The following is a 115343-nucleotide window of genomic DNA, read 5'->3' on the forward strand; positions in this document are numbered from 1 at the left end:
GCACGGTTCGTCGCCGTCACGCTCGTGGTGATCGGACACGCGATCCAGCGGCAGACGGCCGGCAGCGAGCACGCCCTGGCGCTCTACACGTTCATCTACGCGTTCCACATGCCCGCGTTCGGTGTGATCAGCGGGTACTTCTCGTCCGCGGCGACGCCGACGGCCGAGCGGATGCGCCGCACCTTCACGGACATCGTGGTGCCGTACATCGTCATGCAGACGATCTGGACGGTGGTGCAGGCCGTCGTCGAGGGCGGCAAGGAGTTCAACCCGACGAAGCCGACGTGGACGCTGTGGTTCCTGCTGGCCCTGGGGATCTTCCGGCTGATCCTGCCGTACCTGGCGGTCCTGCGGTGGCCGCTCCTCTGGGCCGTCGTGCTGAGCATCGGCGTCGGCTACCTCGACAACGTGGACTCGACCTTCTCGCTCGGTCGGGCCATCAGCCTGCTGCCGTTCTTCCTGCTCGGGTGGCAGGTGAAGCGGTGGGGCGTGTTCGACCGCTGGTACGAGGCACCCCGCCGGGTCGTGGTCCGCATCCGCGCGGCCGCGGTCGGGGTGTTCGCGTCGTGGGCGGCCGCGTGCCTGCTGTTCATCCCGCAGTTCAAGGGCTTCGACCTGCACCACTGGTTCTTCTACGACGACTCGTACTCGGGGCTCGGCGAGGACGCCTGGTGGGCGGGCGGCGTCCGGCTCGGCCTGGTGCTGCTCGCCACCGTGCTGACGGCGTCGTTCCTGCTGCTCGTGCCGCGCCGGACGGTGTGGATCACCCGGTTCGGGGCAGCGACGATGTCCGTCTACCTGCTGCACACGTTCGTGCTCTACCCGATCCGCGAGTCCGGGATCCTGGCCGGGGAGCACTCGGCGTGGCCGTACGTGCTGCTCATGGTCGTCGTGGCCTGCGCGGTGAGCCTGTTCCTCGCCCAGCCGTTCGTGCGCCGCGGCATGCGGTGGCTGCTCGAGCCGAAGGTCGACTGGCTGTTCCGTCGCGAGCCCGTCGAGCGCTGAGGGGCGACTCGGCCCGGGGTCAGCGGCCGAGTGCCCGGAGCGCGACGACGACCTCGTCGAGGAAGTCGTCCACCTCGTCCTGGTCGTAGCCCTCCTGCCACTTCGTCGCGCGGAAGCGGACGGCGACCACCTCCTCCGGTGTGATCGTCCGGTCCCCCGGCACCGGGCGTCCGCCCCGCTCGGCGGCGGCGAGGGTCGACTGCACCCGGTCCAGCAGGTCGTCGACGTCGTCCTGCGAGTACCCCCTGCGGAACTTCGTCGGCTGGAACCGCTTCTCCGCCACGTCCTGAGCGCGCACGACGCTCCCCCTCTCGTCCCGTCCGATCCTGCCAGTCCTCACCTGGCGCGTCCGGAACCGCCGACAGCGGCCGGGAGGCGCGACCCACCCCCGCCGCGCCGCCTCCGTCGGTCCGCCGGTCGCGTCGGTGTCACCGGGCACGCGGTGCCCGCGCGTTACGTCGCGAGGCGGCCCCGCTGGTGCCCGCCCCGCCACCTGCGTAGCGTGACGGTCGTCGCGACGACGCCCCGGGCCTCCCGGCCGGCCCGCCGCGACCCGTTGACGGACCGGACCCGACAGGAGCCCCGATGAGCACGAACGACGCAGCCGCCTGGCGGTTCGAGACCACGCAGGTGCACGCCGGCGCCCAGCCGGACCCGACCACCGGGGCGCGGGCGACGCCGATCTACAAGACGACGTCGTACGTGTTCGAGAACTCGGACCACGCCCGCGACCTGTTCGCGCTGGCGCAGCCCGGCAACATCTACTCGCGGATCATGAACCCGACGAACGACGTCGTCGAGCAGCGCATCGCCGCGCTCGAGGGCGGCACGGGCGCGCTGCTGGTGTCCAGCGGGCAGGCGGCCGAGACCTACGCCGTGCTGAACATCGCCGGAGCCGGCGACCACATCGTGTCGTCGTCGTCGATCTACGGCGGCACGTACAACCTGTTCAAGTACACGCTGGCGAAGCTCGGGATCGAGACGACCTTCGTCGAGGACCAGGACGACCTCGAGGAGTGGCGCCGCGCCGTCCGCCCGAACACGAAGCTGTTCTTCGCCGAGACGATCGGCAACCCGCGGATCAACGTCCTCGACATCGCGGGCGTCAGCAGCGTCGCGCACGAGGCCGGCCTGCCGCTCATCGTCGACAACACGATCGCGACGCCGTTCCTGATCCGCCCGTTCGAGCACGGCGCCGACGTCGTGGTGCACTCAGCGACGAAGTTCCTCGGCGGGCACGGCACCGTGATCGGCGGCGTGATCGTCGACGGAGGCCGGTTCGCCTGGTCGGAGCACGCCGACCGCTTCCCGGAGTTCAACTCCCCCGACCCCTCGTACCACGGCGCGGTGTTCGCCCAGGCCGTCGGCAACGAGCTCGCCTACGTCGTGAAGGCGCGGGTGCAGCTGCTCCGCGACCTCGGTGCGTCGAACTCGGCGGACACGGCGTTCGCGCTGCTGCAGGGCATCGAGACGCTGTCGCTGCGCATGGAGCGGCACGTGTCGAACGCGCAGGAGATCGCGGAGTGGCTCGACCGGCACCCGGAGGTGGCGTCGGTGTCCTACGCCGGTCTGCCGACGTCGCCCTGGTACGCGGCGGCGAACAAGTACGCGCCGCGCGGGGTCGGAGCGGTGCTGTCGTTCGAGCTGAAGGGCGGGGTGCCGGCCGGCAAGGCGTTCGTCGACGAGCTGCGGCTGTTCTCGCACCTGGCCAACATCGGCGACGTGCGCTCGCTCGTCATCCACCCGGCCTCGACCACGCACTCGCAGCTCACGCCCGAGCAGCAGTTGACCACCGGGGTCACCCCGGGGCTCGTGCGGCTCTCGGTCGGCATCGAGAACGTCGAGGACCTCCGTGCGGACCTCGAGGCGGGGCTCGCGGCGGCGCGGGCGGTCTCGCAGGAGGGCCAGCGCGCCTAGCGCCCGGCCTTCCCGGCTCGGCCCGGCCGTTCCGCGAGGCCCCTTCCGCGAAACGCAACGTCGGCGACTGCTCGCAGTGCTGTACCGCTGCGAGCAGTCGCCGACGTTGCGTGGTGGGGAGCGGGACGGGCCGGCCACACGCCGGAGGTGACGTAACACGGCGGCGGGTGGGGCGCGCCTCCCGGCAGACTGGACACGATGGACTGGCAGACGATCCCCGAGGACTCGGTCCCGTCCACCCTCGTGCCCGGGACCGAACTCGGCACGCTCGGCAAGCCGCCGGTGACCGGTGCCTGGCGCCCCGGCGACCACCCCGGTGCGCGACAGTTCGCCGCGCTCGGCGAGCAGTGGGTGCGCGGCGGCCGCATCCCTTCGGTGCGCGTGGCCTACGAGACGTGGGGCGAGCTGAACGATGCGCGCGACAACGCGGTGCTGCTCCTGCACGCGATGACCGGCGACTCGCACGTCGCCGGTCCCGCCGGGCCGGGACACCGCACGGCGGGCTGGTGGGGTGACGTCGTGGGACCCGGTCTGGCGATCGACACCGACCGGTGGTTCGTCGTCGCACCGAACATGCTCGGCGGGTGCCAGGGCACGACCGGTCCGTCGTCGGTCGCGCCCGACGGTGTGGAGTGGGGCTCGCGCTTCCCGTTCGTGACCGTGCGCGACCAGGTCGCCGTGCAGGCCCAGCTGGCCGACACGCTCGGCATCGACGTCTTCGCCGCCGTCGTCGGCGGATCGATGGGCGGCATGCACGCACTCGAGTTCGCCGTGGCGCACCCGTCCCGGGTCGCCCGGCTCGCCGTCCTGGCATCGACCGCGCAGACGACGGCCGACCAGATCGCGGCGAACTCGCTGCAGCGTGCGGCGATCCAGACCGACCCCGCCTACAACGGTGGCGACTACTACGAGGCCGATGCCGGCGAGGGACCGCACCGCGGCCTGTCGCTCGCCCGGCGGATGGCACTCATGACCTACCGGGCCCCCGACGAGCTCAACGGCCGGTTCGCCCGGTCGTGGCAGAGCGACGTCTCCCCGCTCGGCGACGACGGCCGGTTCTCGGTGGAGAGCTACCTCGACTTCCACGGCAACCGGTTCACGCGGCGGTTCGACGCCTCGTCGTACGTGGCACTGACGCACGCGATGGACTCCCACGACGTCGGAGCCGGTCGCGGGGGCGTGTCGGCAGCGCTGGCGTCGGTGACCGCTCGGACGCTCGTCGTCGGGGTGTCCAGCGACCGGTTGTTCCCGCTCGAGGACCAGCACCGGATCGCGGCGGGAATCCCCGACACGCTGGACGGCGACCGTGCGGCGGTGCTCGACAGCGAGTTCGGGCACGACGGCTTCCTCATCGAGCACGAGGCCGTCGGGGCGCACCTGCGCCGGCTGCTCGCCTGACCGGACACGGGCCCGCCGCCGCCCGGTGACGGGCCCGCCGCCGCCCGGTCACATGCCCGCCGCTGCCCGGTTGTCTGCCAGCCGCCGAGGCGCCCGGCGGACCGATCTGTCCACACGGGCGCGCCGAACACCCCCCAACGGGTGGCCTGCGTGGAATGATGGCGGCGGGTCTCCCGCCCACAGGGTCTCCGGCGAACCACCGGACCCGACCGAACCGACGTCACCACCAGGACACCGATGGACTTCATCGCACAGGAACGCGACCGCTTGCTGCGGTCGACGACCCGTGTCGTCGGCGTCACCTGCGCACTGGTCTCGGTCGTCGGCACCGTCGCCTCGCTCGCGGTGCCGATCGTCCCGCTGCTCGGCGCACTCGCCTGCATCGCCGTGCTCATCGCCGCGCTGCTCGTCTTCGGGACGAACGGGTCGACGTGGTGGACGGCACTCGCGCTCGCGTCCGGCCTCGGCGCACTCGCCCTGCTGCTGTTCGGCACCGACCCCGACGTCCGCGCGGTCGTCGCCAGCGCCGTGGTCCCGCTGGCGGCCGGATCGTTGTCCGCCCCGCTGATGGCGCAGCGCGGCGCCCCGATCGGCCTCGCGATGACGATCGTCGCGGGGGTGCTGGCGGTCAGCGCCGTCGTGTGGGCGTCCGGTGGTCCGCTCTCGGGGCCGACCGCCGGAGTCGTCCTCGGCTGGGTGCTCGTCGCCGTGGTGGCGGTGTGGATCGCCCGGAGCATCCCGCGCGTGGCCCGCCGCATCCAGAGCATCGGCACGGCTCACCGCGCGGAACGACAGGCCAGCGAGACCGAGGCGCAGCGCCGCCAGGGCGCCCGCCTGCTGCACGACACGGTGCTCGCGACCCTCACCCTCCTGGCGCACTCCGGGGTCGGCGTGTCCGAACAGGCCATGCGTGAGCAGGCCGCCGAGGACGCCCGGCTCCTCCGCCACCTCCGGCTCGGGGCGACCCCGCAACCGCAGCAGTCCGGCGACTACTCGCTCACCCGCGTCGAGGAGTCCCCGCTCGGCCAGACGCTCGAATCGGTGAAGCAGCGCTTCGGCCGGATGGGGCTCGAGGTCAGCTGGCACGGCACCGGGCAGGTCCTGCTGCCGTCGAACGTCCTCGACGCGTTCCTGCTCGCGCTCGGCGAGTGCCTCGAGAACGTCCGTCGCCACGCGGGGGTCGGCGAGGCCCACGTCACGATCGTCCACGACCAGGAGACCGTCCGCGCGATGGTGACCGACGCCGGCGTCGGGTTCGACCTCGAGGCGGTGAGTGCCGAACGCCTCGGGTTCAAGGAGAGCGTCGTCAACCGCCTCCGCGAGGTCGGCGGCGACGCCAAGCTGTTCTCCGCCCCGGGCTCGGGCACCACCGTCGTCCTGGAGGCACCCCGATGACCCGCATCCCCGAGGACACCATCAGCCGCGGGCTGCCCGGCGAGACCGTGCAGCCCGCCCCGCGCACCCGGCGCGAGGCACGCGAGCGCTACCGGGGCAGCGAACGACGGCAGGCCCGCGGGCTCCCCTCCACGTCGACCGGCGCGCGGTCGCTCCGCCAGGCGGCGAAGCCCGGCGCGTCGCTCGGAGCCGGGTACCTCGGTCTCGGTGCCGCGGTCCTCACCGCGATCGAGGCCGTCGCGGGCATCGTGTTCTTCCTCGTCCGGCTGCCCGACTACTCGGACCCGTGGCTGCCCGCAGCCGCCTGGGCGCTCTACCTCGTCGCCGCGATCGGTGTCGGGCTCAGCCTGATGACCTACGGCGAGCGACTCACGGGGACCGCGTTCGCCCTGATCTGCGCGGTGCTGGCGTGTGTCGTGACGCTCGACTTCGTCGGGATCTTCCCGGACCACGACATCGCACACACCGCCAGCGCCTCGGTCGCCGCCGGGTTCGCCCTGCTCCCGGTGGCCACACTGCGCCCCGCCCGCGAGGTCGCCGCCGCCATCACGGTGCTCGGCCTCGGCTTCGCCGGCATGGCGCTCGTGTCCACGCCGATCACCCCGGCGACCCTGCCGGGCATCGTCTCGCTGCTGGCGCTGGTCGTGGTCCCGCCGTCGATCGCCCTGTTCGTGGTGCACCGCTTCCGCCAGCTCGTCCAGCGCGAGCTCGACCGGGTGCTCGTGCAGAGCAACGTCCAGGCGCCCCAGTTCGCCGTCGGGATGCTCGCCTCCGACGAACTCGCCCGGCTCGACCTGGCTGCCGAGAAGCTCCTCGACGCCGTCGCGAACGGCTCGGACCCGCTGCCGCTCTCGGACGCGTCGGCGTCGGTCGCCGCCTCGCTCGCGACGGAGCTCCGCCTGCACCTCATCGAGGGGCGCCGCGAGACCTGGCTGTACCACGCGATCACGGAGTCGGACCACCTCGGTCGCTCGGTGAGCGTCGCCGACCCGCAGTCCCTCGCCGGCCACCTCAGCCCTGCCCAGCGGGACGGTCTGCTGCAGGCCCTGTGGCAGATGGTGGGCGACGGCCGCCCGGCGCAGCCCGGTGTCCCCGTCGTCTCGGTGACGCTCGGCCCGATCGGCTCCGACGGACACCCCGTCTCCGACGAGCGCATGGACGTCCCGATCGTGTTCGAGTCCCGCGGGGTCCCTCGACGTCGACTCGGCCCGACCGCCTGGAGCGCCCTCCAGCGCATCGGCCCGTACACCGAGACGTTCCGTGACGGCGTGCTCCGGGTCGTCTCGCACTGCGTCGTCGACCGACACCCGTCGATGTAGTCGCTCGCGAACCGCCGGACACCCGGCTCACCTCCCCAGCCCGGACGGTCCCGACACCTAGGATCGGCGTGTACCGCCTTCGAGAAAGGACGCCTGATGGCGACTCCAGAGGAACCGATCCGACTCGCACTGGTCGACGACCACCGGATGCTCCTCGGGGCGCTGACGGAGTGGATCCGCAGCGCCGCCGACGACATCACGCTCGTCGCCGCCGTCACGACCTGGCCGGAGCTCCTCACGAGCCCGGCGTTCCCGGTCGACGTCGTGCTGCTCGATCTGGACCTCAAGGACTCCATCCCGGTCTCGCTGAAGATCTCGACGCTCAAGACCGCCGGCGTGAAGACCGTCGTGATGAGCACCTACTCGGAGCCGAACGTCGTCCGCGAGGCCCTCGCTTCCGGTGCCCTCGGCTACCTCGTGAAGAGCGAGGACGCGAACATGATCGTCGAGGCGATCCGTGCGGCGCAGCGCGGTGAGCAGTACGTCTCCGCCGAGCTCGACCTGGCCATCAACAGCGGCGACGTCGGCGGCGTGCCGAAGCTCAGCGCGCAGGAGCGCCGCGTGATGGCGCTGTACGGCGGTGGCGAGCCGGTGAAGAGCGTCGCGTACCAGCTCGGCATCTCCGAGGAGACGGCGAAGAGCTACCTCAAGCGCATCCGCGAGAAGTACCGTGTGGCGGGCTTCGACGTCGGCACGAAGGTCGCGCTGCGGAAGCGCGCGATCACCGACGGCATCATCGTGCAGGACGGCAGCCCGGTCGGGCTCTGACCGCACCACACGACGGACGGGAGGCCCGTGGCGACACCGCCACGGGCCTCCCGTCCGTCGTGTGGGCGCGGGCGCCCGCCGGTTGCCGCGACTCTTCCGCGGAAGCGACAGGAGCGCACGGAACGTTCGCCGCGTTCTGTCGCTTCCGCGGAACTCACCGAGACGGCGCCGAGGCGCAACGGAGCGTCGGCGCGCAGACCGGCGTCGGCACGGGAGGATGTGCAGGTGTCCGACCTGACCCGCCCTCGCTCAGCAGCCCGTCGGGCACGTGGGGTCGGACGACACGCACGACGCTCCCCTGATCGACGTCCGCTCGTGCTCACCGTCCTGGCGCTGGCGGCGTACGCCGTCGTGCTCGCACTCGTGGTCGGGACGGCCGGCGTGGCGGCGACGCGCTACGCCGGACGGGACCAGCCGGTGCACTGGGGCACCTTCCGCCTGACCGAGCGCGACTGTTCGACGAATCGGTACGGCGGCGAGACCTGCTCCTGGTACGGCACGTGGACCCCGGACGACGGGTCACGTCCGGTTCTCGACGTCGAGTACGACAACGGGTCATCCGATCCGCAGGACGCTCCCGTCGGGGACGTCCGGACCGGCTACCGCGACGCCGACCTGCTCGACGCCGAGCCGGACACCGTGTGGAACGGAGACGACATCGACTCGACCTGGGTCAGCCCGGCGATCGTCGCTGCGATCGGCTTCGCGGTCCTGACGATCCTGGTGTTCCATTGGGGGGACGCATCACGACTGCGACGGTGGTGGCGGCGTCGCCGCGCGACGTCCGGACGGTGACCGGTCAGCAAGTCCGGTGGAGCCGACCGGTGCCGCGCCCGGCTCCGCTGGGGGTCAGACCGTCGGCACCGGTGCCGTGATCGGTCCGGTCGACGGCGACGACGACGGCGACCGCATCGCGGCGCGACGGTCCGTCCGCCGCTCGACGCCGTAGCTGACCATCGTCACGAGCAGGCCGAGAAGTGCGAGGACGATGCCGAGCCACGCCGGGGCGAGGAACCCGAAGCCGGCGGCGATGACCGCCCCGCCGAGTGCTGCGCCGAGCGAGTTGCCGATGTTGAACGCCGAGTGGTTCAGGGCTGCGGCGATCGTCCGGGCGTCGCCGGCGACGTCCATGAGGCGCGACTGGACCGCCGGCGGGATCGCCGACGAGGTCGCGCCGAGCAGGAACGCACCGAGGAACACGCCCCAGACCCACTGCGCCGTGAAGACCGTCACGAGGAGCGCCCCGATGAGCGCGAGCATCCCGATGTAGATCGTGCGCTTGACGCTGTGGTCGGCCAGGTGCCCGCCGAGCACCCCACCGACGACCATGCCGAGACCGACGACCACGAGCACGAGCGGCACGGCGGACTCGGGCAGCCCGGTGACGTTCTGCACGAGCGGCGAGATGTACGAGTAGACGGCGAAGAACCCGCCGAAGCCCACGGCCCCGAGGCCCATCACGATCCAGAGCTGCGGCGACCGGAACGCCCGGAGCTCACGGCCGATGGTCGCGTGCTCGTCGGCGGCGCTGCGTGGGACGAACGCTGCAACGGCCAGGAAGGTCAGGGCGAACAGCAGCGAGACCACGCCGTAGGCGATGCGCCAGCCGGCGTTCTGCCCGATCCAGGTGATCGCGGGCACGCCGACCACGTTGGCGATCGACAGGCCGAGCATCACCATCGCGATGCCCTTGCCACGCTTGCCCGGGCCCATGATCTCGCCGGCGACGATGGAGGCGATGCCGAAGTAGGCACCGTGGGGCAGACCGGCGACGAAGCGCGCGACGAGCACGAGCCCGAAGTTCGGCAGGACCGCGCTCGCGACCGTGGCGACCACGAAGCCGACGAGCAGCACGAGGATCAGACCCTTGCGCGGGAACGTGGCGGAGATCGCCGCGATCGTCGGCGCACCGACCACCACGCCGAGGGCGTAGGCGCTGACGAGCCAACCGGCGTGCGCGACCCCGGCGGCGGGATCGGCCGCGTACTGCGCGGGCAGCAGCGCTTCGGCGATGTTCGGCAGCAACCCCATCGCGACGAACTCGGTGGACCCGATGGCGAAGCCACCGAGGGCGAGGGCGATGAGGGCGAACGCGCGCTGCGTCGGCGTGGTGAGCGTCATGCGACCTGTCTGGATCGGGAGGGGCGTTGATTGGGCGAGGGCCGGTGGTCCCGACGCGCGCCAGGACCTCGGCCGGGCCGTCACGTCTCAGTGAGCACCGGAGCGGTCCCGCTGCTCTCGGACTGTGCACGGCGGTGGTGCAGCAGCCAAACGGCGGCGGGATCAGTGACGGGGTCGGTCCGTGACGGGGTCGGTCCGTGTTCGGCGTCGAACGTCCCGAGCGCACCTGCAGTGGCCCGGTCCCAGCAGTGTAGACCGCTCCAAACGACCGACGGAAGACGCCGGGCCGAATCGATTCGACATCGGCGGAGGACGCCCGACCGGCGATCAGGGAGTCGCCACGGCGGGGCGAGCCTCAGGCCGCGCGGCGCTCCTCGTCCGCGGACCCGGTCGACACGGGCTCGGGCAGCTCGTCGCGGTGGACCCACCCGGACCCGCACTCGGTGCAGCTCGCCCAGGCGTTGCCGCCCTGCTCATCACTGTCGATGACGACCGTCTGCAGGTCGCAGTCGGGGCACCAGCCGTCGTGCATCATCACGCGCTCCTCGTCGTCGTCCGGTCCAGCTCGAACCGCCGTTGCGGCTCGACGGCACCCATGAGACACCCGACCACCGACAACACCGGGAGGCGCTCGGCGTGTCCTGCAGCTCCCAGCGGGCGTACGATGTCGGCATGGGGTGGTGGATCGTGACCGGTGTCGTCCTGCTCGCGGCGGTCGGGCTGTGGCTGTGGATGCACCACCTGACCGACCTCGGTTCCCGCTCGCGGCAGTACGAGGGCAGCGACCCCGAGATCGCCGAGGCACTCCGGCAGGCCGAGCGCGACCGCAACGCCGGCCGCATGTACCCCTGAGGACGGTCCCCTAGTCGCCGAGTGCCGCCGCGAGCCGCTCGAGCTTCCCGTCGATCTCCCCGGTGTGCCCGGGGCGGATGTCGGCCTTGAGCACGAGCGACACCCGCGTGCCGTAGGCGCCGACGGCTTCGGTCGCGCGCTTGACGACGTCCATGACCTCGTCCCACTCCCCCTCGATCTCGGTGAACATCGACGAGGTGCGGTTCGGCAGCCCGGACTCGCGGACGACCCGCACCGCTGCGGCGACCGCGTCGTGCACGGACCCGTCCGACGATGCCGAGGGACCACCGGACGGAGCGACGGAGAACGCGACGATCATGCGTCCATCCTGCCCCGGTCGACTCCCCTGTGCACCGGCGGCTCGACCGTCGACGCCGACGGACGCGCAGCAGAACGCGCAGCCGGACCTGCAGCCGGACGCGCAGCCGACGGCCGCACCGCCGGACCGCCGGGCGCCGGGGCCGACGACCGCCGGACGAGCCCCACCAGCACGACGACCGCCCACACGAGCACGGCGACCTCGAGCACGTTCCGCACCGTGAGCACGGACACCATCCACGGGCGCACCACGAGCAGCTGGTCGTAGAACCCCGGGTAGATGACCTGTGTCAGCAGGGCCAGGGGCAGCAGCCCGATCGCGACCGGCAGGAAGCGCCGTGCGCTCGGGTACCCGGCGACGAGCCCCCACACGACGGGGACCGCGTACCACCCGACGTACTGCGGTGACCCGACCTTGTTCACCGCGATGAGCGTCGCGACGAACAGCATCGCGAGGACCGGCGCGACCTCGGTCCGTCGGGCGCCACGCCGCACCGCGAGCAGCGCGAGGACCACGCCGCCGACCACGAGCAGCGCCATCAGCGGCGTCGACAGGGCCGCGGCAGCGTGGGTGCCCGCGCCGGACACCTCGAACGTCAGGATCTCGCGGTCGTAGTACACCGCCGCCCCGGGCACGCCGAGCGCCGCAGCCCACATGAAGGGCGTCGCGAGCGGCGCCTCGATCTGCAGTGCCCGGTCGCTCTGCTCGCCCACGAAGGACAGCAGGTGCGACGCTCCCCCGTAGAGCACGTCGACGAGCACGATCAGCCCGGTCACGACGAGGGCCCCGGTCACGACCGCACCCCGGTGTCCCCGACGCAGCAGTACGAGGACGCCGACGAGCGCAGCCGGCCACACCTTGGTCCACGCCGCAGCAGTGAAGAGCGCCGACGCGACCGCAGGGCGGGTCACGACGAAGGCGACACCGACCAGGGCGAGCGCGGTGGCCACGGTGTCGATCCGTCCGAGCGCGATCGGGCCGAGCGCGAGCAGGAACACGAGCCACCACCAGACGACCCGCACGCCGAACGCGCGGAACCGCCAGAGGAAGGCGCAGGCGACCGCATCGAGCAGCACCATGAGGGCGAGCCAGCCCGTCGCGATCGCGGCCGTACCACCGAGCGCCGCCGCGGCCATCGGCACGAGGGCGAACACCGGGTACACCCAGTCGGTGTCGACGCCGACCCACGAGTGGTCGATCCGCCCGACCTCGATCCACCGCCGGTAGGTGATGGTGACGTCGCCCAGCGGCTGGTTCGGCGCGGTCGTCGCGAGCCACCACAGCACGGCGTGGACGAGCACGAACACCACGGCGAGCGAGACGCCCTCGACCCACCGGAACCGCTGCTGCACCGTGCGAGCGTAGCGGGCGGACCCACAGGCTCCCCTGAGGAGGACGTGTCACCGTTCCCGGGTGAGCTCCGACCCCCGCCAGCGCCCCACCATCCGCAAGCCCCTCGTCTGGGCGGGGATCGTCCTGCTCGTCGCGGTCCTCGCCGTCGTCGGTGTCGCCGTCGGCACGAACGTCTACACGTCGGGCGAGAACGCCAAGGCCTCGGCGACGCCCTCCGTCGCCGCGAGTCGCGCTCCGTCGACGCTCGACACGGCCGACCTGGCCGGCGACTGGACCGTCGGCGGGGACTCCGAGGCCGGCTACCGCGTCCACGAGGTCCTCAACGGCTCCGACGTCACCGTGACCGGCCGGACCGACAGCGTCACCGACTCCGCTCGGGTCGAGGGCACGTCGATCACCGAGGCAACCGTCACGGTGCAGGTCGCCGACATCGCCACCGACTCGGCGCAGCGCGACTCGTACTTCCGCGACTCCGCCCTCGACGTCTCGGCCTTCCCGCAGGCGACGTTCACCCTGACCGCCCCGATCGCCGACGCCGTGCCGAGCGGGTCCGGCACGACCGAGGTCCGCGCCGACGGCGAACTCACGCTGCACGGCGTCACGAAGCCGGTCCGGGCGGACCTGCAGATCGGGCTCGACGGCGACGGCGTCGCGATCTCCGGCACGGTCCCGATCACGTTCTCGGACTTCGGGGTGCAGGCCCCCGACCTCGGCTTCGTCAAGGTCGACGACGCAGGCGCCGTCGAGTTCCTGGTGCACGCGACCCCCGCGTCCTGACGCGCCCGGAGCGGCCCCGTGTCCTGACGCGACCCGGCGCCGGACGGGAGGCACGCACCCGGCCCGCCCCGCGCCTCCCGTCCGCCAGCGGTCACGTCCACGACGTCACGCGCGTCGATCGACACGCGTCACGTCGGAACATGCCCGCGCATCGGATGCGGGCGCATGCTGCGACACTGCACGCGTCGATCGACGGGTGCGACGTCGCAGACCCGCACGGTGCGCGAGCGTCGGCGCCAGCGGCCCGCACCTACCCCTGCGCGTCGCCGTCGACGACGAGGTCTCGCATCACGCCGCCCAGCTGCTCGATCAGCGCCGTCATCGTGAACGGACCACCCCGCGACGCCCGCTGCGCCGCGACACCGTGCACCACCGCCGCCGTCGCCGCCAGGTGGGCGAGGTCCGACGGCGTCAGCGACGCGCCGGAGGCCTCGGCAGCGCCCTGCCTGGTGGCGACCAGCGCGCCGAGCACCCCACCGAGCACGTCGCCGGCACCGGCGGCCGCGAGCCACGGGGTCGCCGACGACGCCACGAGCCGCACCGACCCGTCGGGCGTCGCCACGTGCGTGTCCGACCCCTTGAGCAGCACCACGCTCCTGGTTCGCTCCGCGGCACGCAGCGCAGCCACGGCCGGGTCTCGTTCGACGGTCTCGCGCGAGGTCTCGAGCACCGGCGCGAGTTCCCCCGCGTGCGGCGTCAGCACCGCGAGCGGGCCGAGGTCGACGAGCGGGATCGCCCCGGCGTCCACCACGACCGGCACACCGTCGTCCGACGCGTGCCCGAACGCGTCCGCGGTCGCGGGGTCGAGCGCACCGAGGGAGTCGGCGGAGATGCCGGAGCCGACGAGCCAGGCCTGCACGCGTCCGACGCCCGAGACGACCTCGGGGCGCCGGGTGAGCACGTGGTCGGTCGCCCGCGCCGGACCGACGTAGCGGACCATGCCGACACCGCTGTGCACTGCGGCGTCGACGCCCATCACGGCCGCTCCCGGGTACCGGTCGGAGCCCGTCGCGACGCCGAGCACACCCCGGCGGTACTTGGTCGACTCGCCGTGCGGAGCGGTGGTCCAGGCGGCGGCGTCGGTCGGGGCGAAGGGGACGAAGTCGTTCACGACCGCCACGTTACGGTGGAGCGCATGAGCCTGTTCCTGCCCGGTCGCGTGGTGGTCTTCGACTACGGCGAGGTGATCAGCCGGACGCCGCACGGCGCGTGGGACACCCTCGTCGCGATGACCGGCGTACCCGCGGACGAGCTGCTGCCGGTCTACCAGGAGCTCCGGCACGACCTCGACCGCGGTGACCTCACGGTGCTCGAGTACTGGCGCGCGATCGCCGCCAGGACCGGACGGAGCTGGAGCGTCGCGGACGTCCACCGGTTCTGGGCGGTGGACTTCACCGGCTGGTTCGAGGTCGACCCCGAGACCTTGGCGATCGTCGAGGAGCTGCACGACGCCGGCACACGCCTCGCCCTGCTCTCAAACGCCGGACGCGACTTCGGCGACCCGTACCGGTGGTCCCCGATGGGGTCGATGTTCGAGACGGTCGTGGTGAGCGCGGAGGAGCACGTCCTCAAGCCCGACGCATCCGTCTACCGCACGACGTGCGAGCGCCTGGGAATCACGCCCGGGCAGATGGTGTTCGTGGACAACAGGGCCGAGAACGCCGCCGGCGCAGACGCGATCGGGGCGGTCGGTCACCACTTCACGTCGCCGGCCGGACTGCGGGCCTTCCTGCAGGACCTGGCGGCACGGACCACCGAAGGAGCACCCGCGTGACGCACGCCCTGTTCGACCCGATCACCGTCCGCGACCTGACCGTCCGCAACCGGCTCTGGGTCTCCCCGATGTGCCAGTACTCGGTCGAGCAGCAGGACGGCGTCCCGACGCAGTGGCACCTCGTGCACCTCGGCGGCTTCGCCAAGGGCGGCGCGGGAGCCGTCGTCGTCGAGGCGGCCGGCGTCGTCCCAGAGGGCCGGATCAGCCCGCAGGACGTCGGACTGTGGAACGACGAGCAGCGCGACGCCTTCCGCCCGATCGTCGACTTCCTGCACACGCAGGGCGCCGCAGCGGGCATCCAGCTCGCCCACGCCGGTCGCAAGGCCTCGACGTACCGTCCCTGGTCCGAGACCTCGGGCAGCGTGCCGGAGTCCGAGGGCGGCTGGGCGACGGTCGCCCCGTCGGCGGTCGCCTTCGACGGCTACGCGGAGCCGCGCGAGCTCGAGACAGAGGACATCCGTGTCGTCGCGCTCGCCTTCGCGGCTGCCGCCCGACGCGCGGTCGAGGCCGGCTTCGACCTGGTCGAGCTGCACGCGGCGCACGGCTACCTGCTGCACCAGTTCCTCTCGCCGCTGAGCAACCACCGTACGGACACGTACGGCGGGTCGCTCGAGAACCGTGCCCGGGCGCTGCTCGAGACTATCGACGCCGTCCGCGCCGAGGTCGGCGAGGGCTTCCCCGTGGTCGTCCGCTTCTCCGCCACCGACTGGGTCGATGGCGGGCTCACCGTCGAGGACACCGTGCAGGTCGCCCGCTGGGCCGCCGAGCACGGCGCCGACCTGGCCGACGTCTCAACCGGTGGCAACGTCGCGAAGGCGCCGATCCCGGTCGGTCCCGGCTACCAGGTCCCCTTCGCCGAGCGGGTGAAGCGCGACGCCGGCATCGGCACGATCGCAGTCGGCATGATCTCCACCGCGTTCCAGGCCGAGCAGGTCGTCGCCACCGGCCAGGCGGACGTCGTGATGGTCGGGCGCGAGTTCCTCCGCGACCCCGCCTTCGCCCTGCGGGCGGCCGCCGAGCTCGGCGTGCGCCTCGACTACGAGCCGCAGCAGTACCACCGCGCGCGCGTCTCGGCGTAGGCCGGTCCGCGCGACGCAGGTCGCGCCTCCCGTCCGGTCACCTCGCACCGGCCGGGAGGCGCGCCGCACTTCCTGTACGTCCTCTCGGCTCCGCCACCGCTCACCCACTACGATGTCAACCACTGTGGACGATCCTCCGAATTCCTCTTCGCCTTCCCACTCACCCGGCGCTCACTCGGTGAGCAGCCCCGCTTCCCCTGTGTCCGGAGGCGGAGAATGAGTCCCCTCGACGTCGTCATGCTGGTCGGCGGCATCCTGCTGACCCTCGGTACCGGTGTCTTCGTCGCCTCCGAGTTCGCGCTCGTCAACCTCGACCGCGCCGAGGTCGAGGCCCGGCGCGACCGCGGCGAGTCCGGCCTGGCACCCGTCATCGGCGCGCTCAAGGTCACGTCGACGCACCTGTCGAGCGCCCAGCTCGGCATCACGCTCACGACGCTGCTCACGGGCTACCTGCTCGAGCCGTCGATCGCAACCCTGCTCGAGGCGCCGTTCCTCGCGATGCAGCTGCCCGAGGCGGTCGTCGAGACCGTCGGCTCGATCGTCGCGCTCGTCATCGCGACGCTGCTGTCGATGATCCTCGGCGAGCTCGTCCCGAAGAACTTCGCGCTCGCGCTCCCGCTGCAGACCGCGAAGCTCGTCGTGCCGATCCAGGTCGCCTTCACGACGGTCTTCAAGCCCGCGGTCGCCGTGCTGAACGGCACCGCGAACGCCGTCCTCCGTTCGATGGGCATCGAGCCCCAGGAGGAGCTGTCGGGTGCCCGGAGCGCCGAGGAACTCAGTTCCCTGCTCCGCCGCTCGGCGTCCGAGGGCTCGCTCGAGCAGGACACCGCGACGCTGCTCCAGCGCACCATCGCCTTCTCGGAGCTCAGCGCGAGCGACGTGATGACGCCCCGACCGCGCCTGTCGACCATCCGCGTCTCGGAGTCCGCCGACGACGTCATCGCGCTCGCCCGTCGCACCGGCTTCAGCCGCTTCCCCGTCATCGAGGAGGACGCGGACGACGTCGTCGGCATCGTGCACGTCAAGCAGGCCGTCGCGGTCCCGCGCGAGAAGCGCCCCGAGGTGCCCGTCGGCGCCCTGATGACCGAGGCCGAGCGCGTGCCGGAGACCATGCCCGGCGACACCCTGCTGGCCGAGGTCCGGAGCCGCGGCTACCAGATGGTCATCGTCGTCGACGAGTACGGCGGGACCGCCGGTGTCGTCACGCTCGAGGACCTCGTCGAGGAGATCGTCGGCGAGGTGTCCGACGAGCACGACCGGGCACGGATCGACGTCGTGCGCTCCCGCGGCTGGCTGACCTTCCCCGGTCTCCTCCGTCCCGACGAGCTCGAGGACCGGGCCGGCGTGACGGTCCCCGAGGACGGCCCGTACGAGACCGTCGGCGGGTTCATCATGTCCTCGCTCGGGCGCCTGCCCGTGGTCGGTGACGAGGTCGCGCTCGACGACGGCGTCTTCCGCGTCGAGCGGCTGGACGGCCGCCGGGTCGACCGCGTCCGCTGGACCCCGAACCACCCCGACCCCGTCCCGACGTCGGGGAGCAGCACGACCGGCAGCACCGCGACCGGCAGGGCCACGTCCGGCACCACCGCCGCCGCGCAGCGCCCGGCCACCGGGATCATCATCCCCGCCACGAAGGAGGGCTCCCGATGAGCGCCACGTCCGTGCACGACGGCATGGTCGTCCTCGCCGCCGGTGAGTCCGCGTCGAGCAGCTCCGACTGGTGGGGCATCTTCTGGCTCGTCGTCCTGCTGCTCGGCAACGCCTACTTCGTCGCCGCCGAGTTCGCCGTCATCTCCGCCCGCCGCTCGCAGATCGAACCGCGAGCCGAGGCCGGCTCCAAGGCCGCCCAGATGACGCTCGCCGCGATGGAGCACGCCACGCGCATGCTCGCGACCACGCAGCTCGGCATCACGGTGTGCTCGCTCCTCATCCTCAACGTATCCGAGCCGGCGATCCACCACCTGCTCGAGGTACCGCTCGGGCTGACCGGCTGGAGCGTCGAGGTGATCGGAACCGTGGCCTTCGTGTTCACGCTGCTGCTCGTCTCCTTCCTGCACGTGGTGTTCGGCGAGATGGTGCCGAAGAACATCTCGTTCTCGATGCCCGACCGCGCCGCGCTGCTGCTCGTCCCGACGCTCTGGTACATCGGCCACGCCCTGCACTGGGTGATCGTCGGCCTGAACGAGACCGCGAACGCCGTGCTCCGGTTGTTCAAGGTGGAGCCGAAGGACGAGGCCGTCAGCGCGTTCACCGTGGAAGAGGTCCAGACCATCGTCGAGCAGTCCCGCCGCGAGGGCACCCTGACCGACGACGGCAAGCTCGCGATGGCGTTCGAGTTCACGGAGAAGAAGGTCAAGGACGTCGCCGTGCCGATGTCCGACCTGGTCACGCTCCCCGAGGACGCCACCCCCGAGGACGTCGAGCGTGCGGTCGCCCAGCGCGGCTTCTCGCGGTACGTGCTCGTCGGCGACGACGGCGACCCGACGGGCTACGTGCACGTGAAGGACGTCATCGACCTGCGCCCGGACGAGTTCGACGTGCCGGTGCCCCCGAAGCGGATCCGGCAGCTCATCTCGCTGTACACCGACATGGACCTCGAGGACGCCCTCGCGACCATGCGTGCCGCCGGCCGCCACGTGGCACGGGCGTTCGACGCCGAGGGGCGGACGACCGGCGTGCTGTTCCTCGAGGACATCCTCGAGGAACTCGTCGGCGAGGTCGAGGACGCGACCCGGCGGCGGTAGACGCGGCCAGGAGACGGACGGGAGGCGCGGTGCCAGCTGGCACCGCGCCTCCCGTCCGTCGTGCTGGTCGCGTCCGTCCGCACGGTCACCTCCGCGAAAGCGACGCACCGCCGCGAACCGTCAGCGGCGGTCTGTCGCTCTCTCGGAACAGTCCGGGCCGAACGGCCCGCAACCGCAGCCGCGCCGCGCTACCAGCTCACGGGGAGCGGCTTGCCCTCCTCGTAGCCCGCGGCCGACTGGATGCCGACGAGCGCCCGGTCGGTGAACTCGGCGAGGGAGGACGCCCCCGCGTACGTCGCCGAGCTGCGGATGCCCGTGGTGATCATGTCGAGCAGGTCCTCGACGCTCGGACGCTCCGGGTCGAGGTAGATCGTCGACGACGAGATGCCCTCGGCGAAGAGCGCCTTGCGTGCGCGCTCGTAGGGGTCGAGGCGCTCGAAGCGCTCCCGCACCGCCTTGGCCGACGCCATGCCCCAGCTCTCCTTGTAGGCCTTGCCGGCGGCGTCGCGACGGAGCACCCCCGGAGCCTCAAGCGTCCCGGCGAACCACGAGCCGATCATCACGCTCGACGCACCGGCTGCCAGGGCGAGCGCGACGTCGCGCGGGTAGCGGACCCCGCCGTCGGCCCAGACGTGCGCGCCGAGCGACCGAGCGGCCGCGGCGGTCTCGAGCACGGCGGAGAACTGCGGACGACCGACGGCCGTCATCATGCGGGTGGTGCACATGGCGCCCGGCCCGACACCGACCTTGATGATCGTCGCGCCGGCGTCGACCAGGTGCGCAACTGCGTCGGCGGTGACGACGTTGCCGGCGACGATCGGCAGACCGAGTCCGAGCGCCGACACGGTCCGGAGTGCGCGGAGCATGCCCTCCTGGTGCCCGTGCGCGGTGTCGAGCACGAGCACGTCGACCCCGGCAGCGGCGAGGGCCTTCGCCTTCGCGGCGACGTCGCCGTTGATGCCGACCGCCGCGGCGACCCGGAGTCGGCCCTCCCCGTCGACGGCGGGCGTGTAGATGTCCTGGCGGATCGCGCTCGTCTGGCTGGTGGTGCCCACGACCCGGCCGTGCCGGACGACCGGGGCGAAGTCGACCTCGGCTGCCGAGAGCACGTCGTACACGTGCCGCGGGGTGCCGGCGTCCTCGGCGTCGATCGCCGTCGAGGGCCCGTGCAGCAGGTCGCCGATCGTGGCGTCCGCTCCGGCGGTGCCGAGTCGGGCGGCCGGCACGCAGCCGAGGTACTCCCCCGCCTCGTCGCGCACGACGACCCCGCGGCCGGCGACGGGCAGGAGCTGCTCGAGGGCCTCGGCGACGGTGGTGTCGGCACGCATGTCGTAGGCGGTGTCGAAGTCGACCGGCTGCTCCTTGACCCAGCGGATCGCCGCGTCGAGGTCCTGGAGGTGCATGTCCTGCGGCAGCACGCCGAGGCCGCCGCGGCGGGCCAGGGTGGCGGCGAGGCGCGGACCCGTGACCGAGTTCATGTTGGCGCTGACGATCGGGATCGTGGCGCCGGTGCCGTCGTTCGTGGCGAGGTCCACGTCGAAGCGACTCGTCACCCCGGACCGGCTCGGGACGAGGAAGACGTCGGAGTAGGTCAGGTCGTGCGTCGGCCGCGTCTCGTAGAACCTCATGGGTGCCACTGTACGGCTCCGCGGTCGCCGTCGGGCCGCTCCGAGCGAGCGCCGCTGCGCGACACCCGTCGTGCACCGCTCCGGTCCGGCAGACCGCTCCGGCCCGACACGCGCGAGTGCGGCCGGGAGGCGCGGCGCGCGTCCGACGGTCACCGAACGGTCGGCGCGGAACGGCTAGGCTTGCGGCCAGTGCGGAGCAGGGCTGCCCCGCACGACACACACGAGCATCTATCGACGGAGAGTGGGCGATCGGCTGTGTCGAGCCATCTGACGGGTACGGACGAGACCGCGGGCGAATTCGGGGCGAACGAGTGGCTGGTCGACGAGCTCTACGAGCAGTTCGTCGCCGACAAGGAGTCCGTGGACAAGTCGTGGTGGCCCGTGCTCGAGAGCTACCACCGCTCCCAGACCGGCGGAGCTGCCGACGGCTCCGCCCCGTCCGGCTCCTCGGCCCCCGCCCCCACGCAGTCGTCGGCTCCCGCCCCCGCGCAGTCACAGCCGCAGTCGATCACGCAGCAGCCCGCCACGGGTGACGCGCCGGCCGAGGCGAAGCCGGGCGGTCCGATCCAGGCGAAGACGACCTCGCGCCAGCCGACCCCGCAGCCGATCCCCGCCGAGGCCAACGACCAGGCCGACGACCACGAGGAGACCCACGAGGACGTGGCGACCCCGCTCCGGGGCATGGCGAAGACCCTCGCCTCGAACATGGACGCCTCGCTCACGGTCCCCACGGCGACCAGCGTCCGGACGATCCCGGCGAAGCTGATGATCGACAACCGCATCGTCATCAACAACCACCTGCGCCGAGCCCGCGGCGGCAAGATCTCCTTCACGCACCTGATCGGCTGGGCGATGGTGCAGGCGCTGCAGGACTTCCCGAGCCAGAACGTCTTCTACGAGGAGCGCGACGGCAAGCCCTTCGTTGTCGAACCCGCGCACGTGAACCTCGGCATCGCGATCGACGTCCCGAAGAAGGACGGCACCCGCTCGCTCCTCGTCCCGAGCATCAAGCGCGCCGAGACCCTGACGTTCGGGCAGTTCCTCGCCGCCTACGAGGACCTCGTCAAGCGCGCACGCGACAACAAGCTCACGCCGGCCGACTTCCAGGGCACGACCATCTCGCTGACCAACCCGGGCGGCATCGGCACGGTCCACTCGGTCCCGCGCCTGACGAAGGGCCAGGGGTCGATCATCGGTGCCGGTGCGCTCGAGTACCCGGCGCAGTTCCAGGGTTCGGCGACGAAGACCCTGGTGGAGCTCGGCGTCGGCAAGACCATCACGCTGACGAGCACCTACGACCACCGCGTCATCCAGGGCGCCGGCTCGGGCGAGTACCTGAAGAAGGTGCACGAGCGACTCATCGGCGAGCACGGCTTCTACGAGGGCATCTTCTCGGCGCTGCGCATCCCCTACAAGCCGATCCAGTGGGCGAACGACATCAACGTCGACCTGGCCCACCGCGTCAACAAGACGTCCCGCGTGCAGGAGCTCATCAACAGCTTCCGGGTACGCGGGCACCTGATGGCGGACATCGACCCGCTCGAGTACCGGCAGCGCACGCACCCGGACCTCGAGCTCGAGAACCACGGGCTGACGTTCTGGGACCTCGACCGCGAGTTCGTCACCGGCGGACTGGCCGGCACCACGACGGCGCCGCTCCGCGACGTCCTGGGCATCCTGCGCGACGCGTACTGCCGCACCGTGGGCGTCGAGTACATGCACATCCAGGACCCGGAGCAGCGCCGCTGGGTGCAGGGCCACATCGAGGTGCCGTACTCGAAGCCGTCGAAGGACGAGCAGCTCCGCGTCCTCGGCAAGCTCAACGAGGCCGAGGCGTTCGAGACCTTCCTGCAGACGAAGTACGTCGGCCAGAAGCGCTTCTCGCTCGAGGGCGGCGAGTCCACCATCGCGTTCCTCGACACCCTCATCCAGCACGCCGCCGGCGCCGGCCTCGACGAGGTCGCGATCGGCATGGCCCACCGCGGCCGCCTCAACGTGCTGACGAACATCGCCGGCAAGACCTACGGACAGATCTTCCGCGAGTTCGAGGGCTCGTCGCTGCCCGGTTCCGTGTCGGGCCAGGGCTCCGGCGACGTGAAGTACCACGTCGGCACCGAGGGCGTGTTCCGCGCGTCCGACGGCTCGAGCATCCCGGTCACGATCGCGGCGAACCCCTCGCACCTCGAAGCCGTCGACGGCGTCCTCGAGGGCATCGTCCGCGCGAAGCAGGACCGCACCCCGCCCGGCACCTTCGGCGTGCTGCCGGTGCTCGTGCACGGCGACGCGGCCATGGCCGGCCAGGGCGTCGTGGTCGAGACCCTGCAGATGTCCCAGCTGCGCGGCTACCGCACGGGCGGCACGGTGCACCTCGTGATCAACAACCAGGTCGGCTTCACCACGCCCCCGGAGTCCGCGCGCAGCTCGGTCTACTCGACCGACGTCGCGAAGACGATCCAGGCGCCGATCTTCCACGTCAACGGGGACGACCCCGAGGCCGTGGCCCGCGTCGCCGAGCTCGCCTTCGCGTACCGCGAGGAGTTCCACCGCGACGTCGTGATCGACCTCGTCTGCTACCGCCGCCGCGGCCACAACGAGGGCGACGACCCCTCGATGACGCAGCCGCTCATGTACAACCTCATCGAGGCGAAGCGCTCCGTCCGCACCCTGTACACCGAGGCCCTCGTCGGCCGCGGCGACATCACGCAGGAGGAGTACGACGAGGCGCACCGCGACTTCCAGGACCGCCTCGAGCGCGCGTTCGCCGAGACCCACGAGGCGCAGACCGGCACGATGCCCGTCATCACGACGGACGACGACGGCGCCGTGGACGGCCTCGAGCGCCCGACCGCGCAGCGTGACGACGCCGAGGTCGAGGTCCACGACACGGCGATCTCCGAGGAGCTCGTGCGGGCCATCGGCGACGCGCACAGCAACCCGCCCGCCGGCTTCTCGATCCACCCGAAGCTGCAGCAGCTGCTCACCAAGCGCACCGAGATGACCCGCTCCGGCGGCATCGACTGGGCGATGGCGGAGCTCATGGCGATCGGGTCCGTCCTGGTCGAGGGCAAGCCCGTCCGTCTCGCCGGCCAGGACGCCCGACGTGGCACCTTCGTGCAGCGCCAGGCGGTGTTCCACGACCGGGTGAACGGCCAGGAGTGGCTGCCGCTCGCCAACGTCGCCGAGGACCAGGCGCGCCTGTACATCTACGACTCGTTGCTGAGCGAGTACGCGGCGATGGCGTTCGAGTACGGCTACTCGGTCGAGCGTCCCGAGGCGCTCGTGCTCTGGGAGGCGCAGTTCGGCGACTTCGCGAACGGCGCACAGACCGTGATCGACGAGTTCATCTCGTCCGCCGAGCAGAAGTGGGGCCAGCGCTCCGGACTGGTGCTCCTGCTCCCCCACGGCTACGAGGGCCAGGGGCCGGACCACTCGTCGGCCCGCATCGAGCGCTACCTGCAGCTCTGCGCCGAGGACAACATGATCGTCGCGCGGCCCTCCACCCCGGCGTCGTGGTTCCACCTGCTCCGTCGTCAGGCGTGGGCGCGCCCGCAGAAGCCGCTCGTCGTGTTCACGCCGAAGGCGATGCTGCGCCTGCGCCAGGCGACGAGCCCGGTCGAGGCGTTCACCAGCGGGTCCTTCCGCGAGGTGCTCGACGACGACCGCGTGACCGACAAGGGCGCCGTCCGCCGCGTCGTGCTGCACTCGGGCAAGGTGCACCACGACCTCCGCGCCGAGCTCGACAAGTCCGGTGCGACCGACGTCGCCCTGGTCCGGCTCGAGCAGCTCGCGCCGCTCCCCCTCGAGGAGCTGCTGCAGGTGCTCGCGGGCTACCCGCAGGCCGAGGTCGTCTGGGCGCAGGAGGAACCGGAGAACCAGGGCGCCTGGCCGTTCGTCTGCATGAACCTCTCGCCGCACCTCGACGGCCGCCCGCTCTCCGTGGCCTCCCGCCCGGCGAGTGCCGCACCGGCGACGGGCTCGTCGAAGCGCTCGGCGGGCGAGGCCGCCGACGTGGTGCGGAAGGCGCTCGGCTGACCCGACGCACCCCCTGACGGACGATGCGCCCCGGTCCTCCGGGGCGCATCGGTCGTCCGGGAACGCGAACTCGCGTCCGGGCGCGGGCGCGGCGCGCGGGCGCGGGCGGCGCGTGCGCGGCGCGCGGGCGGCGCGGGCGCGGCTACCGGAGCTTCGTGTAGCGGACGCCGGCCTCGTGGTACCCGCGCTTCTGGTAGAAGCGGTGCGCACTGTCGGTCGCCGCGGCCGACACCGCGCTGAGCCGGTGGGCCCCTTGCTCGGTGGCCCACGTCTCGAACACGTCGATGAGCGCGGAACCGGTGCCGTGCCTCCTGGCCGACGGGTCCACGACCAGCAGCAGGAGCTGCGCGGTCGGCTCGTCGCTCGCGTACGACCAGGTCACCTGCGCGCCCGCCACCGCCACTGCGCGGCCGTCCTCGCCGCGGACCAGCCACGTGCGGTGGCCGGCCTCGGGGACCAGCCGCTCCAGCCGAGCGCGCATCGCGGGCTCGTCGACGACGTGCCCGAGCAGACGGACGAGGGCGGTGACGTCGGCGACGTCCGTGTCGGACCAGGTGGTGATCGACTCGGCGGTGAGGGTCATGGGGCGACCCTACCCAGGACGGGCGTCGTGTGACGACGCGCCGCCGACCCGGGCGTCAGTGCGTCGACTGCTCCACGCGGATGCGTGCGAGGATCTCCGTCCGGAGCTGCTCCGGCGCGGTCTCGGCACAGGCGCGCTTCACCGTCTCCATGAGGACGACGCCCACCCGGTGCTCGCTCGTGCAGTCCTCGCAGGACTCCATGTGCTCGCGGATGTCCGCGGCGTCCTCGCGGCAGAGCTCGTCGTGCAGGAACTCCTCGAGCTCGGCCTTCGCCTTCGAGCAGTCGCAGCCGCTCATCGTGCGTCCTTCCCGTCCGTGCGACCAGCGGCCGCAGTCGTCCCCCGGCCCCGCCCGCGCATCGTCGCCGTCGACGCTGCGTCCGGGACGATGCCGGTCTCGCGTGCGTGGTCCGCCAGGAGCCCCCGGAGGAGCCGGCGACCACGGTGGAGACGGCTCATGACCGTCCCCACGGGGGTCTTCATGATGTCGGCGATCTCCTGGTAGGAGAAGCCCTCGACGTCGGCAAAGTACACGGCCATCCGGAAGTCCTCGGGGATCGACTGGAGCGCGTCCTTCACGGCGGAGGACGGCAGGTGGTCGATCGCGTCGGCCTCGGCGGAGCGCGCGGACACGGACTGGGTGACGCTCTCGGCGCCGCCGAGCTGCCAGTCCTCGAGCTCGTCGATCGTGCCCTGGTACGGGTTCCGCTGGTTCTTGCGGTACGTGTTGATGAACGTGTTGGTCAGGATGCGGTAGAGCCACGCCTTGAGGTTCGTGCCCTGCCGGAACTGCCGGAAGGCCGCGTACGCCTTGACGAAGGTCTCCTGCACGAGGTCCGACGCGTCGGCCGGGTTCCGCGTCATCCGCATCGCGGCGCCGTACAGCTGGTCCATGAACGGCAACGCCTGGTCCTCGAACAGCGACCGCAGCTCGGCCTCGGAGACGGTCTTCTCGTCGGCGGGCTCGGCCTCGAGGGCGTCCGCTTCGCCGGACACCGCGTCGAGCTGCGCCTCGGTCTCCTCGACCAGGTCGTGCGGTGCTGCCTGCGGTTCGTCGGTCGTCATCACGGACGAGTCTAGGCCGAGGCCGATCGTCGTCCGCACGGCCGGCAGCGCCGTCCGGTTGCGTTCGAGTGTGACTGTCGCCAATGGTCCTCCCGGTGCGTTCAGTACCCTGGTGAACCGATGGCAGAGTCGACGCATTCCCAGCAGCCCGGTCCCTGGATCGCCCCCCTCGCCCGCGGGCCCCTGCGCGGCGACGTCGCCCTGCCCGGTTCCAAGTCGTTGACGAACCGGGAGCTCGTGCTCGCGGCGCTGGCGGACGGCCCCTCGACCATCCGGCTCCCCCTGCACTCCCGCGACTCCGCGCTGATGGTCGCGGCGCTCCGCCAGCTCGGGGTCGGGATCGACGAGGTCGACCCAGCGGACGGCGCGGCACCGAACCCCTACGGCCCGGACCTGCGCATCACGCCCGCACCGATGCACGGCGACGTCGCCGTCGACTGCGGCCTGGCCGGCACCGTGATGCGCTTCCTGCCGCCGCTCGCGGCGCTCGCCACCGGCCGGGTGACCGTCGACGGCGACCCCTACGCCCGGAAGCGCCCGATGGGTGCGATCATCCGCGCCCTCGCCGACCTCGGCGTGGACGTGACGGACGACGGCGACGGCGCCATGCCATTCTCGTTCACCGGCACCGGCGCGGTCCGCGGCGGTCGGCTCGAGATCGACGCGTCGGCCTCGTCGCAGTTCGTCTCCGGGCTGCTGCTCTCCGCCCCGCGCTTCGACGAGGGCCTGCACCTCACCCACGTCGGCGACCGCCTGCCGAGCCTGCCGCACATCGACATGACCGTCGCTGCGCTCCGCGCACGCGGGGTCCGGGTGGACCAGCCGTCGATCGGCGAGTGGGTCGTGCACCCGGGCCCGGTCGCCGCGCGCGACGTCGTGATCGAGCCCGACCTGTCGAACGCCGCACCCTTCGCGGCGGCCGCGCTCGTCGCGGGCGGGAGCGTGCGGATCCGCACCTGGCCGACCGACACGACGCAGGTGGGTGCCGACCTCGAGACGCTCCTGCCCCTGTGGGGCGCGACCGTCACGCGGGACGGCGACGACCTGGTGTTCGACGGCGGCGTCGGGGTGGCGGGTGGGGCCTCCCTGCCGGGTGTCACGCTCGACCTGACGCGCGGTGGCGAGCTCGCGCCGGCGCTCGTCGCGCTGTCGGCCCTGGCCGACGGTCCGAGCGAGATCACCGGGATCGGCCACCTGCGGGGCCACGAGACGGACCGTCTGGCTGCGCTGGCAGCGGACGTGAACCGGTCGGGAGGCTCGGTGCAGGAACTCGACGACGGCCTGCGGATCACGCCGGCACCGCTCCACGGCGGTGGCTGGGCCGCGTACGACGACCACCGGATGGCGACCGCGGGGGCCCTCGTGGGCCTCGTCGTCGACGGCGTCGCCGTCGACGACATCGGCTGCACCGCGAAGACGCTGCCGCAGTTCCCCGAGCTCTGGGCGGACCTCGTGGCGACCGGCTCGGACCCCGGCACCCCCACGGACGCGCGTCCGTCGGACGGGAGCGTGACGCCGTGAGCTGGTGGGACGACGTCGACGGGGACGAGGGCGACGAGGACGAGCCGTACGGGCAGTACGAGTCGAGGGTGCGGATCCGGCCGAACCCGAAGGGGAACCGGCCCCGCACGAAGACCCGTCCGAGCTACGACGACGCTCCCGTCGGCTGGGTGACGAACGTCGACCGCGGGCGCTTCGGCGTGCTGGTGTCCGCCGGACAGGACGACGAGCGGGTCATCACCGCCACCAAGGCCCGCGAGCTCGGCAAGAAGTCGGTCGTGACCGGCGACCACGTGTCCCTCGCCGGGGACGTCTCGGGCGACCCCGGCTCGCTCGCCCGGATCGTCAAGGTCGCCGAGCGCTCGACCCTGCTGCGCCGGAGCGCCGACGACAGCGACGAGGTCGAGCGCGTGATCGTCGCGAACGCCGACCAGATGCTGATCGTCGTCGCCGCCGCCGACCCGGAACCACGCCCGCGGCTCATCGACCGGTACCTCGTCGCGGCGTTCGACGCCGGACTCGACCCGGTGCTCTGCATCACGAAGACCGACCTCGCCGACCCGGCACCGTTCCTCGCGCACTTCGCGTGCCTGGACCTGCGGATCGTCACGAGCCGGTCGGACGACGTGCCCTTCGACGCGCTGCACGAGGTGCTCGACGACCAGGTCACCGTGACGGTCGGACACTCGGGCGTCGGGAAGTCGACGCTCGTGAACGCGATCACCGGGTCCACCCGCGCCACCGGCGTCGTGAACGCGGTGACGGGTCGTGGGCGGCACACCTCGTCGTCGTCGATCGCACTGCGCGTCCGCGACGGCGGCTGGATCATCGACACCCCGGGCGTGCGGTCCTTCGGGCTCGGCCACGTGCAGCCCGAGAACGTCTTCCGGGCCTTCGCCGCGCACGCCGTCGCGGTGCGCGAGCCCGCGGACGGCATCCCACTGTCCCAGGCGCACGACTGGGAGATCGTCGACCGGGTGCACGACGGGGAGCTCGGGCCGACGGGCGTCGAGCGCCTCGACTCCTTCCGTGCGCTGCTCACCGGAATGGGCGCGGACGACCCCGGCGCGGACTGAGTCCGACCCGACACGGGTGTACCGTTGCTCCTCGTGCCCGAAGTTGCAGAAAACAACACAGCCCGCCCGGAACCGGTCCACCACGGTGACCACGCAGCGCCGCACCCCCAGCGGAGCACCCGTCCGGCGGCCCTCGTGGCGACGGTCCTGCGCCCCGAGCACCTCGGGCGGACGCTGCGCTCGTTCGGGTCGCACATCCTCGTCCCGCTGTTCCTCGCGGTCGGGATGAGCCTGGCCTACCTCGGCGCCTTCCACGCCCCGACCCCGCACGAACTGCCCGTCGGGATCGTCGGGCAGGGTCCGAGCGCCCAGGTGTTCGCCCAGACGGTCACCGACGGCTCGGACGGCAAGCTCGTGGCGCACGTGGTCGGGTCGGCGGACGAGGCCGAGCAGCAGGTGCGCGACCGCGACCTCGCCGCCGTGTACGCCCCCGGGACCGACGGCGCGGTGCTCTACGTCTCCACGGCCGCCAGCGAGACCACCGCCACGGCGGCGCAGAAGGTCTTCCTGCCGATCGCGTTCGAGCAGCACCTGCCCTTCACCGTGCACGACGTCGTCCCCACCGGTGACGAGGACCCCACCGGCCAGGGGCTCTTCTTCCTGCTCGTCGGCCTGAGCGTCGGCGGGTACGCCTCGGCGATCGCCGTCGCCGCTGCGGCCGCGAAGCTCCGCGCGCTCTGGACGGTCGTCGTCGGCGCCGTCACGGCCGGGGTCGTCGCCGGGATCGGGATCCTGGTCGCCGGACCGCTCTACGGCGTCATCCCGGACCACCGGTGGCAGGTCTTCCTGTTCGCGTGGCTGTACGACGCCGTCATCGTGGCCCTCGGCGTCGGTCTGCACCCGCTGCTCGGCCGGTGGACCACGCCGATCCTCACGATGCTCTTCGTCATGCTCAACTTCACGAGCTCCGGCGGCATCTTCCAGCCGTCGTTCCAGCCCGGCTTCTTCGCGGCGCTCAACACGTTCTGGAGCGGCGCCGCGTGGCTCACCGCCGCGCAGGACCTCGTCTACTTCCCCGGCGCGTCCCTCGCCCGGTCGGTGGTCGTGCTCGTGCTGTGGCTCGTCGTCGCGGTACTGCTCGGTGTCCTCGTGCACGGGCTCGCCGCGCGCCGCACACGCATCGCCCGAGAGCGCGCGGTCTCGCGCTACGAGGAGGAGCAGGTGGTCGCGGCGTAGGGCGCTACCCTGACCTCCGTGGACCTCAGCGCCGACCTGGACTTCGCCCGCTCCCTCGCCGACACCGCCGACGCGATCAGCCTCGAGCGGTTCCGCGCCGCCGACCTGCACGTCACGACGAAGGCCGACAGCACGCACGTCACCGACGCCGACCAGGCGGTCGAACGGGCGCTGCGCGAGCGCCTGGCGACCGAGCGTCCGGACGACGCGTTCCTCGGCGAGGAGACGACGGCGGACACCGGCGCGGACGCCCTGAGCGAGGGACACCGCCAGTGGGTCGTGGACCCGATCGACGGCACCGCGAACTACCTGCGTGGTGTGCCGGTCTGGGCGACGCTCATCGCCCTGGCCGTCGACGGCCGCCCGGTGCTCGGCGTGGTCAGCGCCCCGGCGCTCGGCAAGCGCTGGTGGGCCGCCGAGGGGCTCGGCGCACACTCCACGGACGGTCCCCTGCGGGTCTCCGGTGTCGCGGCGCTGTCCGACGCCAGCCTGAGCTACAACAGCATCCAGCAGTGGGACGAGGACGACCGGCTCGACACCCTCGTCGCGCTGTCGCGGAAGGTCTGGCGCACCCGCGCGTACGGCGACATGTGGTCGTACATGCTCGTCGCCGAGGGCGTCCTCGACGTCGCCGGCGAACCCGACCTGAAGCCGTGGGACATCGCGGCCCTCGTCCCGATCGTCGAGGAGGCCGGCGGTCGCTTCACCTCGCTCGACGGCGACCCGGGCCCGTGGCACGGCAGTGCCCTCGCCACGAACGGCCTCGTGCACGACGCCGTGGTCGACGTCATCCGGCGCTCGTAGCCCCGCGCGGGACCGTCCCGGCACCAGGGGTACGTGTACCCCGCTTGTCCCCTGGACGCGACCGACATCCCGACACCGGACCCCCGGACGGGGGCGGTGACCCCCCGGACTGGGGCCAGGCGAGTCGGACACTCTGCTGACGGCCCCCCCGACGCGTCCGATGGCCGGGTTATCGTGCTCACGGCTGATCTGGCGCACCGGGTTCCCTAGACCCGGCCCGTGTCGGGCCAGTCGTCCATAACTCGTCCGAAAAACCCTGACCCGAGGGGTGGTCCAGACGATGACTTCATCGTTCCCAGGCGGAACCGAGTGCACCCTCACTCGTCGTCCGCGCTATCTCACCGACAGCCCTGGCGTGCGCTCCGTCGCCGCCTCGCGTCCGTCCGTCGCCACGGCCCCTGCCCGTGACGCCGTCCGGATCCCGTCCGTCGCCGCGGTCTCCCGCCGCGCTGCCGACCGGACGTCCTCCGCAGTCCTCGCCCCCGGACCCGGAGGCCGGTGAGTCATGGCACTCACCGGTCGCCGTCTCGAGGTCGACCGGATCGCGACCCTCGCAGCACTCCCTCGTGAGTCCGCGATGGTCGTCGTCGGCGACCCTGGTTCCGGACGCAGCAGCGTCCTCGGCGCGGTCGCGGACCGCGTCCCCCTCCCCGTCGTGCGGGTCGGGGTCAACGGGAGCGAGTCCCGTTGGCCGCTGGCCGGCGTGACCTCCCTGTTCACCGCCCTCGACGACCCGCGGGCCACCGCCCACATCGCGCACCTGCTGCAGGCCGGCGGCGCGACGAGCGGTCTGGCCGCGGCGCACGACTTCCTCGAGGCCGTGCAGACCCTGACCCTGCCGCCGACGGTCGTCCTGATCGACGACCTCGACCGGATGGACGTCGAGAGCCAGGAGCTCATCGCGTTCCTCGCGGGTCGTCTCGCGGGCACGGCACTGCGCCTGGTCGCGACGGTCCGGACCGTCCCGTCGGACGGGCCGCTCGCGGCGCTCCCGGTGCTGCGGCTCGAGCCGCTCACGGTCGACGAGTCCCTGGCGCTCGCCCGCTCGATGGCGCCGGAGGGCGCGAACGACGGTGTGCTCGCGATCCTCGCCGACGCGACGGGCGGCAACCCCGGCGCGCTCCGCGAGCAGTTCGACGCGCTCTCGCACGCCCAGCTGGCCGGCACCGAGCCGCTCGTGCTGCCGTTGCGCCCGACCGCCACGACGGAGGCCCTCGCGGCCCTGTCGCTCGACACCGTCGAGGGCGCCGACGACGCCGGCACGGACACCGAAGCGGGGCGTGGTCTGGACGTCCTCGCGCGCCTCGCCCTCGTCCCCGTGGCGCGGATCGCCGGCTGGGACCGCGACGCCGTCGACGACCTCGCCGACGCCGGACTCGTCACCGTGCGCGGGCAGACCGTCGCGGTCCGCGACCCCCTGCTCCGCTCGGCCCTGTACTGGCGGATGTCGGCGCGGACGCGCCGCGCCCTGCACCGGGAACTCGCCGCGGCGAGCGCCGAGACGGACCCCCGTGCCGCTGCGTGGCACCGGAGCTTCGTCGACGACGTCCCCGACGTGGTCGCCCTCCTCGACGCCGCTGCGGACTACGTCGCCGACGGGGCGCCGCACGCCGCGGTGGCCCTGGCCGAGCGCGCCCTGCACATCGGCTCCGGTGGCGAGGACGAGCGCGCGGCACTGCTGGCCGTCACGGAGGCCCTGTTCGCCCAGCGCCTGCTGGGGCTCGCCGCGCGGTACCTCACCGCGATGCGTCCCTTCCGGCGCGCGTCGGACGAGGTCCGGCGCCTGCGGGTCCTGTACTCGGTGCAGTACCTGCGCGGCGAGACCGTGCACGCCGACGAGCTCCTCGTGCCCGTGGCTGCGGAGGCACCCGAAGCCCCCGCCACCGCCGGGCTCCTGGCGATGGTCGCGAGCTTCCGCGCAGAGACCTGGGACCTGGAGCAGGCCCGTGACCTGCTCGCCCGCGTCGAGCAGCTCGGCCCGGTGATCACCCCGCGCACCGCGGAGATCGCGGGCGCCGTGCAGTGCCTGGTCGCCGCGCTCGACGGGTCGCTGCCCGCCGACACCGAGCTCTACGACGGGCTCGCGACGGAGCGGCTGATGGCGATGTCCGACCCGGCGCTCCTGCTCCTCGCACACGCGCTGAGCATCGCCGAGCGGTACCGGAGCTCGCGTCGCGTCTTCGCGCTCGTCGTCGCCCGCGGGCAGGACACCGAGGCCGTCTGGGTCGAGGGTGCCCGCTACCTGTCCGCCGAGAACGAGCTCCGCTCCGGCAACTTCCGGCAGGCCCTGCGCGCGATCGACGCCTGGGAGGCCGGGAGCGCCCTCTCGGCCCAGCGGCTGCGTGAGCCGTCCCGCGCCGTGGCGGTCGCGTGGCGGCACTTCGCCGAGGGCCGCACGCACGAGGCACTCGAGGTGGTGGACCGCTGCCTGGCGCTCCGGTCGACGGTGCTGCTCTGGGGCACCACGGCCCGCCTGCACGCGCTGCGCGGCCGTGTCCTGCTGCTCGACGGCCGCGTGGACGAGGCGGTGACCGCGCTCGAGGCGGCGGACGCCGTGGGTCGGTCGCTCCGCAACCCGACCGTGCTCCGGCACCTCGGCGACCTGGTCGAGGGCTACGTGCGCCTCGGTCGGCTCGACGACGCACGGAACGCGACCGCCCGCCTCGCGGCGGACCACCACGCCCGGCCGTCCCGCTGGGGTGCGCTCGTGCTCGCGCGGAGCCTGGCGCTCGTCGCCGACGACGCGACCCGTGAGACGGCCCGCCGTCGCGCGCTGGAGCTGTTCCAGCCGCACGACTCGCAGTACGAGCGCGCTCGCACGTTCGCCGCGCTGGCGGCGGTGGGCACGGACACCGAGCGGCCGCGTCTCGGTGCCGCAGCGGCTGCCGCGTACGAGGCCGCCGGCCTCCGGCGTCCGCTCGCGACCCCCGCGCCGACCGCCGCCATGCCGTCCTTCGGCGTGCCGACGTCGCTGCGGTCCGGCCCGGTGCTGTCCGCTCCGGTCCCGGGCTCCCCGCGGAGCGCGCCGGATGCGTCGGTGGTGCTCACCCAGCTGACCGCCGAGGAGCGCGCCGTCGTGCAGAAGGTGACCGAGGGGTACCGCAACCGCGAGATCGCCTCGTCGCTGTTCATGTCGCAGCGCACGGTGGAGCTGCGGCTCACGCAGATCTACCGCAAGGTGGGCGCACGCTCGCGCTCGCACCTGGTGGCGCTGCTCACCTGATCGCGCGTCCCGCGTCGCTCGGCGACCACCCCACGCAACGGGAGGCCCGGTACCGACTGGTACCGGGCCTCCCGTCCGTCGTCCCCACGACCGGCCACCGGGCCGGCTTGCGTGAGTCCGCACCGGCGGGCTGCCGGGTCGCACCGCTCGCGCGGTGAACCGCAAGAGGCGGTCCGCGGTGTTGTCGCGGCGGTGCCACGGGACGAGGCTCGTGGTGCACCGACCGCCGTGCCCTCCCAGGGGAGGGCCCGTCCGCGACCCCCGACCGTCCGGTACCCGATCTGCCGACCGACTGCGTCCGCCCCCGCCTGATCCGCGGGCGGGCACGACCGGTCGACGGCCCCGGACCCGCGGCAGACCCGGCGGCGGTCGGTGCCGCACCCCCGGCTGACGGCCGGTCCCCCACCCGAACGGACACCGTATGTGCGGCATCATCGCGGCCCGCGTGAGCGACGACGTGACCCCTTTCCTGCTCGACGGCCTCGAGCGGCTCGAGTACCGCGGGTACGACTCCGCTGGGGTCGCGCTGCGGACCGCCGCGGGCGCGATCGCCACGGTCCGGTCGGTGTCGCGCGTCGCGGACCTGCGCGCGGACCTGGCCGCTCGGGCGGCGGCGGGGGCACCCGCGGACGCCGCGACGGGCGTCGGGATCGGGCACACCCGCTGGGCGACCTGCGGGACGGTGCGCGAGGAGAACGCGCACCCGCACGCCGACTGCTCGGGGCGCATCAGCGTCGTGCACAACGGGACGATCGAGAACGCCGCGGCCCTGCGGACCACGCTCGGACGGCAGGGGCACGTGTTCCGCTCCGAGGTGGACTCCGAGGTGATCGGGCACCTCGTCGAGCGCGCCCTCCGGGTGGACCCGGACCTGGTGCTCGCGGTGCAGATCGCGACCGCGCAGCTCCGCGGGTCGTGGGCGATCGTCGTGCTGGACGCCAGGGACGGCCGCATGGTGGCCGCCGCGAACCGGTCGCCGCTCGTCGTGGCGCGCTCCGCCCGCGGCGACTTCGTCGCGAGCGACGTCGGCACGATCGCGGCGTGGTGCGAGACCTTCGTGCCCCTGCGGGACGGCGACGTCGTGGAGCTGGGCGAGGCGTGGAGCTGGTCGTCGGAGGGCATCGCCGTGCCCGTGCCCTTCCCCACCGCGACGCCGTTCGCCGCGAGCGCGCTCGACGTCGACCTGGGTGACCACCCGGACCACACGGCCAAGGAGATCGCCGAGCAGCCACGCATCGTCGCCGACGTCCTCGAGCGTGTCCGGCACCGCACCGCGGACGGCAGCACCTGGACCGGACTCGGGCTCCCGGCGTTCGAGCGGCTCGCCGTCGTCGCCTGCGGCACGTCGCTCCACGCCGGGCAGGTCGTCGCGGGCACCGCGCGCACCCTCGGCGGGGTACCCACCGACGTCGTCGCCGCCAGCGAGCTCGACCAGGTCGTCCTCGGTCCCGGGACCCTCGTCGTCGCCATCAGCCAGTCCGGGGAGACCGCGGACGTCCTGCGAGCCCTCGACCGGCTCGACGACCGCTTCCCGGTCCTGGCGCTGACGAACGACGTGCACTCGTCGCTCGCCCGTCGGGCCGACGCCGTGCTCGACTGCCACGCCGGCCCCGAGGGCGGGCTCGCCGCGACGAAGAGCTTCACCGCGCAGGTGGTCGTCGGCGTGACCGCGGTCGTGTCCGCCCTGGTCGCCTCGGGCCGGCTCGAACCGACCCGCGCCGCCGCCCTGGTCGACGAGCTCTCGGAGCTGCCCGAGCGGATGGCGGCGGCCGCCGTGGTCGCGGCCGAGCGGGTGCCGCTGCTCGCAGCGACGGTGCGCGACGCTCCCGGATCCCTGTTCGTCGGTCGCGGGCCGGGGTTGCCCTACGCGGCCGAGGGCGCGCTGAAGGTGGAGGAGCTCGCCTTCCGTTGGGCACGGTCGTGCGCGGTCGGCGAGCTCGGGCACGGGCCGCTCGCGCTCGTGGACGAGGGCACCCCGGTCCTGGTCGTCGACCACGGGGACCCGCGGATCACGTCCGCCGTCGCCGAGGTGCGTGCCCGCGGCGGGTTCGTCGTGACGATCGGTGGTGCCGGCTCCGACCTGCCGGTGATCGCCGGCAGGTCGGACGCCACCGACCTGGCGTGGGGGCGGTCCGTCGCGCCCTGGGGACCGATCGAGGCGGTCGTGCCCCTGCAGATGCTCGCCCGCGAGCTCGCCGTGCAGCTCGGCTGCGCGGTCGACAAGCCCCGGGCGCCGATGGGGTCGGTGACGGTCGAATAGCCAGGCACACGCAGCGCAACCGGGTGACGGTGTTCCTCGCCGTCCTCACCGGGCTCGCCATCGTCGCGACGGTCGTCGTGGTGGTGCTCGTCGTGGTGGACGCCGTCCGCTGACGGGCCGATGCCGGCACCTGCGGCCGAGGCGGTCAGGCACTTCATGGTCGGTGCTGTCATCCTGACGGCTTGACCGCAGCAGCCCCGACCCTCGTCCCCGTCGCCGTCCTGGTGGGCGCCGTCCTGCCGTTCGTGCCCCTGGTGGGCCGCGTCGCCCGGATCGCGGCCACGATCGTGCACGAGGTCGGCCACTGCGTCGTCGTCGTGCCCTTCGGCGGACGCATCGAGCGCATCGACCTGCACCCCGACGGTTCCGGCGAGGCCTGGGTCCGGCTCGGGCGCGTGCCCGGGGCGATCCGCTGGCTCGTGCGCGTGCTCAACCTGTTCGCCGGGTACAGCGCGCCGCTCTGGGCCGGCGTGCTGCTCGTCACCGGGGTGCTGCACGGGTCGCAGTGGCTGCCCGTGGCGGTGCTCGCCGTGGTCGGGCTCGTGGCCCTCGCGTTCGTGCGGAACTGGTTCGGGCTGCTCGTCGTGGTCGGCTTCGACGCGCTCGCGCTCTGGGTGGCCGTCCGCCCGTCCGAGGCCACCGTGCTGGTCGTCGCCGCGGTGGGTGCGGCGTTCGTCGTCGACGGGCTCCGGTCCCTCGTGCGCGTCGCGCGCTGGCTGCTCACCGGCGCACGGGTGCAGACCGACTTCCACATCGCCGCGGCCGAGATGCGGGTGCCGGCCGTGCTGTGGTTCGTGCTGTTCGTGGTCGTCAACGGGTTCGTCGTGTGGCTCGCCCGGGAGCCGCTGCTCGCCACGTGGGACACCGTCGCCGCCGGGGTGCGCGCGCTGTTCTGAGGCGGGGTGGGCGCGCTTCTGCCCGTCTCCGCGACATCCCACGCGTCGATCGACAGGAGCGATGTCGAACGATGCACACGCACTCGATGCAGGCGCACGATCCGTGCGTTGCACGCGTCGATCGACACGCGTCGCGTCGCGGACCGGCACCCGTCCGCCGTGCCACGATCCTCGGATGCGACCCGCCCATGCCCTCGCCGCGCTCGACACCGCGCCGTCACCCTTCCGGGAGCGGTTCTCGGCGTTCGTCAGCGCCGCCGGGGACGCGGCGCTCGACCGGGATCTCGGCCCCGAACACCTGACCGCGTCGTGCTTCGTGTTCTCCCCCGACCGCTCCCTCGTCCTGCTCTGCCTGCACCGCAAGGGTCGGTTCTGGGTGCAGTTCGGCGGGCACCTCGAGCCGCAGGACCAGGACCTGGCGGGTGCGGCACGGCGCGAGGCCCGCGAAGAGTCCGGCGTCGCCCGACTCGAGCTCGACGACGGTGCCGTGGCCGACCTCGACCGCCACGACCTGCACGGCGGCTTCTCCTGCACGGCGCACTGGGACGTCGGCTTCGTCGCGACCGTGGACCTCGCGACGCGGACGCTCGTGAGCCACGAGAGCGACGACGTCCGCTGGTTCCCGGTCGACGCCCTGCCCGAGCCGCTGGCGCCGGGGCTCTCCCGACGCCTCGCCGCACTGCTCACCGGTCCCGCCGCACCGACGGGCACAGGCGGACCGTAACCCGACGCCGCAATGCCCCACGGGCCCGGCCGACCTGCGAGAGTACCCGCACGACGGACACAGCAGGAGGACCCCATGTCGGACGACGGCCACGGCTTCGCCACGGAACAGGTGCACGGCGGGTTCCTGCCCGACACTGCGCACGGCGCACGGGTGCCCGCGATCCACATGACGTCGGGCTTCCTCTTCGACGACTTCGACCAGGCCCGCGAGCGCTTCGCCGGCACCGACGACGGCTACACGTACACGCGCCTCGGCAACCCGACGAACGCCGACGTCGAGCGCCGGGTCGCCCTGCTCGAACGCAGCGCCGAAGCGATCCTCGTCGGCAGCGGCCAGGCGGCGGTCACGGTGGCGCTGCTCGGGCTCCTGCAGGCCGGCGACCACGTCGTCAGCGCGCGGAGCATCTACGAGGGCACGAAGGGGCTGCTCCTGCAGAACCTGGCGCGACTCGGCATCGAGGTGGACTTCGTCGCCGACCAGCGCGACCTGGGCGCGTGGGCAGCCGCGGTGCGCCCGAACACGAAGGTCTTCTTCGCCGAGACGATCCCGAACCCGAAGAACGACGTGCTCGACATCCAGGGCGTCGCCGACACCGCGCACCGTGCGGGCGTGCCGCTCGTGGTCGACAACACCCTGGCGACGCCGTACCTCGTGCGTCCGGTCGAGCACGGCGCGGACGTCGTGGTGCACTCCGCGTCGAAGTTCCTGTCCGGGCACGGCGCGGGACTCGGCGGCCTCGTGGTCGACGGCGGCCGCTTCGACTGGGGCCGCACGCCGGAGCGCTTCCCGCACCTGACCACCCCGGACCGCGCCCTCGGCGGGCAGAGCTACGTCGAGCGGTACGGCAGCCGGGCGTTCGTCGTGTTCGCCCGCGACGTCGTCGCCGCACGCATCGGACCGTCGCCGTCGCCGTTCAACGCCTTCCTGCTGCGCCAGGGCATCGAGACGCTGTCGCTCCGCGTGGAGCGCCACGTCGGGAACGCGCTCGCCGTCGCGTCCTTCCTGGAGCACCAGCCGGAGGTGACGAGCGTCGACCACGCGGGTCTCGCCTCCAGTCCGTACCACGACCTCGCCCAGCGCTACCTGCCCCGGGGAGCCGGCTCCGTCTTCGCCTTCACGCTCGCCGGCGGCGAGCCGGCCGCCCGCGCCTTCATCGACGCGGTGCAGCTGATCAGCCGGATGACCCACCTGGGCGACGTCCGCTCGCTCGTGCTGCACCCCGCGACCACCACCCACGCCGGCCGCACCGCGGCCGAGCGGGCCGAGCTCGGCATCGGCGACGGCCTGGTCCGCCTGTCCGTCGGCATCGAGGACGTCGCCGACCTGCTCGCCGACGTGGAGCGCGGCCTGGCAGCGGTCCGTGCGGCGGTCGGACCGGACGGCGTCGGCCGGGAGGCACGGCCCACCTCCGCCACGGAGGCCACCGTGCTCGCCCACACCGTCCCGCAGGGCCACGTCGTCGCGCAGGAGGTCTGACGGTGGGCGACCTGCAGCACTTCGGGTACTTCTTCTCGCGCGGGTTCGGGCCACAGGCGTGGGGGCGCGCCGACTGGGACTGGGGCCTCGACTGGACGAAGCCGGACCTGTACCAGCAGTCCGTCCGGGCGCTCGAGCAGGCGGGGCTGGACCTCGTCATCGCCGAGGACGCGATCTCGCTCGGCAGTCCGGCGACCCTGGGCCTGCGGATCCGGCAGGCGTACGGCGGACCGAAGCACGACCCGCTGCTGCTCGCGCCCTACCTGTTCGCCGTGACGGAGCACATCGGCATCGCGCCGACGGTGAACGCGGGCATCACGCCGCCGTACCTGGCCGCACGGCAGGCCGCGACGCTCGCGCACCTGTCGGCGGACCGGTTCGGGCTCAACGTCGTGACGGACACCGGCAGTGCACGGCACGTCGGTTCGGCGCCGCTGCCGCACGACGCCGCGTACGACCGCGCCGAGGAGTGGATCACGCTGCTCCGACGGCTGTGGCACTCGTGGGGCGACGGCTACGTCGGCGACCCTTCGGACTGGCACTTCGCCGACGGGGACGCCCTCGACGCGTTCCACCACGAGGGCGCCTACTTCACGGCGGACGGGCCGCTCAACGCCCTGCCGCTCGACAGCGATCCGGTCGTGGTCTCCCCCGGCGGGTCCGGCCGCGGGCTCGGGTTCGCGGGGACGCACTCCGACGTGCAGCTCGCCCTCGCGCCACTGACGGTCGAGGCCGTGCGCACCTACCGGTCGCGGGTGCTGACCGCCGCCGCCGACGCCGGGCGGAGCGCGGACGACCTGCGGGTGCTGTTCGTGCTGAAGCCGGTGCTCGTGCCCTCCGTGGAGGAGGCCGACCGCATCGTCACGGCGTCACGACACCCCTCCGACGCCGACCTCCGGGCGGCTGCGGTCGCGTGGTCGAGCGACTCGGAGACGGACCTGCTCGCGCTCGACCTCGACGCGCCGATCCCGGCGGGCACGTTCGGCGACCACGTGTCGGCTGGGACGATCCGGGGGCTGCTCGGGGACACGCCGGACGCACCCCTGCGCGAGCTGTTGACCCGGAAGGCGCGGCTCGGGCGGATCAGCGCCCGCGAGGGGTTCGTCGGCACCGCAGAGGAGTTCGCGGACTTCGTCGAGGAGCTCGGTGCAGACGCGGACAACGACGGGTTCATCCTGTCCGGGGACCTGCACCCGGCGCAGGTGTACCGGATGACGGGCGACCTCGTGCCGGTGCTGCGCCGTCGGGGGCTGCTGCGCCGGGAGTACGGCGACGGTGGCCTGCGCGCCAACCTCTTCGACTTCTGACGCCCTCCCTCGCGGACTTACTTCTTCTTGTCCTTCTTGTCGGACTTCTTCCCGCCCGACTTCTTCTTGTCCTTCTTCTTCTTGTCGGACTTCTTCTTGTCCTTCTTCTTCTTGTCCTTCTTCTTGCTCGTGTCCTGCTTCGTGGGCTGCTCGACGCCGGACTCGTCCTCGTCCTCGTCCTCCGTGCGGGGTGTGCGCACACCGGCGGGCGCGGGACCGTCGACCGGCTCGACGACCACCGCGGTGCCGGTGTCCGCCAGCACGTCGACCTCCTGCTCCTCGACCACCGGGACGAGCGCGTCCTCCACCCGCTCGACCACGAGTTCCGCACCGTCCTCGGCGAGCCGCAGCAGCGCCTGCGCCGCCCGCACCCGCGTCGTGGTCCTCCGTGCGAGCACGTCGGCCCGGGCTCCCTCGAGGAACCCGCGCAGCGCCCGCTCCACCGCCGACCGCCCCCGCGGCGCCGAGCGGTCGAGGCGGTCGAGCTCGCCGGCGATGCCCGCGACGTCGTCCTCGACGTGCTCGTCCCGCACCGACGCGATGAGCGCCGCCACCGCCGACGCCGCACGCTCGACCGCTGCCGAGCGCTGATCGAGCACCACGAGCATCTCGAACACCCCGCCGTAGGAGACCGTCTCGAGCCGCACGGGCTCAGCACCACGACCCCGGACGACGAGTCGGGCATCGGGCGTCGGCAGCCAGGCGACCACGGCGGCGACGGTCGCGACGGACCCGACGATCCGCTCGTACTCCGCCAACCCCAGGCGGTCCTGCTCTCGCAGACGGACTCGGATCGCGATCTCCTGCACCACGCGCAGACCTCTCGTTCGGGATCGACACGAGCGAGCCCCGTGCCTGACCCGGACAGTAGTCCTCGCCTCCCCCGCGCACGACGAACGCCCCGTCGACGTCCAGGGGACGGCGACGGGGCGTTCAGGTGGCGATCTCGGTGATCAGCATGACAGCGGCTCGACGTCCGGCGATGGTGGAGATGGGGGGAATCGAACCCCCGTCCATCGCTGCAATTCGACGTCTTCTACGGGCGTATCCGGATGAGTCGTTCTGCTCGGCCCCGTCCTTTGCTACCGGCTTCTCGGACGACGGGCCCAGTCTCAGTGCAAGTCCCGCACGGCCCTGAGGCGCAACCGTGCAGCAAGTCCTCTGGATGACGCCGGGATCAGGTTAGGGGACGGTCACCTGGCCGACGGACTTCATGTGCTGGGCTGCTTACGCAGCGAGAGCGAAGTCAGTGCGCTTGGAATTGGCACTTGTTGTTTTCCACGGATCGTTCACGAGATGACCGTGGGTCCTCGGCCCGCTTCCCGTCGGCACACAGGCAATGTCGAAACCGATCATCCCCGTACGGGCCGTGACGTGCGAGCCGCTGTCACGCTGTTGAGTTGCCAATGCCCCTCGGGAGGAGCAGTACCCCAGCCTAGCGGGGACCGCTGGACGATGCCAGCGGCGTTCGCCGTGGGCTCACTCGCCCGTGCGGCTCACTGGCCCGTGCGGCTCACTCGCCCATGCGGTTGCGCGAGCGCATGGCCCGCTCGGCCTCGCGCTTGTCGGTCTTCTCGCGCAGGGCCTGGCGCTTGTCGAACTCGCGCTTGCCCTTCGCGACCGCGATCTCGACCTTCGCCCGACCGTCGTGGAAGTAGATCTTCATCGGCACGAGCGTGTACCCGCCCTGCGCCGTCTTGTGCGAGATCTTCACGATCTGCTGCTTGTGCAGGAGGAGCTTGCGCTTCCGCCGAGGCGCGTGGTTGTTCCACGTCCCCTCGGTGTACTCGGGGATGTGCACGGAGTCGAGCCAGGCTTCGCCGCCGTCGATGAACGCGTACCCGTCGACCAGGGACGCGCGACCCTCGCGCAGGGACTTCACCTCGGTGCCGGACAGCACCATGCCCGCCTCGTACGTGTCCTCGATGAGGTAGTCGTGGCGCGCGCGACGGTTGGTCGCCACGATCTTCTCGCCGCGTTCCTTCGCCATGGTGACTCCCTTCGGTGACCGGGAACGGTCCCCGGTGCTGCTGCGCAGCCCTACAGCCTAGTGAACACGACGACCGCGGCGCACCTTCCCGGCGCGCCGCGGTCGTGTGTGCACGGGTCAGACGCGCAGGTAGCGTCGGATCGCGATGAGCGCCGAGACCCCGGCCAGCAGGACACCGATCACGATCACGGCGGGTACGACCACGGCCGCGTCCCCCATGCCGATGAACGCCGTGCCCGAGAACCGCTGTGCCAGGTAGTTCCGGACGAAGAACCACACCACGGCCGTGATCGCGCCGCCGGCGAGCACGGCACCGATGGCCGCGGCGATCACGCCCTCGAGCACGAAGGGTGTCTGGATGAAGCGGTTCGACGCGCCGACGAGACGCATGATGCCGAGCTCGCGGCGTCTGCTGAAGGCCGACAGTCGGATCGTCGTCGCGATGAGCAGCACGGCCGCGACGAGCATCAGGGACGCGATGCCGATCGCCGTGTACGACGAGGCGTTGAGCAGGTTGAAGATCGGCTGCAGGTACCCGCGCTGGTCGACGACGCTCTGCACGCCGGCGACCTTCGACAGGCTCTCGACGAGGACGTCCGCCTGCGACGGGTTCTTCAGGTTCACCCAGAAGGTCTCGTTGAGGTACTCCGGCTTCACGAACTCGGTCGCCGGCGAGTCCTTGAACTGCTCCTTGAAGCGGGTGAACGCCTGGTCCTGGTCCTCGTAGTACGTCTTCTCGATGTACGGCTTGAGGGTGGACGAATCGAGCTGCGCCTGGACCTGCTCGCGCTGGTCCTCGGTGGCCTTGGCGCCGGTGCAGTTCCCGGTGGTGTCGGTGTCGGTGCACAGGTAGACCGCGACCTGCGCCCGGTCGTACCAGTACCCCTTCATCTGGTTGATCTGCATCTGCAGCAGGATCGCGGTGCCGACGAAGGTCAGGGAGATGAAGGTCACCAGGACGACCGACACCACCATCGACGCATTGCGTCGCAGGCCCGAGCCGACCTCGGACATGACGAGTCCGAGCCTCATCGGATGAGTCCCGGGATCGTCTGGATGCCGGTCGTGTTCGAGACGCCCGAGCCGCGCTGGATCGGGAGCGCCTGCGTCTGGTAGCCGCCGGACTGCTCGTCGCGCAGGACGCTGCCGTTCGAGAGCTCGATGACCCGCCGCTGCATCTGGTTCACGATGCTGGCGTCGTGCGTCGCCATGAGCACGGTGGTGCCTCCCTGGTTGATGCGTTCGAGGAGCGCCATGATGCCGGCCGAGGTGGTCGGGTCGAGGTTACCGGTGGGCTCGTCGGCCAGCAGGATCGCCGGCTTGTTGACGACGGCGCGGGCGATCGCCACGCGCTGCTGCTCACCACCGGAGAGCTCGTGCGGCATGCGGGTCGCCTTGCCGGCGAGCCCGACGAGCTTGAGCACGTCGGTGACGGCCTCGCTGATGAAGCCCTTGCTCTTGCCGATCACCTGGAGCGAGAACGCGACGTTGTCGAAGACGTTCTTGTTCGGCAGGAGCCGGAAGTCCTGGAAGACCACACCGAGGTTGCGGCGGAAGTACGGGACCTTGCGCGACGACAGGGCGCCGAGCCGCTGGCCGAGCACGTGGATCTGCCCGCGGGTCGGCTTCTCCTCCTTGAGCACGAGGCGCAGGAAGCTCGACTTGCCGGAGCCGGACGCGCCGACGAGGAAGACGAACTCACCCTTGAGGATCTCGAGGGAGAGGTCGTCGAGCGCGGGACTCGGGTTGCCCGAGTAGACCTTGGTGACCTGGTCGAATTTGATCATGACCGGATCAGGGTAGGTCGGGCCGGCCGGAAGTCAACCGAGGCGCGCGGCTCGACTCGGCCGCGAGGATGCTCAGGAATCGTCGCCCTGCTTGCGCCAGCGGATGCCAGCGTTGATGAAGCCGTCCAGGTCGCCGTCGAACACCGAGGACGGGTTGTTGACCTCGTGCTCGCTGCGGAGGTCCTTGACCATCTGGTACGGCGCGAGGACGTACGAGCGGATCTGGTCGCCCCAGCTCGCCGTGATGTTGCCGGCGAGTTCCTTCTTCTTCGCGTTCTCCTCCTCCTTCTTCAGGAGCAGCAGGCGCGACTGCAGCACGCGCATGGCGGCGGCGCGGTTCTGGATCTGCGACTTCTCGTTCTGCATCGACACCACGGTGCCGGTCGGCAGGTGGGTCAGGCGGACGGCGGAGTCGGTCGTGTTGACGGACTGCCCACCGGGGCCGGACGAGCGGAACACGTCGACGCGGATGTCGTTCTCGGGGATGTCGATGGCCTCGGTCTCCGGCATCAGCGGGATGACCTCGACCGCGGCGAAGGACGTCTGCCGCTTGCCCGCGGCACCGAACGGCGACATGCGCACGAGGCGGTGCGTGCCGGCCTCGACCGAGAGCGTGCCGAAGGCGTAGGGTGCGTCGACCTCGAAGGTCGCCGACTTGATGCCCGCTTCTTCGGCGTAGGACGTGTCCATCACGGTGGTCTTGTAGCCGTGCTGCTCGGAGTAGCGCAGGTACATGCGGAGGAGCATCTCGGCGAAGTCCGCCGCGTCGACACCGCCGGCGCCGGCGCGGATCGTGATCACCGCGGGACGCTCGTCGTACTCGCCGTCGAGGAGTGTCTGCACCTCGAGGTCGCCCATGGTCGTCTGGATCGCCTTGAGCTCGTCCTGCGCCTCGGCCGCGGAGTCCGCGTCGTCGGCCTCGTTCGCCATCTCGACGAGCACCTCGAGGTCGTCGATCCGCCGCTCGGTGTCCGTGATCTTCCGGAGCTCAGCCTGCTTGTGGGAGAGCGCGCTGGTCACCTGCTGCGCGTGCTCGACGTCGTCCCAGAGGTCCTGGGCACCAGCCTGCTCGCTCAGCTCGGCGATCTCGCGCTGCAGTCGGTCGACGTCGACGACCGAGCGGATGTTGCCGAAGGTCTCGCGGAGGGCGGACAGCTGCTCGGTGAAGTCAAGTTCGACCATGGTCACCGATCCTAGCGGCGCACGTCGTGCGCGGCCGACCGGGCGACGGCCTGGAGGCCCGGTGCGGGTCCGCCCCGCCGGTCACCCGGCAGCGCGGTCGCTCCGACGCGGGGTCACCGCCCGAGCGACGGGGCGCGGGACGCCATGCCCGCTCGGCTCGCCCGCGCCACCGCGTCGGGCAGCGCGGTGAGGAACGCGTCGACGTCGGCGTCGGTCGAGGTGTGCCCGAGCGTGATGCGGAGGGCTCCGCGGGCCTCGTCCTCGGTCAGGCCCATGCCGAGGAGCACGTGCGACGCCTCCGGGACGCCGGCCTGGCACGCCGACCCGGTCGACACCGCGACCCCGGCCGCGTCGAGCAGGAAGAGCAGCGAGTCCCCCTCGCACCCCGGGAAGGTGAAGTGGGCGTTGCCGGGCAGCCGGTCGACCGGGTCACCCATGAGCACGGCGGAGGGCACCGCCTCGAGCACCCCGGCGACGAGTCGGTCGCGCAACGCCGAGGCGTCGTGCAGGCCGGCCGCCGCCGCCACCCCGAAGGCCGCTGCGGCCGGGGCGTCCTGCGTGCCGCTGCGGACCTGCCGCTGCTGGCCCCCGCCGTGGATCAGCGGCTCGACGGTCGCACGGCGGCCGAGCACCAGCGCGCCGATGCCGACCGGCCCGCCGATCTTGTGCGCCGACACGCTGAGCGCGTCGAGGCCGGATGCCGCGAAGGAGACCGGGACCTGCCCGTAGGCCGCGACCGCGTCGCTGTGCACGGGCACGCCGGCGGCGTGCGCGAGCTCGACGATCCGGGTGACCGGCTGCAGGGTGCCGACCTCGTTGTTCGCCCAGAGGAACGTGACCAAGGCGACGTCCGAGGCGTCGGCGAGCCGCGCCTCCAGACCGGCCGTGTCGACGCGACCCTGTGCGTCCAGCGGGACCACGTCGACGACGGCGCCCTCGTGGCGCTCGAGCCACTCGACCGTGTCGACGGTGGCGTGGTGCTCGCCGGCGGGCACGACGATCCGCGGCCGAGGACGGTCCTGCTGCCGGGCCCAGTACAGGCCCTTGATCGCGAGGTTGATGCTCTCGGTGCCGCCGGAGGTGAAGACGACCTCGACCGGCTCGGCGTCGAGCGACCGGGCGACGGCCGCGCGGCCGTCCTCGAGCAGCATCTTCGCGTGCTGCCCGGCACTGTGGATCGACGACGGGTTGCCCACCGTGGCGAGCGCCTCGGTGAACGCGGCGAGCGCCGCGGGCAGGATGGGCGTCGTCGCCGCGTGGTCGAGGTAGACCGGCATGGAGCACGCTCCTTCCGTGTGCGTTCACAGGATACCCGCGGCCCCTCGTACCCTGGTCGTCATGCACCGCACCGCGATCGACGAGACCCCCGGCTTCCGCCTCGGTGACGGCGTGCCCCGGTTCTCGGTGCGCTCCGCCTCGGCGACGGCCGTGACCCTCGTGGTCGTCGATGCCGCCGGCGAGGAGACCCGGCACGTCCTGACCCGGATCGACGGCACCGACCGGTGGGCCGCGGAGACGCCGGGCGTGGGTCCCGGCGACCGCTACCACCTGCTCGTCGACGGTCCGCGGGGACCGCGCCACGAGTTCGATCCCGAGCGGCCCCTGCTCGACCCGTCCGCGCGCGGCATCGTCCCGTGGAGCGCGGCGGACGACGGTGGTGCCGTCGAGGGCGGTGGCCCGCGGTGGACGAGCGTGATCGTCGACGATGCCTTCGACTGGGGCGGCGTCGGCAAGCCCGCGGTCCCCCTGGACCGGGCCGTCGTGTACGAGGCGAACGTCCGCACCCTGACCGCGGCGAACCCGGACGTCCCCGAGCACCTGCGCGGCACGTACGCCGGGGTGGCGCACCCGAGCACCATCGCGCACCTGCGGCGCATCGGGGTGACCACGATCGAGCTGCTCCCCGTGCACGCCTTCGACACCGAGGCATGGCTGCGTGACGCCGGACGGGAGAACGCCTGGGGCTACAACACCCTCGGCTTCTTCGCCCCGCACGCCGCGTACGCCTCGGGCGAGGCCCGTGCCGCCGGCGCGTCCGCGGTGCTCCGCGAGTTCAAGGGGATGGTCCGGCTGCTGCACGAGGCCGGGATCCAGGTGCTCCTCGACGTGGTCTACAACCACACCGCCGAGGAGGGCCTCGGCGGGCCGACCAGCTCGCTCCGCGGGATCGACGGGGCGGACCGCTACCGCTGGACCGCCGACGACAGTGCCTACTACGACACCACCGGCTGCGGGAACACCCTCGACACGTCGGTCGAGGCCACCGCCGACCTGGTCGTCGACAGCCTGCGCTACTGGGCGCGCGAGGTGCAGGTCGACGGCTTCCGCTTCGACCTGATGGCGGCACTCGCCCGCGACGAGCACCACGTGTTCGACCCGGCGCACCCGCTGCTCGAGCGCATCCGACGGCACCCGGACCTGCAGGACGTGCTGATCGTCGCCGAGCCGTGGGACGTCGGGCCGGACGGGTGGCGGACGGGTGCCTTCGGCATCGGGACGAGCGAGTGGAACGACGGGTTCCGCGACACCGTCCGGCAGTTCTGGCTCACCGACATCGCCGAGGAGCGCCGGAACGGCACCCCGACGACCGGGATCGGGGCGCTCGCCGGCGCGTTGACCGGCTCCCGGCACCTGTTCGGTGCGTCGCGGGGGCCGCTCGCCGGCGTGAACTTCGTCACGGCCCACGACGGGTTCACGTTGCTCGACCTGGTGTCGTACGACCGCAAGCACAACGCGGCGAACGGGGAGGACGACCGCGACGGCTCGAACGACAACCGCTCCTTCAACCACGGGATCGAGGGCGACACCGCGGACCGGGGCGTCCGGGCGGCACGGGGTCGCTCGATGCGGAACCTGGTCGGCACCCTGATGCTCTCCGCCGGCGTGCCGATGCTCACCGCGGGCGACGAGCGCAGTCGGACGCAGCATGGCAACAACAACGCGTACGTCGTGTCGGACGACCTCACCGCCGTCGACTGGACGGACGACGAGGACGCCGAGGCCATGACGGAGGCCGTCGCGGCGCTCGCGCGGCTCCGCGCGGCGCACCCGGCGCTCCGGCCGACCCGCTTCGGGGTGGAGGGTCGTGAGACCCCCGGTGCCTCGCGGATGGCCTGGTACGGACCGGACGGACAGGCGATGACGTCCGAGGGGTGGGACCAGCCGATCCACCGGGTCGTGCAGTACTTCGTCGAGTCGACGCCGGAGCACGAACCGTTCGACCGGGTGCTCGTGGTGGTGCACGGCAGCGGACGGACGCGGGACCTGACGCTGCCCGCGCGCCAGGACGTGCTCGGGTACCGGCTGGCCTGGTCGAGCGAGAAGCACCGGGACCACGAGCGGCTCCGACCGGGCGGTCAGGTCTTCACGGCGTACGGACCGGGGATCCACGTGTTCGAGGTGGCGTAGGGCGGAGCCCGGAGACCGGTGGGATCGGGCGTCGCTGGTCGGATCGGGCGTACCGGGTCGTTCCGTTCCACCGGGCACGCCCGGTTCCGCCTGGCATCGCGATCGTTCTGGGAACGAGCGGGCACCGGCGCCCGCTCGTGATCCTCCTGCACAAGCCGCCGGACGCGCCCGACACTGCACGGGGAACGCGTTCCGGGGAACGCGGACGCTCCAGCCGGGTAGCGTCGGCTCCGTGGCCACCGCAGATCGACCCCGCCGACCGAAGATCGGACGCATCCCGATCACCCAGCTCGCGCCGACGACCCCGAACGGGTTCCCGGGCAAGGCGTTCGACGGCGAGGTGATCACGTTCGGTGCGACCGTCTTCCGCGAGGGCCACGGCATCATCGGCGCCGACCTCGTGCTCGAACGCCCGGACGGCGGGACGCGCACCGTCCCGATGCTGCTCGGCGCCCCCGGCACCGACCGGTACGAGGCGACCGTGCAGGTCGACCACGTCGGCGTCTGGACGTGGCACGTCGAGTCGTTCTCCGACGACTGGGCGACCTGGTTGCACGCCGCCCGGCTCAAGATCGCCGCCGGCGTCGACACCGAGGCGACGCTCCTCGACGGCGCCGTCCTGCTCGACCGACTCGCGGCCGAGACCGACTCGAGCGCCGCCGTCCGCGCCGCCGAGCAGCTGCGCGACACCGACCTCGAGCCGACCGAGCGCCTGGCGGCCGTCGACGACCCGCGCATCACCGGTGAGGTCGAGGACTCCCCGCTGACCTCGCTCCGGACGCACTCCCCCACGCAGCTCCTCGACGTCGAGCGACAGCGCGCGGGTGTCGGCGCCTGGTACGAGTTCTTCCCGCGCAGCGAGGGCGCGAAGAAGAACCCGGACGGGTCGTGGAGGAGCGGCGACTTCCGCACCGCTGCCCGACGACTGCCGGCCGTGGCACGCATGGGCTTCGACGTGGTCTACCTCCCCCCGATCCACCCGATCGGCACGACCGCCCGCAAGGGGCCGAACAACACCCTGACCCCGGGACCGCACGACCCGGGCAGCCCGTGGGCGATCGGCGCTCCCGAGGGCGGGCACGACGCCATCCACCCCGACCTCGGCACCGAGGACGACTTCCGCGACTTCGTCGAGACGGCGAAGAACAGCGGGATGGAGGTCGCCCTCGACTTCGCGCTCCAGTGCTCCCCCGACCACCCCTGGGTCGAGCAGCACCCGGAGTGGTTCACGGTCCGCGCCGACGGGTCGATCGCCACGGCCGAGAACCCGCCGAAGCGGTACCAGGACATCTACCCGATCCAGTTCGACAGCGACCCGGAGGGCATCGTCGCCGAGGTCCTGCGGGTCCTCGATCACTGGATCTCGTTCGGCATCCGCATCTTCCGCGTCGACAACCCGCACACGAAGCCGCTCTGGTTCTGGGAGCGCGTCATCCGCGAGGTCCGCGACCAGCACCCGGACACCGTGTTCCTCGCCGAGGCGTTCACCCGTCCGGCGATGATGCGCGCCCTGGCCGAGGCCGGGTTCCAGCAGTCCTACACGTACTTCACGTGGCGGAACACGAAGGAGGAGATCGAGGAGTACTTCTCCGAGCTCAGCCACGAGACGAGCGCCTACCTGCGCCCGAACCTCTTCGTGAACACGCCGGACATCCTGACCGAGTACCTGCAGTTCGGCGGCCGTGCCGGCTACAAGGTGCGCGCCGCGCTCGCCGCGACCGGTGCGCCGACCTGGGGTATGTACGCCGGGTACGAGCTCTTCGAGGACGTCGCCCGTCCGGGTTCCGAGGAGAACATCGACAACGAGAAGTACGAGTACAAGCCTCGCGACTTCGCCCTGGCCGAGGCCGAGGGCGCGAGCCTCGCTCCGTACGTCACGATGCTCAACCGCTTCCGACAGGCACACCCCGCGCTGCGACAGCTCCGCAACCTGCACGTGCACGACGCCGAGGATCCGGCGATCGTGGTCTACTCGAAGCACCTGTCCGGGGAGTTCATCCGCTCCGGCCGCTCGGACACCGTGATCGTCGTCGCGAACGTCGACCCGCACTCCGTCCGCGAGACCACCGTGCACCTCGACCTCGCCGCGCTCGGGCTGCCGAACGAGCAGCCGTTCGTGGTCCGCGACGTCGTCACCGGGCAGCGCTGGGAGTGGGGCTCGTCGAACTACGTCCGCCTCGACGCCTTCCAGGAGCCGGTGCACCTGCTCGTGGTGGAAGGACCCGTCCGATGACCGACCGCGACCCGAAGGGGACCCCGCCGATGGGCTCCGACCGTCCCACCCCCGCCACGCCGGACCGAGGCCAGGGACCGAGCGTCCCGCCGGTGCCGCCGCCTCCGCCGCCCGTGACCCGCACCCGCGCGCCGGGTGCCGTCCCGCCGGTCGACGAGCCGGCTCCGCGGTACGAGCCCCGGGTCTCGGCGCCGCACGAGGACCTGCCCGGCGCAGCGCCGGCGGCGAAGGAGACACCGGACCGCGGAGTCCCGGAGTCGGCGACGCTCGCCGGTGCCGCCCGTGAGGACGGCGCCCCGGCATCGACGGCACCTGCGGTCGCGGCCGCGGCCGCGGACGCATCGGGCGCTCAGGCGGCCAGCGCTCCCGCTGTGCCGACGGACACCGCCTCGTCCTCGACCGTGGCCCCCCGACCGGCACCGGTCGAGGACTGGCTCCGGCAGCAGGTCGCCGAGGGCCGCTGGTCCCAGCCGCACGACGTGCTCGGGCCGCACCCGGTCGACGGCGGCACGAGCGTGCGGGTGGTCCGCCACCTCGCCTCCGCCGTCCGCATCGTCCGTCCCGACGGTGACGACGTCGAACTCACGCACGAGGGCGACGGCCTCTGGGCGGGCGCCACGACCGGTGCGCTCGGTCGCTACCGCGTCGAGGCCGAGTACGACCTCGACGAGTCCACCGACGCCGACGACGCGACGTGGACCACGGACGACGCCTACCGCTTCGCTCCGACCATCGGCGAGCTCGACCTCCACCTGTTCGGCGAGGGCCGCGACGAGCAGCTCTGGCAGCACCTCGGCGCCCACGTCCGCACCATCGACGGTGTGGACGGTGTCGCTTTCACCGTCTGGGCACCGCGGGCCACCGCGGTCCGCGTGATCGGTGACTTCGAGGGCTGGGAGGGCCGCACGACCGCGATGCGCCGCCTGAACGACCTCGGCGTCTGGGAGCTCTTCTGGCCGGGCGCCCTCGTCGGCCAGCGGTACAAGTTCCAGATCCTCACGGACTCGGGCTGGGTCGAGCGGGCGGATCCGTTCGCCCGTCGGACCGAGGTCCCACCGGCGACCGCGTCCGTCATCACGGCGTCCGAGTACACGTGGTCGGACGGCGACACCGCCTGGATGGAGCGCCGGGCGCAGACCACGACCCACGACGCGCCGATGAGCGTCTACGAGGTGCACCTCGGCTCGTGGCGGCCTGGGCTGTCCTACCGCGAGGCGGCCGACCAGCTCATCGGGCACGTGCAGCACCTCGGGTTCACCCACGTGGAGTTCCTGCCGCTCGCCGAGCACCCGTTCGGCGGTTCGTGGGGCTACCAGGTCACCGGGTACTACGCCCCGACCGCACGCTTCGGCACGCCGGACGACCTGCGCTACCTCATCGACCGCCTGCACTCGGCCGGCATCGGCGTGATCATGGACTGGGTGCCGGGCCACTTCCCGAAGGACGAGTGGGCGCTCGCGAAGTTCGACGGCTACGCGCTCTTCGAGCACCCGGACCCGCGGCGCGGCGAGCAGCTCGACTGGGGCACCTACGTGTTCGACTTCGGGCACCCGCAGGTCCGCAACTTCCTGGTGGCGAACGCGCTGTACTGGCTCGAGGAGTTCCACATCGACGGCCTCCGGGTCGACGCGGTGGCCTCGATGCTGTACCTCGACTACTCGCGGACCGAGTGGCTGCCGAACGTCCACGGCGGCCGCGAGAACCTCGAGGCGATCTCGTTCCTGCAGGAGACGAACGCCACGGCGTACAAGCGCTACCCGGGCATCGTGATGATCGCCGAGGAGAGCACCTCGTGGCCCGGGGTCACCCAGCCCACGAGCGCGGGCGGCCTCGGGTTCGGCCAGAAGTGGAACATGGGGTGGATGCACGACTCGCTGCAGTACATCGAGCGTGACCCGGCCTACCGCGCGTACCACCACGACGAGATCACGTTCTCGCTCGTCTACGCCTTCAGCGAGCAGTTCACCCTGCCGATCAGCCACGACGAGGTCGTCCACGGCAAGGGCTCGCTCTACGGCAAGATGCCCGGTGACGAGTGGCAGAAGCTCGCGAACGTGCGGGCGTACCTGGCCTTCATGTGGGCGCACCCCGGCAAGCAGCTGCTCTTCATGGGCCAGGAGTTCGCCCAGCCGTCGGAGTGGTCCGAGGCCCGCGGGCTCGACTGGTGGCTGCTCGACGATCCCGGGCACCTGGGCGTGCAGGACCTCGTGGCGGCGCTGAACCGCGTGTACAAGGACACTCCGGCGCTGTGGACGCACGACTCCTCCCCCGAGGGCTTCGAGTGGATCGAGGGCGGTGACGCCCCGCACTCCACGCTCGGGTTCCTCCGGAAGGACGGCGACGACAAGCTCGCGGTCTTCGTGAACTTCTCCGGTGTCCCGGTCGAGCGGCGCTTCGGGTTGCCCGCGGCCGGCACCTGGCACGAGGTCTTGAACACCGACGCCGCGGAGTACGGCGGCTCCGGTGTGGGGAACATGGGCGCGGTCACGGCCGACGAGACACCGTGGGCCGGGCGCCCGGCGTCGGCGCACCTGGTGGTCCCGCCGCTCGGTGCGGTCTGGCTGCGGCTGGCCGACTGACGCCACGAGGCGACACGCCCCGGGACGTGGTCGCGAGCACGGAACGAACGGGAGGCCCGGTGCCAGCTGGCACCGGGCCTCCCGTCCGTCGTCTGTTCCGGCCGAGCCTGCGGACACCCCCGTCGGCGCGAGGCGCCCCGGAGCACGCGAGACGCCCCCGTTTCCGGGGGCGTCTCGCGTTCCTCGCGGCGTCTCGCGGTGACACCGGCGTCTCGTGCCGGCGCCCGCGGGAGCACCGTCAGCGTCAGTACAGCGCGCTCGCCAGCCGTCGTCGTGCCGCGACCACGCGGGGGTCGTCGACCCCGATCAGCTCGAAGTACTCGACGAGCCGGACCCGCAGCGCCTCGCGCTCCGCGCCGAAGACCGTCGGCACCAGGTCGAGCAGCCGGCCGAAGGCGTCCTCGACGTGCCCGCCGCTGACGTCCAGGTCGGCGACGGCCATCTGCGCCTCGACGTCCTGCGGCGCGGCGGCCGCGGCGCTCCGCAGTTCATCGGCGGTGCGCCCGTTCAACCGGTCGAGCAGCGACACCTGCGCGAGCCCGGCGACGGCCATCTGGTCGTTCGGGTCCTGCGCGATCGCCGTCTTGTACTCCTGCACCGCGGCGGCGTAGTCGCCGCGCTCGATCGCGTCGTAGGCGGCCTGGTGGTGCGGGGGCAGCGGCTCCGGCTCGGGATCGCCCTGGGGCTCCGCGGCAGCGACGTCGACCGTGACCCGGCCGGTCACGCCGTTCTGCTCGGCGGCGGCGACGACCTGCTCGAACACGTCGCGCACCTGCGCCTCGGGCAGCGCGCCGACGAAGAGGCCGAGCGGGCGCCCACCGATGACGGCTGCGACGGTCGGGATGGACTGCGCCTGGAAGGCCTGCACGAGCTGCGGGTTCGTGTCGGCGTCGACCTTGGCGAGCACCACGCGGCCGTCGTACTCGGCCGTCAGTCTTTCGAGGACCGGCGAGAGCTGCTTGCACGGCCCGCACCACTCCGCCCAGATGTCGACGATCACCGGGACGACCGACGACAGCTGCAGGACGTCCTGGAAGCTCTGGTCGGTGACGTCGATGACGAGCGACGGGACGGTCAGGTCACCCTCGGGAGCGGCACCTGCGCCCTGGAAGCCGCCCGGAGCATCGGCGGCAGCACCCGGGGCTGCGGGAGCGCCACCTGGTTGCGGCGGCCGCTGGGCACGGTCGACGAGGGACGACAGGTCGACGGCTCCGCGGAGACCGGACGGGGTCGGGGGGACGTTGGTCATTGCACCTCACTCGCTGCGGTCAGGCCCTGCGTGAACCCGAGCAGGACCACCTTCTCATCACTGCCGACCGGCGGCACGGAGAACAGGAGCTGGACGCTGTACGTCGCGCTGATCCCCTTGGTGCTCGAGTCGACGCCGGAGAGGGCCTTGACCGCCCCCTCGGTGTTCACCTCGGCGCCGGCCGCGGTCGGCGTCACCTTCTCGATCTCGTCGAGCGACGCCGACACGAGCGCACCCGCGCCGTCCGTCGCGATCGCGACCGGGCTGTCCTCGGGCACCTCGGACGAGTACTCGATCTTCGCGGTGTCCGGCAGCGAGTCGGCCTTCTTGTCCTTGTAGGCCTTGCCGATGGTCGAGCGGAGCCCGTCACCGTCGGAGGCGAACAGCGAGGCCTTGTCGCTCTCGGAGTCCTTCGCCAGGACGTCGCCGTACGCGGCGGCGATGTCGTCGGGCGCGATGCGCAGGAGCTTGGTGTCACCGGCGAGCCGTGCTGCGCCGAGCGACGTCGGGGCGAGGCTCGGGATCTCCGCCGCTGCCTCGAGCGACACGTCGTACGCGACCTTGTAGTCGTCGCGGGCACTGTCCTGCACCAGGGTGAGGGCCTGCGGCGCGGTCTTGGCGGAGCAGTCCTCGGCGACGACGGTGAAGATCGTGCGGGGCCAGGAGGCGGTCTGCTGCGGGAGTGCGACGCAGACCTCACCGGCGGAGATCGCCGGCGGCGCGTCGACGTCGGCGTCCTTCCCGCGGATCGCATAGTTCGCCTTGCGGAAGTCGAGCGCGGCCCCGGTGAACCGGGACTCGAGCAACGAGGTGTCCCGGTCGGCGTCGGCCTTCGACGCGACGTCGGCGACCCGCTCGACGATGCGGCGGATCTGCTGCTCGGTCGCGGCGGTGGGCTCGGTCGGGTCCGCGGCGCCCGTGGCCGAGGCGGTCGGCGTCGGGGTCGCGCCGGAGCCCCCGCCCTGCGGCCAGTACTCCGACGAGCACCCGGCCAGACCGAGCGCGCCGACCAGCACGATCGGGACGGCGACCAGCGAACGACGACCGCGACGACCGCGCACCGGCACCTGCGCACCCGCGGCGGCGGCACGGCGCGACGCCCGCACGCGGGGCGGACGCGTCCCACCGCTCCGACGACGCGGTCCGCGACCACGCCGCTGGTGCAGGAAGGCCCAGACGAGCAGTGCCACCCCACCGGCCAGGAAGAGTCCGCCGACCACGAGGAGCGGTCCCACGGACGGCGTCGCGGTGTCGCGCGGCCAGGTCACCGACACGTCGGTCGGTGCGGCGTCCGACCCGTCGGCGAGCACGACGACGGAGACGTCCGCGGGCAGGCGCACGGTGAACTGCCCCGGGCCGTCCCACTCCTGGTACCAGAGGTCGCTCCCCTTCGGGTCGGGCACCGAGTCCCCGGACCCCGTCGTCCGCCCGACCAGGCGGTCCTGCTCGGCGTCGAAGCGCAGCGTGGTGTGCTTCGCGTCACCGATCCACGCGTCGACGTCGGCGGTCTTGCCGTACGCGGCGAAGACGGTGCCGGAGCCGGAGACGTTGATGCGCTGGTAGCCGGGGTTCGCGGTGAGCGTCGACCCGGGGATCACGGTCACCGGCGCCGAGGCCGTGCTCGACGACTGCGCGACGAGCGACGACGGTGGCGCGAACACGGTGCGCTGCCCGACCGCGAGACCGACGAGCAGCAGACCGATGACGAAACTGACGATCGCCAGGACGAATCGCACGGATCTTCTCCCTACCGCGCCGGGGGTGGGGGGATCGGCGCGCGAATCAGCGCTCCAGGATAGCGAGGCACCCTGGACGTCGCATCCCCCACCGCTGTCCACCGGCTCAGTCGGCGCCGACGGCCCGCCACTAGACTCGTCCGCGGGCCAAGGGCTGGCCCTCCGCCGACCCCCAGGAGCAACACGTGGCGAACGACGAGGCCGAGTTCGGGACCGAGCTGCGCGGGTACCGCCGCGACGAGGTGGACCGCTCGGTGAACGAGCTCCGTCGTGAGCTCATCAAGTCGAACACCGACCGCGCCGAGGCCGCGAAGGAGATCCGTCTCCTGCAGGCCCGTGTCGCCGACCTGCAGGGCGAGCTCGACGAGGCCGGCACCCCGACCTACAGCGGTCTCGGCACCCGCCTCGAATCGACCCTCCGCGTCGCCGAGGAGCAGTCCACCCGGCTGATCAGCCAGGCGGACATCGACGCCCAGCGCCTGCGCGCCTCGAGCCGGAACGAAGCCGAGCGCCTGCTGCGCGAAGCCCGACAAGAGGCATCCGAGACCCTCGAGGACGCCCGCTCCCGTGCCACCGACGAGCTGACCCGGGCTCGCGCCGAGTCCTCTGACACGATCGAGCGCGCCCGCGCCGAGGCCGGCCTGCTCACCCAGGACGCCCGCAACGAGGCCGCGGCCGTCCGCGGTGCCGCCGTCACCGAGGCCGCCGAGGTCCGGTCGGTCGCCATCCGCGAGACGGACGCGCTGCGCGCCCGGGTCGAGCGCGAGGTCGCCGAGCTCCGCGAGGACGCCCAGCGCGCCGCCGAGGACGCCCGCCGTACCGCGGCGGACCTGGATCGGGAGACCGAGCACCGCCGCAGCGTGTTCGAGGCCGAGCACGCCCGGCGCACCGAGGACCTCGACCGCGAGGAGACGACGCGCCGCGCCGCGCTCGAGCGCGAGGTCGCCGAGGGGCGTGCGTCGTGGGAGCGCGAGCGCGACGGGCAGCGACGCGCGCACGAACTCGCGCTCGAGACCGGCCGGGCCGAGCTCGCGTCTGAGCTCGAGCGTGGTCGCGCCGCGCTCGAGGCGGAGACCAGCGACCGTCGGCGCGAGCTCGATGCCGAACTCGGCGCCGCGCGCGCCCGCTGGGAGCGCGAGGCCGCCGAGGCCCGCGCCGCCCTCGAGCAGGAGCTCGAGGCCGCTCGCGCCCAGCTGCGGGTCGACGAGGAGCAGACCCGCGCCGAGAACGCCCGGCTCGTGGAGGAGACCACGGCACGCATCGCCGCGGAGCTCGAGGAGCACCGCGCCGGGATCGAGCGTGAGCGTGCCGAGGCCGACGCCGCGGCCGAGCGCGCCGTGCGCGAGCACACCGACGAGCTCGCGGCCCGCCGCGAACGCGAGCACGCCGAGGTCGACACCGAGATCGCCGATCGTCGCACGGCAGAGCTCGCCGACCTCGAGGCGGAGCGCACCGCGTTGCAGCAGGAGGTCGCCACGGTCCGCGCGGACCTCGCGAAGGAGCAGGACGAGGTGCGTGCGGCGATCGCCCGCGAACGCGACGAGGCCCGCGCGGCGCTCGAGTCGGAACTCGCCGCACGACGCGACGACGCCGAGCAGGACTACCTGCAGAAGCACCACGAGACGGTGACCGAGACGCAGAAGTACCTCGACGAGGCGAACCTCCAGCTCGCCGAGGCCACCCGCCGCGCGTCCGAGGCGCGGGAGCGTGCCGAGCGACTCCAGCAGGAGGCCGACGACCTCGAGCGCACGAGCACGACACGGGCCCAGGAGCGCGCTCGCACGATCGTCAGCGACGCGCAGGAGCGCGTCCACCGCATGATCGCCGAAGCCGAGGAGCGGACCGCCGCGGTCGTCGCCGAGTCCGAGGACCGGCTCGCCGCCATCCGCACCGAGCGCGACGCCGTCGCCGGCTACCTGGAGAACCTGCGCGGCGTGCTCTCGCACGCGACCGGGCTGTTCGACGCTCCGCCGTCGGCCGGCCGACCGGCGGACGACGACGTGGACGAGGACGCCACCACCCGCTGAGGACCGGCCCCACGGACCGGCGACCCGGCCTGGAGGCGCACCACGCGCCTCCAGGTCGGGTCGCGTCGTCCGCGGTGCCGGCGAGCCGTGCCGGTGCGCCGTGCCGATCGGCTCGGTCCGTCGGCCGGTGGTCAGTCCGCGAGGTGCGTGGGCAGCGGTGCGCTGCCCGGGACGACCAGGTCCGCGACGGTGTCGAGCACCGTCCGCACGTACCGCTCCCCCACCCACAGGTGCTTCGCGCCGGCGACCGGCACCACGCGCACGTTCGGTGCGACGGCGAAGCGTCGTGCCGCCTCGTCCGGCTGCAGGAAGTCGTCGTGCTCGGGGACCAGGGCGACGACGGGGACGTCCACGTCCGCCCACCGGCGGAGTTCGTCGTCCGACGTCCGGTGCAGCGGGGGCGACAGCAGGACCACGCCGGCAACGGTGCCGGCGGCCACGTGCTCGAGCCCGTGCTTGAGCGCGACCTCGGTGCCGAACGACCAGCCCAGCAGCCACGGGGTCGGCAGGCCTCGCTCGACGGTCTCGTGCACGGCGGCCCGGAGGTCGAACCCCTCGGACTCGCCATCGCCGAACGCGCCCTCCGAGGTGCCCCGCGGCGACGTGACCGAGCGGAAGTTGAACCGGAGGACGGCGATGTCGGCCAGGGCGGGCAGTCGCGCCGCGGCCTTCTTGAGCACGTGCGAGTCCATGAACCCCTGCGCCGTCGGTAGCGGGTGGAGCGTCACGAGCGTGCCCCTCGCGGGCCGGTCGAGCGGCTCGGCGAGCTCCCCGACGAGGGTGAGGTGGTCGTCCGTGACGAGGTCGACGTCGGTCCGCCGCGCGGGCAGCTCGGTGTTCGAGCGGATCTCGGTGCTCATGCGATGCTCCAGCAGTGGTTGTGCCAGTGACGGCGCGACGCCAGGTCGGCCTCGTCCCCGAGCACACCGTCGGCACGCCAGACCACGACGTGCGCGACCCCCGGCAGCACGGCGAGGCCGCAGCCCGGGCAGACGTACTCCTTCTGCGCGGAAGCCGCGGACACCGGTTGGACGGTGAACGTCCGCCCGCGGCGGACCTCGGTCCGCTTCCACGAACTCATGAGCCGGTCGAGGCCGGTGTCGTCCTCGATCGGCTCGGGACCACGGCCGCGGGGTCGCCGCGGCCGGTTGCTGCGCGGCACCCCGGTACTGCCGATCAGTACCAGTTGTAGGACTGGCTGTGTCCCCACGCGCCGCACGGGGTGCCGTACACGCCGGAGATGTAGTTGAGACCCCAGGTGATCTGCGTCGCCGGGTTCGTCTGCCAGTCCGCCCCGGCGGTCGCCATCTTGCTGCCGGGGAGCGCCTGCGGGATGCCGTACGCGCCGCTCGGGTTGTACGCGTTGACGCGCCAGCCCGACTCCTTGTTCCACAGGGAGACGAGGCAGTTGAACTGCTCGCTGCCCCACCCGCGCGCGGCGACCATCTGCTGGGCGATGGCCTGTGCGCTGCCGGGGTTCGGCGTGGCGGCCGTCGCGGCGAGGGTGTTCGACGGCGTCACGGCCTTGCTCTTCGTGTCCGTGCCGGCCTGGTCGTCCGTCTCGGCGGGCTGCTCGACGACCTTCGGCTTCGGCAGCGTGACCCCGTAGCCGTCGCGCGTCACGTCGAACGCGGCGTAGGTGCCGTGCGCAGTGAACTGCTGCGGCTCGACCGGCGCCTTGACGAGCACCGGGGCGACGACGGCGGCCTGTGCCACGTCGGGCTGCATCGGGTTGAAGAGCGAGCCGCCGACGAAGCCGAACACGGCGAAGAAGGACAGCGTGGGGATCGTCGCGCGACGGCGCATGAAGGAGTTGAGCGTCCGGGCGGCCTTCGGCTTCGCCGGCGCGGCGACGGCACGGCGCTGCTTGACGATGCGCGGGTCGGCGGCACCCGTGGGCGCGATCGGTCCGCGGACGAGGACCGGTCCGGTCGTGTCCGGAGCGGGGGCCGGCGTCGGAGCCGTCGCGGGTGCGCCCAGCGGGGTCGGCGGGAGTGCCGCCGTCTCGACCCGCGGGGTCGCGTGGAGTACCGAGTGCCCCGTCGTGCGGAGTCGGTCGCGTGCCGCGCGGCGCTCACCGACGACCGGACGGTCGAGGTGCTCGCGGGTACCGCGGTCGGAGCTGGAGTCTGCCGTGTGCCTGCCCATGAGTAGGAACAGGATAACGGAACGGTCACGGGATGAGAAGCACCCGCGACCAGCGCGTCGTCAGCGGACGGCGAGCATCACCTCGACGACGGCGTCGAGCAGCGCGTCGACCTGCGCCTCGCGGTAGCCGCCGTGCTTCGGCCGGAACACCACCGACCGGACCTCGGTCAGGCTCAGGGGCTTGCCGTCGCGGAAGTAGCCGGCGAGCCGCTCCGCGAAGGCGTCGACGTCCTTCGGGTGGTAGCCGGTGCCGAGCGGGCTCGTGCGGGCGAACCGCTGCCCGGCCGGGCGTTCGAGCCGTGCGACGACGTCCGAGGCCTTGGTGCGGGCCTCGGCGTACCAGGCCTTCTGCCCCGCGGCGGCGATCTCCCGCTCACGCTCCCGGGCGGCGAAGGCGTCCTCGAGCCGTTCGAGCGCCGCGTCGACGTGCGCCGTGGAGTAGCCGCCCTTGCGCATCGAGAACGCGGTCGCGCGGATCTTCGCAGCCTCGATGCCCGGCGCGGTGTCGCCCGCGGTGTAGGCACGACGCGCGTCCTCGAGGAACCGCTCGACCTCGTCGACGTCGTACCCGAGGGACTTGCGGTCTGCGGAGGGGAAGGTGGTGGCCACGGCGACATTCTGCCAGCACCGGACCATGGCGCCACCTGGACGCGCGGCCGCGGCGCTGGCCGCGGTCTCAGTGCACGACGACGAGGAACAGCACGTACGCGACGGCAGCGGACGGCAGGATGCTGTCGATGCGGTCGAGCAGGCCGCCGTGCCCGGGCAGGAACGACGAGATGTCCTTGATGCCGAGGTCGCGCTTGATCATCGACTCGGTCAGGTCGCCGAGCGTGGCCGACCCCGAGATGAGCACGCCGAGCACGATGCCCGTCCACCACGGCAGGCCCAGCATGAGCCACGTCACGACGATGCCGACCAGGATGCTCGCCGCGACGGACCCGGCGAACCCCTCCCACGTCTTCTTCGGGCTGATCCGCGGCGCCATCGGGTGCTTGCCGAGGTTCAGCCCGGTCGCGTACGCCCCCGTGTCGACGGCGACGACCACCAGGATGAACGCGATCACCCACAGCTCACCGCGGGGCTGCGCGGACAGCAGCACGATGCAGGCGCCGAGCAGGGTGATGTACGCCTGGACGAAGAGCCCGTTCGTCAGGTCGCGGACGACGTGCCCGGCCGGGGGCTTCTCACGCGTGAGCGCGACCTCGACGAGTCGCCACACCGCGATGAGGACGATGCCGCCGATGATCGCGAAGAGCGCCGCCACCTGACCGCCGAGGAACGCCGCCGGCACCATGCCGACCGCCGCCAGCACGCTGGGCACGCGGGGAACGTCGCGACCCGCGAAGCGCATCGCACTCGCCAGTTCGTAGACGGCGACACCGAGCAGGAACGCCGCCACGACCATGAAGGCCGGCTTCCAGATGAGGAGCGCGGCGAGCATGACGACGGCGAACGCCAGGGCGATCGCGATCGCGGCCGGCAGGTTCCGACCCGTCCGGGCGGTCAGTGCCTCGTTGCGTGCGCCGAACTCCGCCTTGCGCTGCTTCAGCTGCGCCTCGAAGTCGGCGCGCGCCGCGCGGGCACGGGCGTCGAAGTCCTGTCGGAGCCCCTTCTTCGCGGACGGGACCGGTTCCGGAGGGCGCGGTTCTGTGGGGCGATCGCCGCCCGGCTCGGGGAGACGCATCAGACCTCGAGGAGTTCGGCTTCCTTCTTCTTCAGCGCGTCGTCGATCTGGTCGACGTGCTTCTTCGTCAGGGTCTCGAGGTCCTTGTCACCGCGGGCGATCTCGTCGTCGGAGATCTCGCCCTTCAGGGCGTCGAGGTCGTCCTTCGCGCGGCGACGGATGTTGCGGATGACGACCTTGTGGTCCTCACCCTTGCCGCGCACGAGCTTCACGAACTCCTTGCGGCGGTCCTGCGTGAGCTCGGGGATCGTCACGCGGACGATCTCGCCGTCGTTCGACGGGCTGGCACCGAGGTTCGGGAACGTCGCGATGGCGCGCTCGATCTCCTTGAGCGCCGACTTGTCGTACGGCGTGACGATGAGCGTGCGCGCCTCGGGCGTTTGGAGCGACGCGAGCTGCGCGAGCGGCGTCGGGGTGCCGTAGTAGTCGACCGGGATCTTCTGGAAGAGGGCGGCGTTGATGCGTCCGGTGCGGACGGTCGCGAAGTCGTCCTTGGCGACGTCGACGGCCTTCGCCATCTTCTCGGTGGCTTCGGTCAGGACATCACTGATCACGGTGGTTCTCCTTCGGTACTGCGTCGAGTCTAGTCAGCGTGCGGGTCAGTTGCTGACGACGGTGCCGATCCGCTCCCCGCGGATCGCGGCAGCGACGTTGCCCTCGCCCTCCATGCCGAAGACGTGCATCGGCATGCCGTTGTCCATGCAGAGCGAGAACGCGGTGGCGTCGACGACCTTGAGGCCCTGCAGCAGTGCGTCCTGGTACGTCACGTGGTGCAGCTTCTCGGCCGTGGCGTCCTTCTTCGGGTCAGCGGTGTACACGCCGTCCACGCCGTTCTTGGCGACGAGGACCTCGTGCGCGTCGATCTCGAGCGCACGCTGCGCCGCGACCGTGTCGGTCGAGAAGTACGGCAGGCCCGCACCGGCACCGAAGATCACGATGCGCCCCTTCTCGAGGTGGCGCTCGGCACGCCGCGGGATGTACGGCTCCGCGACCTGGGTCATGCTGATCGCGGACTGCACCCGCGTCGCCGCACCGGCCTGCTCGAGGAAGTCCTGCAGCGCCAGGGCGTTCATGACGGTGCCGAGCATGCCCATGTAGTCGGCACGACCGCGGTCCATGCCGCGCTGGGACAGCTCGGCCCCGCGGAAGAAGTTGCCGCCGCCGACCACGATGGCGACCTCGACGTCCTGCGCGGCCTGCGCGATCTCCTTGGCGATGGTGCTGATGACGTCGGGGTTCACCCCGAGGGACCCGGCCCCGAACGCCTCCCCCGACAGCTTCAGCAGGACCCGGCGGCGTCCGGTCTTCTCGTTCGTCATGTGGCGCACCCTTCGTCGAATGTCTCGTGGGAATCTACCCGGCCGGAGCCGGTCCGGCGGAGGAGGTCGTGCCTCCAGGCCGGTTCCGCGCGTGTCGCAGCGCGCAGAAAACGGGGCCCGGAACCGATGTGGTTCCGAGCCCCGTCACGGGTTCGTTACGCGCCGACCTTGACGCGGGCGAAGCCCTGGATCGTCAGACCGGCGTTCTCGGCGGCCTTCGCGACGGACAGCTTGTTGTCCTTCGCGTAGTCCTGCTCGAGGAGCGCGACCTGCTTGCGGTAGGCGTTGAGGCGACCCTCGACGATCTTCGGCAGGGCTGCCTCCGGCTTGCCCTCCTCGCGCGTGATCGCCTCGACGGTCGCACGCTCCTTCTCGATGGCCTCGGCCGGGATCTCGTCGCGGGTCAGGTACGTCGGGTTCGCGAACGCGACGTGCTGGGCGATCGAGCGCGCCTCGGCGGCGTCGGAGCCCGCGTAGGCGATGACGACGGCGATCTGCGGCGGCAGGTCCTGGCTGGTCTTGTGGAGGTACACCTCGAAGGCGTCGCCCTCGACACGGACGACCGTGCGCAGCGCGAGCTTCTCGCCCAGCGCGGCGGCGGCCTCGTCGATCGCCTCGGCGACCGTCTTGCCGTCCAGCGGCGCGGCGTTGCCGGCCTCGACGTCGGACGCACCGGCGGCGGCGACCGCGGCGACGACCTTGTCGGCGAGGGTGGTGAACTTCTCGTTCTTGGCGACGAAGTCGGTCTCGCTCGCGAGCTCGACGACGGTGGCGGCGCCACCCTCGGTCGTCGCGACGACGACACCCTCGGAGGTCGCGCGGTCGTCGCGCTTGGCGACGGCCTTCGCGCCCTTGATGCGGAGCAGCTCGACGGCCTTGTCGTAGTCGCCGTCGGCCTCGACGAGCGCGTTCTTCGCGTCCATCATGCCGGCCCCGAGGTCCTCACGGAGCTTCTTCACGTCAGCAAGGCTGTAGTTGGCCATTGACTGGAGTCCTTTCTGGACTGTGGTGGTGGGGAGAGAAGGAAGGGGCGCCGAGCCGACCGGCCCGGCGCCCCCACTGGTCACTCGGCGGGGGTGGTCTCCGACGCGGCCTCGGCTTCGGCCGTCGGCTCCGCGTTCTTGTCACCCTCGGCGATCGGCTCACCGATCTCCTTGGCGGCGACCTGCGCGTCGGCGTCGTTCTCCTCGACGGTCGCGCCCTCGCCCTGGGTCTGGCCCGCGAGGAGCTCCTGCTCCCACTCGGCCAGCGGCTCGGCCGCTTCCTCGTCGCCACCGTTGTGGCGGGTCTTCAGGCCCTCGGCCGCGGCGTCGGCGACGATGCGGGTCAGGAGACCGACGGAGCGGATCGCGTCGTCGTTGCCCGGGATCGGGTACGTGATCTCGTCGGGGTCGCAGTTGGTGTCGAGGATGCCGATGACCGGGATCCCGAGCTTCTGCGCCTCGTCGATCGCGAGGTGCTCCTTCTTGGTGTCGACGACCCAGAGCGCGCTCGGGGTCCGCGTGAGGTTGCGGATGCCACCGAGGGTCTTGTGGAGCTTGTCCAGCTCGCGCTTCTTGATGAGGAGCTCCTTCTTGGTGAAGCCCTTCGTCGTGTCGTCGAAGTCGATCTCCTCGAGCTCCTTCATGCGCGCGAGACGCTTGGAGACCGTCTGGAAGTTCGTGAGCAGACCGCCGAGCCAACGCTGGTTGACGTACGGCTGGCCGACGCGGGTCGCCTGCTCGGCGATGGAGCCCTGCGCCTGCTTCTTGGTGCCCACGAAGAGGATCGTGCCACCGTGCGCGACCGTCTCCTTGACGAAGTCGTACGCACGGTCGATGTAGGCCAGCGACTGCTGCAGGTCGATGATGTGGATGCCCGAGCGCTCGGCGAGGATGAAGCGCTTCACCTTCGGGTTCCACCGACGGGTCTGGTGTCCGAAGTGGACGCCGCTGTCGAGCAGCTGGCGGATGGTGACGACGGCCATGCCGTCCCTCCTTGTTCTCGGCGCACGACGGTTCGGCCGTGCGCACGGTTGCGGTTGTGTCGGTCACGACCGGTGGTCGTGGCCCCTGGCGCCCTGCCCGCGCGGCCGCCCGCTCGCGAGAGCGGGACCGGTGGCCGTGGGATGCGTGTGGACGCGCGAAGTCAGCGCGCCGGAGCGCGCTGCGGTGGCAATGCTAGCAGGTCCTGACGCCCCCACCGACGCAGGTGCGGGGAGGAGACCGTGGACGGACGGGAGGCGCGGTGCGGGTCCGACCCGCACCGCGCCTCCCGTCCGGTGGTGGCGTCCGGTGATCGCCTACTTGGCGGCGACCGTGTCACCCTCGGCCGTGATGCCCATCTCCTCGAGGGAGCGGCCCTTCGTCTCCGGGATCTTCGCGATGACGAAGAACAGCGAGAGCAGGGCGAACAGCGCGTAGATGCCGTACGTGACCGTCAGGTTGAAGCCGGACAGGACCGGGAAGGAGATCGTGACGAGGAAGTTCGCGATCCAGTTGGCGGCCGAGCCGACACCGAGCGCGGTCGCACGGATGCGGTTCGGGAACATCTCGCCGAGCAGGACCCACATGAGCGGGCCCCAGGTGGCGCCGAACGACACGACGAACAGGTTCGCGAAGATCAGCGCGATGATGCCCCACGAGCCGGGCAGGCTCGGAGCGCCGTCGACGATGGTCGCCTGCGAGAACGCGATCGCGACCATGGTCAGCGAGACGAACATGCCGGACGAGCCGGCGACGAGCAGCGGCTTCCGGCCGAGCTTGTCGACCGTGAAGATCGCGATGAACGTGACCGCCACGTTGACGACGGAGGTGATCGTCGAGATGAGGAACGAGTCGCTCTCCTTGAACCCGACAGCCTGCCAGAGCGTCGTCGAGTAGTAGAAGATCACGTTGATCCCGACGAACTGCTGGAGCACGGCGAGGATGATGCCGACCCAGACGATGGGCTGCAGGCCGAAGCGGTTGCCCCGGATGGAGCCCTTCTTCTCGTTCGCTTCCTTCTTGATGCCGTCCTGGATCTCCTCCAGGCTGGTGTTCACGGTGTCGCGCGGGACGATCTTGCCCATCACGTCACGGGCGTCGTCGGTGCGGCCCTTCGACAGCAGGAAGCGCGGGGACTCCGGCAGCGTGATCGCGAGCACGCCGTAGACGACCGACGGCACGACGCCGACCAGGAACATCCAGCGCCAGGCAGCGAGGCCGAGGACCTGCTCCGAGGCGCCACCGGCGGTCACCGCGAAGATCTGGTCGGAGAGCAGCGCGGCGAAGATGCCGAGCGTGATGGCGAGCTGCTGGAACGACGCCAGACGGCCGCGGATCGCCTTCGGGGAGACCTCGGAGATGTACGCGGGGGCGATGACCGACGCGGTGCCGATGCCGAGACCGCCGACCAGACGCCAGATGACGAGGTCCCAGGTCGCGAACGCGAAGGCCGAGCCGATCGAGCTGACGAAGAACAGCACGGCGGCCCAGAACATCACGCGGGTGCGACCCCACCGGTCGGCCAGGCGACCGGCGAAGTAGGCACCGAACGCGCAGCCGATGAGCGCGGAGGCGACCGCGAAGCCGCTGGCGGCCTCGGACAGGCCGAACTCGCCCTTGATCGCGTCGACGGCTCCGTTGATGACGGAGGAGTCGAATCCGAAGAGGAAGCCGCCGACTGCCGCCGCGATGGCGAACAGGGTGACCTTCCCCTTGAACGCACGGTCCTCGCCGTGCTGGGTGGACGTGTTCGACACGGTGCTCCAGGTTTCTTGCCGCCGTGCTGGGTGGCGCACGGTGCCCCGGCGGTCGGCTGGTTCGCCGTCCGAGCGGCGTTGCGTGTTCCGGAGCGGCCCCGACTGTACTCGCTGGCGGCTCGCGGGGCACATCGGGGCGCGGCGGTCGGCGTGGTCGGGCGCTTCGGCGTGGTTGCGTGATCGCGCGCGTTCTTCGACGTTCCGCATGTCGATCGACGCGCGTCATGTCGCGTCCGCCGGTCGGGAGGGTGGACGCTGCCTGGCGCCCCGCCGCGAACGGACGTCCCTGCACAGCGCATGAGGCAGCGGCCACCGTCCCCAGATCGACCAGCCGGCACCAGCGCACTCGGCGACGCCGTCACGCTCGACACATGCGTCGGTCACCGCTCATCCCCCGGCCCCGACGACGGGTCGGGCTCATCGTCCTGCTGCTCGCACTCGTCGTCGCGCTCGTGGGCCCGCTCCTGCCGGTGCGACCGGCGGCGGTCGGGGCGGAGACGGTCCAGGAGGCTCCGGTCTGGGTGGGCCGAGCGGTCGAGGTCGCCGACGAGGCTCCTTCGTCCCCATGGGTGTGGCCGACCGGCACGCGCGAGGTGGTCCGACCGTGGGAGGCACCAGCGAGCGACTACGCGGCCGGGCACGGCGGCATCGACCTGGCCGCGCCCCTCGGGACGCCCGCGGTCGCGGTGGCGGACGGCACGGTGTCCTTCGCCGGCCAGGTCGCCGGCCGCGGTGTGGTGACGATCGACCACGGCGACGGCCTCCTCAGCACGCTGGACTCGGTCGAGCCCTCGGTGAGGACGGGCGACACCGTCGAGCAGGGTGCGGCGGTCGGGGTCGTCACGGTCGGCCACTGTCCCGCCGTCGCCGCGTGCGTGCACCTCGGCGCCAGGGTCGACGGCCGGTACGTCGATCCGCTGCCGTTCCTGCCGCCGGCTGCCTGGCCCGTGCTGCTCCCCGAGTCGGCCTGGCCGGGGTGACCCCGCAGCGGCGGATCCCGGATGGCGCCAGCGGACGTCGGTCAGGCGCGGGGGTGCGCCGTCCGGTACACCTCGCGGAGACGTCCCGACGACACGTGCGTGTAGACCTGCGTCGTCCCGAGGCTCGCGTGTCCGAGGAGCTCCTGCACGGCGCGGAGGTCCGCTCCCCCGTCGAGCAGGTGCGTGGCCGCGGTGTGCCGGAACGTGTGCGGCCCGCTCGGTCCCGCACCGGGCAGGTCCTCGAGTGCCCGCGCGACCACGCGGTACACGCTCCGGACGCCGAGCCTGCCGCCCCGATCACCGAGGAAGAGGGCGGCGCCAGCGGCTCCGGCGGCTCGGGCGGTTCCCGCGCCTCGCGCCGTCCCCGTTGTTCGGGCAGTCTCGTCTGCTCCAGCGTTCCCGGCAGTCCCGGCGGCTCGCGCAGCCAAGGCCGGGCGTCCACGGTCGAGCCACGCCTTGAGGGCGTCCCGCGCCGGCACGCCGAAGGGCACGACGCGCTCCTTCCCGCCCTTGCCGAGCACCCGGACGGTCAGTCGGGACCGGTCGAGGTCGTCGACGTCCATCCCGACGAGCTCGCTCACCCGGATCCCGGCGGCGTACAGCAGCTCGACGACCGCCAGGTCCCGGAGCGCTCCCGGGTCGTCCGTCTCCGCCCGGGCAGCGAGGCCGTCGAGCACCGTCCGGACCTGGTCCGTCGAGACGACACGCGGCAGGTGCCCGGCCCCCTTCGGTGCCCGGAGTCGGGCGGCCGGGTCGGTGTCGAGCAGTCCGCTCTCGCTCGCCCACCGGGTGAACGCACGGACCGAGGACGACCGGCGGGCGATCGTCGACCGGGCGAGCCCGCGCTGGTCGGCGTCCCAGAGCCAGTCACGCAGGAGCTCGAGACCGAGGCCGCGGGCGGCATCGATCCCCCGCTCTGCGGCGAACTGCACCAGCCGGTCGAGGTCGTTCGCGTAGGCCCGCACGGTCTGCTCGCTGAGCCCGCGTGCGCCGCGGACGTGGCCGAGGAACGACTCCACCGCCGCCACGAGCCGTCCGTCCGTCTGCGCCTCCACGACCCCAGGCTAAGCGGGTTCCCGGTCACGACCTGGCCCACCCGCCGACGGTGTGCCGGACGAGTCCCTGCAGCTCGGCCAGCGCGAGCGCGTCCGCCACCGCTCCGGTCGACATCCCCGACCGGACGGCGATCTCCTGCTCGCCGAGCGCCCGCCGACCCAGTGCGTCGAGCACCCGGACCACCTCGGGGTCCTGCCGCCCACCGCCGAGCGGCTCGTCGCCGCGCGGATCGCCACCACGGTTGGTCGACCGGCCCCGGACGGACCGACCGTGCGCCCCGAGCACGGCGTCGACGGGATCACCCGCCTCCACCACGATCTGAGCACGCCCCTCGGCGACGAGCCGGTGGCATCCCACCGAGGCGGACGACGAGAACGCGCCGGGGACCGCGAACACCGGCCGGCCGAGCTGCGCGGCGTGGTGCGCGGTGTTCAGCGCTCCGGACCGGGCGCCGGCCTCGACCACGACGGTCGCCGCACCGAGCGCCGCGATGAGTCGGTTGCGCGCCAGGAACCGCCACCGCGTCGGTCGGGTCCCCGGCGGCGACTCCGCCATCAGCGTCCCCTGACGAGCCACGTTGCGCAGCAGCTCGACGTTGCCCGTCGGGTACAGCTGGTCGATCCCGCCCGCCAGGACCGCCACCGTCGGGGTGCCCGCAGCGACGGCGACCCGGTGCGCGGTGGCGTCGATGCCGTACGCCCCGCCGCTCACCACCGTGCAGCCGGCATCGGCAGCGGTCGAGGCGATCTCCGCCGTCGCCTCCGCCCCCGCCACCGTGTTCGCACGGGACCCGACCACGGCCAGCGCCGGCCCGGAGGCCCGCCGTCCCGAGCGTGTCCACAGCACCACCGGAGCGTGCGGACCGAGGTCGTCGACGGCGCGTGGCCAGGCTGCCGTCCCTGGGACGACGAGCCGCGCGCCGACGGTGCGCGCGGCGTCGAGCGTTGCCAGGACGTCGACCCGTCCGAGCCGCGGCCCCCACCGATCGAGTGCCACCCGCATCGTCTCGGCGAGGGTCGCCGGTGACTCGGCACCGGGGACCGATGCGTCGACGCACTCGTCGAGCAGACCCTCCGGCCCGTCGTCCACGGCTGCCCGCACCAGCGCGAAGGAGCGTTCCGCTCCGAGCGACTGCACGAGCAGCCCGGCGACCGAGTCTCCGGGCTCCACCACCGTCGACCACGCCACGCGTGCCGCTGCATCGACCAGGTCGACGGCGTCCGCACCGCCCCGACCCAGGGCCGTCGCGATCGTCCCGAGCAGGTCCTGCGCCCCGTTCACAGCGCACCCCGGAGGGCCAGGGCCCCGCGGACGTGCTGCTCGCCCGGCCGCTCGTCGCCCTGCAGGTCGGCGAGCGTCCAAGCGAGGCGCATGGTCCGGTCCCAGCCGCGCATGGTCAGCGTGCCGAGGTCGAGTGCCCGGTCCAGCATCGTGGTCGCACCGGACTCCGCCCGTCCGGCGCCGCGCAGCCACGCCCCGGACACCTCGGCGTTGCGTGTCCATTCCGTGCCGTCGAGCCGCGTGCGCATCGTCTGTCGTGCTGCCTCGACGCTCGCACGAGCCTGCGCCGTCGTGGGCGTCGTCCCGTCCTCGCCCCGGATCAGTCCGGTGGTCACCCGCGGCACGCGCACCCGGATGTCGATCCGGTCGAGCAGCGGCCCGGACATGCGACCGAGGTACCGACGGACGGTCGCGGGCGGGCACTCGCAGGGCTGCCGGGGCGATCCGGCGTTGCCGCAGGGGCAGGGGTTCGCCGCGAGCACGACCTGACACCGAGCGGGGAACTCGGCGGCGCCGGCCGCACGGTGCACGGTGATCCGGCCGGACTCGAGCGGCTGCCGGAGCGCGTCGAGCACCGCACGCGGGAACTCGGGCGCTTCGTCGAGGAACAGCACGCCCTGGGTCGCGCGGGACACGGCACCCGGGCGCACCGTGCCCGACCCACCACCGATGAGGGACACGGCGGAGGCCGAGTGGTGCGGAGCCTCCCACGGGGGTCTGGTGGTCCACGAGGCGACACCGTGCCCGGCGACGGACCGCACCGCCGCGACCTCGAGCGCCGCGTCGTCGTCGAGGTCCGGGAGCAGGCCCGGGAGCCGCTCGGCGAGCATCGTCTTGCCGGCGCCGGGCGGCCCGACGAGCAGGGCGTGGTGCCCGCCGGCGGCCGCCGCCACGATCGCCCGGACTCCGGTCGGGTTGCCCACGACCTCGGACAGCTCGGCGACGGGTGTGCGCTCCGGGAGCACCGGCGGCGCGGCGACCGGCGCGACGTCGACCGGCGGGAGGAGCGCTCCGGCATCGATGGCCGCCGCCCGGAGCGAGTCCACCGCCCGGACGTCCACGCCGTGCACGAACCGTGCCTCGTCCGCGTTGCCGGTGGGCAGCACGACCCGCTCGGCTCCTGCGTCCCGCGCCGCCAGGACCATCGGGACGACGCCGGGCACGGGCCGGAGTCGTCCGTCGAGCCCGAGTTCCCCGATGTACACCACCCGCTCACTGACCCGCGGCGCGACGTCGGCACCGGCGAGCACGGCCATGGCGATCGCGAGGTCGAAGCCGGACCCCCGCTTCGGGATCGCGGCCGGTGTCAGGTTCACGGTGATCCGTCTCGCCGGCAGCGGTGCCCCGGCGTTCGCCGCTGCTGCCCGCACCCGCTCCCGCGCCTCGCCCAACGAGGTGTCCGGGAGCCCGATGATGCTGAAGGCGGGCAGCTGGCTCGTCAGGTGCGCCTCGACCTCGATCCGTCGTCCGGTCACGCCGAGCAGGGCGACCGCGGCGGACCGACCGATGCCGGTCACAGGATCCCCGACAGGTGCTCGACGCCGGACCGTCCGTCGGCGACGTGCACCGCCACCGCATCGAGGCGGACCGCCGCGGCGTGCGTGCCCGGGTGCGCCGCGAACCACATCGGCACCAGCCGACGGAGCCGCGCGGTCTTCGTCGGGGTGATCGCCTCGAACGGGTGTCCCGTCCCGCTTCCCGCTCGCGTCTTGACCTCCACGAAGACCAGGGTCTGCCCGTCCCAGGCGACGACGTCGACCTCGCCGCGGGCGCACCGCCAGTTCCGTTCCACCAACCGGTACCCGCGCGCCGTGAGCCATTCCACTGCGCGGTCCTCGCCGTACGCACCGAGTGTTCGTCGTTCCATGTCGTTGCCTCCACCGACGACGATGCGGCAATTCCGCCGATGCCATCGGGTGGACGACGGATCTGTGGACGAGCACTCTCGACGTGAATGTTGTGCAGGAATGACGAGACCCCGGATGTCGTCAGGACATCCGGGGTCTCGTGTTCCGTGCGTCAGTGTGCGGCTGCGTACGCTTCCTGCACCTGGGTCGAGATGCGGCCGCGGCTCGAGACCTCGTACCCGTTCTCCTTCGCCCACTCGCGGATCTTCGCGAGCTCCTCGGAGTTCCCGCGCTTCGGAGCGGACTTCGGCGCGGAGCCGCCGCTCCCACCCGAACGACGACCGGACACCTTGCGGGCCGCTGCGACGTAGTCGGAGATCGCTTCGCGGAACTTGTCGACGTTCTCGTCGGAGAGGTCGATCTCGTAGTTCGATCCGTCGAATGCGAACTCGACGGTCCGGCCTTCACCTGCGGCGATCGGCGAGTCGTCGAGGTCGTCGACGAGCTGGACGGTGACCTTCTGTGCCATGTCGTGCTCCTGTTCGGAAGGGGGGAGGTCCCCACGACGACGAGTCATGGGGAAAGCTTCTCCACCACCGTAGCGCGACAATTGCAGGAATGTGTCCGGAAAAGCGGCCGAGTCGCAATTCCAGAAACTGTGGATCACTCGTCGAGTGCGAGTTCCTTCGGCAGTTCGAGTTCCCGCGAGGTGAGTTCCTCGACGTTCACGTCCTTGAAGGTGAGCACCCGGACGGACTTCACGAACCGGTCGGAACGGTAGACGTCCCAGACCCACACGTCGTTCATCGTGAGTTCGAAGTAGAAGTCGTGCTCGGTGTCACGGCGGACGAGGTCGACCTCGTTCGCCAGGTAGAACCGCCGCTCGGTCTCGACCACGTACCGGAACTGCGACACGACGTCGCGGTACTCGCGGTACAGGGCAAGTTCGACCTCGCGGTCGTAGTCGTCGAATTCGTCGTCATCCATCGCCCGCACAGTCTACGGCGAGACCGGCGGCCGTGGACGCAGTCGGTCAGCCGGCGACGGAGAGCTCGTCGAAGCCGTCCAGCGCGACGCTCGAGGCCTGGTGCAGCCAGCTCTTCCGGTGCAACGGGTGGGCACCTGCTGCACGGATGCCGTCGTAGTGGGCCGTGGATCCGTACCCCTTGTTCGACGACCACCCGTAGTGAGGGGCGTCCTCGTGCGCGGCGATCATCAGCGCATCCCGCTCCACCTTCGCGACGACGGAGGCCGCAGCGACCGAGGCGCAGTCCCGGTCCGCCTTCACGCGCACCACGACGTCGAGCGGACCGCCCGAGGGGACGAGGTCGGCCGGCACGGCGCGCGACAACCAGTCGAACGACCCGTCGAGCACCACGACCGTGTCGTCGAGGGACATCCCGTCGCGGACGAGCGCGCCGAGGGCCGCCGCACCCGCCTGGCCGAGTGCGGGCACGATCCCCTGCCGGTCCACCACGTCGGCCGACGCCATGCCCACGGCGGTCCGCGCCCACCGTCGGACGACCGGCACCAGCTCGGTCCGACGCGCAGCGGAGAGCACCTTCGAGTCGGCGAGGCCCTGGGGTACACGTCCGATGTCGAGCGTCACCGCCGCGACGCCGACGGCGACCGGGCCGGCGATGGCGCCGCGGCCGACCTCGTCCATGCCGATCACGGTCAGCCGACCGGAACCGAGCAGCTTCTTCTCGACCCGCAGCGAGGGCCGGACCGGGGTCACCGGTCCTTCTCCTCCACGCCCGCGAACACCTCGGGGTAGTCGTCGAGCCACGTCCACCGGCTGGTGGGCCACGAGATGACGAAGGCCCTGCCGGTGACGTCGGACAGCGGCACGAACCCCTTCGACGGGGTGTCGCGGTTGTAGCGGGAGTCCTTCGAGTCGTTCCGGTTGTCACCCATCACCCAGATCGTCCCCTCGGGAACGGTGACGGAGAACGGATCGGCGGAGGCCGGGGCGCCGTCGGGCAGGAGCGTGTAGGGCTCCTTGAGCGGGACGCCGTTCACGGACATCTGCCCGAGGTCGTTGCAGCACGTCACCTTGTCGCCCGGCAGGCCGATGACCCGCTTGATGAGGTGGTCGTCGCTGTCCCCGGTCCCCAGACCGACCTGGGTGAGGAGCCAGTCGATGGCCTTCGCCGGCTGCGTGGTGGGCGCGACGCTCGGGACGTTCGCGCCGGTCAACCACCCGCCCGGGTCCTTGAACACGACGACGTCACCGCGCTTGAGCGACACCACGTCGGGCACCAGCTCGTTGACGATGACGCGGTCGTTGACCTGCAGCGTGTTCTCCATCGACTCCGACGGGATGTAGAACGACCGGATCAGGAACGTCTTCACGAGGAACGAGACGAGCAGCGCCGCGAGGAAGATGATGACGAGGTCCCGCAGGAACGTCAGGACACCGTTGCCCTGCTTCTCGGCCCGTGGGCGGCGCCCCGATCCTTGCGTGGTGTCCGTCATGTCCGCTCTCGTTCACACGCACGCTCGACCAGCGTGCCGACCCACGCCCGCGCTCGTCGGACGTGGAAGACCCGGCGCCCCGTGGAGCGCGCACAACGGGAAAGCCCCCCGTCGATGCACAACCGTACATCGGCGGGGGGCGTCCGGTGGAACCCGGCTCGCGGGCCCTCACTGTGAAGGCGATCAGGCGTCGCGCTTCTCCTTGATCTTGCGGCGGGCCGCCTTGCCACGGAGCTCGCGCAGGTAGTAGAGCTTCGCGCGACGGACGTCACCGCGGGTGACGACCTCGATGTGGTCGATGATCGGCGAGTGCACCGGGAACCAGCGCTCGACACCGACCTGGAAGCTCACCTTGCGGACCTTGAAGGTCTCGCCGAGGCCGTGGCCCTGACGGGCGATGACGACACCCTGGAACACCTGGACGCGCGAGCGCGTGCCCTCGATGATGTTGACGTGCACCTTGATGGTGTCGCCGGGGCGGAAGTCCGGGACGTCGGTGCGCAGGGACGCTGCGTCGACGTGGTCGAGGAGCTGCATGTTCGTTCACTCTCTGCGGACGCGCACGGGTCGCCGCGGATCGGTTCTGGAAAGAAGTGTCCGTGCCCGGAATCGGCGACTCCCCCGTGGCAGAGTCCAGCCAGGGCACAGCGTCCAATCCTGCCACAGAACGGGCACTCCCGCCAACCGGTGCAGGATGGGACCATGATCGAACTCCGCACCCCCGCCGAGCTGGAGGGCCTGCGCGCCGCCGGCCGGTTCGTCGCCGACGTGCTCGACGAGCTGCTCGAGACCGTCGACGTGGGCGTGAACCTGCTCGACCTCGACCGCGTCGCCGCGAGGATGATCGCCGACCGCGGCGCGGTGAGCTGCTACGTCGACTACCACCCCTCGTTCGGCAACTCCCCCTTCGGCAGGAACCTGTGCACGTCGGTCAACGACGCCGCCCTGCACGGCCTGCCCCACGACCGCGTGCTCGTCGACGGGGACCTCGTGAGCCTCGACTTCGCCGCGAGCGTCGACGGCTGGGTGGCCGACTCCGCCGTCACCGTGCAGGTGGGTACCGCCCGTGACGAGGACCAGCGGCTCGTCGACACGGTCGAGCGCGCACTCGTCGCCGGCATCGAGCAGTTCCGGCCCGGCAACAAGCTCGGTGACGTGTCCTACGCGATCGGGCGCGTCGCGAAGGACGCCGGCTTCACCGTCAACACGCAGTTCGGTGGCCACGGCGTCGGGCGCACCATGCACGGTGACCCGCACGTCCCGAACGACGGCCGGCCGGGGCGCGGGCTGAAGCTCCGGCCCGGCCTGGTCGTGGCGATCGAGCCGTGGCTCATGCAGGGCACCGACGAGCTGGTGCAGGACGAGGACGGTTGGACGCTGAAGAGCGTCGACGGATCACGCGCGGCGCACGTCGAGCACACGGTCGCGGTCACCGAGGACGGTCCCGAGGTCCTCACCCTGCGTCGCGCCCAGCGCGCCGACGCGACCGCCTGACGGACGGGAGGCGCGGCGCACCCCCGCCCCGCGCCTCCCGTCCGCACGTCCGGACACATCCGCGGAAGCGACAGCGCACCACGGACGGTCGGCGGAAGCCTGTCGCTCTCGCGGCGCAGACAGTCGGACAGACGGGCTCGGCAGCCGGCAGACGGCGCGCGCTACGCGTCGGGCAGCAGGTCCGGACGGACCCGGCGAGTCCGCTCCACCTGCTGCTCGTGCCGCCAAGCGGCGACGCGGGCGTGGTGCCCGCTGAGCAGGACGTCCGGCACCTCGAGGTCCCGCCAGACGGCGGGCTTCGTGTACGAGGGGTACTCGAGCAGGCCGTCCTCGTGCGACTCCTCGACGAGGGACTCGGGGTTGCCGACGACGCCGGGGACGAGTCGACCGACCGCCTCGATCATCGCCATCGCCGCGACCTCGCCGCCGTTCAGCACGTAGTCACCCAGGGACAGCTCGACCACGGAGCAGCGCGAGGCCGCCCAGGCGAACACCCGGGCGTCGATGCCCTCGTACCGCCCGCAGGCGAACACGAGGTGGTCGTGCTCGGCGGCCAGCGACCGGGCGATCGGCTGACGGAAAGGGGTCCCGGCCGGGGTGGGCACGACGAGCGTCGACGACCCGTCCTCGCGGAGGATCGACGACAGCGCCTGCGCCCACGGCTCGGGCTTCATCACCATGCCGGCGCCACCGCCGTACGGGGTGTCGTCGACCGTGCGATGCCGGTCCGTCGTCCAGTGCCGCAGGTCGTGCACGTGCACGTCGAGCAACCCGTCGACCCGGGCCTTGCCGAGCAGCGAGACGTCGAGGACGGAGAAGAACTCCGGGAAGATCGTGACGATGTCGATCCGCACGATCAGCCTTCCGGGTCGGTCGGCGTGACGGTCTCGGGCCGCGAGGTGTCCTCGGGGTCCTCGAACAGCCCCGTCGGAGGCGTCACCGTGACCGTCCCCGCCGCGATGTCGACCGTCGGCACGATCGCCGAGACGAACGGCACCAGGACCTCGCCGCGCGAGGGAGTGTCGATCGCGAGCAGGTCCTGCGCGGGCAGGTGGTCCACGCGTGCGACCGTCCCGACCTCGACACCGTCACGGAGCACGCGCAGGCCGACCAGCTGGTGGTCGTACCAGGCGTCGTCCTCGCCGGTCTCGGCGTCGGCGTCCTGCTCCACCCAGAGGATCGCCCGCGCGAGTGACTCAGCAGCGGTGCGGTCCGACACGCCCTCGAAGAAGGCGACCGGGTGGCCGTTGTACCAGCGGAGCTCGTCGATGGTCAGGGTCCTGCCCGACCACGGCGAGTCCGAGGGGACCTGGAGCGTGAACTCCGCCCCCGGCGTGAACCGACGATCCGGGTCGTCGGTGTAGAGCTCGAGCTTGATGCCGCCCTTGAGCCCGTGCGCCTTCGTGATGCGACCCACCCGGAGCTGGGTCGTCTCCCTAGGAATCGGTGTCGACCACGTCGACCCGCACCCGCTTGCCGTCGGCGAGAGCCGAGACGAGGGTGCGGAGCGCCTTTGCGGTCCGTCCGGCGCGACCGATCACGCGACCGAGGTCCTCGGGGTGCACACGCACCTCGAGGACCTCGCCACGCGCAGAGGTGGAACTGGCGACGCGGACGTCGTCCGGGTGATCGACGATCCCCTTGACGAGGTGCGTCAGCGCAGAGTCGAGCAAGGAATCAGGCCTCGGTCGTCTCGGCGGCGTCGTCGGCCGACTCGGCCGGAGCAGCGGCGGGGGCCGTCTTCTCCGACTTCGGCTTCAGGACGGCCTTCTTGGCGGTGTCCGCGACGAAGGCCTGCTTCGGCTCGGCGACCTTGACGGTGGACTCGGTGTTGCCCTCGCCCTTGAACTTGCCCCAGTCGCCGGTCAGCTTGAGGAGCGCCGCGACCTGCTCGGTCGGCTGCGCGCCGACGCCGAGCCAGTACTGGGCACGGTCCGAGTTGATCTCGATGACCGAGGGCTCCTCGGTGGGGTGGTACTTGCCGATCTCCTCGATCACGCGACCGTCGCGCTTGGTGCGCGAGTCGGCGACGACGACACGGTAGTACGGCGCACGGATCTTACCGAGACGCTTGAGACGGATCTTGACAGCCACAATTGCTCCTGTTGCGTGTTGTTGTGGTTGAACCGGAACCGCGGGCGTGGGGGCACGCGCGGTGGAAGCTCGATGGGAGTCGCGACCTGCTGGATAGAGGGTCGAGCAGACGCGATTCGACCGTTCATTCTTGCAGGTTTCAGCCCGAGAAGCGAGTCGGGACGCGCCGGCGCCGTGCCGGGATCAGGGAGCGAGCACCCGGACGGCTTCGATCGCCTCACTCGTGGCCCGGACCGCGTCGACGCTCCGGGCGTCCCGGGCACCACCGACGACGGCGTGCGGCACCCCGGCGGCGGCCAGGCCGGCGGCGAGCCCCGTCCCCGCCACGGCGCCGCCGCCGACCGTGTCCCCGTCCATCGTGTCCCCGTCCAGCACATCCGCGTCGACCGCTCCCCCGTCGACCGCCGACGAGCGCTCCTGTCCGGCGCACACGACGACGTGGTCGGCCGGCACCGCGGTCTCCCGACCGTCCGCGTCCCGGATCCACAGCGTGCCCGGCTCGATGCGCAGGTACTCCTGGACGCCGCCGATCATCCGCACGCCGGCGTCGCGGAGACGCCCGACAGCTACCCAGCGCGACGTGATGCCGATCCCCTCGCCGAACTTCCCGGACCGTCGGAGCACCGTGACGTCCGACCCGGGCCGGAGCGTCCGTGCTGCCGCCGGCCGCCGTTGCGGGAGGTCGCCGACCAGGTCGTCGGCGACGGTGACGTCCCAGCGCGCGGCGAACTCCGCGGCACGCACCGCCTCGTCGGGCGACTCGACCAGGAAGGCCGCGGTGTCGACACCGATGCCGCCGCCGCCGATCACCGCCACGGTGCCCGGCGGGACCCCGTCGCGCAGGGCGTCCTCGTAGGACACCACGTGCGGTAGCTCCGCACCCGGCACGGTGATCCGGCGTGGAACCACACCGGGTGCGAGCACCACGGCGTCGCTGTCGAGCAGGTCCGCCGTGGTGGCCGCACGACCGAGGTGCACCGTGGCCCCGCGCTCCTCGAGCTCGGTCCGGGCGGCCGCGACCGTCGCGGCGTAGTCCTCCTTCCCGGGGACGACCGCGGCGAGCGCGAACTGCCCGCCGAGCGAGTCCGAGGCCTCCCACAGCGTCACGTCGTGTCCCCGCCGCGCGGCGTCCACCGCGGCAGCGAGCCCCGCGGGGCCACCGCCGACCACGTCGACCCGCCGCGGCACGGTCGTGGGACGCAGCGGCAGCGCGAGCTCACGCCCGGCCCGCGGGTTCACCAGGCAGGACACCGGCTGGCCGACGATCGAGTGGTCCAGACACGCCTGGTTGCAGCCGATGCACGTGTTCACGAGGTCGAAACGCCCTTCGAGCGACCTGCGGACGATGTCCGGGTCGGCGAGGAACGGCCGGGCGAGGGCCACGGCGTCGACCTGCCGGTCGCGGAGCACCGCCTCGCCGTCCCGCAGGTCGGTCATCCGGTTCGACGCGATCACCTGCACCTCGGGGTGTGCGGACGCCCGGACCACGCCGGCGATCCGCTCGGCGTGGGCGAGCCAGGCACCGTGCGGCACCGAGGCCTGGACGGTCGGCGTGCGCGACTCGTGCCACCCGATGCCGACCGACACCGCGTCGAGACCGAGCGGCAGCAGGTCGTCCACGAGGGCGTCGACCTCGTCGTCGGTGGTCGACCCGGGCATGAGGTCGGCCCCGGACAGCCGGATCGTCACCGCGAGGTCGGGGACTGCCGCACGGACGGCACGGACGACCTCGACCGCGAAGCGACGACGGCGCTCGGCGTCCCCACCCCACTCGTCGTCGCGCAGGTTCGTCAGCGGCGACTGGAACTGGTTGACCAGGTACCCCTCGGACGCCATGATCTCCACGCCGTCGAAGCCGATCGCAGCGGCGGACCGAGCGGCCGCGGCGAAGTCGTCGATCGTGCGGCGCACCTCGGCGTCGGTGAGCGCGACGGGCTGCACCCCGCGTGCTGCCGCCCACGGCAGCGCACTGGGTGCCACGACGCGCTGCGGTCGCCCGTGCCGGTCGAGCATGCCGTTCGCCAGGGCGTAGCGGCCGGCGTGGAACAGCTGCGCGAGCACCGCTCCGCCCTCGTCGTGCACCGCGTCGACCGCGACCCGGAACCGCTCGTCCGCTCCCCCGACGCCGAACACCGCGAAGTCCGGGCCGCCGCGCGCCTCGTCGCTGACCGCGATCCCGCCGGTGACGATGCATCCGACCCCGCCCGCCGCGCGCTCGCGGTAGAACGCGGCCATCGCGGCTCCGCCGTCGTCCAGGACCTCGAGCCCGGTGTGCATCGACCCCATCACCACCCGGTTCCGCAGGTGCAGCGGGCCGAGGGTCCACGGCGACGAGAGGACGGCGAGGTCGGAGACGGCAACGCTGCTCATGTGACCACTCTGCCGGACGACGTGCCCGGGACGGAGTTCCTTGTGCCGACCCTCCAAGCCGACGGGCAGGATGGCCCCATGGACATCCGCTTCACCGAGTCCCGCCCGTCGACCATCGGCGTCGAGTGGGAGCTCCCGCTGGTCGACCGCGGCACCGGCGACCTCGCGCCCCGCGCCCCCGCCGTGATCGCCGCCGTGCAGGAACGGCTCGGTGACCACGACCGGGTGACCGAGGAGCTCCTGACGAACACGGTCGAGGTCGTCACGGGTGTGCACGAGACGGTGGGCGGCGCGACGAACGAGCTCGCGGGCATCATCGGCGAGGTGATCGACGCCGCCGAGCCGCTCGACGCCCAGGTGATGTGCTCCGGCACCCACCCGTTCGCGCAGTGGGACCAGCAGGAGATCACGGCCGACAGCGAGCACTACACCACGCTGATCGACCGCACGCGCTGGTGGGGCCGGCAGATGCTCATCTGGGGCGTGCACGTGCACGTCGGCATCGACGACCGCGACAAGGCGGTACCGATCATGAACGCGATGCTCGCGTACGTGCCGCACCTGCAGGCGTTCACCGCGTCGAGTCCGTTCTGGGGCGGCACCGACACCGGGTACGCCTCCAACCGCGCGCTCATGTTCCAGCAGCTCCCCACCGGCGGCCTCCCGCCCGGCATCGACGACTGGCGTGGTTTCGAGACCGTCGTCGACGATCTGACGAAGACCGGGGTGATCGACGGCTTCAAGGACCTGCGCTGGGACATCCGCCCCTCGCCGGGTTGGGGCACGCTCGAGAACCGGGTGTCCGACGGCATCTCGACGCTGCACGAGGTCGGCGCCGTCACCGCGTTCGTCCAGTGCCTCGTCACGGCGCTGTCCGACCGACTCGACCGCGGCGAGGACCTGCCGTCGATGCAGCCGTGGTTCATCCGCGAGAACAAGTGGCGTGCCGCCCGCTACGGCATGGAGGCGGAGATCATCACGAACGCCGCCGGTGACGAGCGCCTGGTCACCGACGAGGTGCACGACCTGGTCGGACGGCTCGATCCGATCGCGGAGCGTCTCGGGTGCCAGCAGGAGCTGCACCACCTCGACACGATGATCGCCGAGGGCGCCTCGTACCAGCGGCAGCTGCGGGTGGCGCAGGAGAACGGCGGGGACCTCCGCGCGGTGGTCCGCCACCTCGTCACCGAGCTGCGCGAGTCGCTCTAGACGCGACCCCCGAACGGACAGGAGGCCCGTGGCGGGATCGCCACGGGCCTCCTGTCCGTCGTCCGGTCGCGACTAGCGACCCAGGAACTTCTGCAGACTGGCCAGCTCTTCCTCGGTCGGCGCCTTGCCGCCCTTGCCGCCGCCGAAGCCGAAGCCCGAGCCGGTCGGCGCCTGCTGCTGCGGCTGCGCCGCCGCACCCGATGCGAGCGCAGCGCGCTTGGCGGGGTTGCCGACCTTCTTCTTCTTCGCGCCGCCCTGCTGCTGCTTCTTCTTGCCGCCGTGCATCCCGGGGATGGGCCCCATGCCGGGCATCTGCGGGACGCCACCGCGCGCGACGGTCTTCATCATCTTGGCGGCCTGCTCGAAGCGGTTCACGAGAGCGTTGACCTCGGTCACCGTGGTGCCGGAGCCCTTCGCGATGCGGAGTCGACGGGAGCCGTTGAGGAGCTTCGGGAGCTCGCGCTCCTGCTTCGTCATCGACTGGATGATCGCCTCGGTCCGGACGATCTCGCTCTCGTCGAAGTTGTCGAGCGCCTCGCGCATGCCCTTCGCGCCGGGGAGCATGCCGAGCATGCCCTTGATCGAGCCGGCCTTGCGCAGCTGCTGCATCTGCGCGAGGAAGTCGTTCAGCGTGAAGGAGTCGGATGCGATCTTCTCGGCGACCTTGCGGGCCTCGTCCTCGTCGAACGCGGACTGCGCCTGCTCGATGAGCGACAGGATGTCGCCGAGGTCGAGGATGCGGCTCGCCATCCGGTCCGGGTGGAACGGCTCGAAGTCGTCGAGCCCTTCGCCGGTGGACGCGAACATGATCGGGCGACCGGTGACGCTGGCGACCGACAGGGCCGCACCACCGCGGGCGTCGCCGTCGAGCTTCGACAGCACGACGCCGGTGAAGTCGACGCCCTCCTGGAAGGCTCGCGCGGTCGCGACGGCGTCCTGACCGATCATCGCGTCGATGACGAAGAGGACCTCGTCCGGGTCGACGGCCTTGCGGATGTTCGCCGCCTGCTTCATGAGCTCGGCGTCGACACCGAGACGACCGGCGGTGTCCACGATGACGGTGTCGTACTGCTGGTCGACCGCGGCCTTGATCGCGTTCTTCGCCACCTTGACCGGGTCGCCGACGCCGTTGCCCGGCTCCGGCGCGAAGACGTGCACGCCGGCCTGCTCACCCACGACCTGGAGCTGCTGGACGGCGTTCGGCCGCTGGAGGTCCGCCGCGACGAGCATCGGGGTGTGGCCGTCCTTCTTGAGCCACTTGCCGAGCTTGCCCGCGAGCGTGGTCTTGCCGGCACCCTGGAGGCCGGCGAGCATGATCACCGTCGGCGGCCGCTTCGCGAACTCGAGGCGCCGCTGCTGCCCACCGAGGATGCCGACGAGTTCCTCGTTGACGATCTGGACGACCTGCTGCGCCGGGTTGAGCGCCTTGTTGACCTCGTCCGAGAGCGCGCGTTCCCGCACCGAGGCGGTGAAGGCCTTGACGACCTCGAGCGCGACGTCCGCGTCGAGCAGGGCCCGGCGGATCTCGCGGACGGTGCCGTCGACGTCGGACGGGGACAGACGACCCTTGCTCCGCAGGTTGCGGAAGGTCTCGGTCAGCCGATCGGAGAGTGAGCCGAATTGTGCCATGGTCCGACGATTCTACAGGCCCACCTCCGACCACCTCGGACCGCCGATGGACGGGTTGTTGGACTGCGTCCAGGAACCGGGGTAGCGTGCTCGACGTGCCGCAGCTCGAGATCATCCGCTGGCCCGGCCTCCTCGACTACGAGGAGGGCCTCGCCGTCCAGCGGGCCTACCACGCCGACGTCGTCGCCGGCCGCTCACCCGGCGTCGTCGTGCTGTGCGAGCACCCGGGCGTCTACACGGCCGGGCGCCGGACCGAGTCCACGGACCTGCCGACCGACGGGTCGCCCGTGGTCGACGTCGACCGTGGCGGGCGGATCACGTGGCACGGTCCGGGACAGCTCGTGGCCTACCCGATCGTCCGGCTCGCCGACCCCCTCGACGTCGTCGCGTGGGTGCGTGACCTCGAGCAGGTCGTCCTCGACACGGCGGCCGCGGTGCAGGTGCGCGCGGAACGGGTCGCCGGCCGCAGCGGCGTCTGGGTGCCCCGACCGGGCGGTGGCCCGCACGACAAGGTGGGGGCGATCGGCCTGCACGTCGCCGAGCGCGTCTCGAGCCACGGCATCGCGATCAACTGCGACAACGACCTCGCCCCCTACGGCGCGATCGTGCCCTGCGGCATCGCCGACGCGGGCGTCACCACCCTGAGCCGCGCGGCGGGCCGCCCCGTCACCGTCGACGAGGTCGCCGCCCTCGTCGGGCCACGCATCCAGCAGGCCGTCGACGGCATGCACGCCGGCCGTCGGATCAGCGCCACCAGCACCACGCGACAGGAGGTCGCCGCATGACCCTCGCCCCCGAAGGCCGCCGCATGCTCCGCGTCGAGGCCCGGAACGCCGAGACGCCCATCGAGACCAAGCCCGCGTGGATCAAGACCCGCGCGACGCAGGGGCCGGAGTTCCGCGACCTGTCCGCGCTGGTCCGGGACAAGCAGCTGCACACCGTCTGCCAGGAGGCCGGCTGCCCGAACATCTTCGAGTGCTGGGAGGACCGCGAGGCCACCTTCCTGATCGGCGGCTCGCAGTGCACCCGCCGCTGCGACTTCTGCCAGATCGACACCGGCAAGCCCAGTCCGCTCGACCGCGGCGAACCCCGGCGCGTGGCGGACTCCGTCCTGTCGATGGGCCTGAAGTACGCGACCGTGACCGGGGTGGCGCGCGACGACCTCGACGACGGCGGCGCCTGGCTGTACGCGGAGACGATCCGGCAGATCCACGAGCACTCCCCCGGCACCGGTGTCGAGATCCTCGTGCCGGACTTCAACGGCCGCCCCGACCAGCTCGGGCAGGTGTTCGACGCCCGCCCGGAGGTCTTCGCGCACAACGTCGAGACCGTGCCGCGCATCTTCAAGCGCATCCGCCCCGCCTTCCGCTTCGAGCGCTCCCTCGATGTGATCACCCAGGGCCGTGACGCCGGACTCGTGACGAAGTCGAACCTCATCCTCGGGATGGGCGAGGAACGCCACGAGGTCGTCGACGCGCTCGAGCAGCTGCACGAGGCCGGCACCGACATCATCACGCTGACGCAGTACCTCCGTCCGTCGCCGAGGCACCTGCCCGTCGCGCGCTGGGTGAGCCCTGCGGAGTTCGTCGACCTGCGCGAGATCGCCGAGGACATCGGGTTCTCCGGCGTGCTCGCCGGGCCGCTCGTCCGGTCGTCCTACCGGGCGGGACGGCTGTGGGCGCGAGCGACGGTCGCGCGCGGCGGCACGGTCCCGCCCCACCTCGCCCACCTGCTCGAGGCGACGCCGGGTCGCCAGGCCGTGTAGCGCCGATCCGCCGACCCACACAACGGACGGGAGGCCCGGTACCAGCTGGTACCGGGCCTCCCGTCCGTTCCGTGGTCACGTCGTGAAGTGACCGGCGGTCGCTACGCGCGACCGCGGATGCTCCGCAGCAGCCAGCCGATGACGGCCAGCAGGATGAGGACGATGCCGACCCACAGCAGGAACTTCAGGGCACCGACGAAGATGCCGCTGAAGAGCAGGACGAGGCCGACGATGATCGCGATGATCAGCAGTGCAGGCATGTTGGGGCTCCATTCTCACGGGCAGGACGCCACACACGGTAGACCGACCACACAGCTGTCGCTCGGCCGTTCTCCAGGTTCGTACCCCGGGACCTGCCTCGCGTCAGCGGACCAGGTCCGACGTCAGCCGACGAGGTTCTGCACGAACACGTGCGGCGTGAAGCCGGTGAGGTCGTTGATGCCCTCGCCCTGACCGATGAGCTTGATCGGGATGCCCGTCTTCTCCTGCACGCTGAGCACGAAGCCGGCCTTCGCCGAACCGTCGAGCTTCGTGATCACGAGCCCGGTGACCCCGGCGCCCTCGATGAACGCCTGCGCCTGGGCGAGACCGTTCTGCCCGGTCGTGGCGTCGAGGACGAGCAGCACCTCGGCGATCTCGGTCTGCTTCTCGACGACGCGCTTGATCTTGCCGAGCTCGTCCATCAGCCCGGCCTTCGTGTGCAGGCGGCCGGCGGTGTCGATGACGACGATCTCGGTGCCGTCCCGCATGGCCTTCTCGACCGTCTGGTACGCCACCGACGCGGGGTCCTGGCCGGGCTGCGCGGGTCGCACGACCTCGACCCCGGCGCGCTGCGCCCACGTCGCGACCTGCTCGACCGCCGCCGCACGGAAGGTGTCCGCCGCGCCCACGACGACGGTGCGGTCGTAGGTCTTGAGGAACTTCGCGAACTTGCCGATCGTCGTGGTCTTGCCGACACCGTTCACGCCGACGACGAGCACGACCGCCGGGCGGTTGCTGAGCTTCAGCGTGGTGTCGAGCTTCGACAGCCGTTCCTCGAGCACCTCGCGGAGCATGCGCTGCAGGTCGGCGGGGTCGGTCGTGCCGTAGCGGTCGACCCGGGCGTGCAGGTCCTCGATGATCTCGTCCGCGATGTCGGGGCCGAAATCCGCACCGATCAACGCGGTCTCGAGGTCGTCCCACGTGGTCTCGTCGATGGTCTTCCGCTGGAACAGGCCGCGGAGACGGGAGGACAGTGACCAGGAACTCGCCATGCTCCCAGCTTAGGGCGCACCGAGTGGGAGCCGTGCCCGGTATCCTCGGGTCCTGAAGGGGAGTACTCCCGCGCGGCGCACCCGTCAGTACGGTCTGGGACGATCCAGACCCGGGACGCCGGTCGTGTCCGACCACCAGGTCGACACGGCGGAGGAGACCTTCAGGCATCGGCGTACCCGCTCGGCGGGACGCCCCGAACCTGAAGGAAACAGATGGACGTTCCTCTCTACGTCTGGCTCATCACCATCGCGGGCATCCTCGCGCTGCTGGTGTTCGACTTCTACTCGCACGTGCGCACGCCGCACGTCCCGCACATCAAGGAGTCCGCGTTCTGGTCGGCGTTCTACGTCGGGCTCGCGATCCTGTTCGGTGTCGGCATCCTGGTCTTCGGCGGCGGACAGGCCGGCGGTGAGTACTTCGCCGGGTGGTTGACCGAGAAGGCCCTGTCGGTCGACAACCTCTTCGTCTTCCTCATCATCATGACGACCTTCGCGGTACCGAAGGAGTTCCAGCAGAAGGTGCTCCTCGTCGGCGTCGCGATCGCCCTCGTCGCCCGCGGTGTCTTCATCGCGCTCGGCGTCACGATCATCGAGAACTTCTCGTGGGTCTTCTACCTGTTCGGCGCACTGCTGTTCTGGCTCGCCTGGTCGCAGGCGAAGGGCGGCGGGCACGACGACACCGAGGGCGATTCGAAGCTGATCCGCATCCTGCGCCGGGTCATCCCGACGACCGAGGACTACCACGGCGACAAGCTCACGGCCCGCGTCGACGGCAAGCGCCTGTTCACTCCGATGCTGCTCGTCATGGTCGCGATCGGTCTGACCGACGTGCTGTTCGCCCTCGACTCGATCCCCGCGATCTTCGGTCTGACCCAGGACGCCTTCATCGTGTTCACCGCGAACGCGTTCTCGCTCCTCGGTCTGCGCCAGCTCTACTTCCTCATCGCCGGACTGCTCGAGCGCCTCATCTACCTCGGTCAGGGCCTGGCGGTCATCCTCGCCTTCATCGGCGTGAAGCTCGTCTTCCACGCGATGCACGTCAACGAGGTGCCGTTCATCAACAACGGTGAGCCGATCCTCTGGGCCCCGGAGATCCCGATCTGGTTCTCGCTGAGCTTCATCGCGCTGACGATCGCCGTGGCCACCGCCGCGTCGCTCATCGTGTCGAAGAAGCGCCAGGAGCGGGGCCTGACCCCGACCGGCCAGCCGAAGGAGGCCGTGGAGGCCGACGCGAAGTAGTCGCCACCACGTGACGGACGGGAGGCGCGGTGCCAGCTGGCACTGCGCCTCCCGTCCGTCTGCTCGGTCGGTCCGCGCGGCGCGGGCGCCGAGGCAGCCGTCCCGTTCCGCTCCGATCCGTTCCGTTCCGCGAGAGCGACAGACCGCCGCGAACCGTTCGCGGCAGGCTGTCGCTCCCGCGGAACGATCCGGTGGCGGTCGGGCCGCGGGTGGGGGGGCGCGGGCGCAGGCGGCGCTACGCGACCGCGTCGGCGGGCTCGCGCCGCTGCACGCGCTGGCCGACCACGGCGGAGACGCCGTCCTGGCGCATCGAGACGCCGTACAGTGCGTCGGCGATCTCCATCGTGCGCTTCTGGTGCGTGATCACGATGAGCTGCGACGACTCCCGCAGCCGCTCGAACACGGTCAGCAGTCGCCCGAGGTTGGCGTCGTCGAGCGCCGCCTCGACCTCGTCCATGATGTAGAACGGCGACGGCCGGGCGGTGAAGATCGCGACGAGCAGGGCCACCGCTGCGAGCGAGCGCTCCCCGCCGGACAGCAGCGTCAGCCGGTCGATCTTCTTGCCCGCTGGCTTCACCTGGACGTCGAGCCCGGTCGTGAGCAGGTCGTCCGGGTTCGTCAGGGTGATCGACCCCGTCCCGCCCGGGAACAGGATCGGGAAGATCACGTCGAACGCGGCCTTCGTGTCCTCGAACGCCGCCTCGAAGATCGTCTGCATCTTCGTGTCGAGCTCCTCGATGATGGTGAGGAGGTCGGCGCGGGTCTTCTGCAGGTCGTCGAGCTGCTCGGCGAGGAACGCGTGCCGCTGCTCGAGCGCCTGGAACTCCTCGAGCGCGAGGGGGTTGACCTTGCCGAGCCGGCCGAGGTCCCGCTCCGCCGCCGCGAGCCGCTGCTCCTGCTCGGCGCGGACGTACGGCACCGTCTCGACGTCGGCCGGGTCGACCTCGTCGGTGGCGTCCAGCTCGGGCAGCGCCGGGCCACCGGGCAGGGTCGACTCGGCGTCGACGAGCTCCGGCACGTCGCCGTCAGCGGCGGCGACGTCGGCGTCGGCGTCGGCGACGTCGGCTGCGCTGGCCGGCGCGGCACCGGCGCCGTCCGGTCCCGCGACCGCTGCCTCCCCCGACGCCACAGCCCGGGCCCGCTCGGCCTCGCGGTGCCGCCGGGCGAGCACCCGCGGATCCACCAGGACGTCGACCGGCACCGGGACGTCGGGCCCGTACTCCGCGACGAGCACGGCCTCGTTCAGTCCGAGGTCGCTCTGCGCCCGGTCGAGCACGCCGGACACGTGCAGCTTCTTCTCGTAGATCTCCATCTCGAGCGAGTGCACGCCGTCGGTGATGGTCTGCAGCCGCTCGCGGAGCTCGCGCTCCTCGTTCCGGACGACCTGCAGCTCCGTGTTGCGCTTCGTGCGCTCGGCTTCTTCCGTCGCGAGCCGCACGCGGGCCTCGGCAAGGGACCGGTCGACCGCTCCGAGCACCCCCGGCAGGTCCGCCAGGACGCCCTCCGCCACCGCGATCTGCCCGCGGCGGATCACCGCCAGCCGCGCTGCTTCCTCTGCAGCCGCACGCTCGGCCTCGAGCTGCCGCTGCAGCCCCGCAGCACGGTTCCGCTCCGAGCGGGCGCGCTCCCGCACGGTCTCGACCTGGATGCGCTGCTCGATCTCCGCGGCGCGTGCTGCCTCGACGGCGTCCTGCAGCGCCGGACGGCCGGACGCGTCGACGACGGGTCGCGCTCGCTCCTCGAACGTCCGCAGCTCCTCCTCGGCCTCCGCCAGGGCACCGTCGGCGGCCTCGACCGCACCGTCCGTCTCGGCCAGGGCGGCGCGCAGGCGCTCGACCTCGGCAGCGGCGTTCTCGGCTCCGGCACGGACCGCCGCACTCGAGCGGTCGTACTCGGCGACCGCCGCGGTGTGTTCGCGCAGTGCCCGGTCGGCGTCGTCCGCCACGCGGCGCGCCTCCTCGACGTCCTGACGGGCGGCCTGGAGGCCCGTGGCTGCGTCCGCCGCGTCGGCCGCCACCGCGTCGCGGCGGCCCTGTGCGTCGTCCCGCTCCGCCACGAGCTCGATGCGCGACACCGTGCGCGCGCCGCCACCGGTCACCCGGACGGTGCGGACGAGGTCACCCGACCGCGTCACGACCGTGGCGTGCGGGGCGGCCGCGAGCACGGCCTCCAGGTCGACGTCGTCCGACACCGCGACCAGCGTCGTGCGGAGCACCGCGGTGATCGCGGGCGGCCCCTGCACCACGTCGAGTGCCGGTCGCACACCCGCCGGCAGCGAGCCGGGGAGCCCCGGCCCGTCGAGCTCCGCGTCCGCGACGACGACGTCGACGCGGCCGAGGTCGGCCTCGCGCGCGTGCGCGACCGTGGCGAGGGCCGTGTCGCGGTCGGCGGCGAGCACCGCGTCCGCCAGCCCGTCGAGCGCGGCGGCGACGGACGCCTCGAAGCCGGCCTCGACGGTCAGGGCGTCGGCGAGCCGACCGAGCACGCCGGCGCGCCGGGCGTCGATGACCGCCTGCGAGCCGTCGCGGACGTCGATCGACATGCCGAGTGCCACGACCCGGGCGTCGAGGGCGTCCCGCTCGCGCTCGAGCGCGTGCAGGCGGTCGCGCAGGGCGTCACGCGCGGTCTGCGCTGCCTCGAGCCGCTGGCGCGCGGTGTCGTGCGCGGTGGCGAGCGCGTCCGCGTCCACCCCCTCGGAGGGGTCGTCGCCGATCGCGTGCAGGGCAGCAGCGGCGCGGGCCGCCCGCTCCTCGGCCTCGGCCAGCGCGCGGGTGCGCCGGTCGCGGTCGGCGGCGACGGCGGTGCGACGCGACCGCTGCGCGTCGACGGCGTTCCGGAGGCGCTGGGCCTCGAGGTCGTGCTGCGACACGAGGGCGGCCTGCGCGGCGATCTGCTCGTCGAGGGCGTCCAGGTGGGCCCGGGCCTGCTCGACCGCGGCAGCCGCTGCCCCGGAGCCCGCCGCCATCTCCGCTGCACGGGCCTCGAGCCGTTCGGCCTCGGCCCGGACGCCCTGCACGCGCTCGGGCGTGATGGTCGGTCCCTGCTGCGGCGCGTCGGCCTGCTGGGCGAGGAACATCAGGCGCTGGTTCGCCAGGCTGGACAGCCCGCGGAGTCGCTCCTGCACGCTCTCCAACCGGTGCACCACGGTCCGGGCGCGGTCGACGGCGTCGCCGACCATGCTCTGTTCGACCTGCTGCTGCCGGACACGGGTCTGGTCGAGCCGCTCCTGCAGGACGATGCGCTCGGACTTCCGACCGGCCTCGACCTCCTGGTGCTCGTGGAGCTCGCGGCGCAGGCGGACGACGTCGTCGGCCAGGATCCGGGCCTTCGCGTCGCGCGCCACCGCGGCGACGGACTGCGCCTTGCGGGCGACCTCGGCCTGTCGGCCGAGGGGCTTCAGCTGCCGGCGGATCTCCCCCGCCAGGTCCGACAGCCGCGTCAGGTTCGTCTGCATGGCGTCGAGCTTCCGGAGGGTCTTCTCCTTGCGACGCCGGTGCTTGAGGATGCCCGCCGCCTCCTCGATGAACCCGCGGCGGTCCTCCGGGGTGGCGTGCAGCACCTTGTCGAGCTGGCCCTGCCCGACGATGACGTGCATCTCACGGCCGAGCCCGGTGTCGCTCAGCAGCTCCTGCACGTCGAGCAGGCGGCAGTTCTCGCCGTTGATGGCGTACTCGCTGCCGCCGTTGCGGAACAGCGTGCGGGAGATCGTCACCTCGGAGTACTCGATCGGCAGCAGGCCGTCGGTGTTGTCGATCGTCAGGAGCACCTGCGCGCGACCGAGCGGCCCGCGCGTCGAGGTGCCGGCGAAGATGACGTCCTCCATCTTGCCGCCGCGGAGGGTCTTCGCTCCCTGCTCCCCCATCACCCACGCGAGGGCGTCCACCACGTTCGACTTACCGGAGCCGTTCGGCCCGACGATGCAGGTGACCCCGGGCTCGAACGCGAACGTCGTCGGCTGCGCGAAGGACTTGAACCCCTTGATGGTGAGGCTCTTCAAGTACATGCGGGTCTCCGGGTGCTCGGTTGCGCGTCAGGCTAACGCGTGCGGCGGCGCGGAGCGGGTTGGCACACGGGGCACCGGTGGCTGGACCGGTTCATGAACGCCTCGCGCACGATCGTCGTGCCGCACCGCGGGCAGGGCTTCCCCTGCTGCCCGTACACCGCGAGACGCTGCGAGAAGTACCCGGACTGCCCGTTCACGTTGACGTACTGCGCGTCGAAGCTCGTCCCACCGTCCTCGAGTGCTCGGGCGAGGACACTACGGACCTCGGCGAGGAGCCGGTGCAGGTCGGCCCGGGGCAGGCGGTCGGCCGGACGATCGAAGTGCAGCTTCGCGGCCCAGAGCGACTCGTCGGCGTAGATGTTGCCGATGCCGCTCACGACGCCCTGGTCGAGCAGGACGCGCTTGATGCCGCTCGAGCGCTTGCGGGCCATCGCGACGAACCGGTCGTCGTCGAAGGCGGGGTCGAGCGGGTCCCGTGCGATGTGCGACACCTGCGTCGGGATGCTCCGTCGCCACGGCGCGTCCGGCTCGCGGGCGTCGACCGCCCCGGCGGACCCGGCGGGCGCACCGTCCACCGTCGGCACCATGGCGTCGATCGCCATCGAGCCGAAGGTCCGCTGGTCGACGAACTCGAGCTCGACCGGCGCCTCGGGGCGTCCGTCGCGATCAGGACCAGCTGGCTGCACGTCGATGAGGATGCGCCGGTGCCTGGCGGCCGGGCGGTCACGACCGAGCAGCACCTGACCGGACATCCCGAGGTGCGTGACGAGGGCCTCGGGGCGGTCGCCGTCGTGCTCCGGGACCAGGGGGAACCACATGAACTTGCCCCGCCGCACGGCAGCGGCGATCGTCCTGCCGGTCAGCCGTTCGGCGAAGTCCTCCGCCGGACCGTCGTGCCGGGTGAGTGCGCGGTCGTCGACGACGTCGACGTGCAGCACGCGGGCGCCGCTGACGGCGGGTTCGAGGCCGGCACGGACGACCTCGACCTCGGGGAGTTCGGGCACGCGGTCAGGCCGCCCGGCCGGAGAGCCGCGTCCACGCCTCGAGCGCGGCGGCCATCTCGGCGGTCTTCTTGCTCGTACCGGAGCCCGTCGACACGTCCTCGCCCTGGAGCACGACGGTCGCGTGGAAGGTCTTGTCGTGGTCCGGGCCCTCCTCGGTCACCCGGTAGGCCGGGTTGCCGAGGGACAGGCTCGCCGCGAGCTCCTGCAGGCTCGTCTTCGGGTCCATGGCGGCGCCGAAGCGGTCCGGGTCGACGAGCAGCGGCTCGACCAGGCGCAGCACCAGGTCCGTCGCGGCGTCGGGGCCGGCGGACAGGTACGTCGCACCGATCACGGCCTCGACCGTGTCGGCCAGGATGGATGCCTTGCCGCGGCCGCCGGTCTGCTCCTCGCCCTTTCCGAGGCGCAGGTAGGAGCCGAGCCCGATCATGCGGGCGATCTCGGCCAGGGCGACCGTCGAGACGAGGCTGGCACGCCGCTTGGCGAGTTCGCCCTCGTCGAGGTCGGGGAAGGACCGGAAGAGCTTCACGGTCACGGCCTGGCCGAGGATGGAGTCCCCGAGGAACTCGAGGCGCTCGTTGTGCTTGATGCCCCCGTGCTCGTACGCGTAGGAGCGGTGCGTGAGGGCGAGCTGCAGGAGCTCGGCGTCGATCTCGACGCCGAGGATGCCCTGCAGACGAACGACGTCCGGCCCCACGGGGCGGGACCCCGTGGTGCCGGACGTCGCGGTCATCGGTCGAGTCCGATCAGACGTCGGCGACCTTGCGGCCCTTGTACTCCATGTACAGGGCGGTGCCGGCCGAGTCCTCGACGACCTTCGCGCGGTGCGGGAGGCTGTAGGTGACCTTGCCGTTCTCGATCGTCTTCACGAGCTGGACCGGCGCGGCCTTCCACTGCGAACGACGGGCGTGCGTGTTGGCACGGGACTGCTTGCGCTTGGGAACGGCCATGGTGGTTCTCTTTCGGTTGGTCGGTGGTCGGTGTCGAGGTGCGTCAGGCCGTACGGCCGTCGCCCTCGGGGCTCTGGTCGGGGGTGCTGTCGTCGGCGCCGCCGCGCTCCGCGTCGGTACCGGTGCCCTGGAAGCCGCTCAGCGCGGCCCAGCGCGGGTCCAGGACCTCGCGCGGGGTGACCTCGCCGAGGTCGGCCAGCCGCTCACCCGTGACGGGGTCGAGACCGGGGCAGTCCGGTCGGCAGACCGGCTGGAACGGCAGCGACAGCACCACCGCATCTCGAACGACCGGTTCACAATCCACGTGGTCATCGTGAACGAAGAAGTCGAAATCCTCCGAGACATCGTACGCGAAGAGCTCGGCGAAATCGACCTCGACCGGTTCGCTGATGTCGATGAGGCATCGCGAGCACTCACCCGTGGCCTCGGCGGAGGCGTGCCCGGACACCAGGACGCCTTCGTGGAGACCCTCGAGCTTCACGTCGAGCTGCATCGTGGTGCCCTCGCGCACGGCGATGACGCCGGCACCCATCGCGTCCGGCACCTCGATGTCGAGCGAGTGCTCGCGCATCTCGCCCGGCCGGTGCGCGAGGTCGCGCACGCGCAGGGCGTAGGGGCTGTTCACGGGGGAAGACACGATCGACAAGCCTAGCGCGATCTCCCGCACACGTCGAGGACGTCTGGAGCGCGGCGTGTCAGCGACTGCGGTGCGTCAGCGGCCGAGGGGCGACAGCGGTCGCCGCCAGTCAGCGGCCGAGGTGCTGCGCCAGCGCCTCCGCCACGACGCCCGGCACGTACGGCGTGACGTCGCCGCCGAGCGTCGCGACCTGGCGGATGAGCGAGCTCGACACGTGGGCCCGCGACGCCTCGGGGAGCAGGAAGACCGTCTCGACGTCGGCGAGGTGCCGGTTCATGATCGCCATCGGCGTCTCGTACGCGACGTCCTCGCCCGAGCGGACACCCTTCACGAGCACGCCGGCGCCCACCTGGCGGCAGTAGTCGACGAGGAGCCCGGAGGTCCACTCCCCGACCCGCACCGTGTCCGGGACCCCGGTCTCGACGAGCGACCGCTCGATGAGCCGCACCCGGTCGGCGGCGGCGAACATCGCGGGCTGCTTGTCCGGGTTGTGCACGACGAGCACGTGCACCTCGTCGAACAGCCGCGCGGCACGACCGATGACGTCGAGGTGCCCGAGGGTCACGGGGTCGAAGGATCCGGGGACGACGGCGATCTGGGCCATGTCCGCCACGCTACCGGCCGTCGGGGTCAGTTCTTCCCGAGGAAGGCGGCGTCGGACTCGTCGAGCCGCCGTGCCAGGGCCTCGCGGAGGGCCGGGTGGTCCCGCAGCTCGGGGTCGGGCTCGAGCACGCGCTCGGCCTCGCCCCGGGCGTCGACGATCAGGTCCGCGTGCTCGACGACCCGGAGCAGGTTCAGCGACGACCGTCCGCCGGACTGCCGTTCGCCGAGCACGTCGCCCTCGCGCCGGAGCTCCAGGTCGACGCGGGCGAGCTCGAAGCCGTCGTCGGACGCCGCCACCGCGTCGACGCGCTCGCGTGCGGTGGTCTCGGCCTCGGCCGTGGTGACGAGCAGGCACACGCCGGCGTACTGGCCGCGACCGATGCGTCCGCGCAGCTGGTGGAGCTGGGAGACCCCGAAGCGGTCGGCGTCGAGCACCGCCATCATCGACGCGTTCGGCACGTCGACGCCGACCTCGATCACGGTCGTCGCCACGAGCACGTCGACGTCGCCGGCCGCGAAGGACGTCATCACGCGGTCCTTCTCGTCGGCGGTCATCCGCCCGTGCAGCACCTCGATCCGTCGCCCCTGCAGGACCGGCATGGCCCGCATCCGCTCGGCCGTCGCGAGGACCGTGGCCGGTGCACGCTTCGGGGTGTCGTCCTCGCTGGGCTCGGGGCCGCCGTCGTCCTCGGCGTGTGCGTCGTCGATCGCCGGGCACACCACGAACGCCTGGCGCCCGTCGGCGAGCTCCTCGGCCATCCGGGTCCAGATCCGCCCCTCCCACCCGGGGTGCTCGGCCAGCCCGACGGCGAAGGTCTCCACCCCGGCACGGCCGGACGGCAGCCCGGTGATGGTGGAGACGTCGAGGTCGCCGAACACCGTCATCGCGACCGTGCGCGGGATCGGGGTCGCGGTGAGGACGAGCACGTGCGGCGGGGTCGCGCCCTTGGTCCGGAGGGCCTCGCGCTGCTCGACACCGAACCGGTGCTGCTCGTCGACGACGACCAGGCCGAGCTCCGCGAAGTCGACCCGGTCGCCGAGGAGCGCGTGCGTGCCGACGACGAGCCGCGAGCTGCCGGACGCCGCTGCGAGCAGGGCCCGGCGGCGTTCGTCGGTCGACTGCGACCCCGTCAGGATGACCGGTCGGAGCTCCGCCGCCAGGTCGGGGCCGAGGAATTTCACGATCGAGCGGAGGTGCTGGGCGGCGAGCACCTCGGTCGGGGCGATGAGGGCCGACTGCCCGCCGGACTCGGCGACCGTGAGCATGGCCCGGATCGCCACGAGGGTCTTGCCGGAGCCGACCTCGCCCTGCACCAGCCGGTGCATCGGCCAGTCCCCTGCCAGGTCGTGCGCGATCTCGGCGCCGACGGCCTGCTGGTCGTCGGTCAGCGTGAACGGCAGCGAGGCGTCGAAGCGCTCGAGGATCCCGCCGGCGGTGGCGGTCCGCGGGGTCGCCGCGGTCGCGCGGGCGGCGATCCGTCGCTGCACCAGCGCGGTCTGCAGCACGAACGCCTCGCGGTAGCGCAGCGCGTCCTGCGCCCGCTTGAAGTCGGCGACCTTCTCCGGGCGGTGCAGGAGTTCGAGCGCACGGCGGAACGGCACCAGGCCGAGTCGCGTCCGTGCGGGTGCCGGGATCGGATCGGGCAGGTCGGGCAGGGTGTCGAGGACGACCCCGATCGCCTTCGCGATCTGCCACGAGGTCAGCGACGCCGTCGCCGGGTAGATCGGGATCGGCTGCCGCGACCAGCGGATGGCCTCTTCGTCCTCGGGGTCGGCGGTCGCGCGGGGGTCGTCGCGGTCGAACAGCTCGTAGTCCGGGTGGGCGAGCTGCCTGGCGCCGCGGTAGTCGCTGACCTTGCCGGCGAAGATCCCGCGGGCACCGGGCACGAGGTCCTTCGTGCGCCAACCCTGGTTGAAGAACGTCAGCGTGAGCAGACCCTTACCGTCGCCGATCTTCGCCTCGAGGATCGAGCCGCGACGCGCGCGCATGGTCCGCTCGCGCACGTCGATGACCTCGGCCACGATCGTCACCGACTCGCCGATCGCGAGCGAGTCGAGCGCGGTCAGCGCCCCGCGCTCCGCGTACCGCCGGGGTGCGTGCTCGAGGAACTCGCCCACGGTGCGGTGTCCGAACGCCTTCTCGATCGCCGTCGCCGTGCGGCCGCCGAGGACCCCGCTCAGCTTCGCGTCGAGGGGCGCGGGGCCGAGGTCGGGCCGCACCGGCGGTGCCGCGGTGTCGGGGGTGTCGGAGGTGACCACGCGACCACGGTACCGGGCGGGTCCGACGTGCTGCGCGCCTCCCGGCAGACCTGTGGAGACCGCCCGCCCGGTGCAGACCGCCCGGCCTGTGGAGCGGGTGCAGGCCGCTACGGTGGCAGCATGACCCGCATCATCGCCGGCGCTGCCGGTTCCACGACGCTCCGGGTGCCGAAGTCCGGCACCCGGCCGACGAGCGACCGCGTGCGCGAGGCCCTGTTCTCGTCGCTCGGCGCACGCGGGCTCGTGGAGGGCACCTCGGTCGCGGACCTCTACGCGGGGACGGGCGCACTCGGACTCGAGGCGGCGTCGCGCGGCGCCGCGGAGGTCGTGCTCGTCGACCGGGCGTCCGCCGCCGCGCAGGCGTGCCGCGCGAACGCGAAGGCCGTGCAGCAGCGGGTGCCCGGCGTGCGCGTCGACGTGCAGCCGCAACCGGCGCTCGGGTACCTGCGCAGCACGGTCCGGACCTTCGACCTGGTGTTCATCGACCCGCCGTACGACGTGGCCGAGCAGGAGATCGCCGACGTGCTCGAGGCGCTCGTGCCACGGCTCACGCCGGGCGCGGTGGTCGTCGTCGAGCGGAGCAAGCGGTCGCCGGAGCCGACGTGGCCGGCCGGGCTCGAGCCGTTCAGCAAGCGCAGCTACGGCGAGACCGTGGCGTGGGAGGCCGTCACCCCGGCCTGACGCGGGCGTGCACCGGATGCGTTTGCATCGTGCGACACCGCGCGCGTCGATCGACGCGTACAACGTCGGAACGTGCGCGTGCACCGGATGCGTGTGCATCATGCGACCGCGCGCGTCGATCGACGCGTGCAACGTCGCGGACGGCGGACCGCGCACGGCGGACGGCAGGCGACGGCGACGAGCGGACAGCAGGACAGCGGCGACGGCCGGGAGGCTCGGCGCGGCCCCGGCGGTCAGCCCGCGGCGCCGTCCCAGTCGGCGTACGGGTCCCACCCGGACGTCGGGACCGGGTCACCTCCGCGGACCAGGTCCGCGTCGCCGCGGGCGACGACCGTACCGAGCCGCCGGAAGCCGCCGGGCAGCACCACGTCCGGCGGGAAGGTCGCGAGCAGGCCGTGGTCCTCGCCGCCGTGCAGCGCGAGGTCGTCGAGCCGGGGCTCCGGGTCGAGGTCGAGCGTCACCCCGCTGGCTCGGGCCAGTCGTCCGGCGTCGATCGCCAGGCCGTCGGACAGGTCGAGCATCGCGGTCGCCCCCGCCGTCGCCGCGTGCACGCCGTCGGCGACCGGCGGGACCGGGCGTCGCTGCCGGTCGACGTCCGGGTCCGCGTCCGCACCGCTCGCGACCACCGACGAGCGCGCGGGCTCACCGTCGGCGTCGACGCCGTCGCGGAACAGCCGGGCGAGGCCCCGGGCCGCGCGGCCGAGCTCCCCCGAGACCGCGAGGACGTCCCCGACCCGGGCCCCCGAGCGGAGCACCGGCGACCGTCCGCCGAGGTCACCGAACGCCGTCACCGAGACCGTGAAGGTGGCCGAGGTCGACAGGTCCCCACCGACCACGCCGCACCCCGGCGCGAGCGCGTCCACCGCGGCCCGCACCCCGTCGGCGAAGGACTCGAGCACCGCGACCGGGGTGTCCTGCGGCGCGGCGAGGGCGATCACGAGCCCGCTCGGCACCGCGCCCATCGCCGCGACGTCGGACAGGTTCGTCGCGGCGGCCTTCCACCCGACGTCCTCCGGGGACGACCACGCCCACCGGAAGTCCGGCCCGTGCACCATCATGTCCGTCGTGACGACGAACCGGCGGTCCGGCGCCGCGACCACCGCGCAGTCGTCACCGGGGCCGAGCACCGGAGCGCCCGCTGGCAGCCGGCGGACGATGCGGTCGAGGACGGCGAGCTCCCCCACCTGCCCCACGGTCGGTCCGGTCCAGGCGTCGTCCATCTCGTCCACGTCCGCAACGGTAGCCTGGACCCCGATGGACACCGTGCGCCGCCCCCTCCGCTGGACCGCGATCGCGGGCGTCGCCGTGGCACTCGCCGCCGGGCTGACCGGCTGCACGAACGCCGTGTCGATGGCCCCTGCTCCGTCGGCGGACGCCGCCGCGTGCGCCGCCGTGCAGGTCCGGCTCCCCGCGACCGTCGGGAACGACCTGGCGTTGCGGAACACGGACGCGCAGTCGACCGCGGCGTGGGGCGACCCGGCCGCGGCGCTGTACCACTGCGGGGTCGCGGTGCCGAGCGTGTCCGACCTGCCGTGCTTCAGCCAGGGCGGTGTCGACTGGATCCGCGACGACCGCGGCGAGGAGGTCGTCTACACGACGTTCGGCCGCTCCCCCGCGGTGCAGGTCGTCATCGACTCGACGAAGACCACCAACCAGGTCGTGCAGGACCTGTCCGACGTCGTGTCGATCCTGCCGAAGGACGGGCACCGCTGCCTCGACCCCTCCGACGTGCAGGGCTGATCGCCAGGTGGGTGACGCGCGCCGGACCGGGTGTCAGCGAACGGCGACGCGTCCCAGCTCGATGAGCTCGGTGACGAGTTCGCCGTAGGACACTCCGGACGCCGCCCAGCAGCGCGGGTACATCGACAGCGGGGTGAAGCCCGGCATGGTGTTGACCTCGTTCACCACGAAGCCGTCGTCGGTCAGGAAGCAGTCGACGCGCGCCAGGCCGGCACCGCCGATCGCCTCGAACGCCCGCGCGCCGATCGAACGGATCGCGGCGGTCTCGTCGTCGGTCAGGGGTGCGGGGCAGAGGAGCGCCTCGTCACCGCCGAGGTACTTCGAGGCGAAGTCGTAGAAGCCGTCCTCGGCGACGACGATCTCGCCGGGCAGGCTCGTGCGCGGGACGCCGTCGCGGCCCTCGAGGACCGCCACCTCGACCTCGCGGCCGACCACGCGCGGCTCGACGATCACCTTCGCGTCGTGCTCGAACGCCAGGTCCATCGCGGCGGCGAGCTGCGTCGGGTCGTCGACCCGCGACACCCCCATGCTCGACCCGGCGCGGGCGGGCTTCACGAAGAGCGGCCAGCCGTGCACCGCGACGGACGCGGCGACGGCGTCGGGGTCGGTCGTCCACTCGCGGCGGAGGACCGTCGTCCACGGCGCCACGCGCAGCCCGGCGTGCTCGAGCACGGCCTTCGCGGTGTGCTTGTCCATCGCCAGCGCGCTCGCCAGGACACCGTCACCGACGTACGGCAGGCCGGCGACCTCGAGGAGCCCCTGCACCGTGCCGTCCTCGCCGAACGGGCCGTGCAGGATCGGGAACACCACGTCGACCGCGATCGTCGTCACCGAGCCGTCAGGGTGCGAGACGACGAGCTCGTTCGTCGCGGGCGACGTCGGGAACGCCACGCGCGTGCCGTTGTCGGGCACGACCGGGAGTGCCCCGTCGCGGAGCACCCACTGCGCGGGGTCGTCGGCCTGGAGCGTGAACGCCCCCTCCTTCGTGATGCCGATCGGCACCACCGCGTAGGCAGACCGGTCGACGACGTCCATGATGCCGCCGGCCGTCACGCAGCTGATCTCGTGCTCGCTGGACCGGCCGCCGAACAGCACGGCGACGGTCGTGGGGGCGGGAGCGATCGTGGGCATGGGAGTCCCCTCGGAGGTCGGGAGCGGACCGGTCACTCGCCCTGGGGCTCGTCGGTCTCGGTGAGGTGCGGCGCGATGTTGCGCGGGTCGAGCCTACCGGCGAGGACCTCGGCCACTTGCCCGACGATGGGCATGTCGACCCCGTTCGCCGCGGCCAGCTCGAGGATCGGGGCGACCGACGCCAGGCCCTCCGCCGTCTGGTTCATCTGGCGGACCACCTCGTCGAAGCGGTAGCCCTGTCCGAGCAACCGGCCGGCCGTGTTGTTCCGCGACAGCGGCGACTGGCACGTCGCGATGAGGTCGCCGAGGCCCGCGAGGCCGGACAGGGTCGACGGCTGCGCACCGAGCGACACCGCGAAGTCGGTCATCTCGGCGAGCCCGCGGGTGATGATCGACGCCTTGGTGTTCTCGCCGTAGCCGACACCGTCGACGATGCCGATCGCCACCGCGATGAGGTTCTTCAGCACGCCGCCGAACTCGGTGCCGATGACGTCGGTGTTCGTGAACGACCGGAAGTACGGGTTCGTGGCGACCGCGGCCACGGCGGTGGCGGTCTCGAGCGACGTCGACGACACGACCGCGGCGGTCGGCTGCCGGCGGGCGATCTCGAGCGCCAGGTTCGGTCCGCTCGCGACGGCGATGCGGTCGCGGTCGATGCCGAGCCCCTCGTGCAGGACCTCGCTCATCCGCAGGCCGGTGGCCTTCTCGACGCCTTTCATCAGGCTGACGACGGGGACGCCCTCGGGCAGCAGTGGCGCGATCGCGGACAGGTTCGAGCGGAGGGACTGCGACGGGACCGAGACGTACACCTGCTCGGCGCCGTCGAGCACCGCGGACAGCGAGGTCGACGCGGTCAGCGTGCGCGGCAGGTTGATGCCGGGCAGGTAGTCGGAGTTCCGCTTCGTCTCGGTGATCTCGCGAGCGACCTCGGGCCGTCGTGCCCAGACGACGGTGTCGGCACCGCCCTCGGCGAGCACCTTGGCGAAGGTGGTCCCCCAGCTGCCCGCACCGATGACGGCGACGCGCGGCTTGTCGGTGGACTGCATCACCACGCGGATGGCCGCGGTGTCGACGGCACCGGGAGCGGCGACGACGGGGTCCGGGTGGTCGTCGTGCGGGCGCAGGCCCGGGCGGTCGTCACTCAAACTTCCCGGTCTCCTTCTGGTTGTTGGCGGCGGGGTCCCACCGGATCGCCGGGGCCTGCTCGCCGCGGAGCTCCTCGAGGAGCTCGGTGATGCGCTGCATGAGCAGGTCGGTCGCCGCGAGCAGGGTCTTCTGGTCGAGCGGCTTCCCGCGGAACGCGGACAGGTCGATCGGGTCGCCGACGATCACGTCGACGCGCGACGGCGGGAACAGCCGGAGCTTCCTGGAGTACCGCGCCATGATCCGCTGCGTACCCCAGTGGGCCATCGGGATGAGCGGCACGTCGTTCTCGAGCGCGATCCGCACCGCACCGGTCTTGCCGCGCATCGGCCAGAGGTCGGGGTCGCGCGTGAGCGTGCCCTCGGGGTAGACGATGATCGCCCCGCCCTGCTCGATGACGGACTTCCCGCCGCCGAGCGGGTCGTTCAGGCGCGTCCGACCGGAGCGCTCGACCGGGATCTGGCCCATGCCGGCCATGAGCTTGCCGACGACCGGGACCCGGAAGATCGACGCCTTCGCGAGGAACCGCGGCGCGCGGCGGGACAGCCAGACGGCCGTGCCGACGACGAGCGGGTCGATGTTCGTGAAGTGGTTCGGGGCGAGCACGAACGCGCCACCCTCTGGCAGGCGCTTCGGCCCGTGCCAGTGGTAGCGGGCGGTGAACCGGAAGACCGGGATCACCACGGACGCGGTGATGCGGAAGGCCGCGTTCAGCTCGCCGCGGCGCCACCGGCGCCCCGGGTTCGGGAGGCCCGTGGTGACGTCCGAGGCGGACGCACGCCGTGCCTCCAGGCCGTCACCGGTGCCGTGGTCGCCCGGTCCGCCCGTCGTGCCGACCACGCGTCTAGCCCGCGAAGTCGAAGTCGGCGCCGAGCTTGCGCAGCTTCGGGATGAAGTGCTCGTAGCCGCGGCTGATGATGCCGACGTTCGTGATGTGCGACTCGCCCTCGGCGGTCAGGGCCGCGATGAGGTGGCTGAAGCCACCGCGCAGGTCCGGGACGCGGACGTTCGCGGCGTGCAGCGTCGTCGGGCCGGTGATGACGGCGGCCTGCTCGAACGGGCGGCGGGCGACGCGGCGGTCGTGCCCGGGCAGCCCCTCCTTGTGCACGACGATGTCGGCACCCATCTCGTTCAGCGCGTCCGTGAAGCCGAAGCGGTTCTCGTAGACGGTCTCGTGCACGATGCTCGTGCCCTCGGCCTGGGTCAGGGCGACGACGAGCGGCTGCTGCCAGTCCGTCATGAAGCCGGGGTGGACGTCGGTCTCGACGACGACCGGGCGCAGGGTCTCACGCTCGCGGTAGAAGCGGATGCCGTCCTCCTGCACGTCGAACCCGCCGCCGACCTTGCGGAAGACGTTGAGGAACGTCATGAGGTCCTGCTGGTCCGCGCCCTCGACGAAGATGTCGCCGTTCGTCGCGAGCGCTGCGGAGGCCCAGCTCGCGGCCTCGTTGCGGTCGTTGATCGCGCGGTGCGTGTAGCCGCGGAGCGACTCGACGCCCTCGATGAAGATCGTGCGGCTCGGCTCGACCGTGACGATCGCGCCCATCTTCTGCAGGATCGCGATGAGGTCCATGATCTCGGGCTCGATCGCGGCGTTGCGCAGCTCGGTGACGCCCTCGGCCAGGACCGACGAGAGCAGGACCTGCTCGGTCGCCCCGACGCTCGGGTAGGGCAGCTCGATCTTCGCACCCTTGAGGCCGTTCAGCGCCGTCAGGTGGATGCCGTTCAGCTGCTTGTCGACCACAGCCCCCATGGCGCGCAGGGCGTCGAGGTGGAAGTCGATCGGACGGTCGCCGATGCGGCAGCCGCCGAGGTCGGGGATGAACGCCTCGCCGAGCTTGTGCAGCAGCGGACCGCAGAACAGGATCGGGATGCGGCTCGACCCGGCGTGGGCGTCGATCTCGGCGAAGTGCGCCGACTCGACGTTCGACGGGTCGAGGATGAGCTCGCCTCGTGCAGGGTCCGTGATCCGCACGCCGTGCACCTCGAGCAGGCCGCGGACGACCTTCACGTCGGAGATGTCCGGGACGTCCTTGAGGATCGACGGGGTGTCGCCGAGCAGCGAGGCGACCATCGCCTTGGTCGCGAGGTTCTTCGCGCCACGGACCTCGATGCGTCCCACGAGCGGCTTGCCGCCCCGGATGACGATCTCGTCCGACTTGAGGCCGACGCGGGCCCCTGCTGCTGCTGCGTCCTGTACGAGGGAGTTCACTACTTCACCGGCAATGTCTTCGGCCGCCATCGGGAGCGGCGGGATTCGAACTCCGTGATCGAGGACTCGTCACGGAGGGTGAGCCCGATGTCGTCGAGCCCTTCCATCAACCGCCAACGAGTGTAGGCGTCGATCTCGAAGGGGACGTCCACCGCGCCGAGCGACACGCGCTGCGTGACCAGGTCGACGGTCGCCTGCACCCCCGGATCCCGCTCGATCTCGGCCCAGAGGGCCTCGACTTCCGGTTCGGTCACGATCGCGGTGACCAGGCCCTGCTTGCCCGCGTTGCCCTTGAAGATGTCCGCGAAGCGACTCGAGACGACCACGCGGAACCCGAAGTCGCGGAGTGCCCAGACGGCGTGCTCACGACTCGACCCGGTGCCGAAGTCCGGGCCGGCGACGAGCACCTGCGCGCCCTGGTACTCGGACTTGTTGAGCACGAAGTCGGGGTCCTGGCGCCACCCGGCGAACAGGGCGTCCTCGAAGCCCGTCTTCGTGACGCGCTTGAGGTAGACCGCGGGGATGATCTGGTCGGTGTCGACGTTGGACCGCTTGAGCGGCGCAGCGATCCCGGTGACGGTGGTGATCTTGTCCATCAGAACTTCCCCTCGCTTGCGGTGGCGGACGTCGCCGCCGCGATCTCGTCGTCGGTCGCCAGGTCCCACGGGCTCGACAGCGTCCCGCGCACGGCCGTGGCCGCGGCGACGAGCGGGGACACCAGGTGGGTGCGGCCGCCCTTGCCCTGACGGCCCTCGAAGTTCCGGTTCGAGGTGCTGGCGCAGCGCTCCCCCGGCGCGAGCTGGTCGGGGTTCATGCCGAGGCACATCGAGCAGCCGGCGAACCGCCACTCGGCGCCGAAGTCCGTGAACACCTTGTCCAGCCCCTCGGCCTCGGCCTCGAGCCGCACCCGAGCGGAGCCGGGCACGACCATGACCCGGACGCCCTCGGCCTTCTGGCGCCCCCTGATGATCGACGCGAAGGCCCGGAGGTCCTCGATGCGCGAGTTCGTGCACGACCCCATGAACACCGCGTCGACGGCGATGTCCTTCATGGGCGTGCCGGCGGTCAGGTCCATGTACTCCAACGCGCGCTGCGCCGCCGCCTGGTCGTTCGGGTCGGTGTAGTCCGAGGGAGAGGGGACCGTCTCGGAGAGCGACACGCCCTGGCCGGGGTTGGTGCCCCAGGTGACGAAGGGCTCGAGCTCGTCGGCGTCGATGAAGACCTCGGCGTCGAACACCGCGTCGTCGTCGGTCGCCAGCGTGTCCCAGTAGGCGACCGCGTCGTCCCAGTCCTGGCCGGTCGGGGCGTGGTCGCGACCCTGGACGTAGTCGTACGTCGTCTGGTCGGGGGCGACCATGCCGGCGCGGGCACCGGCCTCGATCGACATGTTGCAGATCGTCATGCGGCCCTCCATCGAGAGGGAGCGGATCGCCGACCCGCGGTACTCGAGCACGTAGCCCTGCCCGCCGCCGGTACCGATCTTCGCGATCACGGCGAGGATGATGTCCTTCGCGGTGACACCGGGGCGCAGCGTGCCCTCGACCGTGATCGCCATGGTCTTGAAGGGCTTCAGCGGCAGGGTCTGCGTCGCGAGGACGTGCTCGACCTCGGACGTGCCGATGCCGAACGCCATCGCGCCGAACGCGCCGTGGGTGCTCGTGTGGGAGTCGCCGCAGACGACCGTGATGCCGGGCATGGTCAGGCCGAGCTGGGGGCCGACCACGTGGACGATGCCCTGCTCCCTGTCGCCCAGCGAGTGCAGGCGGACGCCGAACTCCGTGCAGTTCCGGCGCAGGGTCTCGATCTGGGTGCGGCTCGTCGGGTCGGCGATCGGCCGGTCGATCGCGAGCGTCGGGGTGTTGTGGTCCTCGGTCGCAATGGTGAGGTCCAGGCGACGCACGGGACGGCCGGCCTGGCGGAGACCGTCGAACGCCTGCGGGCTCGTGACCTCGTGCACGAGGTGGAGGTCGATGTAGAGGAGGTCCGGGTTCCCGTCCTCGCCCTTGACCACGACGTGGTCGTCCCACACCTTCTCGGCGAGCGTCTTTCCCATCGGCCCGACCCTTCCTCATCGACGTTGCGGTACCGCTCTCGCGGTTCGGTCCGGCGAGTCTAGCAGGTTGGTATACCAACGCGCGTGCGCCGCGACCGGACGTCGGACGGGAGGCTCGTGACGGGCCCGCCACGCGCCTCCCGTCCGACAGCCGCCCACCCTCGGGACGCGACACGTCCCGGCGACACCCGTCGCGGTGGGAGGATGGGAGCGACATGACGACGCCTGCGCACTCGACCCGGACCACCAACCTCGAGGGCGCAGCCCGCGCCGCGATCGCCGGCGGCGCACCGCTCGCGCTGCTCATCGCCCTGGGGATGCCGGGCTACGCGGCCTTCGCGATGTTCGCCGGCTTCACCGCGATCTTCGGCGCGACCGAGCCGTACCGACAGCGCATGGTGACGACCGGTGTCGCGGGCCTCCTGCAGGCGTCGTGCATGGCCGCCGGTGTCGCGGTGTCGCTGTCCGGGGCGCCGCTGTGGTTGCAGGGCGTCGGGCTCGTGGTCGTCCTGGTGGTCGCGGTCTGCACGCTGAGCACGCTGCAGACGATCCCGGCGCAGCCGATCTTCCCCGTGTTCGCGTTCTGCGTCTCGGCGCTCGTGCCCGTCCGGCCGACCGACCTGCCCCTCGTCGCGACGATCATCGTCGGATCGGTCGTGTGGGCCTGGCTCGTCGCGATGTCCGGCGCGGTGATCCGCCTCGTCCTGCACCCGCGCGCGCCCCACGTGTTCCGCCCGATCGCACCGCGGAAGCACCGCTCGTTCGCGATCCTGCGCAGCGCGGCGCTCTGGGAGACGGTCGGGCTCAACGTGGTCGGCGCCATGGTCGCCGGGGCCGTTGCCGAGACCGTCCCGTGGCTCGGTCACCCGTACTGGGCGGTCATCGCGCTGGTCTCGACGCTGCCGGCGATCCGGCAGCGACACACCGTGGCCCGTGCGGTGCAGCGGTTCGTCGGCACGATCGGCGGCACGGTGATCGCCGTCGGCATCCTGCTGCTCGAGCCCTCGGTGTGGTGGATCGTGGTGATCGCCGTGGTCGGCCAGTTCTTCGCGGAGATCTTCGTCGCGCGGCACTACGCCGTGACGCTGCTGTTCCTCACGCCGCTCGCGCTGGCGGTGTCGTGGCTGAGCGTGCCCGAGGCGCCGGAGCTCCTGGCGGTGGACCGCATCGCGCAGACGCTGCTCGGCGCGCTCGTCAGCGTGGCGCTGCTCGTCGTGGGTCGGGCGATCGAGCGGCGGCGCGGCCGTGCGCTCGGCGCGACGAGCGCGATCCGCACCGTCTGACGGCCGGGAGGCGCGTGGCGGACCCGCACCGCGCCTCCCGTCCGCCCGTCCGCTCGTCCGACGCCGCGCGCCTCTGCGGAACCTGGTTCCGGACTCAGAACCGGGGAGCAGCGCGGTGCTGTGTCCGGAACCTGGTTCCGCACTCGGGACGTCAGTCGCGCGGGGTGACGTTCCAGCAGTCGATCACCGGGCGGCCGTGCTCGTAGCCGAGCGAGCTGACGGTCGCGGTGCCGAGCTTCAGCACGGCACCGTCCTGCGGCGCCAGGCGGATCCACGCGGCGCCGAGGGCGCGGAGCACGTGGCCGTGCGCGACCACGATCGCGTCGTCGCCCTCGGCGAGCACCGGCCGGACGCGGTTCAGGACCCGCTCGACGCGGACGCGGACCTCGGCGGCGTTCTCCCCCGGGGTGTCACCCGCCGGGACCCCGTCGGTCCAGAGGTCCCACGGGCCGTGCCGCTTGACCTTGATCTGCGGCGTGGTGAGGCCCTCGTAGGCGCCGTAGTCCCACTCGTACAGGTCCTCGTCGAGCTCCGGGTCGACGCCGACGAGTTCGGCGGTGTCGCGGGCACGCTGCAGCGGGCTCGAGAGCGCGAGCGCGAACGTGCGGTCCGCGAGGTACCGGCCGGCGCGCTTCGCCTGCTCGATGCCGTTCTCGGTGAGCGGGATGTCGGTGCGGCCGGTGTGCTGACCGCTCTTCGACCACTCCGTCTCTCCGTGGCGGACGAGGACGAGTTCGCCGGGGCGTTCCGAGGTCATGTGTTCCTTCCGATGAGCAGGCCGAGCGCGGCTGCGCCGACCGAGACGACGAGCATCCCGAGGCCGTTCAGGACGGCGGTCCGGGTCTTGCCGGATCGGAGGAGCTGCACGGTCTCGACGCTCGCCGTCGAGAACGTCGTGTACCCGCCCATCATGCCCGTCCCGAGCACGGCGACCATCGGCAACGACAGCGCACCGGACTCGCCCGCGCCGGTGAGGAGCCCGAGGACGAGCGACCCGGAGACGTTGATGACGAGCGTGCCGACCGGGAAGCCACCGAGCGGGCCGCGGCCGACCCGGGCCTTGACCGCGCCGTCGAGCCAGAAGCGCAGCGCGGCGCCGACGCCGCCGCCGAGCGAGACCAGCAGCAGGTCGAGCGGGCTCACCGGGTGTCCCCCGTCCGCGGATCGCGGGCACCAAGGGAGCGCCGGGCCCCGGCGATCCACGCACCCGCTGCCGCGGCGACGAGCCCGAGCACGACCGAGAGCAGCGCGTACCCGGTGCCCGCGCCCCACCGTCCGACGTCGAGCAGCCGCGCGGTGTCGTCCGCGAGCGTCGAGTACGTCGTGAAGCCGCCGAGGACCCCCGTGCCGACGAACAGTCGGAGCGCGCGGCGCCGACCGGTGTCCGGACCCGCGTGCGCCAGCGACTCGAGGAGCAGCCCCAGGCAGAACGCCCCGACGACGTTGATGGCGAGGATCGTCCAGCTGATCCCGTCGACGGACGGCAGGGCAGCGGCGAGCGCCGCGCGAACGCCGGTGCCGATCGCCCCGCCGAGGGCGACCAGCCCGAGGAGCCGCCAGCGCAGGTGCGGGGGCGGGGTGGACGGAGTGTCGGTCACGGCGCTCAGTCCCGCACCGCGGCGACGCCCTCGACCTCGACGAGCTGGTCGTCGTAGCCGAGGACGGTCACGCCCATCAGGGTGCTGGGCACGTCGTGCTCCCCCATGGCCGCCCGGACGACCTCCCAGGCGGCGACGAGGTCCGCCTGGTCGGACGACGCCACGAGCACACGGGTGTGCATGAGGTCGTCGAGCCCGGCACCGGCGGCGGCGAGTGCCGCCTCGAGGTTGACCATGCACTGCGCGGCCTGCGCACGGTGGTCCCCGACGGCGACGGTCCGACCGTCCTCGTCGAGGGGACACGCCCCGGCGAGGAACACGAGCCGGGCGTCGGCGGGCGCGGTGGCGGCGTACGCGTACTCGGCGACGTCGCTGAGCCGGTCGGAGCGGATGAGCTGCACGGTACGGGTCACCCGGCCAGCCTGGCACGGCCGGGCCCGCGGGAGCGTGCTCGCCACCCGCGGGCCCCGTCCGTGGCCGCTCGGGTGAGCGGACCCTCAGCGTGCGATCGGGTTCGGCATCCGTCCGGCCCGGATGAGCGAGTCGCTCTGCGCCGACAGGTCGACCATCTGCAGGGTGTTCCGGAGCTGCAGCCGGTTGAGGCACGAGTGCTCGAAGTCCGGCGCCCGGAGGTCGATCGCTCGGGCCCGTCCCGCAGCCGCACCGTCCACGCACTCCCCGACGAGCCGCCAGAACGCGTGGCTCGGCAGGATCCCGTCGTCGTCGAGGATCGCCGCGAGGTACCGGAGCACGCCGTCGAACACGTCGGTGAAGACGCCGAGCGCTGCCTCGTCGTCGTCAACCGGGTGCATGATCCGCTCGATCCCGGCCGGCACGGGGACGTCCCCGACGACCGCGACCTCCTCCCCGATGTCCTTCATGAACACGCGGGACACCGCTCCGTCGCGCAGCACGAGGACGAGGTTCTCGCCGTGCGGCATGAACAGCAGCTGGTGCTCGGTCAGGCAGTGCACGACGGGACGGAGGTAGGCGTCGAGGTACCGCTCGACCCACGACACGGCGTCGAGCCCCGACTGCGCCACGAGCGCCGCCGCGACCGAGCGTCCCCGGGCGTCCCGGTGCAGCAGCGCCGCCATGGTCATCGGCCGCTCCCCCGCACGGAGTCGCGGCACCGGGCTCTCCCGCCAGAGCGCCGCGAGCATCTTCCGCTGCGGCGCGCCCTGCTGCGCCGGCACCGACCCGATCCGGTGCCAGACGTCCCCGGTGTACCCGATCGCGGCGTGCTCCCGGAGCACCCCGAACCCGGCGTCGGCGAGGACGGGGTCCGCCTCGACGAGCCCCGCGACCCAGTCGTTCACCGCGGGCGCGGTGCGCATGTACGCGGGCGACATGCCGCGCAGGAACCCCATGTTCTGCACGGCGAGCGCCGTCTTGACGTAGGACCGCTCCGGATGCGAGCGGTTGAACGCGGTGCGGATCGACTGCTGCGGCTGGTGGTCGTCCGGTCCCTCACCGAGGTCGACCAGGTCCTGCCGTCCGAGGTCCGGCGCGAAGGTCACCGCGATCCGGTGCTGCCACTGCCACGGGTGCACCGGGAACCACGTGTACTCGGTGGGGTCGAGGCTGCGCCGCTCGAGCACCTCGTGGAAGCGCGCCAGGGTCGACGCGTCGAGTTCGGCGTCCCAGTGCTGTGCCTCGGTGCGGTCTGCGGCGAGCGCCAGGTGCGTGTGCTCCCGACGGGCGGCGAGCCAGCGGTACCGGAAGCGCCCGCCGCACTCGGGGGCGTACGCGCGGTACTCGTCGAGCCCGAACCCGATCCGGCCGTTCGCCGCGACGAACGCGGGGTGCCCCTCGGTCATCGCCGCCTCGGCGTCCTGGAACCCCGCGACGACGTCGCCGTCGGTCCGGCCTCGGGCGAGCTGCGCGGCCGAGGGTCCCCCGCGTCGGTGCTTGACCGCGGCGCTCGCGAGCGTCGAGGCGATCTCCTCGAGGTACGTGCCGAGCAGGGCGTCCGGGATCCCGAGCCGCTCGTGCAGCGCGAGCACGAGGTCCTGCGCGTCGAGCGGCACCGGGACGCCCCTGCGGGTGCGGGTGAGCGAGGTCTCGTCGACCACCCAGTGCTCGAGCGTGTGCACCCGCGCGGTGAACCGGTAGGTCGAGTCGCCCGTGTCGAGCACCCAGTGGTCCCCGTCGGGCCGTGGGGCGATCAACCGCTCGTGGGTGAACTCGGCGATGGCCTTCGCGACGAGGTGCCGCTCGGCGGGCTCGAGGTGCTCCGGCCGCAGGTGCGCCGCGGGACCGTCGTCGTCCGGCACTCCGATCCGCGCGGTGTCGAGGACCGAGAACAGCGCCCGCTTGCCGTCGACGTCGGCCTCGCGCAGCACCCTGAACCCGACCTCGGCGTTCTTCCGCTGCACCGCCGTGTTCCGCACGTCCGGTTCGACGACGACCCGCCGTGCACCGAGGGCGTCGCGGCAGTGCTCGACGACGGCCCGCATCACGGCGCTGGTGAGCCCGTGCACGCGGCCGCCGGCTGACGATCCGGCCGCCGGCGGCGGGGCGACGAGCAGGTGCATGCCGACGTCGCCCTGTTCGGCGTCCCAGACGTCGGTGAGCAGCACGACCGCGGGGTCGTACGTCTCCGCGTACGCGATCGGCTCGCCGCGCCGGCGGAGCAGCCAGCCCGACTGCCCGGGGTCGTCCTGCACGGAGCGCAGGTACGACCGGACGGCGTCGACGTCGTGGTCGGGCATCCCCCACCACGAGGACGCCGGGTGCGCGAGCCAGGACTGCACGACGGCGGCGTCACGGTCCGGGTCGACGGGGTGGACGGACGGGAGGCCCGTGGTCGGGCCCGCCGGTGCGGCGGCCGTCACCGGGGCGCTCACGACGAGACCCCGACGGTCGCGGTCCGGCGTCCGCCCCGGTCGGTGCCCCCGGGTGCGGCGACCGCCGCGGCGCTCGCCGCAGCGTCCGCGTCGGTGCCGGCCGCAGGATCCGGAGCCGGCCGTCCACCGGGCAGGCCGAACTCCTGGAAGGCGATCCGCTCCTCCAGGCCGTACACGGCGCGCCCCGTGACGGACCGGATGATCGACGCGTTCCGCCACGCGCCCATCCCGAGGTCCGGAGCGGTCAGGCCGTGCGTGTGCTCCTCGGCGTTCTGCACCCAGATCCGGCCGCCGATCGTGTCCACGTGCAGGTCCCGCGCGACGGCGAAGCGGCCGCGGTCGTCGCGCGCCACGAGGTGCTCGACCGGCGCGAGGAAGTCCGGGGTCCGCGGGCGGTACCCGGTCGCGAGGACGAGCCGGGCGACCTCGTGGGTCGCCTCGGTGCCGAGCTGCGCGTGCCGGAGCGTCAGTCGGAAGCGGTCCCGGTCGGGCAGCCACTCGGCGGCGACGACGCTCGTGTCGGTCCGGAGCGTCGTCGGCACCGACCCCCGGGCGCTGATGCGGTAGAGGGTGTCGTAGACCTCGTCGACCAGGTCGGCGCTGATCCCCTTGTACAGCCCCCGCTGCTCGCGGCCGAGGCGGTCGCGGACGTCCGTCGGCAGCGCGTGGAAGTGGTCGGTGTACTCCGGGCTCGTCATCTCGAGCGTGAGCTTGGTGTCCTCCATCGGGAAGAACCGCGGCGAGCGGGTGATCCAGTCGAGGCGGTACCCGCCGTCGCGGATGCCCTCGAGCAGGTCGCGGTAGACCTCGGCGGCGGACTGCCCACTGCCGATGACGGCGATCGAGTCGGCACGCCGGAGCGCGTCGCGTGCCGACAGGTAGCCGGCGGAGTGCACGACCGGTCCGTCGAGGTCCCGGAGCGCGTCGGGGACGGCCGGTTCGGTGCCGATGCCGAGCACGACGTGCCGGGCGACGTACCGCTCGGGTCCGTCCGGGGTCTCCGCGTGGACGGTGAACAGGTCGGTGTCCTCGTCGTGCTCGACGGCGACGACGCGGCGGCCCCAGCGCAGCGTGTCGAGCCGGTCGGCGGCCCACCGGCAGTACGCGTCGTACTCGGTGCGCAGGGGGTGGAAGTCCTCGCGGATGTAGAACTGGTACAGCCGACCGGTCTCCTTCAGCCAGGCGAGGAACGAGAACGGCGACGTCGGGTCCGCCATGCTCACGAGGTCGGCGAGGAACGGCACCTGGATGGTGGCGTCGTCGAGCATCATGCCGTGGTGCCAGGCGAAGCCGTCGGCCTGGTCGAGGAACACCGCGTCGAGGTCGTCGAGCGGGTCGGTCAGGCAGGCGAGCCCGAGGTTGAACGGGCCGGTGCCGATGCCGACGAGGTCGTGGACGCGGTCCGCCACGGCGCCCGTGCCGGCGACGCTCGCACTGGTGGTGCCGGTGGTGCTGGTGCTGGTGGTGCTGGTGCTGGTCATCGGGTCGCTCCCGTCGTGGTGTCGGCGTGGCCCTGGACGCCGTCGCCGTGCAGACGCGCCGCGGTGCGGACCACGTGGTCGAGCGACGCGACGACCTGCTCCGTGCTCGTGGTGGGGTTCAGCAGGGTGAGCTTGTTGCAAGGACGGCCGTCGATCACCGTCTTCGCGACGAGCACCCGTCCCTCGGCGAGCAGCGCGGCCCGGAGCGGTGCGACGAGCGCGTCGGCCGCGGCGTCGGTCACGCCGTCCGGCTGCCAGCGGAACAGCACCGTGCTCAGCTGCGTCGTCGCGACGAGCACCAGGTCGGGGTGCGCCGCGACGTACTCGTGCACGCGCTCGGTGACGTCGAGCACCGTGTCGAAGGCCCGTCCGATCGCCTCGGCACCGCTCGCCCGGAGCGTCGCCCAGAGCTTCAGGGCGTCGAACCGCCGGGTGGTCTGCAGGGACTTGTCGACCTGGTTCGGCTCGTCCGCGTCCTCGGGGTTGAGGTAGTCCGCGTGCCACGACGCCCGGCGCAGGTCCTCGGGGTCGCGGACGAGGATGGCGCTCGACGACACCGGCTGGAAGAACGACTTGTGGAAGTCCGCCGTGACGCTCCGCGCACGCTCGATGCCCGCGAGCAGGTGTCGGCGGGTCGGGGAGACGAGGAGCCCGCAGCCGTACGCGGCGTCCACGTGCAGCCAGACGTCCTCCAGGTCGCACACGTCGGCGATCGGCACGAGGGGGTCGATGCAGCCCCGGTCGGTCGTGCCCGCGGTCGCGACCACGGCCATCGGGGTCCGGCCCCCGTGTCGGGTGTCGGCGATCGCGTGGGCGAGGGCGTCCGGTTGCATCCGGCCGGCGGCGTCGGCCGCGACGTCGACGACGGCACGCTCGGGCAGGCCGAGCAGCATCGCCGACTTCCGGACGGAGAAATGGCTCGACGCGGCGGCGAACACGACGAGGTCGTCGAGCGCCGGAGCACGGCGGGCGGACCCACGTCGTGCGGTCGTCACGGCCTGACGTGCCAGCAGGAGTGCGTGCAGGTTCGACTGCGTCCCGCCCGAGGTGAAGACGCCGTCCCCGGCCGCGAACCCGATCGTCCCGGTGGCCCAGGTCACCACCCGGCGTTCGATCTCGGTGCCGATGCGGGACTGGTCCCACGTGTCGACCGAGGGGTTCACGGCCGCGAGGACCGCCTCGGCGGCGACCGCGGGCACCGCGACCGGGCAGTTGAGGTGGGCGAGGGAGCCGGGGTCGTGGAACCAGACGGCCTCGGCGGCGAAGAGTTCGTCGACCTCGTCGACGGCGGCCTCCGCCGAGCCGAGGGGTCGCGCGAGGTCGATCGCCGCGACCCGGTCGCGCAGGACCGACGCGGGTGTGTCGGTGGTCGGCGCCTCGACCG

102 protein-coding genes, 1 other RNA gene and 2 pseudogenes (2 of these 105 cut by a window edge) are annotated in these 115343 nt (G+C 72.3%); 37 read left to right on the forward strand and 68 right to left on the reverse strand.

The window, feature by feature from the left end:
- On the forward strand, positions 1-1005 hold the 3' portion of the coding sequence (locus C1N91_RS09520) for an acyltransferase family protein (RefSeq protein WP_175415981.1). 93 nt of this gene lie to the left of the window's left edge; the window shows 1005 of its 1098 coding nt (coding positions 94-1098); its start codon lies beyond the left edge, outside the window; it ends in the stop codon at positions 1003-1005.
- Positions 1006-1027: 22 nt separating this feature from the next.
- On the opposite strand, the pseudogene C1N91_RS16870 reads toward C1N91_RS09520, so the two are convergent.
- Together C1N91_RS16870 and C1N91_RS17280 are read right to left on the reverse strand one after the other, a co-directional pair.
- A pseudogene (locus tag C1N91_RS16870) lies at positions 1028-1150 on the reverse strand (DivIVA domain-containing protein); the annotation flags it as partial.
- 66 nt (positions 1151-1216) lie between these two features.
- A pseudogene (locus C1N91_RS17280) lies at positions 1217-1498 on the reverse strand (DivIVA domain-containing protein); the annotation flags it as partial.
- A gap of 92 nt (positions 1499-1590) precedes the next feature.
- Here C1N91_RS17280 and C1N91_RS09530 point away from each other — a divergent pair.
- The 6 genes from C1N91_RS09530 (at position 1591) to C1N91_RS09555 (ending at position 8597) form a co-directional block, all read left to right on the forward strand.
- Complete coding sequence (locus C1N91_RS09530; RefSeq protein ID WP_137767527.1) at positions 1591-2922, forward strand: bifunctional o-acetylhomoserine/o-acetylserine sulfhydrylase; 1332 nt, start codon at positions 1591-1593, stop codon at positions 2920-2922.
- A gap of 198 nt (positions 2923-3120) precedes the next feature.
- A complete protein-coding gene (gene metX / locus C1N91_RS09535) occupies positions 3121-4320 on the forward strand; it encodes a homoserine O-acetyltransferase MetX (RefSeq protein ID WP_137767528.1) in 1200 nt (399 codons plus the stop codon).
- Positions 4321-4557: 237 nt separating this feature from the next.
- Positions 4558-5715, forward strand: coding sequence for a sensor histidine kinase (locus tag C1N91_RS09540; protein ID WP_137767529.1), 1158 nt, complete (start codon positions 4558-4560; stop codon positions 5713-5715).
- Positions 5712-7034 carry a hypothetical protein gene (locus C1N91_RS09545; RefSeq protein ID WP_137767530.1) on the forward strand — a complete coding sequence of 441 codons (1323 nt, stop codon included), beginning with the start codon at positions 5712-5714 and terminating at the stop codon, positions 7032-7034. The genes C1N91_RS09540 and C1N91_RS09545 overlap by 4 nt, the downstream gene beginning before the upstream one ends.
- A gap of 96 nt (positions 7035-7130) precedes the next feature.
- Positions 7131-7802: a response regulator gene (locus C1N91_RS09550; protein WP_137767531.1), complete on the forward strand. Its 672-nt coding sequence runs from the start codon at positions 7131-7133 to the stop codon at positions 7800-7802.
- 315 nt (positions 7803-8117) lie between these two features.
- A complete protein-coding gene (locus C1N91_RS09555; protein ID WP_137767532.1) occupies positions 8118-8597 on the forward strand; it encodes a hypothetical protein in 480 nt (159 codons plus the stop codon).
- A gap of 54 nt (positions 8598-8651) precedes the next feature.
- On the opposite strand, the gene C1N91_RS09560 is transcribed toward C1N91_RS09555, so the two are convergent.
- Both C1N91_RS09560 and C1N91_RS09565 read right to left on the reverse strand, forming a co-directional pair.
- The gene (locus tag C1N91_RS09560) at positions 8652-9923 is read right to left on the reverse strand and encodes an MFS transporter (protein ID WP_137767533.1); all 1272 of its coding nucleotides are present in this window, start codon (positions 9921-9923) and stop codon (positions 8652-8654) included.
- A 355-nt stretch (positions 9924-10278) separates the two neighbouring features.
- Positions 10279-10458, reverse strand: coding sequence for a hypothetical protein (locus C1N91_RS09565; RefSeq protein WP_137767534.1), 180 nt, complete (start codon positions 10456-10458; stop codon positions 10279-10281).
- A gap of 137 nt (positions 10459-10595) precedes the next feature.
- Between C1N91_RS09565 and C1N91_RS09570 the strand changes: the two genes are divergently transcribed.
- A complete protein-coding gene (locus tag C1N91_RS09570) occupies positions 10596-10775 on the forward strand; it encodes a hypothetical protein (RefSeq protein ID WP_137767535.1) in 180 nt (59 codons plus the stop codon).
- Positions 10776-10785: 10 nt separating this feature from the next.
- Here the strand turns inward: C1N91_RS09570 and C1N91_RS09575 are convergent, their stop codons facing one another.
- Both C1N91_RS09575 and C1N91_RS09580 read right to left on the reverse strand, forming a co-directional pair.
- Positions 10786-11094, reverse strand: coding sequence for a thiamine-binding protein (locus C1N91_RS09575; RefSeq protein WP_137767536.1), 309 nt, complete (start codon positions 11092-11094; stop codon positions 10786-10788).
- A complete protein-coding gene (locus C1N91_RS09580) occupies positions 11091-12446 on the reverse strand; it encodes a glycosyltransferase 87 family protein (RefSeq protein ID WP_137767537.1) in 1356 nt (451 codons plus the stop codon). Before C1N91_RS09580 ends, C1N91_RS09575 begins: the two co-directional genes overlap by 4 nt.
- 61 nt (positions 12447-12507) lie before the next feature.
- Between C1N91_RS09580 and C1N91_RS09585 the strand changes: the two genes are divergently transcribed.
- Entirely contained in the window at positions 12508-13224 is a 717-nt protein-coding gene (locus C1N91_RS09585) for a YceI family protein (protein WP_137767538.1), read from the forward strand.
- Positions 13225-13474: 250 nt separating this feature from the next.
- On the opposite strand, the gene C1N91_RS09590 is transcribed toward C1N91_RS09585, so the two are convergent.
- The gene (locus C1N91_RS09590) at positions 13475-14335 is read right to left on the reverse strand and encodes an ADP-dependent NAD(P)H-hydrate dehydratase (RefSeq protein ID WP_137767539.1); all 861 of its coding nucleotides are present in this window, start codon (positions 14333-14335) and stop codon (positions 13475-13477) included.
- A gap of 24 nt (positions 14336-14359) precedes the next feature.
- Here C1N91_RS09590 and C1N91_RS09595 point away from each other — a divergent pair, with 24 nt between their 5' ends.
- From C1N91_RS09595 to C1N91_RS09610, 4 genes are all read left to right on the forward strand, one after another.
- The gene (locus C1N91_RS09595; RefSeq protein ID WP_137767540.1) at positions 14360-14998 is read left to right on the forward strand and encodes an HAD family hydrolase; all 639 of its coding nucleotides are present in this window, start codon (positions 14360-14362) and stop codon (positions 14996-14998) included.
- Entirely contained in the window at positions 14995-16077 is a 1083-nt protein-coding gene (locus C1N91_RS09600; protein WP_137767541.1) for an NADH:flavin oxidoreductase/NADH oxidase, read from the forward strand. The genes C1N91_RS09595 and C1N91_RS09600 overlap by 4 nt, the downstream gene beginning before the upstream one ends.
- Positions 16078-16293: 216 nt before the next feature.
- Positions 16294-17727: a hemolysin family protein gene (locus tag C1N91_RS09605; RefSeq protein ID WP_137767542.1), complete on the forward strand. Its 1434-nt coding sequence runs from the start codon at positions 16294-16296 to the stop codon at positions 17725-17727.
- Positions 17728-17750: 23 nt separating this feature from the next.
- Positions 17751-18821, forward strand: a complete 1071-nt coding sequence (locus tag C1N91_RS09610; RefSeq protein WP_137768766.1) for a hemolysin family protein — start codon at positions 17751-17753, stop codon at positions 18819-18821.
- Positions 18822-19009: 188 nt separating this feature from the next.
- Here C1N91_RS09610 and C1N91_RS09615 read toward each other — a convergent pair whose 3' ends face one another.
- Positions 19010-20449: a GuaB1 family IMP dehydrogenase-related protein gene (locus tag C1N91_RS09615; protein WP_137767543.1), complete on the reverse strand. Its 1440-nt coding sequence runs from the start codon at positions 20447-20449 to the stop codon at positions 19010-19012.
- Between the two features lie 255 nt (positions 20450-20704).
- On the opposite strand from C1N91_RS09615, the gene C1N91_RS09620 reads away from it, so the two are divergent.
- Positions 20705-24481, forward strand: a complete 3777-nt coding sequence (locus C1N91_RS09620) for a multifunctional oxoglutarate decarboxylase/oxoglutarate dehydrogenase thiamine pyrophosphate-binding subunit/dihydrolipoyllysine-residue succinyltransferase subunit (RefSeq protein ID WP_175415982.1) — start codon at positions 20705-20707, stop codon at positions 24479-24481.
- Positions 24482-24623: 142 nt separating this feature from the next.
- Here the strand turns inward: C1N91_RS09620 and C1N91_RS09625 are convergent, their stop codons facing one another.
- From C1N91_RS09625 to C1N91_RS09635, 3 genes are read right to left on the reverse strand one after another with little or no spacing between them, the layout of a single operon-like run.
- Entirely contained in the window at positions 24624-25064 is a 441-nt protein-coding gene (locus C1N91_RS09625) for a GNAT family N-acetyltransferase (protein WP_058729986.1), read from the reverse strand.
- Positions 25065-25119: 55 nt separating this feature from the next.
- On the reverse strand, positions 25120-25362 hold the full coding sequence (locus tag C1N91_RS09630; RefSeq protein ID WP_058729987.1) for a zf-HC2 domain-containing protein: 243 nt from the start codon (positions 25360-25362) through the stop codon (positions 25120-25122).
- Entirely contained in the window at positions 25359-26129 is a 771-nt protein-coding gene (locus C1N91_RS09635) for a sigma-70 family RNA polymerase sigma factor (protein WP_137767544.1), read from the reverse strand. Before C1N91_RS09635 ends, C1N91_RS09630 begins: the two co-directional genes overlap by 4 nt.
- A 120-nt stretch (positions 26130-26249) precedes the next feature.
- Here C1N91_RS09635 and aroA point away from each other — a divergent pair, with 120 nt between their 5' ends.
- The 10 genes from aroA to C1N91_RS09685 all read left to right on the forward strand — a co-directional run bounded on the left by aroA (position 26250) and on the right by C1N91_RS09685 (position 40574).
- Positions 26250-27650 (forward strand): 3-phosphoshikimate 1-carboxyvinyltransferase, encoded by a 1401-nt coding sequence (gene aroA / locus C1N91_RS09640; protein ID WP_137767545.1) that lies wholly within the window; start codon positions 26250-26252, stop codon positions 27648-27650.
- Positions 27647-28705 (forward strand): ribosome small subunit-dependent GTPase A, encoded by a 1059-nt coding sequence (gene rsgA / locus C1N91_RS09645; protein WP_137767546.1) that lies wholly within the window; start codon positions 27647-27649, stop codon positions 28703-28705. The genes aroA and rsgA overlap by 4 nt, the downstream gene beginning before the upstream one ends.
- A gap of 33 nt (positions 28706-28738) precedes the next feature.
- Positions 28739-29881, forward strand: coding sequence for a hypothetical protein (locus C1N91_RS09650; RefSeq protein ID WP_137767547.1), 1143 nt, complete (start codon positions 28739-28741; stop codon positions 29879-29881).
- Positions 29882-29899: 18 nt separating this feature from the next.
- Complete coding sequence (locus C1N91_RS09655; RefSeq protein WP_175415983.1) at positions 29900-30685, forward strand: inositol monophosphatase family protein; 786 nt, start codon at positions 29900-29902, stop codon at positions 30683-30685.
- Positions 30686-31190: 505 nt separating this feature from the next.
- Positions 31191-33908 carry an ATP-binding protein gene (locus tag C1N91_RS09660; RefSeq protein WP_137767548.1) on the forward strand — a complete coding sequence of 906 codons (2718 nt, stop codon included), beginning with the start codon at positions 31191-31193 and terminating at the stop codon, positions 33906-33908.
- 421 nt (positions 33909-34329) lie between these two features.
- Complete coding sequence (gene glmS / locus C1N91_RS09665) at positions 34330-36168, forward strand: glutamine--fructose-6-phosphate transaminase (isomerizing) (protein WP_137767549.1); 1839 nt, start codon at positions 34330-34332, stop codon at positions 36166-36168.
- A gap of 182 nt (positions 36169-36350) precedes the next feature.
- Entirely contained in the window at positions 36351-37064 is a 714-nt protein-coding gene (locus tag C1N91_RS09670; RefSeq protein ID WP_137767550.1) for a M50 family metallopeptidase, read from the forward strand.
- A 175-nt stretch (positions 37065-37239) separates the two neighbouring features.
- On the forward strand, positions 37240-37788 hold the full coding sequence (locus C1N91_RS09675; RefSeq protein ID WP_137767551.1) for an NUDIX hydrolase: 549 nt from the start codon (positions 37240-37242) through the stop codon (positions 37786-37788).
- 75 nt (positions 37789-37863) lie between these two features.
- The gene (locus tag C1N91_RS09680) at positions 37864-39267 is read left to right on the forward strand and encodes an O-acetylhomoserine aminocarboxypropyltransferase/cysteine synthase family protein (protein ID WP_137767552.1); all 1404 of its coding nucleotides are present in this window, start codon (positions 37864-37866) and stop codon (positions 39265-39267) included.
- Between the two features lie 2 nt (positions 39268-39269).
- Positions 39270-40574: an LLM class flavin-dependent oxidoreductase gene (locus tag C1N91_RS09685; RefSeq protein ID WP_137767553.1), complete on the forward strand. Its 1305-nt coding sequence runs from the start codon at positions 39270-39272 to the stop codon at positions 40572-40574.
- A 17-nt stretch (positions 40575-40591) separates the two neighbouring features.
- On the opposite strand, the gene C1N91_RS09690 is transcribed toward C1N91_RS09685, so the two are convergent.
- From C1N91_RS09690 to C1N91_RS09720, 7 genes are all read right to left on the reverse strand, one after another.
- On the reverse strand, positions 40592-41386 hold the full coding sequence (locus C1N91_RS09690) for a hypothetical protein (RefSeq protein WP_137767554.1): 795 nt from the start codon (positions 41384-41386) through the stop codon (positions 40592-40594).
- A gap of 171 nt (positions 41387-41557) precedes the next feature.
- Positions 41558-41934: a transfer-messenger RNA gene (ssrA, locus tag C1N91_RS09695) on the reverse strand.
- Between the two features lie 153 nt (positions 41935-42087).
- Positions 42088-42564, reverse strand: a complete 477-nt coding sequence (smpB, locus tag C1N91_RS09700; RefSeq protein WP_058729499.1) for an SsrA-binding protein SmpB — start codon at positions 42562-42564, stop codon at positions 42088-42090.
- Between the two features lie 117 nt (positions 42565-42681).
- On the reverse strand, positions 42682-43596 hold the full coding sequence (gene ftsX, locus C1N91_RS09705; protein WP_058729500.1) for a permease-like cell division protein FtsX: 915 nt from the start codon (positions 43594-43596) through the stop codon (positions 42682-42684).
- The gene (gene ftsE, locus C1N91_RS09710) at positions 43593-44351 is read right to left on the reverse strand and encodes a cell division ATP-binding protein FtsE (protein WP_058729501.1); all 759 of its coding nucleotides are present in this window, start codon (positions 44349-44351) and stop codon (positions 43593-43595) included. Before ftsE ends, ftsX begins: the two co-directional genes overlap by 4 nt.
- A 72-nt stretch (positions 44352-44423) precedes the next feature.
- Positions 44424-45533 (reverse strand): peptide chain release factor 2, encoded by a 1110-nt coding sequence (gene prfB, locus C1N91_RS09715; RefSeq protein ID WP_137767555.1) that lies wholly within the window; start codon positions 45531-45533, stop codon positions 44424-44426.
- 113 nt (positions 45534-45646) lie between these two features.
- On the reverse strand, positions 45647-46810 hold the full coding sequence (locus tag C1N91_RS09720) for a cysteine desulfurase family protein (RefSeq protein ID WP_137767556.1): 1164 nt from the start codon (positions 46808-46810) through the stop codon (positions 45647-45649).
- Between the two features lie 61 nt (positions 46811-46871).
- Between C1N91_RS09720 and C1N91_RS09725 the strand changes: the two genes are divergently transcribed.
- From C1N91_RS09725 to glgB, 3 genes are all read left to right on the forward strand, one after another.
- Positions 46872-48941 carry a glycogen debranching protein gene (locus tag C1N91_RS09725; RefSeq protein WP_137767557.1) on the forward strand — a complete coding sequence of 690 codons (2070 nt, stop codon included), beginning with the start codon at positions 46872-46874 and terminating at the stop codon, positions 48939-48941.
- 232 nt (positions 48942-49173) lie between these two features.
- The gene (locus tag C1N91_RS09730) at positions 49174-51174 is read left to right on the forward strand and encodes an alpha-1,4-glucan--maltose-1-phosphate maltosyltransferase (RefSeq protein ID WP_175415984.1); all 2001 of its coding nucleotides are present in this window, start codon (positions 49174-49176) and stop codon (positions 51172-51174) included.
- The gene (glgB, locus tag C1N91_RS09735) at positions 51171-53753 is read left to right on the forward strand and encodes a 1,4-alpha-glucan branching protein GlgB (RefSeq protein ID WP_254678214.1); all 2583 of its coding nucleotides are present in this window, start codon (positions 51171-51173) and stop codon (positions 53751-53753) included. The genes C1N91_RS09730 and glgB overlap by 4 nt, the downstream gene beginning before the upstream one ends.
- Positions 53754-53997: 244 nt before the next feature.
- Here the strand turns inward: glgB and C1N91_RS09740 are convergent, their stop codons facing one another.
- Entirely contained in the window at positions 53998-55002 is a 1005-nt protein-coding gene (locus tag C1N91_RS09740; protein WP_137767558.1) for a tetratricopeptide repeat protein, read from the reverse strand.
- Positions 54999-56738: a hypothetical protein gene (locus tag C1N91_RS09745; protein WP_137767559.1), complete on the reverse strand. Its 1740-nt coding sequence runs from the start codon at positions 56736-56738 to the stop codon at positions 54999-55001. The genes C1N91_RS09740 and C1N91_RS09745 overlap by 4 nt, the downstream gene beginning before the upstream one ends.
- 185 nt (positions 56739-56923) lie before the next feature.
- Here C1N91_RS09745 and C1N91_RS09750 point away from each other — a divergent pair, with 185 nt between their 5' ends.
- Positions 56924-58765 (forward strand): hypothetical protein, encoded by a 1842-nt coding sequence (locus C1N91_RS09750; protein ID WP_175415985.1) that lies wholly within the window; start codon positions 56924-56926, stop codon positions 58763-58765.
- 131 nt (positions 58766-58896) lie between these two features.
- On the opposite strand, the gene C1N91_RS09755 is transcribed toward C1N91_RS09750, so the two are convergent.
- The 10 genes from C1N91_RS09755 to C1N91_RS09800 all read right to left on the reverse strand — a co-directional run bounded on the left by C1N91_RS09755 (position 58897) and on the right by C1N91_RS09800 (position 67640).
- Complete coding sequence (locus C1N91_RS09755; protein ID WP_137767560.1) at positions 58897-59625, reverse strand: alpha/beta hydrolase; 729 nt, start codon at positions 59623-59625, stop codon at positions 58897-58899.
- Positions 59622-59927, reverse strand: a complete 306-nt coding sequence (locus C1N91_RS09760; RefSeq protein WP_175415986.1) for a hypothetical protein — start codon at positions 59925-59927, stop codon at positions 59622-59624. The genes C1N91_RS09755 and C1N91_RS09760 overlap by 4 nt, the downstream gene beginning before the upstream one ends.
- Positions 59928-59941: 14 nt before the next feature.
- On the reverse strand, positions 59942-60913 hold the full coding sequence (locus C1N91_RS17000) for a transglycosylase SLT domain-containing protein (RefSeq protein ID WP_254678215.1): 972 nt from the start codon (positions 60911-60913) through the stop codon (positions 59942-59944).
- A gap of 60 nt (positions 60914-60973) precedes the next feature.
- Positions 60974-61522 (reverse strand): DivIVA domain-containing protein, encoded by a 549-nt coding sequence (locus tag C1N91_RS09770; protein WP_175415987.1) that lies wholly within the window; start codon positions 61520-61522, stop codon positions 60974-60976.
- Positions 61523-61589: 67 nt separating this feature from the next.
- On the reverse strand, positions 61590-62600 hold the full coding sequence (locus C1N91_RS09775) for a phosphatidate cytidylyltransferase (protein WP_137767562.1): 1011 nt from the start codon (positions 62598-62600) through the stop codon (positions 61590-61592).
- Positions 62600-63154, reverse strand: coding sequence for a ribosome recycling factor (gene frr, locus C1N91_RS09780; protein WP_058750599.1), 555 nt, complete (start codon positions 63152-63154; stop codon positions 62600-62602). The genes C1N91_RS09775 and frr overlap by 1 nt, the downstream gene beginning before the upstream one ends.
- Before the next feature lie 45 nt (positions 63155-63199).
- The gene (gene pyrH, locus C1N91_RS09785) at positions 63200-63919 is read right to left on the reverse strand and encodes a UMP kinase (protein WP_058729969.1); all 720 of its coding nucleotides are present in this window, start codon (positions 63917-63919) and stop codon (positions 63200-63202) included.
- Positions 63920-64074: 155 nt separating this feature from the next.
- A complete protein-coding gene (gene tsf, locus C1N91_RS09790; RefSeq protein ID WP_058729968.1) occupies positions 64075-64902 on the reverse strand; it encodes a translation elongation factor Ts in 828 nt (275 codons plus the stop codon).
- A gap of 80 nt (positions 64903-64982) precedes the next feature.
- Positions 64983-65885: a 30S ribosomal protein S2 gene (gene rpsB, locus C1N91_RS09795; RefSeq protein WP_058729967.1), complete on the reverse strand. Its 903-nt coding sequence runs from the start codon at positions 65883-65885 to the stop codon at positions 64983-64985.
- Positions 65886-66200: 315 nt separating this feature from the next.
- On the reverse strand, positions 66201-67640 hold the full coding sequence (locus C1N91_RS09800) for a sugar porter family MFS transporter (protein WP_254678216.1): 1440 nt from the start codon (positions 67638-67640) through the stop codon (positions 66201-66203).
- 371 nt (positions 67641-68011) lie between these two features.
- Between C1N91_RS09800 and C1N91_RS09805 the strand changes: the two genes are divergently transcribed.
- A complete protein-coding gene (locus C1N91_RS09805; RefSeq protein WP_137767563.1) occupies positions 68012-68620 on the forward strand; it encodes a M23 family metallopeptidase in 609 nt (202 codons plus the stop codon).
- Between the two features lie 41 nt (positions 68621-68661).
- Here C1N91_RS09805 and C1N91_RS09810 read toward each other — a convergent pair whose 3' ends face one another.
- From C1N91_RS09810 to rplS, 9 genes are all read right to left on the reverse strand, one after another.
- Positions 68662-69675, reverse strand: a complete 1014-nt coding sequence (locus tag C1N91_RS09810; RefSeq protein WP_137767564.1) for a tyrosine recombinase XerC — start codon at positions 69673-69675, stop codon at positions 68662-68664.
- Positions 69676-69700: 25 nt separating this feature from the next.
- A complete protein-coding gene (gene dprA, locus C1N91_RS09815) occupies positions 69701-70957 on the reverse strand; it encodes a DNA-processing protein DprA (protein ID WP_137767565.1) in 1257 nt (418 codons plus the stop codon).
- Complete coding sequence (locus C1N91_RS09820; RefSeq protein ID WP_137767566.1) at positions 70954-72474, reverse strand: YifB family Mg chelatase-like AAA ATPase; 1521 nt, start codon at positions 72472-72474, stop codon at positions 70954-70956. The genes dprA and C1N91_RS09820 overlap by 4 nt, the downstream gene beginning before the upstream one ends.
- Positions 72471-72824, reverse strand: coding sequence for a YraN family protein (locus tag C1N91_RS09825; protein WP_137767567.1), 354 nt, complete (start codon positions 72822-72824; stop codon positions 72471-72473). Before C1N91_RS09825 ends, C1N91_RS09820 begins: the two co-directional genes overlap by 4 nt.
- A gap of 152 nt (positions 72825-72976) precedes the next feature.
- On the reverse strand, positions 72977-73333 hold the full coding sequence (locus C1N91_RS09830) for a histone-like nucleoid-structuring protein Lsr2 (RefSeq protein ID WP_137767568.1): 357 nt from the start codon (positions 73331-73333) through the stop codon (positions 72977-72979).
- Between the two features lie 134 nt (positions 73334-73467).
- A complete protein-coding gene (locus C1N91_RS09835; protein WP_058730091.1) occupies positions 73468-73791 on the reverse strand; it encodes a DUF2469 family protein in 324 nt (107 codons plus the stop codon).
- 46 nt (positions 73792-73837) lie between these two features.
- Entirely contained in the window at positions 73838-74542 is a 705-nt protein-coding gene (locus C1N91_RS09840; RefSeq protein WP_175415988.1) for a ribonuclease HII, read from the reverse strand.
- The gene (gene lepB, locus C1N91_RS09845; protein WP_137767569.1) at positions 74539-75282 is read right to left on the reverse strand and encodes a signal peptidase I; all 744 of its coding nucleotides are present in this window, start codon (positions 75280-75282) and stop codon (positions 74539-74541) included. Before lepB ends, C1N91_RS09840 begins: the two co-directional genes overlap by 4 nt.
- A 183-nt stretch (positions 75283-75465) precedes the next feature.
- Positions 75466-75819, reverse strand: a complete 354-nt coding sequence (rplS, locus tag C1N91_RS09850; protein ID WP_058730094.1) for a 50S ribosomal protein L19 — start codon at positions 75817-75819, stop codon at positions 75466-75468.
- A gap of 165 nt (positions 75820-75984) precedes the next feature.
- On the opposite strand from rplS, the gene map reads away from it, so the two are divergent.
- Positions 75985-76776 (forward strand): type I methionyl aminopeptidase, encoded by a 792-nt coding sequence (gene map, locus C1N91_RS09855; protein ID WP_137767570.1) that lies wholly within the window; start codon positions 75985-75987, stop codon positions 76774-76776.
- Between the two features lie 161 nt (positions 76777-76937).
- Here map and trmD read toward each other — a convergent pair whose 3' ends face one another.
- From trmD to C1N91_RS09880, 5 genes are all read right to left on the reverse strand, one after another.
- Positions 76938-77630: a tRNA (guanosine(37)-N1)-methyltransferase TrmD gene (trmD, locus tag C1N91_RS09860; RefSeq protein WP_058730102.1), complete on the reverse strand. Its 693-nt coding sequence runs from the start codon at positions 77628-77630 to the stop codon at positions 76938-76940.
- Between the two features lie 2 nt (positions 77631-77632).
- Positions 77633-78193 carry a ribosome maturation factor RimM gene (gene rimM / locus C1N91_RS09865; RefSeq protein ID WP_368074190.1) on the reverse strand — a complete coding sequence of 187 codons (561 nt, stop codon included), beginning with the start codon at positions 78191-78193 and terminating at the stop codon, positions 77633-77635.
- Between the two features lie 19 nt (positions 78194-78212).
- Entirely contained in the window at positions 78213-78449 is a 237-nt protein-coding gene (locus C1N91_RS09870) for an RNA-binding protein (protein WP_058730104.1), read from the reverse strand.
- A gap of 4 nt (positions 78450-78453) precedes the next feature.
- Positions 78454-78870, reverse strand: a complete 417-nt coding sequence (rpsP, locus tag C1N91_RS09875; protein WP_058730105.1) for a 30S ribosomal protein S16 — start codon at positions 78868-78870, stop codon at positions 78454-78456.
- Positions 78871-79053: 183 nt separating this feature from the next.
- Complete coding sequence (locus tag C1N91_RS09880) at positions 79054-81240, reverse strand: oxidoreductase (protein WP_137767572.1); 2187 nt, start codon at positions 81238-81240, stop codon at positions 79054-79056.
- A gap of 78 nt (positions 81241-81318) precedes the next feature.
- Here C1N91_RS09880 and C1N91_RS09885 point away from each other — a divergent pair, with 78 nt between their 5' ends.
- Positions 81319-82449, forward strand: coding sequence for a glutamate--cysteine ligase (locus C1N91_RS09885; RefSeq protein WP_137767573.1), 1131 nt, complete (start codon positions 81319-81321; stop codon positions 82447-82449).
- Between the two features lie 72 nt (positions 82450-82521).
- Here C1N91_RS09885 and ffh read toward each other — a convergent pair whose 3' ends face one another.
- Positions 82522-84078: a signal recognition particle protein gene (ffh, locus tag C1N91_RS09890; protein WP_137767574.1), complete on the reverse strand. Its 1557-nt coding sequence runs from the start codon at positions 84076-84078 to the stop codon at positions 82522-82524.
- Positions 84079-84173: 95 nt separating this feature from the next.
- Here ffh and lipB point away from each other — a divergent pair, with 95 nt between their 5' ends.
- Together lipB and lipA are read left to right on the forward strand one after the other, a co-directional pair.
- A complete protein-coding gene (lipB, locus tag C1N91_RS09895; protein WP_394586502.1) occupies positions 84174-84863 on the forward strand; it encodes a lipoyl(octanoyl) transferase LipB in 690 nt (229 codons plus the stop codon).
- A complete protein-coding gene (gene lipA, locus C1N91_RS09900; RefSeq protein ID WP_137767576.1) occupies positions 84860-85843 on the forward strand; it encodes a lipoyl synthase in 984 nt (327 codons plus the stop codon). Before lipB ends, lipA begins: the two co-directional genes overlap by 4 nt.
- 101 nt (positions 85844-85944) lie before the next feature.
- On the opposite strand, the gene C1N91_RS09905 is transcribed toward lipA, so the two are convergent.
- Both C1N91_RS09905 and ftsY read right to left on the reverse strand, forming a co-directional pair.
- A complete protein-coding gene (locus C1N91_RS09905) occupies positions 85945-86103 on the reverse strand; it encodes a DUF4175 domain-containing protein (RefSeq protein WP_137767577.1) in 159 nt (52 codons plus the stop codon).
- Positions 86104-86226: 123 nt separating this feature from the next.
- A complete protein-coding gene (gene ftsY, locus C1N91_RS09910) occupies positions 86227-87096 on the reverse strand; it encodes a signal recognition particle-docking protein FtsY (protein WP_137767578.1) in 870 nt (289 codons plus the stop codon).
- 213 nt (positions 87097-87309) lie between these two features.
- Here ftsY and C1N91_RS09915 point away from each other — a divergent pair, with 213 nt between their 5' ends.
- Positions 87310-88335 (forward strand): TerC family protein, encoded by a 1026-nt coding sequence (locus C1N91_RS09915; protein WP_137767579.1) that lies wholly within the window; start codon positions 87310-87312, stop codon positions 88333-88335.
- 235 nt (positions 88336-88570) lie between these two features.
- Here C1N91_RS09915 and C1N91_RS09920 read toward each other — a convergent pair whose 3' ends face one another.
- The 7 genes from C1N91_RS09920 to C1N91_RS09950 form a co-directional block, all read right to left on the reverse strand.
- Positions 88571-92338 (reverse strand): chromosome segregation SMC family protein, encoded by a 3768-nt coding sequence (locus tag C1N91_RS09920; protein ID WP_137767580.1) that lies wholly within the window; start codon positions 92336-92338, stop codon positions 88571-88573.
- 32 nt (positions 92339-92370) lie between these two features.
- Positions 92371-93342 (reverse strand): bifunctional DNA-formamidopyrimidine glycosylase/DNA-(apurinic or apyrimidinic site) lyase, encoded by a 972-nt coding sequence (mutM, locus tag C1N91_RS09925; RefSeq protein ID WP_137767581.1) that lies wholly within the window; start codon positions 93340-93342, stop codon positions 92371-92373.
- A gap of 4 nt (positions 93343-93346) precedes the next feature.
- Positions 93347-94072, reverse strand: a complete 726-nt coding sequence (gene rnc / locus C1N91_RS09930) for a ribonuclease III (protein WP_137767582.1) — start codon at positions 94070-94072, stop codon at positions 93347-93349.
- A 13-nt stretch (positions 94073-94085) separates the two neighbouring features.
- A complete protein-coding gene (gene rpmF, locus C1N91_RS09935) occupies positions 94086-94289 on the reverse strand; it encodes a 50S ribosomal protein L32 (RefSeq protein WP_058728177.1) in 204 nt (67 codons plus the stop codon).
- A 43-nt stretch (positions 94290-94332) separates the two neighbouring features.
- Positions 94333-94926: a YceD family protein gene (locus tag C1N91_RS09940; RefSeq protein WP_368074191.1), complete on the reverse strand. Its 594-nt coding sequence runs from the start codon at positions 94924-94926 to the stop codon at positions 94333-94335.
- A gap of 109 nt (positions 94927-95035) precedes the next feature.
- The gene (coaD, locus tag C1N91_RS09945; RefSeq protein ID WP_137767583.1) at positions 95036-95530 is read right to left on the reverse strand and encodes a pantetheine-phosphate adenylyltransferase; all 495 of its coding nucleotides are present in this window, start codon (positions 95528-95530) and stop codon (positions 95036-95038) included.
- A gap of 26 nt (positions 95531-95556) precedes the next feature.
- Positions 95557-97749, reverse strand: a complete 2193-nt coding sequence (locus C1N91_RS09950; RefSeq protein WP_137768775.1) for an ATP-dependent DNA helicase RecG — start codon at positions 97747-97749, stop codon at positions 95557-95559.
- 159 nt (positions 97750-97908) lie between these two features.
- Between C1N91_RS09950 and C1N91_RS09955 the strand changes: the two genes are divergently transcribed.
- A complete protein-coding gene (locus tag C1N91_RS09955; protein ID WP_137767584.1) occupies positions 97909-98469 on the forward strand; it encodes an RsmD family RNA methyltransferase in 561 nt (186 codons plus the stop codon).
- Positions 98470-98702: 233 nt separating this feature from the next.
- Here C1N91_RS09955 and thiL read toward each other — a convergent pair whose 3' ends face one another.
- A complete protein-coding gene (gene thiL, locus C1N91_RS09960) occupies positions 98703-99689 on the reverse strand; it encodes a thiamine-phosphate kinase (RefSeq protein ID WP_137768776.1) in 987 nt (328 codons plus the stop codon).
- Between the two features lie 34 nt (positions 99690-99723).
- Between thiL and C1N91_RS09965 the strand changes: the two genes are divergently transcribed.
- On the forward strand, positions 99724-100209 hold the full coding sequence (locus tag C1N91_RS09965) for a DUF3515 family protein (protein ID WP_137767585.1): 486 nt from the start codon (positions 99724-99726) through the stop codon (positions 100207-100209).
- 33 nt (positions 100210-100242) lie between these two features.
- Here the strand turns inward: C1N91_RS09965 and C1N91_RS09970 are convergent, their stop codons facing one another.
- From C1N91_RS09970 to leuC, 6 genes are all read right to left on the reverse strand, one after another.
- Positions 100243-101340 (reverse strand): D-alanine--D-alanine ligase family protein, encoded by a 1098-nt coding sequence (locus tag C1N91_RS09970; RefSeq protein ID WP_137767586.1) that lies wholly within the window; start codon positions 101338-101340, stop codon positions 100243-100245.
- Positions 101341-101372: 32 nt separating this feature from the next.
- A complete protein-coding gene (locus C1N91_RS09975; RefSeq protein WP_137768777.1) occupies positions 101373-102386 on the reverse strand; it encodes an NAD(P)H-dependent glycerol-3-phosphate dehydrogenase in 1014 nt (337 codons plus the stop codon).
- A gap of 91 nt (positions 102387-102477) precedes the next feature.
- Entirely contained in the window at positions 102478-103323 is an 846-nt protein-coding gene (locus tag C1N91_RS09980) for a lysophospholipid acyltransferase family protein (protein WP_254678217.1), read from the reverse strand.
- Between the two features lie 4 nt (positions 103324-103327).
- Positions 103328-104695, reverse strand: a complete 1368-nt coding sequence (gene murA / locus C1N91_RS09985) for a UDP-N-acetylglucosamine 1-carboxyvinyltransferase (RefSeq protein WP_137767587.1) — start codon at positions 104693-104695, stop codon at positions 103328-103330.
- Positions 104695-105291, reverse strand: a complete 597-nt coding sequence (gene leuD / locus C1N91_RS09990; protein ID WP_137767588.1) for a 3-isopropylmalate dehydratase small subunit — start codon at positions 105289-105291, stop codon at positions 104695-104697. The genes murA and leuD overlap by 1 nt, the downstream gene beginning before the upstream one ends.
- Complete coding sequence (gene leuC / locus C1N91_RS09995; RefSeq protein ID WP_137767589.1) at positions 105291-106748, reverse strand: 3-isopropylmalate dehydratase large subunit; 1458 nt, start codon at positions 106746-106748, stop codon at positions 105291-105293. Before leuC ends, leuD begins: the two co-directional genes overlap by 1 nt.
- Positions 106749-106963: 215 nt before the next feature.
- Between leuC and C1N91_RS10000 the strand changes: the two genes are divergently transcribed.
- Complete coding sequence (locus tag C1N91_RS10000) at positions 106964-108031, forward strand: FUSC family protein (RefSeq protein ID WP_137767590.1); 1068 nt, start codon at positions 106964-106966, stop codon at positions 108029-108031.
- Positions 108032-108182: 151 nt separating this feature from the next.
- Here the strand turns inward: C1N91_RS10000 and C1N91_RS10005 are convergent, their stop codons facing one another.
- The 7 genes from C1N91_RS10005 to C1N91_RS10035 all read right to left on the reverse strand — a co-directional run.
- Positions 108183-108788, reverse strand: a complete 606-nt coding sequence (locus C1N91_RS10005; protein ID WP_137767591.1) for a histidine phosphatase family protein — start codon at positions 108786-108788, stop codon at positions 108183-108185.
- Positions 108785-109174, reverse strand: coding sequence for a fluoride efflux transporter CrcB (gene crcB, locus C1N91_RS10010; protein ID WP_137767592.1), 390 nt, complete (start codon positions 109172-109174; stop codon positions 108785-108787). The genes C1N91_RS10005 and crcB overlap by 4 nt, the downstream gene beginning before the upstream one ends.
- On the reverse strand, positions 109171-109629 hold the full coding sequence (locus tag C1N91_RS10015; protein WP_137767593.1) for a fluoride efflux transporter FluC: 459 nt from the start codon (positions 109627-109629) through the stop codon (positions 109171-109173). The genes crcB and C1N91_RS10015 overlap by 4 nt, the downstream gene beginning before the upstream one ends.
- Positions 109630-109634: 5 nt before the next feature.
- The gene (locus tag C1N91_RS10020) at positions 109635-110042 is read right to left on the reverse strand and encodes a RidA family protein (RefSeq protein ID WP_137767594.1); all 408 of its coding nucleotides are present in this window, start codon (positions 110040-110042) and stop codon (positions 109635-109637) included.
- Between the two features lie 84 nt (positions 110043-110126).
- Positions 110127-112478, reverse strand: coding sequence for a GNAT family N-acetyltransferase (locus tag C1N91_RS10025; RefSeq protein WP_254678218.1), 2352 nt, complete (start codon positions 112476-112478; stop codon positions 110127-110129).
- Positions 112475-113959 carry a lysine N(6)-hydroxylase/L-ornithine N(5)-oxygenase family protein gene (locus C1N91_RS10030; protein ID WP_137767595.1) on the reverse strand — a complete coding sequence of 495 codons (1485 nt, stop codon included), beginning with the start codon at positions 113957-113959 and terminating at the stop codon, positions 112475-112477. The genes C1N91_RS10025 and C1N91_RS10030 overlap by 4 nt, the downstream gene beginning before the upstream one ends.
- Positions 113956-115343, reverse strand: partial view of a pyridoxal phosphate-dependent decarboxylase family protein gene (locus C1N91_RS10035; RefSeq protein WP_254678219.1) — the 3' portion only. It continues 106 nt past the right edge of the window; the window shows 1388 of its 1494 coding nt (coding positions 107-1494); the start codon falls outside the window, past its right edge — the gene reads right to left on this strand; it ends in the stop codon at positions 113956-113958. The genes C1N91_RS10030 and C1N91_RS10035 overlap by 4 nt, the downstream gene beginning before the upstream one ends.

It is taken from the genome of Curtobacterium sp. SGAir0471, assembly GCF_005490985.1.
In the GTDB taxonomy this organism is placed as follows: Bacteria; Actinomycetota; Actinomycetes; order Actinomycetales; family Microbacteriaceae; genus Curtobacterium.

What these genes read in the sequence shown, in the direction of transcription:
- C1N91_RS09530 (WP_137767527.1), top strand. Translation starts at nt 1,591, where the DNA reads ATGAGCACGAACGACGCAGCCGCCTGGCGGTTCGAGACCACGCAGGTG.
- metX (WP_137767528.1), top strand. Translation starts at nt 3,121, where the DNA reads ATGGACTGGCAGACGATCCCCGAGGACTCGGTCCCGTCCACCCTCGTG.
- C1N91_RS09540 (WP_137767529.1), top strand. Translation starts at nt 4,558, where the DNA reads ATGGACTTCATCGCACAGGAACGCGACCGCTTGCTGCGGTCGACGACC.
- C1N91_RS09545 (WP_137767530.1), top strand. Translation starts at nt 5,712, where the DNA reads ATGACCCGCATCCCCGAGGACACCATCAGCCGCGGGCTGCCCGGCGAG.
- C1N91_RS09550 (WP_137767531.1), top strand. Translation starts at nt 7,131, where the DNA reads ATGGCGACTCCAGAGGAACCGATCCGACTCGCACTGGTCGACGACCAC.
- C1N91_RS09560 (WP_137767533.1), bottom strand. Translation starts at nt 9,923, where the DNA reads ATGACGCTCACCACGCCGACGCAGCGCGCGTTCGCCCTCATCGCCCTC.
- C1N91_RS09565 (WP_137767534.1), bottom strand. Translation starts at nt 10,458, where the DNA reads ATGATGCACGACGGCTGGTGCCCCGACTGCGACCTGCAGACGGTCGTC.
- C1N91_RS09570 (WP_137767535.1), top strand. Translation starts at nt 10,596, where the DNA reads ATGGGGTGGTGGATCGTGACCGGTGTCGTCCTGCTCGCGGCGGTCGGG.
- C1N91_RS09575 (WP_137767536.1), bottom strand. Translation starts at nt 11,094, where the DNA reads ATGATCGTCGCGTTCTCCGTCGCTCCGTCCGGTGGTCCCTCGGCATCG.
- C1N91_RS09595 (WP_137767540.1), top strand. Translation starts at nt 14,360, where the DNA reads ATGAGCCTGTTCCTGCCCGGTCGCGTGGTGGTCTTCGACTACGGCGAG.
- C1N91_RS09605 (WP_137767542.1), top strand. Translation starts at nt 16,294, where the DNA reads ATGAGTCCCCTCGACGTCGTCATGCTGGTCGGCGGCATCCTGCTGACC.
- C1N91_RS09610 (WP_137768766.1), top strand. Translation starts at nt 17,751, where the DNA reads ATGGTCGTCCTCGCCGCCGGTGAGTCCGCGTCGAGCAGCTCCGACTGG.
- C1N91_RS09615 (WP_137767543.1), bottom strand. Translation starts at nt 20,449, where the DNA reads ATGAGGTTCTACGAGACGCGGCCGACGCACGACCTGACCTACTCCGAC.
- C1N91_RS09625 (WP_058729986.1), bottom strand. Translation starts at nt 25,064, where the DNA reads ATGACCCTCACCGCCGAGTCGATCACCACCTGGTCCGACACGGACGTC.
- C1N91_RS09630 (WP_058729987.1), bottom strand. Translation starts at nt 25,362, where the DNA reads ATGAGCGGCTGCGACTGCTCGAAGGCGAAGGCCGAGCTCGAGGAGTTC.
- C1N91_RS09635 (WP_137767544.1), bottom strand. Translation starts at nt 26,129, where the DNA reads ATGACGACCGACGAACCGCAGGCAGCACCGCACGACCTGGTCGAGGAG.
- aroA (WP_137767545.1), top strand. Translation starts at nt 26,250, where the DNA reads ATGGCAGAGTCGACGCATTCCCAGCAGCCCGGTCCCTGGATCGCCCCC.
- C1N91_RS09660 (WP_137767548.1), top strand. Translation starts at nt 31,191, where the DNA reads ATGGCACTCACCGGTCGCCGTCTCGAGGTCGACCGGATCGCGACCCTC.
- glmS (WP_137767549.1), top strand. Translation starts at nt 34,330, where the DNA reads ATGTGCGGCATCATCGCGGCCCGCGTGAGCGACGACGTGACCCCTTTC.
- C1N91_RS09675 (WP_137767551.1), top strand. Translation starts at nt 37,240, where the DNA reads ATGCGACCCGCCCATGCCCTCGCCGCGCTCGACACCGCGCCGTCACCC.
- C1N91_RS09680 (WP_137767552.1), top strand. Translation starts at nt 37,864, where the DNA reads ATGTCGGACGACGGCCACGGCTTCGCCACGGAACAGGTGCACGGCGGG.
- smpB (WP_058729499.1), bottom strand. Translation starts at nt 42,564, where the DNA reads ATGGCGAAGGAACGCGGCGAGAAGATCGTGGCGACCAACCGTCGCGCG.
- ftsX (WP_058729500.1), bottom strand. Translation starts at nt 43,596, where the DNA reads ATGAGGCTCGGACTCGTCATGTCCGAGGTCGGCTCGGGCCTGCGACGC.
- ftsE (WP_058729501.1), bottom strand. Translation starts at nt 44,351, where the DNA reads ATGATCAAATTCGACCAGGTCACCAAGGTCTACTCGGGCAACCCGAGT.
- prfB (WP_137767555.1), bottom strand. Translation starts at nt 45,533, where the DNA reads ATGGTCGAACTTGACTTCACCGAGCAGCTGTCCGCCCTCCGCGAGACC.
- C1N91_RS09720 (WP_137767556.1), bottom strand. Translation starts at nt 46,810, where the DNA reads ATGCCGGTCTACCTCGACCACGCGGCGACGACGCCCATCCTGCCCGCG.
- C1N91_RS09725 (WP_137767557.1), top strand. Translation starts at nt 46,872, where the DNA reads ATGCACCGCACCGCGATCGACGAGACCCCCGGCTTCCGCCTCGGTGAC.
- glgB (WP_254678214.1), top strand. Translation starts at nt 51,171, where the DNA reads ATGACCGACCGCGACCCGAAGGGGACCCCGCCGATGGGCTCCGACCGT.
- C1N91_RS09740 (WP_137767558.1), bottom strand. Translation starts at nt 55,002, where the DNA reads ATGACCAACGTCCCCCCGACCCCGTCCGGTCTCCGCGGAGCCGTCGAC.
- C1N91_RS09755 (WP_137767560.1), bottom strand. Translation starts at nt 59,625, where the DNA reads ATGAGCACCGAGATCCGCTCGAACACCGAGCTGCCCGCGCGGCGGACC.
- C1N91_RS17000 (WP_254678215.1), bottom strand. Translation starts at nt 60,913, where the DNA reads ATGGGCAGGCACACGGCAGACTCCAGCTCCGACCGCGGTACCCGCGAG.
- C1N91_RS09775 (WP_137767562.1), bottom strand. Translation starts at nt 62,600, where the DNA reads ATGCGTCTCCCCGAGCCGGGCGGCGATCGCCCCACAGAACCGCGCCCT.
- pyrH (WP_058729969.1), bottom strand. Translation starts at nt 63,919, where the DNA reads ATGACGAACGAGAAGACCGGACGCCGCCGGGTCCTGCTGAAGCTGTCG.
- tsf (WP_058729968.1), bottom strand. Translation starts at nt 64,902, where the DNA reads ATGGCCAACTACAGCCTTGCTGACGTGAAGAAGCTCCGTGAGGACCTC.
- rpsB (WP_058729967.1), bottom strand. Translation starts at nt 65,885, where the DNA reads ATGGCCGTCGTCACCATCCGCCAGCTGCTCGACAGCGGCGTCCACTTC.
- C1N91_RS09805 (WP_137767563.1), top strand. Translation starts at nt 68,012, where the DNA reads ATGCGTCGGTCACCGCTCATCCCCCGGCCCCGACGACGGGTCGGGCTC.
- C1N91_RS09825 (WP_137767567.1), bottom strand. Translation starts at nt 72,824, where the DNA reads ATGGAACGACGAACACTCGGTGCGTACGGCGAGGACCGCGCAGTGGAA.
- C1N91_RS09830 (WP_137767568.1), bottom strand. Translation starts at nt 73,333, where the DNA reads ATGGCACAGAAGGTCACCGTCCAGCTCGTCGACGACCTCGACGACTCG.
- C1N91_RS09835 (WP_058730091.1), bottom strand. Translation starts at nt 73,791, where the DNA reads ATGGATGACGACGAATTCGACGACTACGACCGCGAGGTCGAACTTGCC.
- lepB (WP_137767569.1), bottom strand. Translation starts at nt 75,282, where the DNA reads ATGACGGACACCACGCAAGGATCGGGGCGCCGCCCACGGGCCGAGAAG.
- rplS (WP_058730094.1), bottom strand. Translation starts at nt 75,819, where the DNA reads ATGCAGCTCCTCGACCACGTCGACGCAGCGTCCCTGCGCACCGACGTC.
- map (WP_137767570.1), top strand. Translation starts at nt 75,985, where the DNA reads ATGATCGAACTCCGCACCCCCGCCGAGCTGGAGGGCCTGCGCGCCGCC.
- C1N91_RS09880 (WP_137767572.1), bottom strand. Translation starts at nt 81,240, where the DNA reads ATGAGCAGCGTTGCCGTCTCCGACCTCGCCGTCCTCTCGTCGCCGTGG.
- C1N91_RS09885 (WP_137767573.1), top strand. Translation starts at nt 81,319, where the DNA reads ATGGACATCCGCTTCACCGAGTCCCGCCCGTCGACCATCGGCGTCGAG.
- ffh (WP_137767574.1), bottom strand. Translation starts at nt 84,078, where the DNA reads ATGGCACAATTCGGCTCACTCTCCGATCGGCTGACCGAGACCTTCCGC.
- lipA (WP_137767576.1), top strand. Translation starts at nt 84,860, where the DNA reads ATGACCCTCGCCCCCGAAGGCCGCCGCATGCTCCGCGTCGAGGCCCGG.
- C1N91_RS09905 (WP_137767577.1), bottom strand. Translation starts at nt 86,103, where the DNA reads ATGCCTGCACTGCTGATCATCGCGATCATCGTCGGCCTCGTCCTGCTC.
- ftsY (WP_137767578.1), bottom strand. Translation starts at nt 87,096, where the DNA reads ATGGCGAGTTCCTGGTCACTGTCCTCCCGTCTCCGCGGCCTGTTCCAG.
- C1N91_RS09915 (WP_137767579.1), top strand. Translation starts at nt 87,310, where the DNA reads ATGGACGTTCCTCTCTACGTCTGGCTCATCACCATCGCGGGCATCCTC.
- C1N91_RS09920 (WP_137767580.1), bottom strand. Translation starts at nt 92,338, where the DNA reads ATGTACTTGAAGAGCCTCACCATCAAGGGGTTCAAGTCCTTCGCGCAG.
- rnc (WP_137767582.1), bottom strand. Translation starts at nt 94,072, where the DNA reads ATGACCGCGACGTCCGGCACCACGGGGTCCCGCCCCGTGGGGCCGGAC.
- rpmF (WP_058728177.1), bottom strand. Translation starts at nt 94,289, where the DNA reads ATGGCCGTTCCCAAGCGCAAGCAGTCCCGTGCCAACACGCACGCCCGT.
- coaD (WP_137767583.1), bottom strand. Translation starts at nt 95,530, where the DNA reads ATGGCCCAGATCGCCGTCGTCCCCGGATCCTTCGACCCCGTGACCCTC.
- C1N91_RS09955 (WP_137767584.1), top strand. Translation starts at nt 97,909, where the DNA reads ATGACCCGCATCATCGCCGGCGCTGCCGGTTCCACGACGCTCCGGGTG.
- thiL (WP_137768776.1), bottom strand. Translation starts at nt 99,689, where the DNA reads ATGGACGACGCCTGGACCGGACCGACCGTGGGGCAGGTGGGGGAGCTC.
- C1N91_RS09965 (WP_137767585.1), top strand. Translation starts at nt 99,724, where the DNA reads ATGGACACCGTGCGCCGCCCCCTCCGCTGGACCGCGATCGCGGGCGTC.
- C1N91_RS09970 (WP_137767586.1), bottom strand. Translation starts at nt 101,340, where the DNA reads ATGCCCACGATCGCTCCCGCCCCCACGACCGTCGCCGTGCTGTTCGGC.
- C1N91_RS09975 (WP_137768777.1), bottom strand. Translation starts at nt 102,386, where the DNA reads ATGCAGTCCACCGACAAGCCGCGCGTCGCCGTCATCGGTGCGGGCAGC.
- leuD (WP_137767588.1), bottom strand. Translation starts at nt 105,291, where the DNA reads ATGGACAAGATCACCACCGTCACCGGGATCGCTGCGCCGCTCAAGCGG.
- leuC (WP_137767589.1), bottom strand. Translation starts at nt 106,748, where the DNA reads ATGGGAAAGACGCTCGCCGAGAAGGTGTGGGACGACCACGTCGTGGTC.
- C1N91_RS10000 (WP_137767590.1), top strand. Translation starts at nt 106,964, where the DNA reads ATGACGACGCCTGCGCACTCGACCCGGACCACCAACCTCGAGGGCGCA.
- C1N91_RS10005 (WP_137767591.1), bottom strand. Translation starts at nt 108,788, where the DNA reads ATGACCTCGGAACGCCCCGGCGAACTCGTCCTCGTCCGCCACGGAGAG.
- C1N91_RS10030 (WP_137767595.1), bottom strand. Translation starts at nt 113,959, where the DNA reads ATGACCAGCACCAGCACCACCAGCACCAGCACCACCGGCACCACCAGT.